The 115,343-nt window shown below is 63.9% G+C and carries 99 protein-coding genes, 1 pseudogene and 1 riboswitch (1 of these 101 only partly in view); of the genes and pseudogenes, 49 read left to right on the top strand and 51 right to left on the bottom strand.

Annotated features, from left to right (window positions below; genetic code table 11):
• From I5R65_RS00985 to I5R65_RS00970, 4 genes are all read right to left on the bottom strand, one after another.
• Positions 1–250: the start of a bifunctional diguanylate cyclase/phosphodiesterase gene (locus I5R65_RS00985; protein WP_196871879.1), read on the bottom strand. The gene continues 1,466 nt to the left of window position 1, outside the view; the window shows 250 of its 1,716 coding nt (coding positions 1–250); its start codon is at positions 248–250; its stop codon lies beyond the left edge, outside the window.
• A gap of 13 nt (positions 251–263) precedes the next feature.
• Positions 264–632: a response regulator gene (locus tag I5R65_RS00980; protein ID WP_196871878.1), complete on the bottom strand. Its 369-nt coding sequence runs from the start codon at positions 630–632 to the stop codon at positions 264–266.
• A 198-nt stretch (positions 633–830) separates the two neighbouring features.
• On the bottom strand, positions 831–1,496 hold the full coding sequence (locus tag I5R65_RS00975) for a response regulator transcription factor (RefSeq protein ID WP_196871877.1): 666 nt from the start codon (positions 1,494–1,496) through the stop codon (positions 831–833).
• Positions 1,493–2,569 (bottom strand): sensor histidine kinase, encoded by a 1,077-nt coding sequence (locus I5R65_RS00970; protein ID WP_196871876.1) that lies wholly within the window; start codon positions 2,567–2,569, stop codon positions 1,493–1,495. Before I5R65_RS00970 ends, I5R65_RS00975 begins: the two co-directional genes overlap by 4 nt.
• A gap of 321 nt (positions 2,570–2,890) precedes the next feature.
• On the opposite strand from I5R65_RS00970, the gene I5R65_RS00965 reads away from it, so the two are divergent.
• A complete protein-coding gene (locus tag I5R65_RS00965) occupies positions 2,891–4,411 on the top strand; it encodes a PLP-dependent aminotransferase family protein (protein ID WP_196871875.1) in 1,521 nt (506 codons plus the stop codon).
• Here I5R65_RS00965 and I5R65_RS00960 read toward each other — a convergent pair.
• Positions 4,375–7,164 (bottom strand): EAL domain-containing protein, encoded by a 2,790-nt coding sequence (locus I5R65_RS00960; RefSeq protein ID WP_196871874.1) that lies wholly within the window; start codon positions 7,162–7,164, stop codon positions 4,375–4,377. The genes I5R65_RS00965 and I5R65_RS00960 overlap by 37 nt on opposite strands.
• Positions 7,165–7,453: 289 nt before the next feature.
• On the opposite strand from I5R65_RS00960, the gene I5R65_RS00955 reads away from it, so the two are divergent.
• From I5R65_RS00955 to I5R65_RS00930, 6 genes are all read left to right on the top strand, one after another.
• The gene (locus I5R65_RS00955; RefSeq protein ID WP_196871873.1) at positions 7,454–7,690 is read left to right on the top strand and encodes a hypothetical protein; all 237 of its coding nucleotides are present in this window, start codon (positions 7,454–7,456) and stop codon (positions 7,688–7,690) included.
• A gap of 392 nt (positions 7,691–8,082) precedes the next feature.
• Positions 8,083–10,158, top strand: a complete 2,076-nt coding sequence (locus tag I5R65_RS00950) for a TonB-dependent receptor (protein ID WP_231395023.1) — start codon at positions 8,083–8,085, stop codon at positions 10,156–10,158.
• Between the two features lie 405 nt (positions 10,159–10,563).
• Positions 10,564–11,262 carry a response regulator transcription factor gene (locus I5R65_RS00945; protein ID WP_196871872.1) on the top strand — a complete coding sequence of 233 codons (699 nt, stop codon included), beginning with the start codon at positions 10,564–10,566 and terminating at the stop codon, positions 11,260–11,262.
• Complete coding sequence (locus tag I5R65_RS00940) at positions 11,259–12,650, top strand: HAMP domain-containing sensor histidine kinase (RefSeq protein ID WP_196871871.1); 1,392 nt, start codon at positions 11,259–11,261, stop codon at positions 12,648–12,650. Before I5R65_RS00945 ends, I5R65_RS00940 begins: the two co-directional genes overlap by 4 nt.
• A 68-nt stretch (positions 12,651–12,718) precedes the next feature.
• Positions 12,719–13,279 carry a cytochrome b gene (locus I5R65_RS00935; protein ID WP_196871870.1) on the top strand — a complete coding sequence of 187 codons (561 nt, stop codon included), beginning with the start codon at positions 12,719–12,721 and terminating at the stop codon, positions 13,277–13,279.
• Between the two features lie 214 nt (positions 13,280–13,493).
• Positions 13,494–15,647 carry a c-type cytochrome gene (locus tag I5R65_RS00930; protein ID WP_231395022.1) on the top strand — a complete coding sequence of 718 codons (2,154 nt, stop codon included), beginning with the start codon at positions 13,494–13,496 and terminating at the stop codon, positions 15,645–15,647.
• An 11-nt stretch (positions 15,648–15,658) separates the two neighbouring features.
• On the opposite strand, the gene I5R65_RS00925 is transcribed toward I5R65_RS00930, so the two are convergent.
• Positions 15,659–16,585, bottom strand: a complete 927-nt coding sequence (locus I5R65_RS00925) for a LysR family transcriptional regulator (RefSeq protein ID WP_006462229.1) — start codon at positions 16,583–16,585, stop codon at positions 15,659–15,661.
• A 174-nt stretch (positions 16,586–16,759) separates the two neighbouring features.
• Here I5R65_RS00925 and I5R65_RS00920 point away from each other — a divergent pair, with 174 nt between their 5' ends.
• From I5R65_RS00920 to I5R65_RS00890, 7 genes are all read left to right on the top strand, one after another.
• Positions 16,760–17,878, top strand: a complete 1,119-nt coding sequence (locus tag I5R65_RS00920) for a porin (protein ID WP_196871869.1) — start codon at positions 16,760–16,762, stop codon at positions 17,876–17,878.
• Between the two features lie 81 nt (positions 17,879–17,959).
• Entirely contained in the window at positions 17,960–19,012 is a 1,053-nt protein-coding gene (locus tag I5R65_RS00915; protein WP_196871868.1) for an ABC transporter substrate-binding protein, read from the top strand.
• Positions 19,013–19,107: 95 nt separating this feature from the next.
• Positions 19,108–19,968 carry an ABC transporter permease gene (locus I5R65_RS00910; protein ID WP_196871867.1) on the top strand — a complete coding sequence of 287 codons (861 nt, stop codon included), beginning with the start codon at positions 19,108–19,110 and terminating at the stop codon, positions 19,966–19,968.
• Entirely contained in the window at positions 19,965–20,744 is a 780-nt protein-coding gene (locus I5R65_RS00905; protein ID WP_102662474.1) for an ABC transporter permease, read from the top strand. Before I5R65_RS00910 ends, I5R65_RS00905 begins: the two co-directional genes overlap by 4 nt.
• Positions 20,745–20,756: 12 nt before the next feature.
• Positions 20,757–21,770 carry an ABC transporter ATP-binding protein gene (locus tag I5R65_RS00900; RefSeq protein WP_196871866.1) on the top strand — a complete coding sequence of 338 codons (1,014 nt, stop codon included), beginning with the start codon at positions 20,757–20,759 and terminating at the stop codon, positions 21,768–21,770.
• 32 nt (positions 21,771–21,802) lie between these two features.
• Entirely contained in the window at positions 21,803–22,771 is a 969-nt protein-coding gene (locus I5R65_RS00895) for a nucleoside hydrolase (RefSeq protein WP_196871865.1), read from the top strand.
• 51 nt (positions 22,772–22,822) lie between these two features.
• Positions 22,823–23,896, top strand: coding sequence for an adenosine deaminase (locus I5R65_RS00890; protein WP_196871864.1), 1,074 nt, complete (start codon positions 22,823–22,825; stop codon positions 23,894–23,896).
• 44 nt (positions 23,897–23,940) lie between these two features.
• On the opposite strand, the gene I5R65_RS00885 is transcribed toward I5R65_RS00890, so the two are convergent.
• The gene (locus tag I5R65_RS00885; protein ID WP_196871863.1) at positions 23,941–25,644 is read right to left on the bottom strand and encodes a methyl-accepting chemotaxis protein; all 1,704 of its coding nucleotides are present in this window, start codon (positions 25,642–25,644) and stop codon (positions 23,941–23,943) included.
• Positions 25,645–25,945: 301 nt separating this feature from the next.
• Between I5R65_RS00885 and I5R65_RS00880 the strand changes: the two genes are divergently transcribed.
• The gene (locus I5R65_RS00880) at positions 25,946–27,184 is read left to right on the top strand and encodes a multidrug effflux MFS transporter (RefSeq protein ID WP_196871862.1); all 1,239 of its coding nucleotides are present in this window, start codon (positions 25,946–25,948) and stop codon (positions 27,182–27,184) included.
• Positions 27,185–27,336: 152 nt separating this feature from the next.
• On the top strand, positions 27,337–27,534 hold the full coding sequence (locus I5R65_RS00875) for a hypothetical protein (RefSeq protein ID WP_196871861.1): 198 nt from the start codon (positions 27,337–27,339) through the stop codon (positions 27,532–27,534).
• Positions 27,535–27,599: 65 nt separating this feature from the next.
• Here I5R65_RS00875 and I5R65_RS00870 read toward each other — a convergent pair whose 3' ends face one another.
• Entirely contained in the window at positions 27,600–30,023 is a 2,424-nt protein-coding gene (locus I5R65_RS00870) for a DNA polymerase II (protein WP_196871860.1), read from the bottom strand.
• A gap of 262 nt (positions 30,024–30,285) precedes the next feature.
• On the opposite strand from I5R65_RS00870, the gene I5R65_RS00865 reads away from it, so the two are divergent.
• Together I5R65_RS00865 and I5R65_RS00860 are read left to right on the top strand one after the other, a co-directional pair.
• Positions 30,286–31,029, top strand: coding sequence for a lysozyme inhibitor LprI family protein (locus tag I5R65_RS00865; RefSeq protein WP_196871859.1), 744 nt, complete (start codon positions 30,286–30,288; stop codon positions 31,027–31,029).
• A gap of 148 nt (positions 31,030–31,177) precedes the next feature.
• Complete coding sequence (locus tag I5R65_RS00860) at positions 31,178–31,399, top strand: hypothetical protein (RefSeq protein WP_231395021.1); 222 nt, start codon at positions 31,178–31,180, stop codon at positions 31,397–31,399.
• Positions 31,400–31,641: 242 nt separating this feature from the next.
• Here I5R65_RS00860 and I5R65_RS00855 read toward each other — a convergent pair whose 3' ends face one another.
• On the bottom strand, positions 31,642–33,048 hold the full coding sequence (locus I5R65_RS00855; protein WP_196871858.1) for a PLP-dependent aminotransferase family protein: 1,407 nt from the start codon (positions 33,046–33,048) through the stop codon (positions 31,642–31,644).
• A gap of 232 nt (positions 33,049–33,280) precedes the next feature.
• Positions 33,281–34,027, bottom strand: coding sequence for an SDR family oxidoreductase (locus tag I5R65_RS00850; protein WP_196871857.1), 747 nt, complete (start codon positions 34,025–34,027; stop codon positions 33,281–33,283).
• Positions 34,028–34,130: 103 nt separating this feature from the next.
• Here I5R65_RS00850 and I5R65_RS00845 point away from each other — a divergent pair, with 103 nt between their 5' ends.
• Positions 34,131–35,057 carry an AraC family transcriptional regulator gene (locus I5R65_RS00845; protein WP_196871856.1) on the top strand — a complete coding sequence of 309 codons (927 nt, stop codon included), beginning with the start codon at positions 34,131–34,133 and terminating at the stop codon, positions 35,055–35,057.
• Between the two features lie 22 nt (positions 35,058–35,079).
• Here I5R65_RS00845 and I5R65_RS00840 read toward each other — a convergent pair whose 3' ends face one another.
• Positions 35,080–35,712 carry a GntR family transcriptional regulator gene (locus I5R65_RS00840; RefSeq protein ID WP_196871855.1) on the bottom strand — a complete coding sequence of 211 codons (633 nt, stop codon included), beginning with the start codon at positions 35,710–35,712 and terminating at the stop codon, positions 35,080–35,082.
• A gap of 115 nt (positions 35,713–35,827) precedes the next feature.
• Between I5R65_RS00840 and bioB the strand changes: the two genes are divergently transcribed.
• Genes bioB through bioD form a run of 5 tightly spaced genes read left to right on the top strand, consistent with a single transcriptional unit; the run spans position 35,828 to position 41,248 of the window.
• On the top strand, positions 35,828–36,844 hold the full coding sequence (bioB, locus tag I5R65_RS00835; protein ID WP_196871854.1) for a biotin synthase BioB: 1,017 nt from the start codon (positions 35,828–35,830) through the stop codon (positions 36,842–36,844).
• Entirely contained in the window at positions 36,844–38,031 is a 1,188-nt protein-coding gene (locus tag I5R65_RS00830; RefSeq protein WP_196871853.1) for a cytochrome P450, read from the top strand. Before bioB ends, I5R65_RS00830 begins: the two co-directional genes overlap by 1 nt.
• Before the next feature lie 9 nt (positions 38,032–38,040).
• Entirely contained in the window at positions 38,041–39,204 is a 1,164-nt protein-coding gene (bioF, locus tag I5R65_RS00825; protein ID WP_196871852.1) for an 8-amino-7-oxononanoate synthase, read from the top strand.
• On the top strand, positions 39,201–40,571 hold the full coding sequence (gene bioA, locus I5R65_RS00820) for an adenosylmethionine--8-amino-7-oxononanoate transaminase (protein ID WP_196871851.1): 1,371 nt from the start codon (positions 39,201–39,203) through the stop codon (positions 40,569–40,571). The genes bioF and bioA overlap by 4 nt, the downstream gene beginning before the upstream one ends.
• A complete protein-coding gene (gene bioD, locus I5R65_RS00815) occupies positions 40,571–41,248 on the top strand; it encodes a dethiobiotin synthase (RefSeq protein ID WP_231395020.1) in 678 nt (225 codons plus the stop codon). The genes bioA and bioD overlap by 1 nt, the downstream gene beginning before the upstream one ends.
• A gap of 37 nt (positions 41,249–41,285) precedes the next feature.
• Here bioD and I5R65_RS00810 read toward each other — a convergent pair whose 3' ends face one another.
• The 12 genes from I5R65_RS00810 to cyoA form a co-directional block, all read right to left on the bottom strand.
• Positions 41,286–42,926, bottom strand: coding sequence for a histidine kinase famiy protein (locus I5R65_RS00810; protein ID WP_196871849.1), 1,641 nt, complete (start codon positions 42,924–42,926; stop codon positions 41,286–41,288).
• 150 nt (positions 42,927–43,076) lie between these two features.
• Positions 43,077–43,778 carry an ABC transporter ATP-binding protein gene (locus I5R65_RS00805; protein WP_196871848.1) on the bottom strand — a complete coding sequence of 234 codons (702 nt, stop codon included), beginning with the start codon at positions 43,776–43,778 and terminating at the stop codon, positions 43,077–43,079.
• Positions 43,775–44,551 carry an ABC transporter ATP-binding protein gene (locus tag I5R65_RS00800; protein ID WP_196871847.1) on the bottom strand — a complete coding sequence of 259 codons (777 nt, stop codon included), beginning with the start codon at positions 44,549–44,551 and terminating at the stop codon, positions 43,775–43,777. The genes I5R65_RS00805 and I5R65_RS00800 overlap by 4 nt, the downstream gene beginning before the upstream one ends.
• A complete protein-coding gene (locus I5R65_RS00795) occupies positions 44,548–46,434 on the bottom strand; it encodes an ABC transporter permease (RefSeq protein ID WP_196871846.1) in 1,887 nt (628 codons plus the stop codon). The genes I5R65_RS00800 and I5R65_RS00795 overlap by 4 nt, the downstream gene beginning before the upstream one ends.
• 45 nt (positions 46,435–46,479) lie before the next feature.
• Entirely contained in the window at positions 46,480–47,706 is a 1,227-nt protein-coding gene (locus I5R65_RS00790) for an ABC transporter substrate-binding protein (RefSeq protein ID WP_196871845.1), read from the bottom strand.
• A gap of 113 nt (positions 47,707–47,819) precedes the next feature.
• Complete coding sequence (locus I5R65_RS00785) at positions 47,820–48,356, bottom strand: response regulator transcription factor (protein WP_196871844.1); 537 nt, start codon at positions 48,354–48,356, stop codon at positions 47,820–47,822.
• Between the two features lie 132 nt (positions 48,357–48,488).
• Entirely contained in the window at positions 48,489–49,871 is a 1,383-nt protein-coding gene (locus I5R65_RS00780; RefSeq protein WP_196871843.1) for an ATP-binding protein, read from the bottom strand.
• Positions 49,872–49,876: 5 nt separating this feature from the next.
• Entirely contained in the window at positions 49,877–50,722 is an 846-nt protein-coding gene (locus I5R65_RS00775; RefSeq protein ID WP_196871842.1) for an SURF1 family protein, read from the bottom strand.
• Positions 50,719–51,195 carry a cytochrome o ubiquinol oxidase subunit IV gene (gene cyoD, locus I5R65_RS00770; RefSeq protein WP_006462265.1) on the bottom strand — a complete coding sequence of 159 codons (477 nt, stop codon included), beginning with the start codon at positions 51,193–51,195 and terminating at the stop codon, positions 50,719–50,721. Before cyoD ends, I5R65_RS00775 begins: the two co-directional genes overlap by 4 nt.
• Positions 51,192–51,818 carry a cytochrome o ubiquinol oxidase subunit III gene (gene cyoC, locus I5R65_RS00765; RefSeq protein ID WP_196871841.1) on the bottom strand — a complete coding sequence of 209 codons (627 nt, stop codon included), beginning with the start codon at positions 51,816–51,818 and terminating at the stop codon, positions 51,192–51,194. Before cyoC ends, cyoD begins: the two co-directional genes overlap by 4 nt.
• Positions 51,811–53,814 (bottom strand): cytochrome o ubiquinol oxidase subunit I, encoded by a 2,004-nt coding sequence (gene cyoB / locus I5R65_RS00760; RefSeq protein WP_196871840.1) that lies wholly within the window; start codon positions 53,812–53,814, stop codon positions 51,811–51,813. The genes cyoC and cyoB overlap by 8 nt, the downstream gene beginning before the upstream one ends.
• 76 nt (positions 53,815–53,890) lie before the next feature.
• Positions 53,891–54,823 carry a ubiquinol oxidase subunit II gene (gene cyoA / locus I5R65_RS00755; protein ID WP_196871839.1) on the bottom strand — a complete coding sequence of 311 codons (933 nt, stop codon included), beginning with the start codon at positions 54,821–54,823 and terminating at the stop codon, positions 53,891–53,893.
• 329 nt (positions 54,824–55,152) lie between these two features.
• On the opposite strand from cyoA, the gene I5R65_RS00750 reads away from it, so the two are divergent.
• Positions 55,153–56,496 (top strand): MFS transporter, encoded by a 1,344-nt coding sequence (locus I5R65_RS00750; RefSeq protein ID WP_196871838.1) that lies wholly within the window; start codon positions 55,153–55,155, stop codon positions 56,494–56,496.
• Positions 56,497–56,596: 100 nt separating this feature from the next.
• Here I5R65_RS00750 and I5R65_RS00745 read toward each other — a convergent pair whose 3' ends face one another.
• Complete coding sequence (locus I5R65_RS00745; RefSeq protein ID WP_196872131.1) at positions 56,597–57,751, bottom strand: putative zinc-binding metallopeptidase; 1,155 nt, start codon at positions 57,749–57,751, stop codon at positions 56,597–56,599.
• A gap of 171 nt (positions 57,752–57,922) precedes the next feature.
• Between I5R65_RS00745 and I5R65_RS00740 the strand changes: the two genes are divergently transcribed.
• Positions 57,923–58,219, top strand: coding sequence for a YciI-like protein (locus I5R65_RS00740; RefSeq protein ID WP_196871837.1), 297 nt, complete (start codon positions 57,923–57,925; stop codon positions 58,217–58,219).
• A gap of 24 nt (positions 58,220–58,243) precedes the next feature.
• Here I5R65_RS00740 and arsC read toward each other — a convergent pair whose 3' ends face one another.
• Genes arsC through I5R65_RS00725 form a run of 3 tightly spaced genes read right to left on the bottom strand, consistent with a single transcriptional unit; the run spans position 58,244 to position 60,341 of the window.
• Positions 58,244–58,672 carry an arsenate reductase (glutaredoxin) gene (arsC, locus tag I5R65_RS00735; protein ID WP_196871836.1) on the bottom strand — a complete coding sequence of 143 codons (429 nt, stop codon included), beginning with the start codon at positions 58,670–58,672 and terminating at the stop codon, positions 58,244–58,246.
• Between the two features lie 47 nt (positions 58,673–58,719).
• On the bottom strand, positions 58,720–60,000 hold the full coding sequence (locus I5R65_RS00730; RefSeq protein ID WP_196872130.1) for an arsenic transporter: 1,281 nt from the start codon (positions 59,998–60,000) through the stop codon (positions 58,720–58,722).
• Positions 59,997–60,341 (bottom strand): helix-turn-helix transcriptional regulator, encoded by a 345-nt coding sequence (locus I5R65_RS00725; RefSeq protein WP_196871835.1) that lies wholly within the window; start codon positions 60,339–60,341, stop codon positions 59,997–59,999. The genes I5R65_RS00730 and I5R65_RS00725 overlap by 4 nt, the downstream gene beginning before the upstream one ends.
• Before the next feature lie 103 nt (positions 60,342–60,444).
• Positions 60,445–60,519, top strand: a riboswitch (Fluoride riboswitch).
• Between the two features lie 92 nt (positions 60,520–60,611).
• Here I5R65_RS00725 and I5R65_RS00720 point away from each other — a divergent pair.
• Positions 60,612–61,919, top strand: a complete 1,308-nt coding sequence (locus I5R65_RS00720; protein ID WP_196871834.1) for a voltage-gated chloride channel family protein — start codon at positions 60,612–60,614, stop codon at positions 61,917–61,919.
• A gap of 65 nt (positions 61,920–61,984) precedes the next feature.
• On the opposite strand, the gene I5R65_RS00715 is transcribed toward I5R65_RS00720, so the two are convergent.
• The gene (locus tag I5R65_RS00715) at positions 61,985–62,290 is read right to left on the bottom strand and encodes a hypothetical protein (protein ID WP_196871833.1); all 306 of its coding nucleotides are present in this window, start codon (positions 62,288–62,290) and stop codon (positions 61,985–61,987) included.
• Positions 62,291–62,590: 300 nt separating this feature from the next.
• Positions 62,591–62,869, bottom strand: coding sequence for a helix-turn-helix domain-containing protein (locus tag I5R65_RS00710; RefSeq protein ID WP_196871832.1), 279 nt, complete (start codon positions 62,867–62,869; stop codon positions 62,591–62,593).
• 273 nt (positions 62,870–63,142) lie between these two features.
• On the opposite strand from I5R65_RS00710, the gene I5R65_RS00705 reads away from it, so the two are divergent.
• Positions 63,143–64,009 carry a DUF296 domain-containing protein gene (locus tag I5R65_RS00705; protein WP_196871831.1) on the top strand — a complete coding sequence of 289 codons (867 nt, stop codon included), beginning with the start codon at positions 63,143–63,145 and terminating at the stop codon, positions 64,007–64,009.
• A gap of 54 nt (positions 64,010–64,063) precedes the next feature.
• On the opposite strand, the gene I5R65_RS00700 is transcribed toward I5R65_RS00705, so the two are convergent.
• The 7 genes from I5R65_RS00700 to I5R65_RS00670 all read right to left on the bottom strand — a co-directional run bounded on the left by I5R65_RS00700 (position 64,064) and on the right by I5R65_RS00670 (position 70,031).
• Positions 64,064–64,345 (bottom strand): BrnA antitoxin family protein, encoded by a 282-nt coding sequence (locus I5R65_RS00700; protein ID WP_196871830.1) that lies wholly within the window; start codon positions 64,343–64,345, stop codon positions 64,064–64,066.
• On the bottom strand, positions 64,332–64,598 hold the full coding sequence (locus I5R65_RS00695) for a BrnT family toxin (RefSeq protein WP_196871829.1): 267 nt from the start codon (positions 64,596–64,598) through the stop codon (positions 64,332–64,334). The genes I5R65_RS00700 and I5R65_RS00695 overlap by 14 nt, the downstream gene beginning before the upstream one ends.
• Before the next feature lie 152 nt (positions 64,599–64,750).
• Positions 64,751–65,119 (bottom strand): response regulator, encoded by a 369-nt coding sequence (locus I5R65_RS00690; RefSeq protein WP_006462277.1) that lies wholly within the window; start codon positions 65,117–65,119, stop codon positions 64,751–64,753.
• A gap of 72 nt (positions 65,120–65,191) precedes the next feature.
• Positions 65,192–66,145 carry a chemotaxis protein CheX gene (locus I5R65_RS00685; protein WP_196871828.1) on the bottom strand — a complete coding sequence of 318 codons (954 nt, stop codon included), beginning with the start codon at positions 66,143–66,145 and terminating at the stop codon, positions 65,192–65,194.
• Between the two features lie 34 nt (positions 66,146–66,179).
• Positions 66,180–66,812, bottom strand: coding sequence for a hypothetical protein (locus I5R65_RS00680; protein ID WP_196871827.1), 633 nt, complete (start codon positions 66,810–66,812; stop codon positions 66,180–66,182).
• A complete protein-coding gene (locus I5R65_RS24455) occupies positions 66,809–67,534 on the bottom strand; it encodes a methyl-accepting chemotaxis protein (RefSeq protein ID WP_196871826.1) in 726 nt (241 codons plus the stop codon). Before I5R65_RS24455 ends, I5R65_RS00680 begins: the two co-directional genes overlap by 4 nt.
• Positions 67,535–67,595: 61 nt before the next feature.
• Positions 67,596–70,031 (bottom strand): ATP-binding protein, encoded by a 2,436-nt coding sequence (locus I5R65_RS00670; protein WP_196871825.1) that lies wholly within the window; start codon positions 70,029–70,031, stop codon positions 67,596–67,598.
• A 353-nt stretch (positions 70,032–70,384) separates the two neighbouring features.
• On the opposite strand from I5R65_RS00670, the gene I5R65_RS00665 reads away from it, so the two are divergent.
• From I5R65_RS00665 to I5R65_RS00650, 4 genes are read left to right on the top strand one after another with little or no spacing between them, the layout of a single operon-like run.
• The gene (locus I5R65_RS00665; protein ID WP_196871824.1) at positions 70,385–71,170 is read left to right on the top strand and encodes an SDR family NAD(P)-dependent oxidoreductase; all 786 of its coding nucleotides are present in this window, start codon (positions 70,385–70,387) and stop codon (positions 71,168–71,170) included.
• Between the two features lie 35 nt (positions 71,171–71,205).
• Positions 71,206–71,406: a hypothetical protein gene (locus tag I5R65_RS00660; protein WP_196871823.1), complete on the top strand. Its 201-nt coding sequence runs from the start codon at positions 71,206–71,208 to the stop codon at positions 71,404–71,406.
• Between the two features lie 57 nt (positions 71,407–71,463).
• On the top strand, positions 71,464–73,803 hold the full coding sequence (locus I5R65_RS00655) for a VTT domain-containing protein (RefSeq protein WP_196871822.1): 2,340 nt from the start codon (positions 71,464–71,466) through the stop codon (positions 73,801–73,803).
• Entirely contained in the window at positions 73,803–74,594 is a 792-nt protein-coding gene (locus tag I5R65_RS00650) for an endonuclease/exonuclease/phosphatase family protein (protein ID WP_196871821.1), read from the top strand. The genes I5R65_RS00655 and I5R65_RS00650 overlap by 1 nt, the downstream gene beginning before the upstream one ends.
• 50 nt (positions 74,595–74,644) lie before the next feature.
• Here the strand turns inward: I5R65_RS00650 and I5R65_RS24205 are convergent, their stop codons facing one another.
• From I5R65_RS24205 to I5R65_RS00630, 4 genes are all read right to left on the bottom strand, one after another.
• Entirely contained in the window at positions 74,645–74,983 is a 339-nt protein-coding gene (locus I5R65_RS24205; protein WP_231395019.1) for a hypothetical protein, read from the bottom strand.
• A gap of 396 nt (positions 74,984–75,379) precedes the next feature.
• The gene (locus tag I5R65_RS00640; protein ID WP_370546052.1) at positions 75,380–75,952 is read right to left on the bottom strand and encodes a TetR/AcrR family transcriptional regulator; all 573 of its coding nucleotides are present in this window, start codon (positions 75,950–75,952) and stop codon (positions 75,380–75,382) included.
• 186 nt (positions 75,953–76,138) lie between these two features.
• The gene (gene lepB, locus I5R65_RS00635) at positions 76,139–76,834 is read right to left on the bottom strand and encodes a signal peptidase I (protein ID WP_196871820.1); all 696 of its coding nucleotides are present in this window, start codon (positions 76,832–76,834) and stop codon (positions 76,139–76,141) included.
• A gap of 49 nt (positions 76,835–76,883) precedes the next feature.
• The gene (locus I5R65_RS00630) at positions 76,884–78,278 is read right to left on the bottom strand and encodes a CoA transferase (protein WP_196871819.1); all 1,395 of its coding nucleotides are present in this window, start codon (positions 78,276–78,278) and stop codon (positions 76,884–76,886) included.
• Positions 78,279–78,397: 119 nt separating this feature from the next.
• Between I5R65_RS00630 and I5R65_RS00625 the strand changes: the two genes are divergently transcribed.
• The 7 genes from I5R65_RS00625 to I5R65_RS00595 all read left to right on the top strand — a co-directional run bounded on the left by I5R65_RS00625 (position 78,398) and on the right by I5R65_RS00595 (position 89,001).
• Positions 78,398–79,582 carry a citrate synthase family protein gene (locus tag I5R65_RS00625; protein ID WP_196871818.1) on the top strand — a complete coding sequence of 395 codons (1,185 nt, stop codon included), beginning with the start codon at positions 78,398–78,400 and terminating at the stop codon, positions 79,580–79,582.
• Between the two features lie 136 nt (positions 79,583–79,718).
• A complete protein-coding gene (locus I5R65_RS00620) occupies positions 79,719–81,281 on the top strand; it encodes an efflux transporter outer membrane subunit (RefSeq protein WP_196871817.1) in 1,563 nt (520 codons plus the stop codon).
• A gap of 58 nt (positions 81,282–81,339) precedes the next feature.
• On the top strand, positions 81,340–82,557 hold the full coding sequence (locus I5R65_RS00615; protein ID WP_196871816.1) for an efflux RND transporter periplasmic adaptor subunit: 1,218 nt from the start codon (positions 81,340–81,342) through the stop codon (positions 82,555–82,557).
• The gene (locus tag I5R65_RS00610; RefSeq protein WP_196871815.1) at positions 82,554–85,721 is read left to right on the top strand and encodes an efflux RND transporter permease subunit; all 3,168 of its coding nucleotides are present in this window, start codon (positions 82,554–82,556) and stop codon (positions 85,719–85,721) included. The genes I5R65_RS00615 and I5R65_RS00610 overlap by 4 nt, the downstream gene beginning before the upstream one ends.
• Positions 85,722–85,813: 92 nt before the next feature.
• Positions 85,814–86,506 (top strand): heavy metal response regulator transcription factor, encoded by a 693-nt coding sequence (locus tag I5R65_RS00605; protein WP_196871814.1) that lies wholly within the window; start codon positions 85,814–85,816, stop codon positions 86,504–86,506.
• Positions 86,499–87,944, top strand: coding sequence for a heavy metal sensor histidine kinase (locus I5R65_RS00600; protein WP_196871813.1), 1,446 nt, complete (start codon positions 86,499–86,501; stop codon positions 87,942–87,944). The genes I5R65_RS00605 and I5R65_RS00600 overlap by 8 nt, the downstream gene beginning before the upstream one ends.
• A 118-nt stretch (positions 87,945–88,062) precedes the next feature.
• Positions 88,063–89,001 (top strand): bestrophin family protein, encoded by a 939-nt coding sequence (locus I5R65_RS00595; RefSeq protein ID WP_196871812.1) that lies wholly within the window; start codon positions 88,063–88,065, stop codon positions 88,999–89,001.
• A 22-nt stretch (positions 89,002–89,023) separates the two neighbouring features.
• On the opposite strand, the gene I5R65_RS00590 is transcribed toward I5R65_RS00595, so the two are convergent.
• Positions 89,024–89,974, bottom strand: a complete 951-nt coding sequence (locus I5R65_RS00590) for a glyoxylate/hydroxypyruvate reductase A (RefSeq protein WP_196871811.1) — start codon at positions 89,972–89,974, stop codon at positions 89,024–89,026.
• A complete protein-coding gene (locus I5R65_RS00585; protein ID WP_006462307.1) occupies positions 89,971–90,387 on the bottom strand; it encodes a VOC family protein in 417 nt (138 codons plus the stop codon). Before I5R65_RS00585 ends, I5R65_RS00590 begins: the two co-directional genes overlap by 4 nt.
• Before the next feature lie 281 nt (positions 90,388–90,668).
• Between I5R65_RS00585 and I5R65_RS00580 the strand changes: the two genes are divergently transcribed.
• Positions 90,669–91,493 (top strand): universal stress protein, encoded by an 825-nt coding sequence (locus tag I5R65_RS00580; RefSeq protein WP_196871810.1) that lies wholly within the window; start codon positions 90,669–90,671, stop codon positions 91,491–91,493.
• Positions 91,494–91,517: 24 nt separating this feature from the next.
• On the opposite strand, the gene I5R65_RS00575 is transcribed toward I5R65_RS00580, so the two are convergent.
• The 3 genes from I5R65_RS00575 to I5R65_RS00565 all read right to left on the bottom strand — a co-directional run bounded on the left by I5R65_RS00575 (position 91,518) and on the right by I5R65_RS00565 (position 97,686).
• The gene (locus I5R65_RS00575; RefSeq protein ID WP_196871809.1) at positions 91,518–92,768 is read right to left on the bottom strand and encodes a PepSY domain-containing protein; all 1,251 of its coding nucleotides are present in this window, start codon (positions 92,766–92,768) and stop codon (positions 91,518–91,520) included.
• Between the two features lie 358 nt (positions 92,769–93,126).
• A complete protein-coding gene (locus I5R65_RS00570; RefSeq protein WP_196871808.1) occupies positions 93,127–96,966 on the bottom strand; it encodes a PAS domain S-box protein in 3,840 nt (1,279 codons plus the stop codon).
• 348 nt (positions 96,967–97,314) lie between these two features.
• On the bottom strand, positions 97,315–97,686 hold the full coding sequence (locus I5R65_RS00565; protein ID WP_196871807.1) for a hypothetical protein: 372 nt from the start codon (positions 97,684–97,686) through the stop codon (positions 97,315–97,317).
• Positions 97,687–98,452: 766 nt separating this feature from the next.
• Between I5R65_RS00565 and I5R65_RS00560 the strand changes: the two genes are divergently transcribed.
• Positions 98,453–100,657 (top strand): GAF domain-containing protein, encoded by a 2,205-nt coding sequence (locus I5R65_RS00560; RefSeq protein WP_196871806.1) that lies wholly within the window; start codon positions 98,453–98,455, stop codon positions 100,655–100,657.
• 48 nt (positions 100,658–100,705) lie between these two features.
• Here I5R65_RS00560 and I5R65_RS00555 read toward each other — a convergent pair whose 3' ends face one another.
• The 4 genes from I5R65_RS00555 to pgi form a co-directional block, all read right to left on the bottom strand.
• A complete protein-coding gene (locus tag I5R65_RS00555) occupies positions 100,706–101,881 on the bottom strand; it encodes a hybrid sensor histidine kinase/response regulator (protein WP_196871805.1) in 1,176 nt (391 codons plus the stop codon).
• Positions 101,878–102,360 carry a response regulator gene (locus I5R65_RS00550; protein WP_180670952.1) on the bottom strand — a complete coding sequence of 161 codons (483 nt, stop codon included), beginning with the start codon at positions 102,358–102,360 and terminating at the stop codon, positions 101,878–101,880. The genes I5R65_RS00555 and I5R65_RS00550 overlap by 4 nt, the downstream gene beginning before the upstream one ends.
• 43 nt (positions 102,361–102,403) lie before the next feature.
• On the bottom strand, positions 102,404–104,011 hold the full coding sequence (locus tag I5R65_RS00545) for an ATP-binding protein (protein ID WP_180670951.1): 1,608 nt from the start codon (positions 104,009–104,011) through the stop codon (positions 102,404–102,406).
• 272 nt (positions 104,012–104,283) lie between these two features.
• Positions 104,284–105,972 carry a glucose-6-phosphate isomerase gene (gene pgi, locus I5R65_RS00540; protein WP_180670950.1) on the bottom strand — a complete coding sequence of 563 codons (1,689 nt, stop codon included), beginning with the start codon at positions 105,970–105,972 and terminating at the stop codon, positions 104,284–104,286.
• A 336-nt stretch (positions 105,973–106,308) separates the two neighbouring features.
• Between pgi and I5R65_RS00535 the strand changes: the two genes are divergently transcribed.
• From I5R65_RS00535 to I5R65_RS00515, 5 genes are all read left to right on the top strand, one after another.
• Complete coding sequence (locus I5R65_RS00535; RefSeq protein WP_231395017.1) at positions 106,309–108,267, top strand: ATP-binding protein; 1,959 nt, start codon at positions 106,309–106,311, stop codon at positions 108,265–108,267.
• A gap of 234 nt (positions 108,268–108,501) precedes the next feature.
• The gene (locus tag I5R65_RS00530; protein ID WP_180670949.1) at positions 108,502–109,221 is read left to right on the top strand and encodes a type II secretion system protein; all 720 of its coding nucleotides are present in this window, start codon (positions 108,502–108,504) and stop codon (positions 109,219–109,221) included.
• 85 nt (positions 109,222–109,306) lie between these two features.
• Positions 109,307–109,945, top strand: coding sequence for a type II secretion system protein (locus tag I5R65_RS00525; RefSeq protein WP_180670948.1), 639 nt, complete (start codon positions 109,307–109,309; stop codon positions 109,943–109,945).
• Complete coding sequence (locus tag I5R65_RS00520; RefSeq protein WP_370461014.1) at positions 109,888–110,667, top strand: type II secretion system protein; 780 nt, start codon at positions 109,888–109,890, stop codon at positions 110,665–110,667. The genes I5R65_RS00525 and I5R65_RS00520 overlap by 58 nt, the downstream gene beginning before the upstream one ends.
• Positions 110,668–110,796: 129 nt before the next feature.
• Positions 110,797–111,219: a toxin co-regulated pilus biosynthesis Q family protein gene (locus tag I5R65_RS00515; RefSeq protein ID WP_180670946.1), complete on the top strand. Its 423-nt coding sequence runs from the start codon at positions 110,797–110,799 to the stop codon at positions 111,217–111,219.
• Positions 111,220–112,208: 989 nt separating this feature from the next.
• Here the strand turns inward: I5R65_RS00515 and I5R65_RS24450 are convergent.
• Both I5R65_RS24450 and I5R65_RS24445 read right to left on the bottom strand, forming a co-directional pair.
• Positions 112,209–112,388, bottom strand: coding sequence for a hypothetical protein (locus tag I5R65_RS24450; protein ID WP_180670945.1), 180 nt, complete (start codon positions 112,386–112,388; stop codon positions 112,209–112,211).
• A 72-nt stretch (positions 112,389–112,460) separates the two neighbouring features.
• Complete coding sequence (locus I5R65_RS24445) at positions 112,461–112,664, bottom strand: hypothetical protein (protein WP_196871803.1); 204 nt, start codon at positions 112,662–112,664, stop codon at positions 112,461–112,463.
• A gap of 59 nt (positions 112,665–112,723) precedes the next feature.
• Here I5R65_RS24445 and I5R65_RS24440 point away from each other — a divergent pair.
• The 3 genes and pseudogenes from I5R65_RS24440 to I5R65_RS00490 form a co-directional block, all read left to right on the top strand.
• Positions 112,724–113,173, top strand: a pseudogene (locus I5R65_RS24440) (hypothetical protein); the annotation flags it as partial.
• 358 nt (positions 113,174–113,531) lie between these two features.
• Entirely contained in the window at positions 113,532–113,981 is a 450-nt protein-coding gene (locus I5R65_RS00495; protein WP_231395015.1) for a lytic transglycosylase domain-containing protein, read from the top strand.
• 45 nt (positions 113,982–114,026) lie between these two features.
• Positions 114,027–114,890: an A24 family peptidase gene (locus I5R65_RS00490; protein ID WP_180670942.1), complete on the top strand. Its 864-nt coding sequence runs from the start codon at positions 114,027–114,029 to the stop codon at positions 114,888–114,890.
• Positions 114,891–115,343 lie beyond the last annotated feature (453 nt).

Raw genomic sequence — 115,343 nt, 5'->3', positions numbered from 1 at the left:
GGGTCCAGTGCACCAGCGGATCGGCGGCATGGCGGATGTTTTCCACGGTGCTCTGCATGACCATGGACAGGCTGGCGCCGCAGGCCACGACCAGGGTGAGCAGCAGGTAGATCGGCCAGCGCGAATGACGGGCCAGGCGTTGCCGCAGGCTCATCTCCTGCACTGCCGGCACGAATGCGGCTGCCAGTCCGCACAGGCTGTCTTTCCAGCGGCGTGGCATGGGTCGTGACTGCTGCACCAGATTTTCCATCTTCCCCCCCGGGTCATTGCTTGAGTAGGTTTTCCACCGTATGCAGCATCTCGTCGCCATCGAAGGGCTTGCCCAGGAATGCCGACCGGCCCGCCGCCGCCACCCGTGCCGCCACCGCTACCGTGGGATACGAGGTGATCACTACCACCGGCATGATCAGTTGGCGGCCGCGCAGCCATTCCAGCAACTCCACGCCGCTCATGCCGGGCATCTGGACATCGGTGACGATGCAATCCAGGGTTTCATAGGCTTGTTCGGAGACGAATTCGTCTGCGCTGGCATGGCACTGCACCGTCCAGCCCATGGAGCGCATCAGCGCTGACAGGGCCTCGCGCATGGAGGCGTCATCATCGATTACGGCTATCTTGCTTGCTTGGTTCACTGCATTCCCTTGGCGATGCCGGCTCGGAGCGCCGGCCTGTCTTCTGCATCCGCATGGATGAGATGAATTCTTGATTGCAGCTTATCAAGCCCGGGACGGGGCGGGAATCATACATTGGTATGAGCGGGGGTAAGACGGGCGCCGACACGCCATTTCAGCCGGCCAGACCGCTGCACCACCGTGGCAGCGTGGCAAGCATCAGGCGCGCGGCTTGAGCCCCTGCTGCTCCAGGGCCTGGCCCATGCGCACCAGGTCGGCGAAGGAGCGCGCCTGCATCTTCTTCATGGCGTGGCCGCGATGGATCTTCACCGTCACTTCACTGGTGCCGAGCTCCCCGGCGATCTGCTTGTTCAATAGTCCGCTGACGGCCAGCCACATGACTTCGGTCTCGCGCGGCGTCAGGCTGGCGTAGCGTGCCTGCAGGCCAGTACGTGCCAGGCGTTGCTCCAGTTGCAGCCGATCCTTCTCATGAGCGGTCGCCACGGCATCCAGCAAGTCCTGCTCACGAAACGGCTTGGTCAGGAAATCGACGGCGCCGGCCTTCATGGCTCGCACGCTCATGGGGATGTCGCCATGGCCGGTCATCAGGATCACCGGCATATCCACCCCGCTGCGCACCAGTTCGGCCTGGACATCCAGCCCGCTCACACCCTGCAGGCGCACGTCCAGCAACAGGCAACATGGACTGCTCAGGACCGGGCGCTGCTGGAATTCGATCGCACTGGCATAAGCGAAGACCTGCAAGCCGACCGAGCGCAGCAGGCTGTCCAGCGCCTCGCGCAGGGCCGGGTCGTCGTCGACGATGTACACCACCGGCACCGCCGGTGCAGCCTCGGCGACGGCCACGCGCGCCACCGGACTCATTGTTCGTTCCCCTGGATCGGTGGCAACTGGACGGTCATCAAGGCTCCTTGCGGCGTGCGATGGGCGGCGACGATGCTGCCGCCTAGCGATTCAAGGATGGAGCGGCAGATCGCCAGGCCGATGCCCATGCCCTCCTTCTTGGTGGTGAAGAAAGCGGCGAACAGCTGCTTGAGCTGCTCTTCGGTGAAGCCGGGGCCGTTGTCGGCCACTTCGATAAAGAGCATGCCCTCGGGCGTGAGGCCGCAGCGCACTTCGATCACCGGGCCGATGGTCCGCGCTTCGTGCATGGCCTGGGCCGCGTTCATCACCAGATTGATCAGTACCTGCTGCAATTGCACCTTGTCGGCCAGCACGGCCGGCAATCCGGGCGGCAGATCCAATCGCAGCTTGACATGCAGGCGCTGCAATTCGCGACCCAGCAGGTCGCAGCTTTCCGCGCTGATCTGGCTCACGTCCAGCGGCACGAAGGTCGGCGCCGAGGGACGCGCCATGCTACGGATGCGTTGGATCACCTCACTGGCCCGCTTGGCGTTCTGTTGCATGGCATCGACCGCGCGGCGCACTTCGTCCAGTACCGGCTCCTCGCGGTTGAGCCAGCGCAGTCCGGCCTGACCATGGGTGACGATGGCCGCCAATGGCTGGTTGACTTCATGGGCGATGGTGGCAGTCAGTTCACCCAGCGTGCTCACCCGGCTGGCATGAGCCAGCTGGCTGCGGGCCTGGTTCAGCGCCTCTTCTCGTTGCAGCAGGGCGATCGTCGCGTCCTGGCCCTTGACCGCCAGAAATCCGGTGATGCCGATGGCAGCCAGGCTGACAAGGCAACGGGTCAAGGCCGCCTGATCCTTGAAAAAACCATGGGAGATCAGATAAGCGAGCAGTGTCAGGCCCATGCAGAACAGCATGACGGCGATCACGCCGCGGCGTGGCCAGATCCAGACCGACATCAGCACCACCCCGACGTAGAGCACCGCAATGGCCACGTCCAGCGGGGTCAGTGCATCCACGGCGAAGATCGCTACCGTCAGCGTCGCGGCTGCGGCCGGGACTGCCGGCGAACGGTTGAATCGGTACATACAGCTCCCCCTGCTGGCTTGCCTGTTTTTATGTGGACCGGTTGGGGTCCTTGAACGATGGCCAGGAGCGCGGATGGCACCCCTTCCTTCCGGACGCGAGTATATAACCTGCACAGCCGCCAGAGTACACGTATTACACCAAAGTATAGGGTGCCGGGCGGCCGCAAATCGGCCGCCGGCGCAGGCCTGAGGCAGCCTTCCTCTCATGGCGTGGGGAACTGCGACTGAAACGGGCGGGCGTCCATACCTTGGTATGATTGGCGACCTGACAGCCGGGGCCCTAGCATGCGTCTATCCGATTGCTTTGCTACGGGAAAACCCATGAAGCTCTACGAAAGCCTCGCCGATACCATTCGGCGCCAGATCCAGGAAGGCGTGATGCTGCCGGGCGAGAAGATTCCCTCCGTGCGGCGCGCCAGCCAGCAGTATCAACTGAGCATTTCCACGGTGATCCGGGCCTTCCTGCTGCTGGAGAGTCAGGGGTTCATAGAGAGCCGGCCGCAGTCGGGCTATTTCGTGCGCATCCGTCAGGAAGGGGCATGCGTGCCGGGGTCGGTGTTGACGCCGGCACGCGCCGCTTCCCTGCTACTGCCACCGGCCGATGCCACACCGGCAGCACTGGTGCTGCATAACCTGCGCTCCATCAATGGCAATGCCCGCATCCCACTGGGCTCGCCCTACCCCGACCCGACGCTGTTTCCTTCGGCCCGCATCGCGCAACTGGCGCAGGGCTTCTACAAGCGCCGCGAACAGCGCGAACTGATCGGCACCTTGCCGCCCGGCAATCTCGACCTGATCCGCCAGATCGCCCGTCGCCATCTGGAGACCGGACTGCCGGTCCAGGCCAGCGAAATCATCATCACCCAGGGGGCTACCGAAGCCCTGCAGCTGTGCCTGCAGGCCATCGCCAGGCCGGGTGCGGCCATCGCCGTGGAGTCCCCGACCTACTATGCCCTGCTGCATGCCATCGAACGTGCGGGCATGCGCGCCCTGCCCATCCCGACCGATCCCGGACAGGGCATCGACCTGCCCTCGCTGGACCGCGCCCTGGCCAGTGGCGAGGTGGCCGGTGCGGTAGTGATGAGCAACTTCCAGAATCCCCTGGGCTACCTCATGCCTGATTCGCGCAAGCAGGCGCTGGTGCAACTGATGGCGTCCTACCAGTTGCCGCTGGTGGAAAACGACGTCTACGGCGAACTGCACTACAGCGACCAGCGCCCGCGCCCGGCCAAGAGCTACGACGAGCAGGGGCTGGTGCTGTATTGCAGCTCCTTCTCCAAGAGTCTCACGCCCGAGCATCACATCGGCTGGACCATGCCGGGCCGCTATCGGCAGGCCGTGGAACAGCTCAAGTTCCTCAATACCGTGAGCATGCCGACCCATCCCCAGCGGGCGGTGGCGGAATACCTGCAGAACGAGGGCTATGATTTCCATCTGCGGCGGCTGCGCAAGTTGCTGATGCAGCGCGAACGCATCCTGCGCTCGGCGGTGTTGCGGTTCTTCCCCGCCGGTACCCACTGCTCGCAGCCCCAGGGGGGCTACCTGCTGTGGGTCAGCCTACCGCGCTCGATACGGGCCATTGAACTGCACGCCCGTGCCCAGGCGGCCGGTATCAGCGTGGCGCCTGGCGACATGTTCAGCAGCGACCCGGCCTTCCATCACTGCCTCCGGTTGAACTACAGCTTCCCCTGGGAGCGCGAAGTCGAAGCGGCCGTACGCACGCTGGGCGAGCTATGTCACGACATGCTCGCCGGCGCGCGCGATACCGAGCGGGAAGTGCAAGCGGGTCTGAACCCGATCGCCTTTCAGCCTCCTGCCAGTGGACTGATCAGCGCCAGATGAGTGTTGCGCGGCGTGCCGGTACCCGGTTCGCTGCCCTCCCAATAGCCCGGTGCAGCCAGCGCCACGCCAATCCGTAATTCCTCCAGCGGCATGGGCTTGCCGAACAGATAGCCCTGGAAACCGGCACAGCCCAGACGACGCAAGGCCGCCCACTGCTCGCCGGTCTCGACCCCTTCGGCCACCACATCGAGTCCCAGCCCTTGCGCCAGGTTGACGATGGTCTGCACGATGGACCAGGCATGCGGCGTCTGCAGCATGTCCTGCACGAAGGATCGATCGATCTTCAGCTGGTCCAGCGGCAGTTTCTTGAGATAGCTCAGTGACGAATAGCCCGTACCGAAATCATCCAGTGAGAAGCCAAGACCGGTCTCCTTGAGCATGGCCATGCGCGTGATGAGCGTATCGACGTCGGTGAGCAGCATGCTTTCGGTCAGCTCCAGCTTGAGCCGGCGCGGATTGGCACCGGTGCGCTCCAGGATGTCCAATACGCACTGCGCGAAGTCAGGCTGGCGGAACTGGCGCGCACTGACATTGACCGCGATGGTCAGGTGCGCCGTCTGCGCATCGCCAGCCCAGGCGGCCAACTGCTCGCAGGCGGTGGTCAATGCCCATTGTCCGAACTCGACGATCAGGCCGGCCTTTTCCGCCTGGCCGATGAAGGCCGCCGGATACACCATCCCGCGTTGCGGATGCTGCCAGCGCATCAGCGCCTCTACGCCTGCGAGGCTGCCGTCGGCACGCACGATGGGCTGGTAATGCAGACGCAGTTCATGCCGCACCAGGGCGTGGCGCAGATCGTTTTCCAGCATCGCCATCTGGTCCAGCACTTCCTGCATGGACGGGCAGAAGAAGCGATAGGTATTGCGTCCTGCGGCCTTGGCCTCGTACATCGCCATGTCGGCCTGGCGCAGCAGGTCATTGACGGTATGCCGGCCGGCCCCGAACAGCACCACCCCCAGGCTGGGCGTACTGCGCACTTCGCTGCCCTGCAGTTCATAGCCAGCATTGAGCGCGGTAAGGATCTTGCGACAGACGCATTCGGCATTGTTTTCCGCTTCCTCGATCTGGCTGCCCAGGTTTTCCAGCAGGATGACGAATTCATCACCACCCAGGCGGGCCACAGTATCGATTTCACGCGTGACCTGTTGCAAGCGCATGGCCACCAGTTCCAACAGGCGATCGCCGGTATCGTGGCCCATGGTGTCATTGAGGCCCTTGAAGTTGTCCAGGTCGACGAAGATCACCGCGCCATATTGCCCGGCGCGGGCATAGCGCGCTACCGCCTGTGACAGACGATCCAGCAGCAGGCGCCGGTTGGGCAGATCGGTCAGGCCATCGTAATAGGCCAGGCGCGCAATCTCTTCCTCGGCCGACTTGCGTGCGCTGATGTCCATGCGCGTGCCCACCATGCGCAGCGGACGGCCGTTCGTATCGCGCTCGACCAGCTTCCCGCGGCACTGTATCCAGACCCAGTGACCTTCCTTGTGGCGCATCTGGTATTCGGCTTCGAAACAATGGCGACTATCGGCCAGATGCAGGCGCAGCGCATGATCCAGGGCGGCCATGTGTTCCGGATTGACCAGCGTGCGCCATTCGCCTGGGGCGTCGAACTGGCGCTCGGGCGGATAGCCGAGCATGGCGTTGGCACGCCCATCGACACTGCGCGTATCGGCCTGGATATGCCAGTCCCACAGGCCCAGGTTGGCGCCGGACAAGGCCAGCTCCATGCGTTCGGCCATCTCCGCATGCTGCACTTCCCGCTGGTGGGTGAGGACCTGCACTGCGCGTCGCCGCCCCTGCAACAGCGCCAGCAGCAGCGCAGCCGCCAGGGCAAAAAGCAGCCACACGAGCAGGAACGAATGTGCCGGCTCATGCCAACCGGCATTGATATGGTCGACGCTGCGCGAGAGGCTGATGACCAGGGTCTTGTCCAGCCCCAGTTCGCGGCTGGTGATGGTCCGCTGCACCATCATGCGCGCCTGGCCCTGGACGTCCTTGCCGGTCTGTACGCTGGTGATCTCGCCACTGCGCAGATGCTGGCGCAGGAAATCGTCCGGTCCCGCGCGGCCCTGCCCAGCCTGTCGCATCTGCGCCGCATTGGCCGGCACGAACAGCAGGCGCCGTCCGTCTTCGCCGGTGATGGCAATGCTCATGTCGTCGGCGTAGAGCGCCGAGCGCATCACGGCATCGAAGTATTCGGGATTGAGGATGGCGCTGACCGCGCCTTCGACGCGCCCATCGGCCATGGTGATCGGCAGCGACAGCTTGATGTTGAACACGCCCGGCGTGTTCTCGAAGGGCTGTGAGACATACATCACCTGCCCCGACGACATGCGCGGGATCTGCGAGAGGAAATCGCGGTCGTCCAGGCGGCGATCGGCGATATCGTCGGCCGAGCGCAAGATATGGCCGCTACCATCGAGCAGCACGATGGCACGCACGCCCGGCATGGCGCGCTTGAGCGATTGCAGCAGCAGACTCTGGCAATCGGCATGGCAGCTGGCGTCGTCAGCCAGGGCGTTGCGGGCGCTCTCCAACGCATTGCGCACGCCCTGGAACTGATGGGCCAGATTTTCCTCGATGATGCGGGCCTGGGTCTGCATGCGCGTGGTCTCGTCGGCACGGATCAGACGTCGCTCCGACCACACGAAGTTGGCGATCAGCAAGGCCGAAAAACCCAGTGCGGCCGCATAGGCACACCATTCGATCATGGTGCGACTGTAGCCATCGCCTCCCTGCCTGTTGGTTCTCATGATGCAGTTCCTTCCACGCGCCATCGCGGGCGCCATTGGGTCGATTGGAACGCAGTCTAGGGTCGGCACCACAGGCGCGGTACATACACAGCCGGTCGGCCAGGGGGAACACAGTTCGCAGTCGCGGAAAAACTGCCATAACAGCCGCAAAAGCAGCACAGATGCGGCCCTGCGCGCTACAGCACAGCACGCCATGGTGTGGCGCGCAGGCCATATGCTTCCTATCCTGCGTCCATCCCGGCTGTTCCAGGCCTGCGCCAGATGAAGAGAAACCGACCACGGAGGAAGAATGGATATCGAAGTGATGGGGCAATACGAGATCGTGCTGGAGGCGTTTGCCAACCTGGGCAATACCGGATGGATGCCTTTCGTGACCATCTACCGCGGCCGTTCCAGTTCGCGCCGCAGTATCTGCGTGGTCCAGCGGCAGCGGGTGGAGACCAACCTGCCGGCCCACAGCCGCGACCAGGCCATTGAAGCAGCACGGGCGTTCGCGGCGCAGCGCATTGGCAACGGCCGACTCTAGGGCCTGTTCACATTTAATCTACGAGTGCGAGAGGTCGCCAAGCGTTGACTGCCTAGGCACAGCGACGCGCCGTAGTGGTGCTACGGCAAGGAGCTGCAACAACGGCAGGCGACGCTTGGCGGCCTCTCCCGGAGGGTTGGCGCCAGAAGGCGCGCCTTGCCACCCCGCCTTCTGGCGCCAACGCATCTCGCAGATTAAATGTGCTGCGCGCAGGATTAGCAGGAAGAGATGTCGCATGGTAGCAAGCCCCTGCGACAAATTGCCACATTCAACAAGTGGTCATACCAGCTTATGCTTGCTGCCCCTGATTTCCCATGCGGGATCCAGGGACGGCAGCCTGGCTGCCGGGGGAGCCCGCATGTTCTGCCTAAACCAAGACCAATACAAGACCAATGACGATTCACCTTGCCCGCCGGCCCAGGCCGCTGCATCGCGCACGACCCGTGTTCAAACTCACCGCCCTGTCCGGCCTGCTCGCCCTGGGGGCCGCCCCTTGGGCGCTGGCGCAATCGGCCAGCGCCGCCGAGGATTCTTCGCTCACGCTCGGTACCGTGGAAGTGAGCGCACGCCGCAGCGGCCCGCTGCAACTCAATAACGTGCTGACTTCGGTAGACCTGATCGGGGCCGACCGCATCCAGCAACAGCAGGCGCAATACAACTGGGAGCTGTTCGCGCAGTCGCCGGGCGTGATGCTGACCCAGTTCCGCCAGGGCAACGAATCGGGCAAGCTGTCCTTCCGTGGCTTCAACGGCGAGGGCGAGGTCAATGCGGTCAAGCTGCTCATCGACGGCATCCCCAGCAATGACAATGCCGGCGGCATGCCTTTCCTGGGTACGCTGTTCCCGCTCGATATCGCCCGCATCGAGGTTGTACGCGGCACCAACGATGCGCGTTATGGCCTGCACAACATCGCCGGCAACGTCAACATCGTCACCCGTCAGGGCGGCAACTACGACGAGGCGCGCCTGACCTATGGCAGCTTCAACACGCGCCAGGTGCAGGTGGTCAAGGGGGTGGAAAACGGCAACTGGTCGCAGAATTATTTCGTCGGCTACGAAAAATCGGATGGCTATCGCGACCATGCACAGGTCGAGAACATCGCCTTCTCCGGCAAGTGGTTCTACACCAGCGACGATGGCCGCTATCGCACCGGCCTGAGCATCCGTCATGCCAACGCCTATGCCCAGGAGCCGGGCTACCTGACGGCTCAGGATGCGCGCAGCAACCCGACTTCGTCCTATGCCTATGCCCAGTCCGATGGCGGCAACCGCCAGATGGACCAGGTCAGCCTGCACTTCGATGGCGACATCGATGACCAGCTCTCGATCGGTGCCAAGCTCTATCTCAATCGCGTGCGTGACCAACGCTGGCTGCGCTATTCCACCACGACGTCGCAGCAGGAGCGCGTCATCGATGAGACCCACTACGGGCTGTTGACCAATGCCACCTATCGCCCGCGCTGGAAGGCGCTCGAAGGCATGAGCGACCTGGCACTGGAAGGCGGCTTCAGCATGGAGCGCCAGGAAGACCAGAGCCCGCGCTACAACACCGTCAACCAGGTGCGCGTATCGCAGACGCGCGACCATCATTTCGTCTTCGATACGGTGGGTGCCTACGTGCAAGCCGTGATCAAGCCGGTGGAATCGCTGCGCATCATCCCCGGCTACCGGGTGGACCATGTGGGAGGACGTTTCAATGATCCCTCGCGCGGGGTGAGCTATGGCATCCAGGATTACGGCTACATTCGCCAGCCCAAGCTGAGCTTGGTCTATGCACCGATCCGCGAGGCCAGCCTGTATGCCAACTGGGGCCGCACCTTCCAGGTCGGCGCGGGCGCGGCGGCCTACAAGTCCAACAACAATGACTTGCGTCCTTCCATCAATGACGGCTGGGAAACCGGCGTCAAGTTCACGCCGGTGGACTGGCTCGATGGTCGCGTGGCGGTATGGGAGCAGCGCGCCTCGGATGAGGTCAAGCGACGCCTGAACGATCCCACGGGCGACTCGGAAAACGTGGGGCGCACGCAGCGCAAGGGTGTCGACCTGCAGATCAACCTGCGCGCCAGCAAACGCACCACACTGTGGCTGGCGTATTCGCGCCAGCGTTCGGAAATCATCACGCCGGACCCGACCGCACCCAACACCCTCGGCAAGGAAATCGACCACGTGCCGCGCCAGGTGTATTCCGGTGGCATCGACTACCAGGCCACGGCCGATCTGAAGCTGTCGGCCTCGGTCAACGGCCAGGGCAGCTATTACCTGACCACCGCCAATACCGGTGGCAAGTATGGTGGCTATACGCTCTTCAATGCCAGCGCGACCTATCAGGTCAACGACAAGCTGAGCCTGGAACTGCAGCTCAAGAACCTGGCCAATCGCTACTATGAATATGTCTGGATCAACGACCAGACCCGGCATGCACCGGGGGATGGGCGGGCGGTCTACCTCTCTGCCAATGTGAAGTATTGAGCAAAAATACGGAAGAGCAGGCAGCCGCAGTGGCTGCCTGCCCTCGCTGGGATCGGCAGGCCTATGTGAGAAAGGGCATGCCGTTTCCTGCCGTGGTCACCGACCGTCCCGGTATCGAAGAAAAGGACCTCCTCTGGCAGTGACTGGCCAATGCCAACGAGGTACGCAACGGCCTGGAGCACGTGACGTTGACGCCCGGGGAAGATGACGGGGCGCTCGCTCAGAACCCATTTCATGAATAGGCGTGAGATGCGTTCTCATGGACTTCGCTGATGACACCCAGTCTGACCGAAAAGAAACCGGTCGCGCCGTCACCTGAGCCGACCCACGCATTTCCTCCCCCACACTTTTGCCGTAGACTCTAACGCCGCCGGTGCAATGTCCCGGCCCCACCCAGGCAAGGCCATGAGAATACTGCTGGTAGAAGACGACATCATGATCGGCGAGGAGGTCCGCGCGGCGCTGCGCGAGGCTTCGTATGCGGTCGACTGGGTACGTGACGGGGCCGCTGCACTCGCCGCACTCTCCGCCCACTCGTCTGCCTCGTCCCCGTCGGCCATCCACCAGCCGGTCTACGCGGCCGCCCTGCTCGATCTTGGCCTGCCTGGTCGCGATGGTCTCGACGTCCTGCGCCAGTTGCGCAGTGGCTGCGACATTCCCGTACTCATCATCACCGCCCGCGATGGCGTGCAGGATCGCATCGATGGCCTCGATGCAGGGGCTGACGACTATGTCCTCAAGCCCTTCGCCCTGGGCGAACTGCTGGCCCGTCTGCGCGCCGTGATGCGGCGCAAATCGGGCGCTGCCACCGACCTGCTGGACAATGGCGCCGTGCAGCTGGACCTGGGCACCAAGACCGCCCGCTGGCAGCAATCGCCACCGGTGAGCCTGTCGGCGCGCGAGTTCGCCTTGCTGCAGGCGCTGATGCAGCGCCCCGGCGCCATTCTCTCGCGCAGCGATCTGGAAGAACGCATCTACGGCTGGGGCGAGGAAGTGGAGAGCAATGCCGTCGAATTCCTGATCCATGCATTGCGCAAGAAACTGGACAAGGACGCCATCAAGAACATCAGGGGCATGGGATGGATGGTCGCGCGTCCGGCATGAGCCGCTCCCTGCAGGCGCGCCTGTCGCTGGCGCTGACCGCGACCATCCTGCTGGTGGCGGTGGGCGCGGGTTGCTTCGGCTTCATCAGTGCCTATCGCGATTCGATCCGCATGCAGGATGACATGTTGCGCCAGGTGGGCGCCCTGATCGCCCGCATGGGCGGCACATTGCCCGAGGTCGGTGCCGTGGGCCGCTATCCCGGTGGCGATCACGAATCGCGCATCGCCGTGCAATGGCTAGCCTCACCGGAAGAGACGACGGCCGGGGCCGAGCATGGGCAGCCCCCCTTGCCGCTGCCGGCGGACCTGCATGACGGTCTGCAGACCGTCTTCATGCATCACGAGAACTTCCGGGTCTACGTGCAAGCGCTGGCGTCGGGGCGGCGCATCGCCCTGTCGCAGGAAACCGATGTCCGCGACCACATCGCCTACCGCAATGCCTGGCGCGCACTGATCCCGGTGCTGATCCTGGTGCCGGTCCTGCTGCTGGCCCTGCAACGCATCATCGGCAAGCTGTTTGCCCCGCTGCAGAGCCTGCGCCGGGACATCGACCAGCGCCGCGATGATCAGCTGGAACCCATCGCCACGACCGCCCTGCCCACCGAAATCCTTCCCTTCGTCGAAGCCATCAACCGCCTGCTGGCCCGGGTCCAAGGCGCCATGCGCAGCCAGCGGCGTTTCGTGGCCGATGCCGCGCATGAGTTGCGTACCCCGCTGGCAGCCTTGTCATTGCAGGCCGAGCGGCTGCAGCAGAGCGAGATGTCCGACACCGCCCGCGAACGCTTGCAGCGCCTGGGCAGCGGCATCGAACGCAGCAAGGCGCTGGTGGCGCAGATGCTGGCCCTGGCACGCGCCCAGGGCGGCGAGTCCGGCGAGTCTGCCCATTCCTCGCAGTGTCGCCGTTTCGTCTTGCGCGAGGCAGTGCGACCGGTGCTGGAAGACCTGTTGCCGCTGGCGCAACAAAAGAATATCGATCTCGGCGTGGATGGCGGCCTGGAGGTCGAGGTCTGCTCCAACCCGCTGGAACTGGGCTTGCTGTTGAACAACCTGATCGACAATGCGGTGCGCTATACCCCGCCTGGCGGGCGAATCAGCATCGCCGTTGCAGGCGAGGCCGCCACCCAGGCAGGCCAGGTGCGCCTGGAAATCAGCGATACCGGCCCGGGCATCGCCGCCGAGCAGCGGGAGCGGGTGTTCGAGCCCTTCTATCGCATCGACCCGGCGGCCGCGCCCGGCTCCGGGCTGGGACTTTCCATCGTGCAATCGATCGCGGGGCGCCTGGACATCGCCCTGTGCCTGGAGCATACCGATGCGTCCACAGGCCAGGGCCTGCGGGTCATCCTGGATATTCCGGCCGCCGAGGCCTCCACCGACCGGAAGATTTCTTGAGCCAGGCTAATGCCGGACTAAGTTTCTGCCTTTACTATTCCGGTTTCGCCAGCCAAGGAGCAGCCAGCATGAACCAATATCCCGATACCCAGCAACGAACGCGCTATCACCCGCTCTCGGCCGCTCTGCACTGGCTGATGTTCCTGCTCTTCGTAGTGGCGCTGGCCACCATCGAATACCGCGACGACGTTCCCAAGGGCGATCCCCTGCGCGACCTGCTGCGCACGGTGCACATGCACGCCGGCCAGCTCGTGCTGATCCTGGTGGTGGTGCGCCTGATCGCGCGCAAGATGCTGGGCGTGCCACCCGAACTGCCCTTGCCCCGACTACAACGCCTGGGCGCACACGCGGTCCACCTGCTGCTGTACGTGGTGATGATCGGCCTGCCGGTGACCGGCATCCTCTTCACCCAGGCCGGTGGCCGCGAGGTGGTGTTCTTCGGCAGCACCCTGCCGATGATCCTGGCCAAGGACATGGCCTTGCGCGGGCCGATCAAGGAAGTCCATGAATTCATGGGCAATGCCGTCTATTTCCTGGTGGGCCTGCATGTCCTGGGGGCGCTGTGGCACCAGTTCTTTGATCGCATGCCCATCCTGCAGCGCATGTCGCTGCGGTCTTCCGGCAAATAGACCGGTCTTTAAATGAAACGCCGTCCGGTGCAGTTCAAGTACCGGACGGTGTTTCTTTTGGCATGCGTTATTGTGCGATCTGGCAAAACCCGCAACGGCGCATCACTACCACTGTTTGCGGCATATCAAGGCGGTTGGGATCACCGCCGCATCGTTGGGACGGGACGGGCGTTAAATATTGCTCGAGACCATCTGAACCCAGCGAGCCACGATCATGCAGCTACCGTCCACCCCCTTCCGCCGCCTTGCCCTGTCCGTGCCGGCAGGCCTGCTGTTGCTCTGCCTGTCTGTCACAGCCACGTTGCGGCCAGTCGCAGCGACTTCATTGCCGCCCTCTGCGCCACCGTCGGGCGACGTCATCGACGATTTGCCCGCCGACTTCAGCGCCACACAGGATGCAGGTACCCGGCAACAGATAATGCGCGGACGCTATATCGCACGCCTGGGTGACTGCGTAGCCTGCCATACCCAAGACAAGAGCAAGCCGATGGCTGGCGGGCAGCCGTTGGACACGCCCTTCGGCAAATTGTATTCCACCAATATCACGCCGGATCGCGCGACCGGCATCGGCAACTACAGCTTCGCCCAGTTCGACCGTGTCATGCGCGAAGGTGTCGCCGCCGATGGCCATCATCTCTACCCGGCCATGCCCTATCCGTCGTATGCCAAGATGACAGAGGAGGATATGCGCGCGCTCTACACCTACCTGATGCAGGGGGTGAAAACGGTGCAACAGACCAACCAGGCATTGGGCATGTCCTTCCCGTTCAACCAGCGCTGGGGCATGGCCTTATGGAACATGGCCTTCCTCGACCGCACTCCGTTCCAGCCGGATCTGTCGCAGTCGAACCAGTGGAACCGGGGTGCCTACATCGTCCAGGGGCTGGGCCATTGCGGTGCCTGCCATACGCCACGCGGCATCGGCTTCCAGGAAAAGGCCATGAGCGACGGTGGCCGAAACGGCCAGTTTTTCCTGGGTGGTGAAACCGTGGAAAACTGGCGTGCCCTGAGCCTGCGCGGCCTATGGAAGCCGGATGATGTGGCCCGCTTGCTCAAGACAGGCAGCAACCGCTTCGGCAGCGTGGCCGGCAATATGGTGGAGGTGGTCCAGCACAGCACCCAGTACCTCAGCGACGACGACCTGCAGTCCATCGGGATCTATCTGGCCTCTCTGCAGCCTGCACCCGGCGATTTGCCCATGCAGATGCCGACCTCGCCCGCCCTCGCTCCATCGCCTGACAAACTCTACGGCAGCCGAGGTGGCCTGGGCTACGTGCAGTTCTGCGCCGACTGCCATCGGCCGGACGGGGCCGGAGTGAAGGACGTGTTCCCGACCCTGGCCCACAATCCTGCGCTGCACTCGGCAGACCCTTCCTCGCTGATCCACATCATGCTCACCGGCTGGCGCTCGGCTCGCACCCAGGCGCAGTCGCGGGTGATGACCATGCCCTCGTTCGCCGCACTGAACGACCACGAGATCGCCGAGATCCTCAACTTCGCCCGCACCAGTTGGGGCGGCTCCACCAAGGGCGACATCAGTGAAACGATGGTGCGCCGCATGCGCGCCCAGTTGAGTGAAAGCATCGGCATGGACAAGGCCAAAGTCGCGACCTTCGTCACACCGCGCCTGGCCGACATGCTCGGCGAAAAGAACGCCTCCCAGCTGACCCGTGGTGCGCGCCTGAACATCGAGACCAGCCGCATGCTGCCCGGCCACGTCGGCAATGCACTCAATTGCGCCAGTTGCCACCTCAATGCAGGCACCGTGGCCGACGGTTCGCCGTACGTGGGCGTCTCGGCTTTCTTCCCCAGCTATGCCGCGCGCGCCGGGCGTCTCATTACGCTGGAAGATCGTATCAACGGATGCTTCCAGCGCTCCATGAACGGCAAGCCGCTGCCGCCGGGATCGGAAGACATGAAGGCCATGCTGGCCTACATCGACTGGATGCGGCGCGATACCCGAACCGAGGACAAGGTCGCAGGCCGTGGCGTGGGCAAGATCGATCCCCAGCTCAAGCCTGATCCGGTCAACGGCCAGCGTGTCTATACCGCGCAGTGTGCACTGTGCCATGGTGAACAGGGCCAAGGGGTCAAGAATCAGGCCAGCCAGTGGGTCTACCCACCGCTGTGGGGCGATGCCTCGTTCAATATCGGTGCCGGCATGGCGCGCACCTACACTGCGGCAGCCTTCGTCAAGCGCAACATGCCGATCGCCTTGCACGACCGCTTTCCGCTTGGTCAAGGAGGCCTGTCCGATCAGGAGGCCCTGGATGTGGCCGAATATTTCACGCACCAGCCGCGTCCGGACTTCGCACCCAAGGTCAACGACTGGCCCCGCGACAAGAAGCCCGCGGACGCGCGTTACTGAGCCGTAGTTGCTCAGAACCAGTGATTGGCCTGCTTCAGGTCACTGCGCAGTTCACGGAAGCAATGGTCGGTCCAGTCGCTGCGACTGATCTCGTTGCGCCGCATGAGCACGATCTTGCGCTTCAAGGTCGGTTGCCGTAGCGGCGCCACGTGCAGGCTGTCGTCGCGCAGGTAGGTGGTGTAGAGGCTGGGCATGATGCCGATGGCAATGCCGGCCCGTACCACCCCGTACAGCGATTCGCTATGCACCACCTGATAGCGCCGCGAGGACGCCAGTCCATGCTGCATCAGCGCTGCCGAGGCGAATTCCCACACGCTGCCCTGGGTGAACAGCACGATCTCCTCGCCGGCCATCTGCCGCCACTGCACTTCCTTGGCCCCGGCCAGGGCATGGTGGCGGGAGACGATCAGGACCAGCTCATCCTCGAACAGGGTCACCGTTTCCAGCGTCTGGGAAGACAGCGAATCGGGTGGCTTGATGCCCACGCAGAAGTCCAGCTTGCCCGAGTGCAAGGCGTCCAGCAGGGCGTCGTTGGGCATGTCCTGTAGCAGGATTTCCACATGCTCGTCGTGCGCCTGGTTGTAACGGGCGATCACCGCCGCCGTCAGCGTGACCGCTGAAGGGATGGCGCCGACCCGGATGCGGTGCCGTCCGGTGCCGATGGCATGCTCGATATCATCGAAGATATTGCTGGCCGTATTGAGCAGGTGACGCGCGTATTCCAGCACCACGGCCCCTTGCGCGGTGAGGCTGATCTGGTGCGTGGTCCGGTCGAAAAGCCGCGTCCCAAGCTGGTTTTCGAGCTGCTTGATGGACGCCGACAGGGCCGGCTGGGTCACCGCGAGTGCATCGGCGGCGCGGCTGAAACTGTTGGTGTCGGCCAGCGTGACCAGCGCCTGCAGGTGACGAAGGGTGACTTTCTGATTCAATTTGATCATGGCATTGCCAAAAAGACAGGGCAGGAAAACCGTCTCGGTTATAAATCCAGTTTATGAAATTATAAATATAAACAAATTATATTATTTAAGCACTTGTCCTATCCTCCACACCGTTCGCAGTACCACCAAAAAGAACGGTCGCAAGACCTCATCAGACTCACCACAGGGGCAGGAATGAAAAAACACTGGATGATCGGCGCACTGGCTATTCCGGCAGCGCTGGCAGGCGCACAGGCGCAAGCACAAAGCAAGGTCGAGATCTACGGCCTGATTTCGGGTGGCGTGGGCTACCTCAGCAATCAGGGCGGTCCGCACAACTTCGAGGCGCTGTCCGGCACCAACCAGAACCCGCGCATCGGTTTCCGTGGCCAGGAAGACCTGGGCGGCGGCAACAAGGCCATCTTCAACCTGGAAAACGGCTTCAACATGATGACCGGCGGCACCGCCCAGAACGGTCGTCTGTTCGGTCGCCAGTCGTGGGTCGGTCTGTCCTCCAACAGCATGGGCACCGTGACCCTGGGCCGCCAGTATGAAGCCGTCAAGGACTACCTGGGCCCCGTGGTCATCGCCAGCAACGGCGTACACATCGGTGACAACGACAACGGCTACAACAACCTGCGCGTGCAGAATTCGGTCAAGTACGTCAGCCCCAGCTTCAACAACTTCAACGTCACCGCCGTCTATGGCTTCGGCGAAGCGGCCGGCGACGCCGCCGTGAACCGCGTCATGAGCATCGGTTCCGGCTACAAGGGCGGCAACTTCCGCTGGGCCGTGGCCTACACCCAGATGGACCAGCCCAACAGCAGCAAGAGCCCGGACGGCGCCATGGGCAACGACTACGCCAGCTCGCTGCTGATCTTCAACAAGAGCGCGGTCAACAGCTCGGCCGGCGTGCGCCGCCAGCGCATCGCCGGTACCGGTGGCTTCTACATCGTGGGCAATACCGATTTCGGCGCGATGTACAGCAACGTCAAGTATGAATACCTGGACAACACCAAGCTGACCCTGCAGAACGTGGACATCAACCTGGTGCACCACTACACGCCGCAACTGAACCTGGGCGCGTCCTACTTCTATACGACCGGCAAGTACGACACCATCAACACCAACCCCAAGTGGCACCAGGTCAACTTCCAGGCGGACTACTTCCTGTCCAAGCGCACCGACGTGGCCATCACCTACAGCTACCAGATGGCCGCTGGCGATGCCACCAAGGCCACCATCTTCGGCTTCCCGTCCTCCAGTGACAAGAAGCAGGCGGTGCTGATGCTGGGCGTACGTCACGTCTTCTGATCGTTCTCCCCAGGCCTGGCCGCTGGCTCCCGCGGCGGTCGGGCCTACAATACAAGTCTTTTGTCGGTTTCAAGGATAGTCATGTTGAACAAAGCCCCCTTCACCCGTGCCTCGGCCGCCCTGGTCACTGCCGGCCTCGGCCTGTCCCTGCTGAGCGCGCCGGTCCACGCGGAAAAGCGCACCCTGGTGCTATCGGCCTACCCGATTTCGCAGCCATTGTTCAACAAGCTGGTCTATGCACCGTTCAAGGAAAAATGCGGCTGCGAGATCGTGGTCGAGACCGGCAACAATGCCGACCGCATCGCCAAGCTGGATGCCCGCCGCAACAACCCGGTGGTGGACCTGGTGCTGCTGTCGGACTTCGGCATGCTGGAAGCCGCCCGCAAGGGCTTGGTGCAGCCGCTGGACTACAGCCAGCTGAAGAACTACAGCCAGATCTATCCCTTCGCCCGCAATCCCATCGGTGGCAACTACGCCGTGGGCTACACCATCTACTCGGTGGGTCTGGTCTATCGCAGCGACAAGACCGCCGCCCCCAAGTCCTGGAAGGACCTCTGGAACCCTGAACTGAAGGGCCGCATCGCCCTGCCGGATGTGAGCACCACGCAGGGCCCGCTGGCGCTGCAGATGGCCGATCTGGCCTGGGGCGGCAAGGGCGGCGACTATGCCGCCGGCATGCAGAAGATCCTGTCCATCAAGAACAACGTGGTGACCTTCACCAAAAACAGTGCCCAGTTGTCCTCGCTGTTTGCCCAGGATGAAATCTGGGTCGCCCCGGTGGCGCGCTTCACCTGGTCGCAACTGATGAAGACCGGCATGCCGCTGAAGTGGGCCATCCCCGCCGAAGGGCAGGCCGCCGGCATGAATGTGATGGGCATCGTCGCCAAGTCCAAGAATGCCGACCTGGCCTATCAACTGATGGATTTCTGGCTCTCCAAGGACGTGCAGACCGCGCTGGCGATGGAACTGGTGGACTCGCCCGTGAACACCCAGGTGGTGCTGCCCAAGGACAAGGCCGAATTCAATACCTATGGCGGCGAACATATCGCCTCGCTCAAGTTCGTCAAGCCGGAAGACCTGCTCAAGCACCGCTCCGGCTGGCTGGAACAGTGGAACAAGGGCATCAGCAAGTAATCCGGCCGACACGCCCGACGCCTTCGTCGATGGCCGCTCTCCTGCGGGATGGCGGCCGTCGCTGTCGTTCTTCTTCCTGACATCGTTTGCCCAACATGCTCGCCCAACCCAAAACCCGCCTCGGCCTGATGCTGGTCACGCCGGCGCTGATCTTCACCGTGGTCTGCTTCCTGCTGCCGGTGGCCGCCCTGCTGCTGGGCGCCTTCCGCACCGGCGGCCCGGACAGCCTGGACGGTGGTCCGCTGCAATGGAGCCTGGCCCGCTTCGCCGACTTCTTCGCCGAACCGCTGCACCTGCAGGTGCTGTGGCGCACCCTGCGCATCGCCGCCCTGGTCACCCTGTGCTCGGCCCTGCTGTGCTATCCCGCAGCGCAAGCCATCGTCCGGGTGGCACCGCGCTGGCGCGGACTGGTCCTGGGCATGATGATCCTGCCGCTGATGGTGTCGCCGATTGCGCGTACCTATGCCTGGATCGTACTGTTCGGCCGCAATGGCGCGGTCAATGCCGTGCTGCTGCAACTGGGCCTGACCGATGAACCGCAGCGCCTGCTCTTCACCGAGATGGCGGTGTTCGTTGGCTTGCTGCAGTTGCTGCTGCCGCTGATGCTGATGTCGCTGGTCAGCGCCATGGAAAACATTTCCGCCGACCTGGCGCTGGCGGCCTCCACCCTCGGCGCCAATGCCTGGCAGGTCTTTACCCGTGTCACCCTGCCGCTGACCCAGGAGGGCTTGATCGTCGGCGGCACGCTGGTGTTCACCGGCAGCGTCACCGCCTACGTCACCCCGGCCCTGCTGGGCGGCCCCAAGGTCTTGATGCTGGAAACCCTGCTCTACCAGAAGGTCAGCGTGGAGAGCGACTTCGGCACGGCCAACGTGATCGCGGTGATCCTGGTGGCGATGACGCTGGTCGTCAACGCTGGATTGAAACGCATTGCCGCTCCCCGGAGGACGACATGAAACAAGGACTGTTCCCGCGCCTGGTGCTGTGGGCCGTGATGCTGTTCCTGCTGGGACCGTTCATCATCGTCTTCCTGGCCGGTTTCAGCGGCGGTGAAACGCTGGCCTTCCCGCCGCCCTCCTATTCGCTGCGGTGGATCGTGGCGGTGCTGCAGGCCGACGAATTCCGCCAGGCCTTCGGTACCAGCCTGGAAATCGGTCTGCTGGCGACCGTGATCGCCCTGCTGCTGGGCGTGCCGGTGGCCTATGCCATGTCACGCATGCCACCGCCCGGCATGGCGGTGATCAAGCAGGTGCTGACCTCGCCCCTGATCATCCCGGCCATGCTGGTCGGCCTGGGCCTGTTGCGCCATTTCGTGCTGGTGATCGATGCGCCGGTGTTCCTGGGTCTCTTGATCGGCCACGTCGGCCTGTTGACGCCCTATGCGGTGCGGGTGGTCTATTCCAGCCTGGCCAACCTGCGCGTGGACATCGAGGAAGCCGCCATCACCCTCGGTGCCACCCGCGCCCAGACCTTCCGCCTGGTGGTCTTGCCCAATATCCGCGGCGCCGTGATCGCGGCCTTCTTCCTGGCCTTCGTGACCTCCTTCAACCAGGTGCCGGTGTCGCTGTTCCTGACCGGACCGGGCATCAGCACCCTGCCCATCGAGATGCTGGGCCACATGGAAAACAGCTTCGATCCCTCCATCGCCGCGCTGTCCACGCTGCTGGTGCTGTTCACCATGGCCTTCGTGCTGATCACCGAAAAGGTGCTGGGCATTTCCAAATACATGTGATGTGAGAACGTGATGAGTTACCTGACACTGCAGCAAGTCGCCCTCGGTTATGGCAATGCCAAGACCGCCGTGCAAGGGCTGGACCTGGACGTGGCCCGGGGCGAGCTGATTTCCCTGCTCGGCCCCAGTGGCTGTGGCAAGACCACCACCATGCGCGCCATCGCCGGCCTGATCGAGCTGCGCGCCGGCAGCATCACGCTGGATGGACGCGACATCAGCCGCCTGCCGCCCAACAAGCGCGACATCGGACTGGTGTTCCAGTCCTATGCCCTGTTCCCGCACCTGAACGTGTTCGACAACGTGGCCTTCGGCCTGCGTCTGCGCAAGGTGCCCGCGGCCGAACTGCGCCAGCGGGTGGAGAAGGTGATTGCCGCGGTCGGTCTGTCCGGCTTCGAGGCCCGCCTGCCGGCGCAGATGTCGGGCGGCCAGCAGCAGCGCGTGGCGCTGGCGCGGGCCATCGTGATCGAACCCAAGCTGCTGTTGCTGGACGAACCGCTCTCCAACCTCGACGCCAAGCTGCGCGTGCAGATGCGCGCCGAGCTGCGCCGCATCCAGCGCGAGCTGGGCATCACCATGCTCTACGTCACCCACGACCAGGACGAAGCGCTGGCGATGTCGGACCGCATCGTGGTCATGAACGCCGGCAAGATCGAACAGCTGGATACGCCGGAGCGCCTCTTCAATGCCCCGCACACCCGCTTCGTCGCCAATTTCATGGGATTCGAAAACCTGTTCGACTACCGCGACGGCGCCCTTCATGGCCAACATGGCAGCCTGCCCTGCCCCGGCCTGCCCGCCGGTACCGCCTGCGCCGGCTGGCGCGTGCAGCAGGTCCAGGTCGGCAGCGGCAGCTACCGGGGCCGCGTGCTGTCGCGGGGCTTCCTGGGTGAATCGGTGGAATATCTCTTGCAGACTGCCCTGGGCGAAGTGCGCGGCATGGCCCCGGCGGCCCAGGCGCTAGCCCGTGAAGGCGATGACGTGGCCTTCCAGCTGCCGCTCGAACAGGCGCTGACACTGCAGGCCTGAGCACGCCCCTACCCTCCAAGGAAAACAAGAACATGCACAAGATCTGGCTTGATACCGACCCCGGCTTCGACGACTGGCTGGCCATGCTGATGCTGTCGGCCAATCTCGATGTGAACTGGCTGGGCGTGTCGGTGGTGGCGGGCAACGCGCCGCTGGCGACCACCTACGACAATGCGCTGCGCATCAAGCAGCACTACCAGCTGGATGTGCCGGTCTATGCCGGCTGCGAGAAGCCGCTGGCCGGCAACATCGAGACCGCGCAATCCATCCTCGGCCAGGCCGGCATGGCCACCACCGGTGACGCCTTGCCGCAGGTCGATATCGCCGAACTCGAAGCGCGCCAGTCGCAGCAATTGCAGCGCTCGCCGCTGCCGCACGCGGTGGATGCCATGATCGAGGCGATCCGCCTGCACGCCGGTGAGATCACGCTCATGTGCATCGCGCCGCTGACCAATGTGGCCGTCGCCCTGCAGCGTGCGCCCGAGATCGCGGCCATGGTCAAGGAGATCATCCTCATGGGGGGTTCGGCCGACCAGGGCAATCACACGGCGGCCGCCGAATTCAACATCTTTGCCGACCCTGAGGCGGCTGACGTGGTGTTCCAGTCGGGCATCCCCTTGCGTATGTTCGGGCTGAACCTGTGCCGCCAATTGCTGGTCACCGCCGACGAGGTGCAGCAGGTGCGCGCCCTGGGCACGCCGCGCGCGCGCTGGCTGGCCGGCTACTTCGATGCCTATCTGCGCATCCGCAGTCCGGACGGCTCGGTGCCCATGCCGATGTACGACCCGGCGGTGGCGATCTGGCTCAAGCGGCCGGAACTGTTCAGCTTCCGGCCGGCGCGGGTGGAGATCGAACTGCAAGGCCGGCTCACGCGCGGCATGACGGTGTGCGAATTCCGCGTCCCCCGGCGCGCCCCGGCCAATACCGAGGTCGCCATGACCGTCGACGGCCCGCGTGCCATGCAATGCATGATGCAGGAGCTGCTGGGCACGCTGTCCTGAAGACACCCCCCGCTACTCCTCCCTGAACCGATCTTCCGTGATGTTTCGTCTATGAGTTTTAACGACCCCACCGATACCGGCCCGCTGACGCTCGAACAATTCGTGCGCGCCCTGCCCAAGGTCGAATTGCATTGCCACCTGTTCGGCGCGGTGCGTCGCCAGACCTTCAGCGACCTGTCCGCGCGCGCCGGGCATCCGGTTTCGCCCGAAGAGATCGAAGCCTTCTACACCCGTGGCGAAAAGCCGGTCGGCGTGCTGCGCGTGCTGCGCGCCCTGGATGCGGTGCTGATCCGGCAGCCCGATGACCTCTACCGCATCACCTACGAATACCTGCAGGACGCCTGGCAGCACGGCGTGGCCTACAGTGAATTCTTCTGGAACCCGACCGGCACGGTGCGGGTCTCTGGCATCGCCTATGCCGCCGCGCAAGGCGCCATCGTGCGCGCCATCGTGGATGCAGAACGGGACATCGGCATCATCGGCCGCCTGATCCCCAGCATCGACCGCGAAGCCAGTCCCGACGAGGCCCTGACCATGGTGCAGTGGATGCTGCAGCATCCGGCGCCGCAGGTGGTGGGCATCGGCATGGACTACCGCGAGAACGACCGCCCCCCCGAGCTGTTCAAGGCAGCCTACCGCCTGGCACGGGAAGCCGGCCTCAAGACCACCGCGCATGCCGGCGAATTCGGCATGCCCTGGAACAACGTGGCCACCGCCATCGACCTGCTGCAGGTGGACCGCGTCGACCACGGCTATACCATCGTCGACAACCCGGCGCTGCTGCAGCGCTGCATCGAACGCGGTCTGATCTTCACGGTGGTGCCGACCAATTCCTATTACCTGCGCACGCTGGCGCCGCAGCGCTGGGCGCAGGACCACCCGATCCGCCAGATGCTGGCCGCCGGCCTGCGCCTGCACCCCAACACCGACGACCCGACCCTGCATCTGGTCACGCCCACCGGGGCCTGGCTGATGATGCTGCAGCTGGGGGCCGACATCGATGCCCTGCGCGGCTTCATGCTCAACGGCCTGGACGCCGCCTGGATGCCGCCGGCGCTGCGCGAACGCTGGCGCCTGGAGTGGCCGGCGCGCTTCGATGACTTGCGCACGCGCCTGATCGCCTGATCGCCTGATCGCTTTTGATCGCCTGCATCAGCTTCGATGCGCCGCTAGTCCACCAGCAGCAGCGGGATTTCCTCGTCGAAGTTGGGCAAGAGCTTGAATTCCCCCACCAGCTGCGCCAGCCGGTTGGCCTGTTCCTGCATCGAATCGGAGGCCGACGAGGTCTGCTCGACCAGGGTGGCGTTCTGCTGGGTGACGTCGTCAAGCTGCTTGACCGCCATCGAAATCTGCTGCAGGCCACTGGACTGCTCCACGCTGGCGCTGGCGATATCACCCATCACGTCGCTGACCCGCTGCACGCTCTCGAGCACCTCTGCCATGGTCTGACCGGCCTTCTTGACCAGCAGGTTGCCGCTCTCCACCTTGTCCACCGAATTGTCGATCAATAGCTTGATCTCCTTGGCCGCAGCCGCCGCACGTTGTGCCAGGTTGCGCACCTCACCGGCCACCACCGCGAAGCCACGCCCCTGGGAGCCGGCCCGGGCCGCTTCCACCGCCGCATTGAGCGCCAGGATATTGGTCTGGAAGGCAATGCCGTCGATCACCGTGATGATTTCCACGATGCGGTGCGAGGACGCCTTGATCGAGGCCATCGTCAACACCACCTCGGCCACCACCGATCCTGCCTGGCGCGCCACCTGCGAGGCCGTTCCGGCGAACTGGCTGGCGCGCTGCGCATTGCCGGCATTGCGCTGCACGTTGGCATTCATCTGCTCCATCGAAGCTGCCGTCTCTTCCAGCGACCCGGCCTGCTGCTCAGTGCGCGAGGACAGGTCCTGGGAACCCGAGGCGACCTGCGCCGCCGATACACGGATCGAGTCGGCCCCCTCGCGTACCTGCCGCACGATGCTGGTCAGCCCGTCGCGCATCTCCTTCAAGGCGTAGAGCAGCACGCGGGTCTCTCCCTTGTAGCCGACATCGATCGGTGCGGTCAGATCACCGTGGGAGACCCGCCGGGCAACCTCCACGGCCCCCGCCAGCGGACCGGCGATGGCCTTGTACACCACCAGCAGCGTACCCCCCAGTACCACCAGGCTGGTGCCGATGAGCAGGTAGACCACCCGCGTCATGTGGTCGGCGGCTTCCTGGGCCTCTTGCACCTGGCTGGCCGTCCTCTGGTCCAGCATGGCGAAGAACTCGTCGACCGGATGCATGATCCTGGCCTTGTTCTGGTGGTAGCTCGCGTCATGCATCATCTGCCGCGCCTGTTCCAGCTCGCTGCGGTTGGCGCTGGCACCTGCGGCGCGCTGCGCCTTGATCATCTCCATGGCACGGGTCTCGATCTGGACCAAGGTGTCGGAAATGTTCTTGGCCTCGGTCAACTTGCTCAGCTCGGCGGCGGTAAATCCGTTATCCCGCATCAGGTCGATGAGCGCCACGCTGACGTTGCCGTCCGGACGCGGCGCGCGTCCGTCGGCATCGACGAAGTCCCAGTAGATGCGCTCGTAGTGCTGCGGACGCGGGCGCTTGCCGTCGCGGATGTCGAGCACCGCCTGGTAGTGCTGCGCATAGATCGGATCGCCGGTGACCACATAGGTGCGCGCCAGCCGGGTCAGATCGTCGGAGCTCTGGCGCAGCTCGGCGGCCAGCAGAAAGGAAGTGAAACGCTGCCCATTGGCCCGGTTCAAGGCCATGTTGGCGTTTTCCTCCTCATAGGCGGCCAGCACGATGAGCGCCATCAGCAAGGCAATCACCGTCACCAGCGCGATAAAGATCTGCCGGATGGAAAACCGGCGAAAAATGAAATTCACGATAGTCCCTCCCCAGGAATGGCCGAAGTACCGGCACTGCCCGTCACGGGCGGTCGCGCGGGTGCTTCGGTCGGCAGACGATACTTCCGGGGGGGCGAGGAGCGTCGGATATAGAAAATTTACTGCTCGCGTCTCGAAATATTTTTAGAAGATGATGTTTTACTGGCATCAGAACTTGCCATATTGCTCTGATCATTAAGGAAACTGTAGGCAGCCAGCTCCGGCCAAGCTGAGCCACTGCCAGCAGAAAACTGCATCAAGGTTCACAATAGCGCTCTTTGTCTACGCAGCATCCCCCTTCATGAGCTCTTCTGCCAAGCCATCTCCGAACCACCCGCGCTTCCTGCTGTTCCTGATCTGCGCCTTCGCCTCGGCTGGTCAGTTGGCCATCGACCTGTACGTACCGGCGCTGCCGGAGATGGCGATCGATTACGCCACCTCGGCCCAGGCCATCCAGACCAGCGTGACCGGCTACCTGATCGCCTATGCCTTCGGACAGCTGGTGTTCGGGCCACTGGCCGACGCCTTTGGCCGCAAGCGTATCCTGGCCCTGGGCCTGGGCCTGTTCACGCTGGGCTGTGTCCTCACCCTGGTGGCCCCCAACCTGGAAACCTTCGTCGCCGCCCGCATCCTGCAGGGCTTCGGCATTGCCGCCACCAACCTGCTGGCCAAGGCCATCATCACCGACTCCTTCGCCGGCCAGGCGCTGGTACATGCCTACACCTACATGGCCATCGCCTGGGGCCTGGCGCCCATCATCGCCCCGGTGATCGGCGCCCACCTGCAGGAAGCCTTCGGCTGGCGCTCCTGCCTGGTGTTCCTGCTGATCTATTCCTTCGCCATGTGGGCCATCCTGTGGCGTTACCGCGAGACGCTGGCGCAGCCGGTGCACCTGCACCCCAGGACCTTGTTCAGGAATGCCCGCATGGTGCTGGCCAGCCCCGTGTTCCAGAGCTGCTTCCTGGCCCAGGGCCTGTGCTACAGCATCCTGCTGGTGTTCAACATCGTCGGTCCCTTCATGGTGCAGAACACCCTGCATCAGCCACCGACCTTCTTCGGCTACATGGCGCTGGCCATCGGCATGATGTATTTCCTGGGCGGCATTTCCAATCGCATCCAGCATCGCCGCCTGCCCAGTGCCGAAGCGCGCCTGCGCATCGGTGCGCGGGTCATGGCCGGTGCCGCCTTCGTCATGCTGGTGCTGGCCCTGACCGTGGGCCTGCAGGTGTGGACGCTGATCACGCCGGTGCTGGTGATGGGCTTCTGCGCCGGGGCCATGTATCCCACGCTGATGGCCAAGGGCAATTCGATCTTCCCGCATATCGCCGGACTGACCAGTGCCATCCTCGGTTTTGCGCTGCTGCTGGTGTCCTCGGGGATGATGGGGCTGGCCGGGTTCGTCTCCATCGATAGCCTCACGCCGCTGGCGGTGTTCTTCTGCATCGTCAGCCTGACCGTGATCCTCATGGTGTCCAAGCTGTTGCAACATCTGCAAGTACCGTCTGCCGCCGCCATGGCGCAGCCGGGCCCGGGGCACTGACGGGGTACGGTCGCGGCGCCGACGGCGCCCCGGCCTATTGGGGAAGCACCTGCCGTTGCAGCGGCACACATCAGAAAAACCCTGATATCCGCCATCGACGTCCCGGCATACGATGAGGCCATCGACACTGAATGACTCCCCAAGGAGGACCTATGGCCATCATCGACACCCTGCTTCACTACGGTAGCTATCTCGCTGCTTTCTATGCGTTCTATGTGCTCGCGGGCGTGCTGGCCTTCGGTCTGTTCCTGCGCCACAAGCTGTACCAGAAGCCGCGTCACCAGCCGGTGGCACTGCGCCTCCAGTACGACCCTCGCGCGGGACGTGAATCGGAGTCGCGCTCGCGCTGATCGGAGCGACGCATGCAAAAAGGGCCGGATTCATCGAATCCGGCCCTTTTCCATTCTGCGGCGCTTCAAAACAATTCCTGCTGGGGTGAAGTCACGGCCGCAAAGCTGTCGCCCACGAAGACCAGGATGGCATCGGCCACCGGAGCCAGCTGGCGCTCCAGATAGTGCAGGTGGTCGATGGCAGCACTGCGCTTTTCCAGCGGTTCCGGACCGGCCGTGGTCATGACGTAGTTGATCCAGCCGCCTTGCTGGTATTGCAGAGGGCGCCCGTCCTGCTGGTTGACCTGATCGGCCATGCGCGCCGCCCGCACGTGCGGCGGCACATTCTTTTCGTAATGATCCAGCTGGCGGCGCAGCCGCTTGCGGTAGACCAGCAGCTCGTCCAGCCTTCCTGCGAACAGGTCGGCCACATAGCCGACGATGTAGTCGCGATAGGGCTCCCCCCGGAAGATGCGCAGATACAGCTCCTGCTGGAAGCGCTGCGCCAGTGGCGACCAGTCGGTGCGCACGGTTTCCAGTCCCTTGTAGGTCACCTTGTCCTGGCCGTCGACGGTCCGGACATAACCGGCATAGCGCTTCTTGCTGCCGGTATCGGCACCCCGCACGTTGGGCATCAGAAAACGCTGGTAATGCACCTCGTACTGCAGTTCCAGCGCACTCTCCAGCCCGTACTCCGAGGCCAGATGCTGGCGCCACCAGTCATTGATGCGGCCGGTCAGGCGCAGGCCGATCTGGCGCGCCTGTTCATCGTCGTGGGCGCGCCGCAGCCAGACGAAGGTGGAATCGGTATCGCCATAGATGACCTCGAAGCCCTCTTCCTCGATCAGCTCACGGGTGCGATGCATGATTTCATGACCGCGCCGGGTGATGGAGGATGCCAGCCGCGAATCGAAGAATCGGCACACGGTCGAGCCCAGCACCCCGTAGAAGGAGTTCATGATGATCTTCAGCGCCTGCTGCAAGGGCTTGTTCCCTTGCGCCTTGGCGGCTTCGCGGGCTTGCCAGAGCTGCTCGATGATGGCCGGCAGGCTGTGACTGCGGCGCGAGAAACGCCCGCCGTTGAAACCGGGTACGGTCTCCTCTTCCGGCTCGTTGAGGGTGCCATCGACCAGCCCCACCGGGTCGATCAGGAAGCTGCGGATGATGCTGGGATACAGGCTCTTGTAGTCCAGCACGATCACCGAGTCATACAGCCCGGAGCGCGAATCCATGACGAAGCCGCCGGGGCTGGCCAGCGGCTCGGCATCGCCCAGGTTGGGCGCGACATAGCCCTTGCGGTGCATGTGCGGCAGATAGAGATGGGTGAACGCCGCCACCGAACCGCCGCTGCGGTCGGCCTGCAGCCCGGTGACGCTGGCGCGCTCCAGCAGGAAGGCCAGGATGTCGGTATGGGCGAAGATGCGCGTGACCAGTTCGCAATCCTTGAGGTTGTAGGTGGCCAGGGCCAGCTTGTCCTCGGCGAACATGCGGTCGATCTCGTCCATGCGCTGGTAGGGGGTGGCAATCGCCTTGCCCTCGCCCAGCAGCGTCTGTGCCACGTTTTCCAGGCTGAAGGACGGAAAATTCCAGAACGCCGAGCGCAGGCTTTCGATGCCGTCGATCACCAGGCGCCCCGGGGCCGACACCAGCAGATGGTTGGCGCGCAGGCCGTGTTCGCGCCATTCCAGGGCCCGTCCGGCGCGGCCCAGGCGCAGCGGAACGCGGTATTTGTCGGCCTGCTTCTGCAACACGTTGAGGTCGAACTGGATCAGGTTCCAGCCGATCAGGGCATCCGGATCATGGCGCGCCATCCAGTCGTTGAGGGATTCGATCAGCGCGGCACGGCTGGCACAGAACTGCAGTGCGAAATCGACCTCGGCCGCCTTGGCTGCCCCATCTGCCCCGCTGTCCGGGTCCAGCACATAGACGCTGCGCTGGCCGCAGCCTTCGATGGCGATGCTGTAGAGCTCGCCCTGCCAACTGGTTTCGATATCCAGCGAGGCCAGCTTCAGGGGCGGGCGGTACCCCGGCAAGGCACGGATGCGGGCCTCGACCAGCACACCCTGGCCATCCTCAATGCCCTGAAAGGCCAGCGGCGCGTTGATGAATCGCTCCATGAGGTAGCGCTCGGGCGGCCGGACATCGGCTTCATAGACGGGGATGCCGGCAGCGATCAACGCCTTTTCGGTCTTCAGCAGCTTGCGGTAATGGCGGCCATACAGGCCCATCACCGGCCGCTGGCTGTAGTCCTTGAGTCGTTCGAGGCGGCGCAATTGCATGCCGCCCTCGCCGGCGATCAACGCTTCCACCCGCTCGGCCTCGGCCTGCGGCACGAAGGCCACCGCCTCCTGCGGCGGCAGACGCAGACATTGCGGACCGTCGTCGGTGGCCAGCCACAGCTCGATCTCGACGCCGGCCGGCGTGTCGCGCCAGTGGCGGCTCAGGATGAAGCCGGCGCGTTCGCCTGGGCGCAATTGCGCTTGCGGGGTGTTGTCCTCTGTGCCTGTCACCGGTCTGCTGCGTGCTGGTTGTGTAGGTTGTGTGCGTTGCGCGGGTTGCGCGGGTTGCGCGAATTGCATGAAGACCGCGATTCTACTGCCATGTGGCATGGCCTGCGCAGGCAGGCAGCACGATGAATGTGAAGACAAACCCAACACACTTTTTCAACTGCAAAGATTTTGGAAAATTTCCCTGTCTTCTCCGCGTTTTGCGTCGGGGTGCGCAGTGCGAAGCTGGCGCCCGTCACTCGCTCGCAATACGGATAGTCTCGCCATGAACAAGCTCTCCCATTTCGCTTTGCCAGCCGTACTGGCACTGCTGGTCGCCTCCAGCGGCCTTGCCGCCAGCTTCGATTGCGGCAAGGCCGCATCCCGCAACGAAAAAACCATCTGCGGTGACCCTCAGCTATCGGCCCTGGATGATGCCCTGGGCCAGGCTTTCCGCCAGGCCCGCAACCTTGCCCTCGACAAGCGCGCCTTTCGCGCCGCCAGCGACGCGCAATGGCGCTGGCGCGAGCAGCACTGCAGCGACCGCGCCTGCCTGCTGGACTGGTACCGGCGGCGTCAGGCCGAACTGACGGCTGCAGCGGGCCAGGCCGATATCAGCGACCAGGGCAGCGTCGCCGTACCGGCCCGACCCGCCCCGGCCTTGCGACTGGGACTGGATGCCCGCCAGATCAACGGCCTGGCCCCGGCCGGGAGCATGCCGTGGCCGCATTACACGCGGGTCGAACGCGGCACGTATTTCTATCGCGACCCCGATGCCGACGCATCACAGGAACTGGTGAGCGTGCGCTACTACGGGGTGGAACACGGGCAGACCATCCTGGAGGCGGTGCGCGGCCAGACCGTGCTGCGCTACACCTGCAGCAGCGACTGTCGCTACATCGCACAGCTGGTGCTGCCGGGCGATGTCGAAAAAGACAGCGTCATCCTCGCCAACGACCACCGTTCCCTGCCCGCGCTGATCGTGGGTGATGCGCTCAACGGCTTGCTGGTGCCGGCGGCCGTGCGTTAGCGCCGGCATGGCGCTTATCCTACAAACGATTGCGCAGGCGGACGACATCCATGCGTCGGCCTGCGGGGCATACTTCCGCAAACTGCTGTTGTTGAGTTGACGGCACCGCCCTGACGGGGGATACAGACACCTCATTGCCCTGGTGAGAATGACGATGAAGAAAATCGAGTTCGACGGTTATCTGCTGGTCTATCAGGCCGACGACAGCGAAGGCCGCTGGAAAGGCTCCTACGCGATCTTGAAGGATCGCACCGAGATCAGCCGCGGCTCCTTGCCGCTGGCGGCCCACTCCGAAGACGAGGCCGCTTACGAAATCCTGGCGGCAGCGCGTCACCATACTGGCCTCGCATCAGCAGCCTTGACGCACTAGGGCCTGTGCACATTTAATCTACGAGTGCGAGAGGTCGCCAAGCGTTGACTGCCTAGGCGCAGCGACGCGCCGTAGTGGTGCTACGGCAAGGAGCTGCAACAACGGCAGGCGACGCTTGGCGGCCTCTCCCGGAGGGTTGGCGCCAGAAGGCGTGCCTTGCCTCCCCGCCTTCTGGCGCCAACGCATCTCGCAGATTAAATGTGAACAGGCCCTAGCGCCTCGCTACCCTCTCGCCATACTCCCTACACCACCACTTCCCGCACACTGCGGCGCCGGGTCAGCTCGCCCAGGCGGCGCAAGGCGTTGACCAGCTCGAAACGACTGCGCGAGCGCCCCAGCGAGATGCGGATATGCGCCGCACCGCCACCTCCTGAACCCTGCCCCGACGGCCCCCGGTCCACCTCGAAACTACTGTGTGAGACTACATTCAAGCCGGCCTGGCCGGCCTTGATGACGAAGTCCTGGCCACTCCAGTGCGCCGGCAGTGCCTGCCACAGGTGAATCCCGCCGGACCCGGCCAGCCCGGGGTCCCCGAGCGTACGCAGGGCCAGCTCCTGGCGCGCCCAGGCTTCGTTACGGATGCCTTCCAGCAAGGCAGTGGCGGTGCCATCGTGCACCCATTGCGTCGATAGCGCGGTCATCAACGGGGTCGACATCAGCACGAAGGAACGCAGCGCCCCCAGCACTTCTTCCTGCTCCTGGCCCTCGGGCATCACCACATAGGCGGTCCGCAACCCCGGCAGCAGGCATTTGGACAAGGTCGAGACATGGAACACATGACGCGGCGCATAGTAGGCCAGCGGCCGGGGCGGCTGCGCGGCAAAGCGCCAGTAGGGATCGTCCTCGATGATGCGCAGGTCCAGCCGGGTCGCCACGGCCGCGATCTCGGCCCGGCGCGTGGCCGGCATGGTATGGGTGGTGGGGTTCTGCAGGGTCGGATTGAGATAGAGCACCCGCGCCTGGTGCTTGCGTGCGAGGCTCACCAGCAGGTCGGGCCGCATGCCCTCGCCATCGACGCCCACCGCCACCACCCGGCGGCCCAGTTGGGTGGCCGCCGTCAGCAGCCCCGGGTAGGCCAGCGGTTCGGCCAGCACCACCTCGCCGGGACGGGTCTGCGACAGCAGCAAGGCCGCCAGTGCCGATTGCGCCCCGGGGCAGACCAGCACCCGGCTTTCATCGATGCGGCCCAGTGGTTCGTGCAGCCACATCGCGCCGGCAGCGCGGTCGGCACTGCTGCCGCCGCCCAGGTGATAGGTCATGAGCAGGTCGACATCGCTATGGATCAGGACTTGCGAGACACCCTGGCGCAGCAGGTCGTCCAGATCGATCCCGGTGGGCGGCGGCGGGATGTTCATCGACAGGTCCAGCACCTGGCTCAGGTCCACCTTGGGCGCGGCCACGAAGCTGCCGGCCGCGCCCCGCGCTTCCAGCAGGTGGCGTCGACGGGCCTCGGTATAGGCGCGGGTGATCGTGGTCAGGTCCACGCCCAGGCGGTCGGCCAGCTGGCGTTGCGGCGGCAGGCGGTCGCCGGGCTTGAGGCGGTCGTCGGAAATGGCCTGTTCCATGAAGCCGACGATCTGCAGATAGCGGGGGCCGCCATTGGCGGCAAAGCGGCCGACCCAGTCCTGTGGGCGTGCGGATTTTTTCATGGGGCGAAAGAACGTGAAGGTAAAAGATGGCAGGCGCCGGGAGGCGCGACGACGTCGATATTAGTATGGATTTGATGGCAATACAAATCCATACATTTCCACCCTACCCCAACTTTCCCACTATCCGCTCACCAGCGCTACGCTGTGGCTGGTCTGCACCGCTTCATCTCCTCGATTCGCTCTGTGCACTCCAGCATGTCCGGCACTCCATTCCCGGGCATCCAGACATCTGTCAAGCCGCTGTCGCGGCCCATTCACGGGCATCCTCCCCGGCGGGGAGACGCATCGGGGCGGCCGGATCGGTGGCGGCCTGCCAGACCGCCTCGGCCACGTCGCTGGCATGGGTGACCTGGGTGTTGTCCTGGAAGTTGGCGAATACCTGCGCGGCCAGCGCGCCATAGGCCTCGGGGATGGCTCCCTCCATGCGCGGCCGGGCATTTTCCGCAAAACGGGTGGACGGGGCGCGGCCGGGCAGCACCAGCCGCGCCTGCACGCCCACACTGGCCAGTTCGAGCGCCATCGACTCGGTAAAGGCATTGACCGCGGCCTTGCTGGCCGTATAGACCGCCAGCAGCGGCAAGGAGCGCAAGGTCACCGAGGACGTGACGTTGATCACCACGCCCTGTCCGCGCTCCCGCATCTGGGGAATGAAGGCCTGGCACAGGGCGATGCTGCCCAGGGTATTGGTCTCGAAGATCTCGCGCACCTGCGCCGGTGACTGGGCTTCCACGGCCGCCAAGGCGCCGATGCCGGCATTGTTGACCAGCACGTCGACTTGGCCGGCCTGCGCTACCACGGTGCGGATGCTGGCTGCGTCGGTGACGTCCAGCGGCAGGATGCGCAACCTGGGCGAGGCTGGCAGCAGGTCCTGGCGGGGGCTGCGCATGGTGGCGACCACGTTCCAGTCACGGTCGAGGAAGTAACGTGCGATTTCCAGGCCGAAGCCGGAGGAACAGCCAGTGATGAGGATGGTTTTCATGATGGACTCCTTGAATGAATGGGAAGGACAGGACGAAGAATAGGCGCGCCGCTTCGGACTTGCTACAATTCAAAGTCCATCATTCATTTGCCATCGTCCAGACATGTCCGACTCCATCGATCCCCTGGCCGAGGTCGTCACCCTGCTGCAACCGGCGGCCCGCTATACCAAATACGTACAGGGTGCCGGCGGCTGGCGGGTGCGCCGTTCGCGTTCCGATCTGGCGTTCTATTGCACCGTCATCGAAGGAAGTTGCCGCATCTTGCGCGACGATGGAGACGATATCGTCCTGGAAGCGGGTGATTTCGTGTTGGCTCCGGCGCTGGAGGGTTTTACGCTGTCCAGCATGCAGGACAGCGACACCGCCCTGCTGGACGAAGACAATCCGCCGCCCCGCCTGGCCGACGGGCGCTACCACCTGGGCAGCCTGGACCTGGCACCAGCAGTGCAACTGGTAGTGGGCCACTGCGTCTTCGACTCACCCGATACGCCCCTGCTGCTATCGCTGCTGCCCGATCTCGTAGTGGTGCGCGCCCATGCGCGCCTGACCACGCTGGCGCAACTGGTCGGCGAGGAATTCCGCGCTGCGCGGCCGGCGCGGGAGATGGTGCTGGCGCGCCTGCTGGAAGTGCTGCTGATCGAGGCCTTGCGCTCGACCTCCGAGGCCGGCGCGGCGCCCACACCGGGCCTGCTGCGCGGGCTGGCCGACGCCCGCCTGGCGCAGGCGATCCGTGCCCTGCATGCGCGACCGGCCGAGCACTGGAACGTGGTCATGCTGGCACGGGAAGCGGCACTGTCGCGCTCGTCCTTCTTCGAACGCTTTCGGCGCGAGGTGGGACTGGCGCCGATGGAATACCTGCTGGCCTGGCGCATGGCGCTGGCCAAGCGCCTGCTGCTGCGTGCCGACGCCGGCATGTCGGAGGTGGCGCAGCAGGTGGGCTATAGCTCGGCCTCGACCTTCAGCGTGGCCTTCACGCGCCATGTGGGCGTGCCGCCATCGCAGTTCAGCCTGTCCGCCCAGCCGGGCTAGCAATCCAGCTCACCCAGCTGATCTAAACCGCCACGAAGCCGACCCGTTCCATGGTGCCGATGTGCATGCTCAGCAATTGCACGGCGCGGTCGGTCTTCTTGCCCTTGAGGGCGTCGATGATGAGCAGGTGATCGTGATCCGAACGCGGCTGCCAGCCACGCTTGAAGCCGGTCGAGAACAGGTAGCGCGAATTGGTCAGCTGCAGTTGCTTCAACACCGCCAGGAGGCGCGGCATGCCGCATTCGCTGGAGAGGATGTCGTGGAACAGATTGTTGGCGGCATCCCACTCCACCAGCGAGGCCGCCCGGGCGCAGTCGTCCTGCGCCTGTTCCAGCCGGGCAATGTGTTCGCTGGTGAATTTGCGTACGCCATGACGCAGCGCCAGGATCTCCAGGGCACCGCGCATCTCTGCATTTTCCTTCACCGCAGCGCGGTCCACCATGCTGACCCGGACCCCGCGACGGGGCAAGGTGAGCAGCAATCCCTCTGCTTCCAACTGACGAAAGGCCTCGCGCACCGGTACGTGGCTGGACTGGAATTCCTGCGCCACATGATCCTGCCGGAGGGCCGCCCCGCCTGCGATTTCGCCGCGAAGGATGCGCGTGCGCAAGACCTCGGCGATGCGGGCGACGGTACTGCCTGGGTCGTTTTTCATACGGCCAAAGTATAGATAATCTATTAAAAAAGAAATTGTTAAAGGAAATTGGACGAAGATAGAATCCGCCGGAACGAAATTCTAAGCCTTTTTACTCAAGAACCGGATTTTATCGATGAGCCAATGCCCTTCCTCCGCTGCCGTCCCGACCAGCGCTCCCCTGCACTTCCTGCCGCCGCTGGCCAGCGTCCCGGCGTCCAACTCGGCTGTCGAACGTTTGTTCGAACTGCCCTTCCTGGATCTGCTGTTCCAGGCGCAGGGCGTGCATCGCCAGCACCACCCGGCCAACCAGGTGCAGCTGTCCAGCCTGCTGTCGATCAAGACCGGTGGCTGCGCCGAGGATTGCGGCTATTGCTCGCAGTCGGCGCATCACAAGGAGGCGGGCGTGCCGGCTGGCAAGCTGATGGCGGTGGACGAGGTCGTGCAGGCCGCCCGCGCCGCCCGTGAACAGGGTGCCACCCGCTTCTGCATGGGCGCAGCCTGGCGCAACCCCAAGGAGCGCGACATGGCAGCGCTGACCAGCATGGTCAGCGAGGTGCGCGCCCTCGGCCTGGAAACCTGCATGACCCTGGGCATGCTGGAGCAGGCGCAGGCCGAGGCCTTGAAGCAGGCCGGTCTGGACTACTACAACCACAACCTGGATACCGCACCCGATTTCTACGGGCAGGTGATTTCCACCCGCCGCTACCAGGACCGGCTCGATACCCTGCAACGGGTGCAACAGGCCGGCCTGCAGGTGTGCTGCGGCGGCATCATCGGCATGGGCGAGACGCGTGCCCAGCGGGCCGGCCTGATCGCGCAACTGGCCCGTCTGCCGGTGCCGCCGCAATCGGTGCCGATCAACCACCTGGTGCCGATTGCCGGCACGCCCCTGGAGGACGTGCCGCCGCTGGACGAATTCGAATTGGTACGGACCGTGGCGGTGGCGCGCATCGCCCTGCCGCAGGCGGTCATCCGCCTGTCGGCCGGACGCGAGAGCATGGGCGAGGCCACCCAGGCGCTGTGCTTTGCGGCCGGCGCCAATTCCATCTTCCTCGGGGCCAGGCTGCTCACCACGGCCAATGCGCCCGTTTCTTCCGACCTTGACCTGTTGTCCCGCCTGGGACTGCAGGCCGCCCCGGCGACTGCCTGATGAGCGTGCAATGGAGCACCGCCCATTGCGGTGGCGCCTGGGTCATCAGCGATTATGAGGCGGTGGCGACGGGCTTGCGCGATCCACGGCTGTCGGTGCGGCGCGGGGCGCGCTGGATCAACAGTGGCCTGGGTGGCGTTGGCAACAGGGGCAACAGAGGCGACAGGCGTGATGCGTCGGCCGACCTGCAAGCGCAGCGCCGTTTCAAACGGCTCTTTTCACGCTCGGTGCTGTTTCTCGACGGGCGGGCGCATCGCCGCCTACGTGGCGTACTCAGCCCGGGCTTCAAGCCGACCGACCTGGAGGCACAACGGCCTGCCATCACGCGCATTGCCGGGCAGTTGATCGATGCCATCGTGGCCGATCCGCTGGCGTCGCAAGGCTTCGATTTCGTCAGCCGCTTTACCCGGCCACTGCCGGCATTGGCCATCGCCAGCCTGATGGGCTTGCCGGACCGCGCACCCGCGGCCTTCGTCGACTGGGCCGCCGACCTGGCGGCCTTCATCGGCAGCCCCACGCCCGATGCATCGCAGACCCTGGCTGCCCAGGCGGCGATGGAAGCAATGTGCGATTTCTTTGCCGAGTTCATGAAGCTTCCCGACGCCCTGGCGTCGGACAGCCTGGTCTCTCGCCTGCTGCAGGCGCACCGGGAACAACGGATCAACCGCAACGAAATGCTGGCGCAATGCTGCACCCTGCTCTTTGCCGGCTACGAGACTACCCGCAACCTGCTGGGTAATGGCCTGCTGGCGCTGCTGCAGCATCCTGCGCAATGGGCTGCGCTCAAGGCGGATCCCTCCCTGCTGCGCCCGGCCTTGCGCGAGATGCTGCGCTACGACAGCCCGGTGCAATACACCGGGCGCCGCGTGTTGGTGGAGATGCAGATGGCAGGCCAGACGCTGCGACAGGGTCAACTGGTGATCCTGCATATCGGGCAGGCCAACCACGATGAGCGCCGTTTCACCGGGCCGCAGCACTTCGACCTCCGGCGCGATGAAGGCATGCACCTGTCCTTCGGCCAGGGGCCGCATGTCTGTCTGGGCGCCGCGCTGACCCTGCTCGAGGCGGAAATTGCCTTCACCGCGCTGATGCAGCGCCTGCCCACGCTGGCGCTATCCGCCACACCTCCCCGGCGGCAGCAGCATGCCGCCTACAGCGCGCTGGACAACCTGCCGCTGGTGTTCTGAAGACCTCTCATGCATGATTTTTCCAGTGACCTGGCCCAACTGGCCAGCCAGAGCCTGCTGCGCAGGCGGCGCGTGGTGGATGGCCCGCAAGGGCCGCTGTTGACGGTGGAAGGACGGCAGCTGCTGTCCTTCTGCAGCAATGACTACCTGGGGCTGGCCAAGCATCCCGAGATCGTGGCCGCCGGCATCGCCGGCCTGCAACAGTACGGCATGGGAGCCGGCGCTTCGGCCCTGATCAGCGGCCACAGCACGGCCCACGAGAGGCTGGAGGAGGAACTGGCGCGCTTCGTCGGGCTGCCGGCGGCGCTGTCTTTTTCCAATGGCTACATGGCTAACCTGGGCGTGATCGGCGCGCTGGTGGGGGCGGGCGACACGGTAGTGGTGGATCGGCTGGCCCATGCCTCGCTGATCGACGGCGCCCGCTTGTCGGGGGCCAGCCTGAAGGTGTTTCCCCACAACGATGTCGCGCGGCTGGCACAGGTGCTGGCACGCTGTCCCGCCGGGCGCAGGCTGGTGGTGACCGATGCGGTCTTCAGCATGGACGGCGACCTGGCGCCGCTGGCTGAACTGGCCGCCGTGTGCGCGCAGCACGATGCCTGGTTGCTGGTGGATGACGCCCACGGCCTGGGCGTACTGGGTCCGCACGGCAGCGGCAGCCTGGCGCAGGCCGGGGTGCGCTCGCCCCACGTGATCTGCATGGGGACGCTGGGCAAGGCCGCCGGGGTGGCCGGCGCCTTTGTCGCGGGCGAGGCTTCGCTGATTGCATGGATCACGCAGCGCGCACGCACCTACATGTTCACTACCGCCCACCCGCCGGCCCTGGCGGTGGCCACCTCGGCCAGCTTGACCCTGATGGCCCGGGACGACTGGCGGCGCGAACGTCTGCGCGACCTGGCCGCGCAATTGCGGCAAGGGCTGGCCGGCTTGCCGTGGGCGCTGCTGCCCTCTTCCACCGCCATCCAGCCCCTGATCGTCGGCGACAACGCGGCGGCCCGCGCACTGGCCGCCGCGCTGCGCGAGCGCGGCATCTGGGTGCCGGCGATCTGCCCACCGACCGTACCCAAGGGCAGCGCCCGCCTGCGCATCAGCCTGTCGGCCCTGCATACGCCCGAACAGGTCGGCCAACTGATCGCCGCCTTGCAGTCGCTGGCCGAGGAAGGCGCCCACGTATGAAGCCGCAAGACTCCCTGGCTGCCCGCAGCCTGCGCAGCGTCTGGCATCCCTGCACGCAGATGCGCCGTCACGAAAGCACGCCCCCCATCGCCATCGATCGCGCCCATGGCGCGTGGCTGGTCGATACCGAGGGCCGGCGCTATCTGGATGCGATCAGTTCGTGGTGGGTCAACCTGTTCGGCCATGCCAACCCACGCATCAATGCCGCGCTGGTCGATCAGTTGGGCCGGTTGGAACATGCGATGCTGGCCGGCTTCACGCATGAGCCGGTGGTGCGCTTGTCCGAACGCCTCAGCGCACTGACGGGGCAGGCGCTCGGGCATTGCTTCTACGCCTCCGACGGCGCCTCGGCGGTGGAGATCGCGCTGAAGATGAGTGTGCATGCCTGGCGCAATGCGGGGCAGACCGGCAAGAATGAATTCATCTGCATCGCAGGTGGCTATCACGGCGAGACCGTGGGGGCGCTTGGGGTGACCGATACTCCGCTGTTTCGCACCGCCTACGACGCCTTGCTGCGGCCGGCACATGTGGCCCGCTCGCCCGATGCGCGCCAGGCCCGCGATGGCGAAAGCGCTGTCGATGTCGCCCGGCAGGCACTGGCCGATGTGGAAAGGCTGCTGCAACAGGGCGCGGGACGCATCGCCGCCGTCATCCTGGAGCCGCTGGTGCAATGCGCGGCCGGCATGGCCATGCATGACCCATCCTACGTGCGAGGTCTGCGCGGCTTGTGCGATGCCTATGGCGCGCACCTGATCGCCGATGAAATCGCAGTCGGCTGCGGCCGTACCGGCAGTTTCTTCGCATGCGAACAGACCGGCATCTGGCCGGACCTGCTGTGTCTGTCCAAGGGCATCAGCGGCGGCTACCTGCCACTCTCGCTGGTGATGTCCAGCGAGGCGATCTACCAGGCCTTTTACGATGACGATGTGCGTCGCGGCTTCCTGCATTCACACTCCTATACCGGCAATCCCCTGGCCTGTCGTGCCGCGCTGGAGACGCTGGCGATCTTCGAGGATGAACAGGTGCTGCAGCGCAACCGCGATTTCGCCCCGGTGCTGGCGGCGGGCCTGGCACCACTGGCACAGGATCACCGGGTACGCCACGTGCGCCAGCGCGGCCTGATCTGGGCGTGCGATGCCGTGCTCGGCGATATCGACGGCAATGCCGGTATCGACCCTGCCCAAGCCGCCAGTTTCTCGCGTCGGCTGGCGGCACAGGCGGCACAGCGTGAACTGCTGGTGCGCCCGATCGGGACCAGCGTGTATGTGATGCCGCCCTACATCCTCGATGCTGACCAGGCGCGGTGGCTGGGTGAGCGCCTGCATGCCGCCTTCGATGCCACTTTTGCCGAGCTGTGGGCGGCGTGATGGGGCGCAGCTATTTCGTCACCGGTACCGATACCGGCGTGGGCAAGACCCTGGTCGCATCGGCACTGATCCATCTGCATGCGGCGCGCGGCGCGCGTGCTGGCGGCATGAAGCCGGTGGCCTCCGGCGCTTTCCTGCAGGACGGACAGTGGTGCAACGAGGATGTGCTGGCCCTGCAGGCGGCTGCCAACGTGGTGCTGCCGACGACACTGGTGAACCCCTACCTGTTCCAGCGCGCTACGGCGCCGCATATCGCGGCGGCAGACGAAGGGCGACGCATCGATCTCGACCATCTGGCGCAGTGCCACGCGCAATTGGTGCGGGCCTGCGATGTGCTGATCGTGGAAGGTGCGGGCGGCTTCATGGTGCCGCTGGATGAATGCCACAACAGCGATGATCTGGTGGCGCGGCTGGGATTGCCGGTGGTGCTGGTGGTAGGTATCCGGCTGGGGTGCATCAATCATGCATTGCTCACGCGCCAGGCTGTGCTGGCGCGGGGGCTGCCACTGGCCGGCTGGGTGGCCAACCTGATCGATCCTCACGAAGCGCAGGCCGAGGCCATGATCGAGAGCCTGGCACGGCGCCTGCAGGTGCCGCTATTGGGCCGCCTGCCATGGTCGCCCGGCCTGACCGCCGCCGAGGCGGCGGCGCTGCTTGCCTGGCCGCAGCTGGCCTGATCGATATGATCGATAAGCTGCGCCAGCGGGCCTGGGGTCAGCTCACGCCAGTGGCGCCATCCAGGACGATACGAATCTTGCGCGCCAGTTCGTCATGGCGATACGGCTTGTCAAGAACGGGAAACTCGCCGTCGGCACCGTGGCGTTCTATCGATTCGCTGGCGTAACCGGTCGTCAGCAGAATTTTCAGCGAGGGCAGCAGGCGTCGGGCCTCACGCGCCAGCACCACACCATTCATATGGCCCGGCATGATCAGGTCGGTGAAGAGCAGATCGACCGGTTCGCCGGCGCGGATCAGTTGCAGCGCTTCGTTGGCGGAATTGACCATGCGTACCCGGTAGCCCAGGCTTTCCAGCATGTCCTGGGCCAGCTCGGCGACCTCGATCCTGTCGTCGACCACCAGGATGTGCTCATGACCACCCTGGTTCTGGCTGCGGCTATCAAACTCGAAGCTGCCACCGACCTGATCCTGGGTGGCCGGGAAATAGATCGCCACAGTGGTGCCGCCCTGCGCGCCGGAAGAGATCCTTACCGAACCACCCGATTGCTTGACGAAGCCATACACCATGGACAGGCCCAGGCCGGTCCCCTTGCCCTCGTCCTTGGTGGTAAAGAACGGGTCCATCACGCGGGGCAGGATGTCGGGCGGAATGCCCGGGCCATCGTCGACCACCGCGAGGCAGACATAGAGGCCCGGCTTCAGGCCCAGCTGCAAGGCGCGTTCATCGCTGCTCAGGTCTTCATTGCTGGTCTGGATGCGCACGGTTCCCTTGCCGGCCATGGCGTCACGGGCGTTGATCAGTACGTTCAGCAGCGCCACTTCCATCTGGGTCGGGTCGAGGCGGCAATTCCAGAGGCCGGGCGCGAGCGCGGTGCGCACATGGATATCGCCACCCAGGGTGCGCTCCACCAGATCGGTGAAGCCTTCAGTGAGCGAGTTGAGATTGATGGTGCGCCCCTCCAGGCGCTGCTTGCGGGCGAAGGCCAGTAACTGCTGGGTCAGCATGGCCGCCTTGCCGGAGGCCTTGCGGATGCTGTCGGCACTGCGCGCCACGCGACCCAGGTCGGGTACCGGGGTGCGCAACGCCAGGTTGATGATGTCCAGATAGCCGCTGATGACCTGCAGCAGGTTGTTGAAGTCGTGCGCGATACCGCCGGTCAGCTGGCCCAGCGCCTCCATCTTGCGCGCCTGCCCCAGGGCCTGCTCGGCGTCGCGGCGGCGGCTGATGTCCAGTTGCGAGCTGAAGAAATACTTCAGTTCGCCCTGATGGTCATAGACCGGCGACATGAACAGGGCATTCCAGAAGGTGGAGCCGTTCTTGCGATAGTTCAGCAGTTCCGTAGCGATCTCGCGCCGCTCGGCCACGGCCTCGCGCACCTGTGCCACCACCGAGCGATCGGTTTCCGGGCCTTGCAGGAAGCGGCAGTTCTTGCCGATCACATCGGCCCGGCTATAGCCGGTCATGTTGATGAAGGCATTGTTGACGAAGATGATGGGATTGTCCGGCTGTTGGGGGTCGGACACCACCATCGGCATGCGCGTCATTTCGACAGCGGCAAAGAAGATATCGTTGGCGTCATCGCCTACCGCGACCTTGGCGTGGTCGTTACGTATTCCTGCATCGTTGTAGTCGTCGGCAGGCCAATGCACCGGAGGGTGCTTGGCAAGTGTGGGCATTGTATTTTTTCTCCATAGGGCCAGACTCGGTTCCAGCCAGGAAAGCTGAAGCGAGCTGCTTTCAGGAGTTTGGACACGGGCAGGCTCAACGGTTCCCCGTCAATTGCAACAAGCGGGACAGCGCTTTGTTACATCCTTCTGCAGCCCATGCTACAGGCCGGATTGCTGCTGATGAGCTTGCACCTCGCGCGGTGTACCTTGATGCAGAATGCGCCCCTGGTCCAGCAGGTAGGCACGGTCGCTGACCAGTGCGGCGAAGTGGATATTCTGTTCGCATAGCAACACCGACATGCCGCGTTCCTTGAGCCGGATGATCATGGCTGCCATCTGCTCCACGATGACCGGCGCCACGCCTTCGGAAGGTTCGTCCAGCAACAGCAGGTGGGGATTGCCCATCAAGCTGCGGGCGGTGGTCAGCATCTGCTGCTCGCCACCACTCATGCGCCCGCCCGGGCGGTCGGGCATGGCCCCCAGGTTGGGGAAGAGTTCGAACAAGGCCTGCGGCGTCCAGACCGCTGCCCCGGCGCGCGGCGGCTGCCGGCCTGCCTCCAGGTTCTGCAGCACGCTCAGTTCGGTGAAGATGCGGCGATCCTCCGGGACGAAGCCCAGGCCCAGGCGCGCACGTTGATACGGTGCCAGGCGGGTAAGATCGCGACCGCCGAAGCGGACCGCACCACGCGTGCCGTCCAGCAGCCCCATGAGGGCCTTGAGGGTGGTGGACTTGCCGGCGCCATTGCGCCCCATCAAGGCCACCACTTCACCACGACCCACCTCCAGGCTGACATCGAAGAGGATATGGGCGCGCGCATAGAAGGCGTTCAGCGCATCGACCTGCAGCAAGGGCGCGCTCATGCCGGACTCTCCATATTGGCCTCACCGAAGCTGGCGCCGCTGCCAAAGTAGGCCTCGCGCACACGGGCATCGCGCCGCACCGCGTCGGGTACTCCCTGGGCGATCAACTGGCCACGCGCCAGCACGATGATGCGATCGGCAAAGGCGAAGACCACGTCCATGCTGTGTTCGGTGAAAAGGACCGAGAGCCCGCGCTCGCTGACCAGGCGTCGGGTCAGGGCCATCAGTTGCTGGCGTTCGCGGGGCGCCATGCCGGCGGTGGGTTCGTCCATCAACAGCAACCGTGGTGCGTTGGAGAGGGCCATGGCCAGTTCCACCCGCTTGATGTCGCCATAGGCCAGTACCCCGCAGGCACGGCGCGCCTGCGCTGCCATGCCGACCTGCTCCAGCAGCGCCATGGCTTCATCACGCAGGCAGGACGCCGCGGGACGCCACCAGCGCCACAACTGGCGCCGGTGCGAGAGCAAGGCGGCCTGGACGTTTTCCAGCACGGTCATCGAGCCAAAGGCGGCCGATACCTGGAAGGTGCGTGCCACGCCGCGCTGCCAGATATGGCGCGCCGGCATGCCGGCAATGTCTTCGTCCGCCAGCAGCACGACGCCGGCATCCGGACGCAACTGGCCGTTGATCAGGTTGAAGCAGGTGGACTTGCCGGCGCCATTGGGGCCGATCAGCGCCAGCATCTGGCCGGCCGGGAGTTCGAAGGACACATCATCCAGTGCGGCCACGCCGCCGAAGGTCTTGGACAGGTGTTCCACGCGCAGCAGGCTCATGCCTCCTCCCCTGGTGCTCGCCGGCCGCGCAAGGCGCCCACGATCCCGCCCGGGAAGAGCAGGACCAGCAACAGGATCACCCCACCCAGCAAGGCGCGCCAGTAATCGGTCTCGCGTGCCACCAGGTCTTGCAGCCAGACGAACAGCGAGGCCCCCAGCACGGGACCGAGCAGGCTCTGCACGCCGCCCAGCAGCACCATCACCAGGCCATCGACCGAGCGGCTCACACTGGCGACCTCGGGAGAAATGCTGCCCTTGGAAAACGCGAACAGGACACCGGCCAGGCCGCAGAACAGACCGGCCACGGCAAAGCCGCCCCACTGCAGGGCGCGCACATCCATGCCCAGCGCCTCGGCCCGTACCGGGGCATCGCGGGCGGCGCGCAGGGCCAGGCCGAACGGCGCCTGCACTACGCGTCGCAACAGGTATACGCCCAGCGCGGCGCAGGTCAGCGCAAGGTAGTAATAAGCCAGCGGTGAAGCCAGCATCTCGCCCGGTCGCAGACCGACCAGGCCATTGCTGCCACCGGTCAGGTCATCCCACTGGAAGATGCCGGCCCAGACGATCTGCGCGAAGGCCAGCGTAAGCATGGCCAGGTACACGCCCGACAGGCGCACGCAGAACCAGCCGAACAGCAGGGCCGCGAGCATCGCCGCCAGTGCGCCGCTGACCATTGCCAACGGCAGCGGCCACTGCAGGCGCAGCGAGACCAGTGCGGCGGCATACGCGCCCAGGCCGAAATAGGCGGCATGGCCGAAGGACACCATGCCCCCCGGCCCCATCAGGAAATGCAGGCTGGCGGCGAACAGCACGGCGATCAGGATTTCCACCATCAGCACTGGCAGATAGGGGAAGCGGCCCGCCAACAGCGGCAAGGCCAACAGCAACAACATCGACGCCAGTCCGGCCAGACGTGCCGCGCGGCCGCCTGCATCCAGCGCGGACACATGGGCGGAAGCTACGCGCACCGCCGCCAGCGGCTTGCCGAACAAGCCCCAGGGGCGCATGACGAGAATCACGGCCATCACCAGAAATTCGACCACCAGGGTCAGCCGCGAGAGGGAGATGTCGATGCCGAAGACGGAGACGTTGCCCATGGCGATGCAGAGCGCCTTGACTTCGGCGATCAATACCGCCGCTGCAAACGCGCCACCGATGGAGCCCATGCCACCGACCACCACCACCACGAAGGCGTTGCCGATGGTATCCAGGTCCAGGGCCAGGTTGGCCGGCATGCGCGGCCCTTGCAGCGCGCCACCGAGGCCGGCCAGGAAGCAGCCCAGGGCGAACACGGCGGTAAACAGCCAGGCCTGGTTCACGCCCAGTGCGCCCAGCATTTCGCGGTCCTGGGTGGCGGCCCGGATCAATGTGCCCCAGCGGGTGCGGTTGAGCAGCAGCCACAGCAGCGCCAACACCAGCGGGCCGATGAAGATCAGCAGCAGGTCATATTGTGGCAGGCGCCGCCCCAGCAGTGGCACGGCACCGCCCAGGCCCGGGGCACGCGGGCCGAACAGGTCTTCCGGGCCCCAGTACCAGAGTGCGGCATCCTTGATCACCAGCACCAGCGCAAAGGTAGCCAGCAACTGGAACAATTCGGGAGCGCGATAGATCCGCCGCAGCACCACCACCTCCACCAGCGCGCCAAGTGCGGCCACGATCAGCGCCGACAGCAGCACCGCCCCCCAGAAGCCGAGTGCGCTCGCGCCCAGCCGTTCCACCAGGCTATAGGCCAGGTACAGGCCCAGCATGTAGAACGAACCATGGGCGAAGTTGACGATGCGGGTGACGCCGAAGATCAGCGACAGACCGACGGCCACCAGGAACAGCGCGGAGGCGTCGGCCAGGCCATTGACCATCTGCACGGTGAGGCTGGCCAGGGTCATGGCGTCACGGGCGCTCGCTTGAAAGGAGGATCACCACACGCCAACTCAATCGGCCGGGCGCAGTTTCCTGACTTCGGCATCGGGCAATTGCAGGCTGGCGCCATCGACATAGCTGAAGCTGGTCATGATGCCCTTGCCGTCCTTGATGCCGGTACGACCGACGAAGGCGCCCAGAGTGGACTGGTGATCCTGCGCACGGTAGACGATGCTGGCCACCGGGGTCTCGACCTGCAGGCCGGAGAAGGCGGCGGCCAACTTGTCGGCATCGGTACTGCCGGCCTTCCTGATGCCGGCCGCGATCGACATCAGGGCACTGTAGCCGACCAGCGAACCGTTGCGGGGGTAGTCATTGAATTTCTTGCGGTAGGCATCGACGAACTTCTTGTGCTCGGGCGTATTGATCGCATACCAGGGATAGCCGGTGACGATCCAGTTCTGCGGGGCTTCGTTCTTCAGCGGATCCAGGTATTCCGGCTCGCCGGTCAACAGCGAGACCACTTCCACATGGTCGAACAGGCCACGGGTATTGCCTTCCCGCACGAACTTGCCAAGGTCGGCCGCGAACAGTGCGTTGAAGATGGCATCGGGCTTGGCGTCGGCCAGGGCCTGGGTCACCGCACCGGCATCGATCTTGCCCAACGGCGGCGCCTGCTCGACCACGAACTCCACATCGGGCTGGGCCTGCTTCATGAGGGTCTTGAAGCTGGCCACGGCCGACTGGCCGTATTCATAGTTGGGGTAGACGATGGCCCAGCGCTTCTTTTTCAGCTTGACCGCTTCCTTGACCACCGAGGCCACCAGCATGTAGGTGGAGGGGCGCAGGCGATAGGTGTACTTGTTGCCGTTCTGCCAGACGATCTTGTCGGTCAGGGGCTCAGCGGCGAGGAAGAACACCTTGTGCTGGCGGGCGTAATCGGTCAGCGCCAGGCCGGTGTTGGAGAGGAAGCCGCCAAACAGCAAGGCCACCCGTTCGCGGGCCATCAATTCCTCTGCCACGCGCACGGAGTCACCGGGGTTGCCGTTGTCGTCGCGGGCAATCACTTCCAGTTTCTTGCCCAGCACGCCACCGGCGGCATTGACTTCATCAAGCGCCATTTCCCAGCCACGGCGATACGGCTCCAGGAAGGCCGGTTGCGCCTTGTAGCTATTGATCTCGCCGATCTTGATGGTCTCCTGGGCGCTGGCGGTGCCGCTGGCCAGGGACAGGACGGCGGCACTGGCCGCCCACAGGATGCTGCGCCGGAAGTCGAACTGGAAGTTGAACTGTTTCACGTCATTCCCTTTTGATGAGATGGCCTTGCCTGATCTGCGGGCGTCATTGCGCGCGTCATGATAACCGTTGGCGCCCTGCCCTGGCGCTGCCCGAGCGCTTGCATGCTTGATGCTTACTTGACCCGCTGCTTTTCCAGTTTGCGCGCCAGGGTGCGGCGGTGCATGCCGAGTCGGCGGGCGGTTTCGGAGATGTTGAAATCGGTCTCGACCAGCACTTCGTGGATGCGCTCCCATTCCAGGGTCTTGATGGAGGTGGCGCGGGCCGGCAATTCGACCTCGGAGGCGCCGGCCACGTGGCCGAAGGCGGCTTCGATGTCGTCGGTATTGGAGGGCTTGGCGAGGTACTGGCAGGCGCCCAGCTTGATGGCTTCCACCGCCGTGGTGATGCTGGCAAATCCGGTGAGCACCACGATCAGCATGGCCTCGTCGTGAGCATGCAGCATCTGCACGCAGGCCAGGCCGGAGGCGTTGCCACCGAGCTTCAGGTCGACCACGGCATAGCCGGGCTGGTGTTGCCTGAGGTGGGCCGCCGCTTCTTCCTGGCTGGCGGCAAGCAATACGGTGTAGCCACGGCGTTCGAAGGAGCGCCCCAAGGTGCGTGCGAAGGCGGCATCGTCCTCAATGATCAGGAGCAGGCGATCAGCCGGCATGTACATTCCCTATTTCTTCTATCTGCTTTCCCAGGGCGCTATTGTATGTCGAGACGGCACCAGGCATGGCAGCGAGCAAAAGAAAAAGGAATGATGGCAGTCAAATGCGCTTCAGGCGCGGCTTGCGTCACATCAAGCGCCGGTCGGAAAATCCGGTGCGACGCTGCCCGGTGCGGCCTCGGACGGGCTTTCCAGGCTGATGGCCGATAGCGGCAACTCCAGCGTGACACAGGCGCCGCCACCGCTGCGATGGCGGGCCCAGACCCGCCCACCCAGCTTGCGCGCGACGTTGACCACGAAGAACAGGCCCAGTCCACGACCGGGCTTGCCCTTGGTGGACTGGTAGGGCTTGCCGATCTGGTTGATCATCCAGTCCGGGAAGCCCGGCCCCTGGTCGGTCACTTCCATCAGCAACAGATCGCCCTCGCGCCTGACCTCCAGCGCCAGCCAGTGTGGCGAGACCTCGAAGGCATTGTCCAGCACATTGCCCAGCATCTGCTTGATGGCCGAGTCAAAGGCCACCGGCACGTCCTGATCAATCAGGTTGCGATACTGGAAGACTTCCACCGGGCGGGTCTTGCGCCAGTCCTCGGCTACGCTGTCGAGGAAGGTGTTGAGGGTGGTCTTGATGGAAGATTCGCCACGGGCCTGGCCGGCCGAGAGCAGCACGCCGCTGACGATGGACTTGCAGCGCTGCAGCTGGGCTTCCATCTCGGCGATGTCGTCCAGCATGTCCTGGCGCTGGCTGATGTCGGGCATGCGCTTCCAGTCGCCGAGGATGACCGAGACGGTCGCCAGCGGCGTTCCCAGTTCATGGGCCGCGCCGGAGGCCAGCAAGCCCATGCGCACAATGTGATCTTCCTCGGCGGCGCGCTGGCGCAGGTCGGCCAGCAAGGCGTCGCCGGCACGCAGGTTGCTGCTGATACGGGTGATGAAAAACACCATCAAGCCAGCGTTGAGCAGAAAGCAGATCAGGGTGCCTTCCACATACAGGCTCAGCAGGCCGGCATTGTGATCCGGCGGCAAGGCCAGCGGTTCGGAAAACAACGCCAGCCCGGCCAGGCAGACCATGGTGACGCCGACGATGGCCCAGCTCGACCAGGGCTTCAACAGCACGGCCGAGAGGATGATCTGCATCAGGTAGAGGAAGGCGAAGGGATTGGTGATGCCGCCGCTCAGATAGAGCTGGAAGGTCAGCACCGCCACGTCCACCAGCAAGGCCAGGAACAGTTCGGCATTGGTGGCGATGCGTCGCTCGTGCCAGCGCAGGTGGCTGGCGATGTTGAAGGCGATCAGGCAGGACAGCACCTCCAGCATATGCGGCAGCGGCAGGTGCAGGTCGAACACCAGCACCACGAAGGCAATGGTGGACACCTGCCCCAATACCGCCAGCCAGCGCAGCTGGATCAACAGCAGCATGTTCTGGTGGGCGGCCGGGTTCTGCTCCCCCTGGCGCAGGCGCTGCCAGCGCTCCCGCAGCGTCTTGCGCTTGGCGACGGTATCGGCGGCAGTCATGCGCCTCAGTCCTGGACGCGGGCGGCCTGGATGCGCTGCCGCCAACGGCGCTCATCACGGATCAGCCAGTAGCCGGCACCCAGCGACATCAGGGCCAGGGCATACCAGGTCAGGGCATAGACCAGATGGCTGTTGTGGAAGGCAATCACGGTCAGGCCACCGACCGGTTTCTGCGCATCCGGTGCTACAGCGGCATTGGCTTCGGCCGAAGGCTTGTCGGCATCGACGAAGTACGGCGCCGCATCCGACAGGCCACGCGCTTGCGCGATGGCCTTGACGTCGCGCGAGTACCAGCGGTTCTGGGCAGCGTCATTGCTGCGCAGGAAGCCACCGCCCTGCTCGCTCATGCGCAGCAGACCGACGACTTGCGTGGTCTGACCGACCGGCGCATCGGCCAGTGCCATGGCGTCCAGCTTGAGCGGCGAGACGTTGACGAAGCCGCGATTGACCAACACCAGCGTGCCGTCGACCAGTTGCAACGGCGTCACGAGCCAGGCGCCGCTACCCAGGTCGGTGCTGGCCTGCACGGCCACGGTCTTGCTGTACAAGTAGCGGCCAGCCAGACTCACGCGGCGATACTCGTCACGTTCTGCCGAGACCTGTGGCCATTCCTGGGGCCCAGGGGCGGCCACCGGTGCGGCGTGCACGCGGGCATCGACCTTGGCGATCAGATCCAGCTTCCATTGCAGGCGATAGACCTGCCAGCTTCCCAGCGCAGCGAAGACCAGAAAGAAAAATCCCGCCAAGAGGGTCAGCAACAGCAGGCTGGCCTTTGTGCGGGATACCGGAGCGGCTTGCGCCGCTCCGCTTTCTTTGCCCTGCTTCACGCCATGATTCGGCGTCGGGCTCATTTCGATTGGGCTGCGCCGTGTTGCATACCCTGCATGCCCTGCATCGATTGCGGGACAGTTTCGGTCGGCATGTTTTCCGGCGACATGGTCGGCATCATGTTGTGGTTCAGGTGATACATGACCCACAGCGAACCGGACAGAGTGATGACCACGATGACGATGGTGAAGATCATCGCCAGCATGTTCCAGCCACCTTCGGACTTGCCGTTCATGTGCAGGAAGTACTTGATATGCACCACGATCTGCACGGCGGCGAAGGCCAGCAGCACGATGCCCAGCGTGGCCGAACTGGAGATGGACTTGTTCATCACCATCCAGAACGGAATCGCGGTCAGGATCACGGCCAGCACGAAGCCGGTAACGTAATCCTTCATCGTGCCATGCGCGGCGTGGTCGCCATGACCATGACCGTGGCCATGGTCATCGTGGTGGCCCATCGGACGGGCCGGGTGTTCTTGGTGGCCGCGGCTCATGGCAGGACTCCCATCAGATAGACAAAGGTGAAGACACCGATCCAGACCACGTCCAGGAAGTGCCAGAACATCGACAGGCACATCAGGCGACGGCCGTTGGCTTCGGTCAGACCATGCTTGTTGATCTGGAACAGCAGCACGATCAACCAGATGATGCCGAAGGTGACGTGCAGACCGTGGGTACCGACCAGGGCGAAGAACGAGGTCAGGAAACCGCTGCGGGTCGGGCCGGCGCCTTCGTGGATCAGGTGCAGGAACTCATACAGTTCGAAGTAGATGAAGCCGGCACCCAGCAGACCGGTGATGATCAGCCAGATGATGGTGTTCTGCTGCTTCTTGGCCTGCATGGCCAGCATGGCGAAGCCGTAGGTGATCGACGACAGCAGCAGCAGCGCGGTGTTCAGCGCCACCAGCGGCAGGTCGAACAGCTCGGCGCCGGTCGGGCCGCCGGCGTAGTTGCGGCCGAGCACGGCATAGCACGCAAACAGGCAGGCGAAGATCAGGCAATCGCTCATCAGGTAGATCCAGAAGCCCAGCAGGGTGCCGTTCTCTGGATGGTGATGGCGGACGAAATAGCGCGAGCTAGGCGTCGCGTCGGCCGTGTGGTTGATTGCTTCAGACATGGCTATTCAACAGACGTGTGCGCTCTGCTTCGACACGGACGACTTCGTCGGCCGGGATGTAGTAGTCGCGGTTGTAATTAAAGGTATGGATGATGGTGGCGGCAACCAGTGCTACGAAGATTGCCACGGCCGGCAGCCACATGTGCCAGATCAGGGTGAAGCCCAGCACTGCCGACAGCGCAGCGATGATGAAGCCGGCACCGGTGTTCTTGGGCATGTGGATTTCCACGAAGTCACCCAGCGGACGCTGATACTTGTTCTTCTTCATGTCAGCCCAGGCGTCGTTGTCATGCACGACCGGGGTGAAGGCGAAGTTGTAGGCAGGCGGCGGCGAGGAGGTCGACCATTCCAGGGTACGGGCATCCCAAGGGTCGCCGGTGACGTCGGCCAGCTTCTTGCGGTCGCGAATCGAAACGGCGATCTGCATGATGAAGGAACCGATGCCCAGGGCGATCAGGCCGGCACCCAGTGCAGCGACCACGAACCAGATCTGCAGCGACGGGTCGTCGAAGTGGCTCATGCGACGGGTCACGCCCATCAGGCCCAGCACGTACAGCGGCATGAAGGCCAGGTAGAAGCCCACGAACCAGAACCAGAACGAGCACTTGCCCCAGAACTGGTTCAGCTTGAAGCCGAAGGCCTTCGGGAACCAGAAGTTGATGCCGGCGAACATGCCGAACACCACGCCGCCGATGATGACGTTGTGGAAGTGAGCGATCAGGAACAGCGAGTTGTGCAGCACGAAGTCAGCCGGGGGAACGGCCAGCAGCACGCCGGTCATGCCACCGATGACGAAGGTGATCATGAAGCCGATGGTCCACAGCATCGGCACTTCGAAGCGGATGCGACCACGGTACATCGTGAAGAGCCAGTTGAAGATCTTGGCACCGGTCGGGATCGAGATGATCATCGTGGTGATGCCGAAGAACGAGTTCACGCTGGCGCCCGAACCCATGGTGAAGAAGTGGTGCAGCCACACCAGGTAGGACAGGATGGTGATCACCACGGTCGCATAGACCATGGAGGTGTAGCCGAACAGACGCTTGCCGCTGAAGGTCGAGACGATTTCAGAGAACACGCCGAAGGCCGGCAGCACCAGGATGTAGACCTCGGGGTGGCCCCAGATCCAGATCAGGTTCACGTACATCATGGCGTTGCCGCCCATGTCGTTGGTGAAGAAGTTGGTGCCGAAGACGCGGTCCAGCGACAGCATGGCCAGCACGGCAGTCAGCACCGGGAAGGCAGCCACGATCAAGACGTTGGTGCAGAGCGAGGTCCAGGTGAAGACCGGCATCTTCATCATGTTCATGCCCGGGGCGCGCATCTTGACGATGGTCACCACCAGGTTGATGCCGGAGAGTAGCGTCCCTACCCCGGCCACCTGCAAGGCCCAGATGTAGTAGTCCACCCCCACGTCAGGGCTGTACAGGATGCCCGACAGCGGCGGATAGGCCAGCCAGCCGGTGCGGGCGAATTCGCCCACGAACAGCGAGGCCATCACCAGCAGCGCGCCGAAGGTGGTCATCCAGAAGCTGAAGTTGTTCAGGAACGGGAAGGCCACGTCGCGCGCACCGATCTGCAGCGGCACGACGTAGTTCATCAGACCGGTCACCAGGGGCATGGCCACGAAGAAGATCATGATCACGCCGTGGGCGGTGAACACCTGGTCATAGTGGTGCGGCGGCAGGAAGCCGGCGTTGTCACCGAAGGCGATGGCCTGCTGTGCGCGCATCATCACCGCATCGGCAAAGCCACGCAGCAGCATGACAATGGCCAGCACGATGTACATGATGCCGATGCGCTTGTGGTCGATACTGGTGAACCAGTCGCGCCACAGCATGCCCCACAGACGATATTTGGTCAGCAGGCCCAGCACCACCAGGCCGCCCAGCGCCACCATGGCGAAAGTAGCGATCAGGATCGGCTCGTGGTATGGAATCGCTTCCAGACTGAGGCGACCGAAGATCAGCTTTATCAGGTCAAAATTGTCAGACATCTTTACTTCCCGGGGAAAAAGGAAATTGGGGCGCAGCGGTGTTCTGCTGCGCTAATACGGCTACCAGGCAAGGAAATCATTCAGCCTTTTGCTGGCCCGGTTTCACGTTCAGGTCGGTGGCCATCATCTGGTCCATGCAAACCGTGTTGGCAGCCACGCAGCGGTTCACGATGGCGTGGAACAGGTTCGGTTCGACGCTGCCGATGAGGCGGGCCGGGTCGCGTTCGCTGGGCTGTTCCAGCTTCAGGTACTCGGCACGGTCCAGCTTGCCGGAATCGGCCTTGGCCTTCTGCACCCAGGCATCAAAGCCGGCCTGGTCCAGGCCATGGAACTTGAAGCGCATGTGCGAGAAGCCGGCACCGCTGTAGTTGGCCGAGAAACCATCATATTCGCCAGCCTTGTTGATGACGGCGTGCAGCTTGGTCTCCATGCTCGGCATGGCGTAGATCTGGCCGGCCAGTGCGGGGATGTAGAAGGAATTCATCACATTGGACGCGGTAATCTTGAACTGGATGGGAACATCCACCGGCGCGGCCAACTCATTGACAGTAGCGATACCTTGTTCCGGATAGATGAACAGCCACTTCCAGTCCAGCGCCACCACTTCCACCACCAGCGGCTTGACCTGCGGTGCCAGTGGACGCTCGGCGTCGATGCGCGAGAGCGGACGGTACGGGTCCAGGGTGTGGGTGGTGATCCAGGTCAACAGGCCCAGGGCGATGATGATCAGCAGGGGCGCGCCCCAGATGACCAGCTCCAGACGGGTCGAGTGATCCCATTCCGGCTCGTAGGGAGCAGAAGTATTGCCCTTGCGATAACGCCATGCGAACAGCAGCGTCAGGATGATCACCGGAACGATGATGAGCAGCATCAAGGCGGTCGAGATGACGATCAGGCGCGCTTGCTGGTTAGCGATGTCGCCGGAAGGATTCATCACGACGGTGTTGCACCCAGCCAACAAAAGCGCAGGAAGCAGGAGCAATCCGCGACGAAGGATTTGAGAAACCATGAAGGAAAATTCCAGTCGTATGTATCAGAGCGTGGTAATGTAACGCCAATAAAGTGTGTTGGCGATTGGACGTTTTGTCCCACCCTGTTGGCTGCCACCTGCCAGGTTGGGATATTAGAACTCATTTCATAGCTAGGCACGAGTGCGAGCGAGTCCCGTTTGGGATGAAGTGCAAGGCGCGAATTTAGGTCGAGACTGGACGTCTTGACCTAAATTCGTAACGCAGCAATTCGCCCAAACGGGCCGCTCCCTGCGGGTTCTGCCCAGCTATGAAATGAGTTCTAGTAGTACGTACTGCGACTAAACCTCTAACAGTGGGAGACAAAGCCATGGCAAGCACCAGCATCCACAACAGTCAAGGTTCGGGTGAATTCAGACCGCAATCGGACCAACCCTCCACTTCCCACGACCACGGCAAGATCGAACCCGGTGAAATCGCCGTCGGCGTGGTCATCGGACGAGCGTCCGAATACTTCGATTTCTTTGTCTATGCGCTGGCTTCGGTGCTGGTGTTCCCGACCCTGTTCTTCCCCAACGATCCGAAACTGGAAGGCACGCTCTACTCCTTCGTGATCTTCTCCTTCGCCTTCCTGGCCCGCCCCATCGGGACCACGATCTTCATGGCGATTCAAAAGCACTACGGCCGAGAGGTGAAACTGACGCTGGCGTTGTTCATGCTCGGCTTTTCGACTGCGGGCATTGCCTTGTTACCAACTTTTGATCACATTGGCGTCTGGGCGATCATCTTGCTCTCGCTTTTACGAGTTGGTCAAGGCCTGGCGTTAGGTGGTGCGTGGGATGGCCTGCCTTCGTTGCTGGCGATGAACGCTCCGGAGCACAAGCGTGGCTGGTACGCCGCACTGGGCCAGTTGGGTGCGCCGCTGGGCTTCGTGGTGGCGGCCAGCCTGTTTGCCTACATGCTGTCCAGCCTGACCACGGCCGATTTCCTTGAATGGGGCTGGCGTTATCCGTTCTACGTCGCCTTTGCCATCAACGTGGTGGCCCTGTTCTCGCGCCTGCGCCTGGTCTCGACGCCAGAATACGCCAAGCTGCTTGATGAACGCGAGCTGGAACCGGCCGGCGTAGTCGAGCTGGCCACCACCCAGGGCCGCAACATCATCATCGGCGCCCTGGCCGCGCTGGCCAGCTATGCCCTGTTCCACCTGGTGACGGTGTTCCCGCTGTCATGGATCAAGCTGTACTCGCTGCGTGAAGCCGCAGACTTCCTGGTCATCCAGATCTGGGGCGGCCTCATCATGGCGGTGGGCATCGTGGTCTCCGGTCTGGTCGCGGACCGCTTCGGCCGCCGCAACACGCTGGGCTCCATGGCCCTGCTGATCGCCATCCTCTCTGCCTTCGTCCCGACCCTGATGAATGGCGGCGAATCGGGCCAGAACACCTTCATCCTGATCGGCTTCGCCCTGCTGGGCTTGTCCTACGGCCAGGCTGCCGGCGCCGTGACAGCCAACTTCAAGGCCCGCTATCGCTACACCGGCGCGGCCCTGACCTCGGACCTCGCCTGGCTGGTCGGCGCAGGTTTCGCACCGCTGGTGGCGCTGGGATTGTCGGCCCACTTTGGCATGGCCTACGTGAGCTTCTACCTGCTCTCCGGCGCCGTGGGTTCGCTGGCTGCGCTGAGCCTGAACCGCGCACTCGAGGCAAGGGACGACTGAGGCTGAAGGCAAGGTCGCTCCTGCGGCCAGCCCAAAGAAAAACCCGGAAGCAGCTTCCGGGTTTTTTTATGGGCTGCGCCCGAGGGCGCATAGCGGTGCGCTAGGCCGCCTGCTCCTGCATCTGCACCGCAGCCATGCCTGCCTTACGCTTCCCATTGACGACCTCATGAACGAAGCGCAACTTTTCCAGCACCGGTGTCGTCAAGGTGAAGGGATAGGAATCCGGCATCCCGATGCTTCGGTTCAGGCTGTTGAGCACATAGGTCAACGCAAACCACTCCCGCGCCAGCTCGTCGAATGAGCCCGCTGCCACCGGTGGCGCCTTGATGACCAGTTTCTGCTCGCCCTCATGACGCGGCCGCAGCTGCACGCCGCAGGCATAGGCCGTCTCCAGGGTATCGAACATATGCAGGTAGTGCGCCCAGGTCTCGGCCCAGTCTTCCCAGGGATGGCTGCTGGCATAGGCGCTGACGAAATATTGATCCCAGTCCGCGCGCGGCCCATTGTCGTAATGCGTTTTCAAGGCCTGGCCGTAGTCCTGCCGCTCATCGCCGAACAATTCCCGGAACGGCGCCAGCCACTCGGTCGGCGCGACCAGCCGGTCGAAATAATAGTGCCCACTCTCGTGCCGGAAATGCCCCAGCAGCGTACGGTAGGGCTCGGCCATCTGTTCCCGCGCCTGCTCCCGATAGGCGGGATCGGCCTCGGCAATGTTGATGGTGATGACGCCATCGGCATGCCCTGTCAGTACCCGTTCACCATGCGGCAAGTCCTGCATGAACTCAAAGGCCAACCCGGCCTCTTCATCCTCCCTCTTCGGCACCGGCTGCAACTGCAAGGTCCAGAGCGAATGCAGGAGGCGCCGCTTGGCCGTTTCCAGCCGGCTCCAGAGCACGCGGTTGTTGCCCTCCTCCAGATTGGGAATCACCCGCGTCAGGCGGCATGAGGCGCACAGCTCATGGGGCTCGCGCTCGTCCAGCATCCAGTTGCAGATATTTTCATGCCAGTAGTTCAGGCACTGCTTGAAAACCCGTCCTTCGTTCTCCGGCCTGACACTGCGCCAACGGCCGGGGCCAGGTTCAGCCATTGCCTCGGGCGCCACTCCACCATCCACCGATGGCGCCGGCTCCACCGGCGAAAAGCTGGCAATGGCCTGCAATTGTGGCTGATAACCCAGCATCCAGCCGCAATTCCCGCAGACCGTGTTCTCAAAAAAGACCTGCATTCCACAATTGTCGCAATGAAAGGTTTTCACCGGTGCTCCCCTGTTATTGGTCATGGCCACGACCGCACTGGTCGCGGTGGTCAGCCGTTTGAAGGGCAATTCGCCGATACGTTCCTGCAGTTTAGGTGTTTGCCAGGTGCAGTATTCTTCAGCGATGCTATCCACCTTTTCACCATTTGCACGCACACCGGAGCCCCCGTCATGCTTTACCTGCTCAGCTATGAATTCGTCGGCGACTACCTGGAACGCCGTACCGCCCTGCGCCCCGCCCACCTGGAGCTATGCCGGCAAGCCGTAGCCCGCGGCGAAATGCTGGCCGGAGGCGCCGTCGGCAATCCCCCGTCCAGCGGCCTGTTGCTGTTCCAGGGTGCAGCCGGACATGCCGAAAAATTCGCCGCCGCCGATCCCTATGTCACCCAGGGCCTGGTCACGCGCTGGCAGGTGCAACCGTGGACGGTGGTGGTCGGCATCCCGGAACTGGTGCCGAACCCGCTATAAGGCGCCGGCCGCGCCATGCGCCAGTCAGGCCGTACCCAGGCCACCCTGGCTGTCGGCAGCAATCACCACTTCGCCATCCTCCTTGGTGAAGGGGCTCAATTGCGGCTTGTCCAGTATTTCCAATACCCGCTCAGACGGCCGGCACAGGCGAGTCCCCTTGGCACCGACTACGAAAGGGCGATTGATCAGGATGGGATGCTCCAGCATGGCCTCCAGCAACAGCGCATCGCTCAGGGCCGGATCATCCAGCCCCAGCTCCAGATAGGGCGTACCTTTCTGCCGAATGGCCCCGCGTACAGTCAGACCGGCGTCATGGATCAGCCGCTTAAGTGGCTCCCGCTCCGGCGGCTGCAGCAGATACTCGATGATCGTGGGCTCCTCCCCGGTGTTGCGAATCATCGCCAGTGTGTTGCGCGACGTGCCGCAGGCAGGGTTGTGATAGATGATGGTCATGATGTTTCTCTCCGAAATAACAAAATCTGGTTCACCGCCAATCCGGCTCACTGCAGCCGCAGCGCCAGCGCCGCCAGTGTCACAAACAGCACGGGCAGCGTCAGCAGAGCACCTACCCGGAAGTAATAGCCCCAGGAGATGACCACGCCCTTGCGCTCCAGGACGTGCAGCCACAACAGCGTCGCAAGACTGCCGATCGGCGTGATCTTGGGGCCCAGGTCACAGCCGATGACGTTGGCATAGACCATCGCTTCGCGCACCGTGCCCTGCGCCACGGAAGCATCGATCGATAGCGCGCCCACCAGCACGGTAGGCATATTGTTCATGACCGAAGACAGCAGCGCGCTCAGTAGCCCGGTACCCAACGCCGCCATCCATACCCCTTGCCCGGCCATGGCGTCCAGCAGTTGCGTCAATTGCCCCGTGAGACCCGCATTGCGCAGGCCGTATACCACCAGATACATCCCCAGCGAAAAGAAAACGATCTGCCACGGCGCTTCCCTGAGCACCTCTCCGACGGCGATGACCCGACCCCGGGCCGCCACCAGCAAGAGGATCAGCGCCCCCACCGCAGCCACTGCGCTGACCGGCACCCCCAGCCGTTCCAGCCAGAAGAAGCCCGCCAGCAGCAGGCCCAGCACCCACCAACCGGCAACGAAGGTAGCCCGATCGCGTAGCGCCTGGCTGGGCAGCAGCAACTGCTGCACGGGGTATCGCGCCGGTATATCGCGCCGGAAGAAGACATACAGCACCAGCAGGGAAGCCGCCACCGCCGCCAGATTGACCGGTACCATCACGCTGGCATAGCGTGCAAATCCCAGCCGGAAATAGTCCGCCGACACGATGTTGACCAAATTGGACACCACCAGCGGCAGACTGGCCGTATCTGCGATGAAACCCGCCGCCATCACGAATGCCAGCGTCGCAGCGGGCGTAACGCGCAATGCCTGCAGCATGGCAATCACAATGGGCGTGAGGATGAGTGCCGCGCCATCGTTGGCAAAGACGGCCGAGACCACCGCCCCGAAGAGGACCAGCAGCACGAACAAGCGCCCGCCACGTCCCCCGCCCCAGCGCGCCACATGCAGGGCCGCCCATGCAAAGCTGCCCGCCCGGTCCAGCAAAAGACTGATGACGATGATGGCAATGAAGGTCGCGGTCGCGTTCCAGACGATGTGCCACACCACCGGGATATCCCCCGGATGAATGACGCCAGCCAGTAGGGCCACCAGCGCCCCGGCGCAAGCGCTCCAGCCTATCCCCAGCCCTCGGGGTTGCCAGATCACCAGTGCCAATGTCGCGAGAAAGATGAGCAAGGCCGCCATCAGTCCGCTCCATCGGAAGCGGACGAAGCCGGAACACAGGCGCTGGCGGGGCCGCATGATTCACCGCCACAGCAGTTTTCCGTCAGGAATGCCAGCAGCTCGTTCATCGCGCCGAAATTGGCGCTATAGAACACAAATCGCCCGTCCTGGCGGGCATCGATCAACCCCGCGTGACTGAGCTCCTTCAGGTGGAACGATAGCGAGGAAGGCGCAATACCCAACGCCTCCGAAATCTTGCTCGCTGCACAGCTCTGCGGACCGGTCTGCACCAGATGACGAAAGATCGCCAAGCGGGAATCCTGCGCCAGCGCCGCCATGGCCGCGACCACTTGTTTGGCTTCCATGAAGAATCCTTCATAATTCAATATTTCAATTATTGTTGAAATATTGAATTGATGCAAGCATTGCGGACATTCCGTTGTCGCCATAGACCAAACTTGCTACTATGCAGGTCAAGGAGATGGCATTCCTCCTCAAACCGCCACCAACTTCATGTTGGGGGCTGATGATGCCTACAGTGACCTGGCGACCCAGGGCTGTAGGCGCGCGTCTTCATCTTTCATGCGCTTCCTGTGCTCCGTGTTTCCAGGCTGGTTCACTATAATCCTGGCAACATGAAACATTACAAATATCCCGAACAGCTCTACCTGCTGCCCTATATCGCCAAATGGTGCGCGATCGGCTGCCTGATCGCCGTACTGGCAGGCTCGGCCTCCGCCTTCTTCCTGTTTGCGCTGGAGTACGCCACGCAATGGCGCCAGGGCCATCCCTGGATCATCTGGCTGCTGCCGCTCGGTGGTTTTATCGTCGGCTGGCTCTATCTGCACACCGGCAAGCCGGTCGAAGCCGGCAACAACCTGCTCATCGATGAAATCCACGACCCCAAGAAGGTGATCCCCCTGCGCATGGCGCCACTGGTGCTGTTCGGCACCGTGATGTCGCACCTCTTCGGCGCCTCCGTCGGACGCGAAGGGACCGCCGTGCAGATGGGCGGCGCGCTGGCCGACCAGCTCACCCACCTGCTGCGCCTGCGCACCGAAGATCGCCGTATCCTGCTCATGGCCGGCATCAGCGCCGGCTTCGCTTCCGTCTTCGGCACCCCGATGGCCGGCGCCATCTTCGGGCTGGAAGTGCTGGCCATCGGCCGCATGCGTTATGACGCCATCCTGCCCTGCTTCATCGCCGCCATCGCCGCCGACCAGGTCGGGCTGGCCTGGGGCGTGCATCACACCCACTACCTCATGAGCGGCAGCGCCCCCGTCGCCTTGTGGAGCGTGGCCGCCGTGATCGCCGCTGGCGTGGTGTTCGGCCTGATCGGGATGATCTTTGCCAACAGCACGCATCGCTTGTCGGCCTTCATGAAAAGCCGTATTGCCTATGCACCGCTGCGCCCCTTCATCGGTGGGTTGGTCGTGGCGGTCGGGGTGTGGGCCATCGGCACCGATCGTTACATCGGCCTGGGCATTCCGGTCATCGTGGAAGCCTTCCAGCAGCCACTGGCGCCCTGGGATTTCCTGGGCAAGATGGTCTTTACCGTCACCTCGCTGGGAACCGGCTTCAAGGGTGGCGAGGTCACGCCGCTGTTCTACATCGGCGCGACACTCGGCAATGCCCTGGCACCGCTGCTGCACCTGCCCTTCTCGATGCTGGCCGGCATCGGCTTCGTGGCCGTCTTCGCGGGTGCCGCCAATACGCCGATTGCCTCCACCGTCATGGCCATTGAATTGTTCGGCCCGGAAATCGGCCCATTTGCTGCGCTGGCCTGTGTGGTCGCTTACCTGTTTTCCGGCCATACCGGCATCTACCACGCGCAACGGGTGGGCTGGGCCAAGCATGGTTTGCTGCCCAAGGGATTGAAAATCGGTGAAGTCAGCGCCTACAAGGCGAAGAAATCGGCTGATCCGAGCGGAAACGACGGCTGATCAGCGAGACCGCAGCACAAGTATGGGTGAGGGGGCAACGGAGTGCTGCCCCCTTTGATGTAGCGTTACAGCGGCTTCACCGTATTGGCCACGTCGATATCTTCTTCGGCGACCCTGGCCAGCATTTTGCTGGCAGTGATCGCCAGTCGCAGCAGAGTCCCCCTGTCCACTTCGGACAATAGCGGACGCTCATCGACTGCCTCGATTTCGCTGAATTCGATCAGGGACAGCAGCGTGGCAAGACCTGTGCCGACATCCTGAGCATATTCTGCAAGAACCTTCTTGCGGGACGGTGGAACTTCGGCTTTGTGCCAGGAAAATGGCTGGAATGAGGGGGGATGCGATAACGCGGGCGATTGAGGATCAAACATATTGCCTCCTGGGGTGACGGGTATCACCCGCCGCTCCATCGCCAAATGGAGGTGGCGGGCACAAGACAAGGTTGGCGAACCGGCACACCCGCGCCGCCGGCATACCCGAAGGTATCCCTGCCAAGGCCCGCCATGGTCAGGACGTGCTAAGGCATCGGACGCAAAAAAGCCGCCAAAAAGAAGCGGACGTCCGCGCAAGGTGTATTCGAGTCGCCAAACTCGATCCCATATTTTTTTGATGGGATGAGGGAGACTAGCAAGCAGAAGAAGGAGACGTCAAGGCACAGCTGCAACTGCGGATTAGAAGTGCAATTGCTCCTTCGTGATACCCAAGGCCGCCGCAATCCTTGAAATCGTAGATGTTCTCGGCCTCAGGCTCTTCTCATATTTTGCATAGACCGTTTGGCTAATCCCGAGGCGTTGCGCGACGACCGCCTGTGTCAGTCCCAGATGCTCGCGCCATGCCTGTATCGGCGTCAAGCCGTCCATGGTCGCACCCACTACTTCATTGGGAATCCGATTACCCTGCCCGCCGTAACGTGGAGTCCGGATCATTTGAGTGTTGTTAGCGGCCTTCATCTCGCCTCGTCATGTTCTGGAGAGTTGTCTCATCAAGGCCAAATATAGCCGCGCTGCGACTTCTGGGCAGATAAAGCTAACTTCAGGAAGAAATTCTCGTCACTTCCACTGCAGAGCAATTGAACATCCCGCCCGGTGAAACACCTTCCGGTTAAAAACATTCACCAGCAATCCCACGCGGAACGCAGGATAATTCACCACACCAGCCGCCTACGAACCGGCGATCCGACGGCCCACCAAAGCCGCACCCTGACACCTTACCCAGGAGACCGCATGCCCACCCCGCAAGCCTTCGCCCGTACCGTCCGCCATCCCGGCCCGCCTGAACCCGAACGCATCGTCAGCCTGGAAGGCCAGGCCATGCAGCTTGATTTCACCCTGGAAGCAGGTCTGAGCCTGCGCGACGCGATCAGCATCCCGCTCTCCCGCGCCGGGCTCGATGGCGGTACCGTGCGCTTTTCCAATCTGAAGATCGCCGCGCTGCATTTCCTCATGCCCGCGCTGGCGGTGGACGACCAGCATGCCGCCTTCTACAGCGCGCCACATGCGATGGAAGAAGGCACCGTCATCGAATACGCCTGTGCCACCTATGGGCGCAAGGACGGCGAGCCCTTCGTGCATTGCCACGCCATCTGGCGCGGTCGCGACGGCCAGCGCCAGGGCGGCCACCTGATGATGGAAAAGACCATCGTCGGCCAAGCCGCACCGGCCCAGGCCTGGGGTTTGCACGACGCCACCATGGCCACGCGCTACGATCCGGAAACCAATTTCACCCTCTTCTACCCCACCCGCCTATCGGACCAGGCCGTCGTCGCCACCGGCAAGCGCGTGGTGCTGGCCCGCATCCGGCCCGACCAGGATCTGACCCTGGCCGTCGAGCAGGCCTGCGCCGCCCACGACATGCGCAACGCCATCGTGCGCGGTAGCGTGGGGAGCATCATCGGCGCCGAGTTCGAGGACGGCCGCGTGCTGGATGACCGTGCCACGGAAATCCTGATCCGTGCCGGGGAAGTCCGGGACGGCATCGGCCGCCTGGATATCGGCCTCGTCAATCCGCAAGGCCAGGTCTGCGAAGGGGTGCTGGCGCGGGGCTGCAATCCGGTGCTGATCTGCTTTGAGCTGGTGCTGGAAGAGCGGTGAAGCTACACGAGCAGTGAAGGCAGACGCAGTCGCGCCATCAATCACCGTCCATGGTTATTGGTGTTGTGTCAGCCATTCACGCAAGGCACCGTTCATGCGGCTTTGCCAACCGTCGCCGCCGCGCTTGAAGGCTTCGACGATATCGACATCGAAACGCATTGTGACCTGCACCTTGGAGCCGCTACCTGCCGGCCTGCCGCGTCCCCGTGCAGGCCGCAACGCAGCCAGTTGGGCGGGACTCAATGGCTGTGCATCGGGATCGGACAGCGCCGCAGCGGTAATCTGCGCGTCTTCCGTGGGGGTGGGCAGGATGGTTCCCTGTTTAAGCTTCGGCATATCGATCAATCTCCCTTTTGTTCGCTTTGCGCAGACTGATGATCCTTCTGGCAAACGCGCGTTGCACATAGACCACCACATGAAGTCGCAGACCGATGTAGGCGATCGCGATTTCCCGCTGTTCGCCGTAGTCAATTCTGTCATCAAGCGTGATCAAGGCGCTCTCCCATTCGATAGCCGCGGCTTCTGCGAGCGAAACGCCATGTTTGTGGTTGTTGATGGCGTCTTTATGGGGATCGAACAGGATTTCCATCAATTATTGTAGCTACATATAATCTTCTTCGACAAGCATTATTTGTAGCTATATTTAATCGGAACCGGGTCTAATAAAAACAATTCGGCCTGCATTGCAGGCCGAATTGTCAGTGGTGACTCGCAGGGGACTTCAGCGATGCAGGAACAAACTTATGCCCCCACCAGCTTCTTGAAGGTCGGCAGCACCGCCTCCCCCTTGAAGGGTTTGACGATCCAGCCCTTGATGCCGGCGGCCTTGCCACGCTCCTTCATGATGGGCGAGTTCTCGGTGGTGAGCATGATGATGTTCACGCTGGCATTGCCCAGTTCGCTGCGGATCTTCTCGGCCATGGTCAGGCCGTCCATGTTGGGCATGTTCACGTCGGACACCACCAGCTTGATGGCCGGGTCGCCCTTGAGCTTGTTCAGGCCGTCGCGGCCGTCCACGGCCAGCGCTACGTCCAGGCCGTTCTTCTTGAGGAAGTCGCCGACTTCGGCGCGCACGGTGCTCGAATCGTCCACTACCAGGATTTGTGCCATGTTGAATTCTCTTTCACTAGGGTTGTTTCAATGAGGGGATGAGGGGCGCAATCTTCGTCGTGGGCAGCCAGCTCAGAACAGTTCCAGCTCGCCCGATTCGAACAGTTCCTCCACCGAGGTCTGGTTCTCGCGAAAATCCTCGGGCGACCAGGACAGGTTGAAGATGAAGCGCTGCAGCAGCACCAGCGGCACGCCGTCGTCCCGGCGCAGCACGTACTTGAAGCACAGTTGCGCGTCGTCAGAGCCGAAGGAGATATAGCGATGCTGGTGGTTGATGATGATCGGCACCTGGCTCAACTGCTGGATGGGCTGACTCTGGTTGATGAAGCGGTTCTTGAACCAGCCCCAGATCAGGTTGGTCAGTTCGCCCAGGGCATTGTTGAGATGACGAAAATCATCAGCCGCTTCCGGTGCCAGCGCCTGCAGGGTCTTCTGCTCGGCCTGCAGCATCATGTAGCCACGGCACCAGTTGCTCTCCAGCGGGATCAGGGTGAACACTTCACCGAAGATGATGCGGTCACGTACCAGATAGGGCTGGTCGATCTCCACCTGCATGCCCGGGAACTGGCTCTCCAGCACCATGCGGCTGATTTCAGCGATACCGCGCACCAGGGCATTGGGGTAGCGCTGGCTGAAGATGGAGGCCGCCACGGCCGGCGCCAGGGCGTCGATGTCATCGATGCGGTAGACGGCGCTGAAGAGTTCACTGTCGCGTTCGGCCAGTGGCGCCTCGGCGCTTTCACGGCGGCGGCGCAGGAAGAGGGGCAACTCCGGACGCACCTCGCGGATGCGGCGGGCCAGGCCACGACCGCCCTCGCTCAGACCGGCCAGGCTCTCCGAGAGCATGATGCCGCCCAGGTCGACGTTGCTGCGCAAGACCGCCATGACGTGTTCTTCATGGGCCTTCAGGCCGACCAGCTGATGCCGTTCGCAAAAGGACTTGATGGTGTCGTAGCAGTCGGCGTCACGGTCCAGGACCAGGACCTTGCTGGTGATGGTGTTATCGAGGCTGGCGCGGGCTTGCATGATGGAATGAGTTCCCCGGATCGTTGATGGAGGTCTAGAACAGCTCGAGCTCGCCAGTGGTGTCTGCCTGCTCTTCAGCCGACACGGCAAAGTCCAGCCGGTCATAGGCCGATACGCACAGCGACACATGCAGCCGGGGCGACTCCGCCAGGTCGATGGCGAAGTGGCGCACATGGGCATGCCTGAGTTTTTGCAGGTAGTGCACGCACTGGGTGTCGATGACATTGGGCGTGGACATGCCCAGGTGTGGGAAGAAGCGCCCCAGTTCGCGATTGAAGATGCCACAGCACAGGTTGCCGCACTCTGCCAGCGCGTCCATGAAGGCTTGCTCACCCTCCGCGCCCCCTGCTCCTCCTGCGCCCACCTCAGCCGCGCTAGCACCGGTGAGCCGCGCAAAGTGCTCCTTGGTGGCGGCATCCAGCGTGAAATGGAACATCACCATCAGGCGGAACAGGTAGGAGGAAATGGTGAGCACCACCATCTTCTTTTCCGCCAGATCGTCCACCTCGACGGCGGTGATCACCGCGTCGGCGCCGGACGGGACCAGGCTGCCGCGCAGGGCTTGCTGCAACAGGGTGTCGAAGCCATCGCGTGCGCTGGCACTGATGCGCTCGTCGGCGAGGCTCTGGGCCACGGCCTGCAGCTCGTCCATGTCGTTGGCGCTCATGCCGCCTCGGCCAGGGTTTCCCTGGTCTTCTTGTTGATCAGGTCCAGGCCGATGACGGCACCCATGATCATCTTGCCGCCGGCCTGCAGGTCCTGGAAGGTGGTGGTGGTGATCAGGTCGTTCTGGTACAGGTTGGCGCGGTAGCTCTTGGAGAGTTTCTCGGCCCGTTGCGCCAGGTCGCGCACCTCCTGCGCCACCACGGCGAAGCCGCGCCCGTGCACGCCGGCACGGGCGGCCTCGATGGAGGCGTTCAGGGCCACGATGATGACCTGGTTCACGATCAGGGCGAACTCGTCGTTCATGCGATGCATGTCGCGGTTGTGGGTGATGAGTTCGTTCATGTCGTCGTGCCAGCGCTCGAAGGTCCGCACCAGGCCCAGCAGCTTGCCGATGGTGTCCTGGGAGGCGTCGCAGTTCTGCATCACGCGCGAGAGGCTGTCACTTTGCTGGCTATTGAGGCGGGCCAGCATGGCCTCGCTCTCGTGACGCATCTCGGTCATGTGGCGTTCGGCGGCCAGTTGCCCCTGCTCCAGCTGCTGTTGATGCGTGGCCCACTCCAGTTGTTGCTGCGCCAGCGTCGCCAGCGCCTGGTCGCGGGCCTGCTCCAGCTGGCCGGCATCGAACAGTTGCCCGGCGCGACGCTTCTGTCGCAGCCACAACCAGGTCATCGGCAGGCCGGCCAGGGCGGCGCCCAGCGCCATCAGGAGGATCGAATTGAACATGCTCATCCGTTTTAGCTTCCGCGTTTGCTTCTCTTGCTTGGGTGCCCGATGCCGTCTGTCTTCAGGCCACCTGGGGATTGCCGACCTCAGCTGGCAACGCCACCGACACTGCCGCCTCCTGGCCAGCCATCGGGTAAGGCACGTCGATGCCATCGACTTCCACCGCCACGCTCTCGGGCAGCATCACGATGATCTGGAAGGGTCGGAAGGCGGCGCCCTCGTTGGTATCGGCGAAGCGGATATCGATCTGCCCATGTTCACGGGTGACGAAGTCCAGCACCGCATCCATGCCTACGCCACGACCGGAGACATCAGTCACTTCGCTGCGGGTGGAGAAGCCCGGTTGCAGGATCAGGCGGGCGATCTCGGCGTCCGACAGGGCCTGGTCCACGCTGATGAGCTGCTTTTCGATGCCGATCTGACGCACCTTTTCCAGCGCCAGGCCACGGCCGTCGTCGGACAGGGCCAACTGGAACATGTCATCCATCACGCCCGTCTCCAGCTTGATGGTGCCGGTCTCGGGCTTGCCCTTGGCGGCCCGTTCCTGGCGCCCTTCCAGGCCATGATCCATGGCATTGCGGATCAGGTGCATGAACACGTTCTGCAGCAGCGGCGCGGCAAAACTATGGACCACGTAACCGTTGTCCTCGATGTCCACGACCGGGGCCGCCTTGTCCAGATCGGCCGCCAGCGCCGGCAGCGAATCGGTGATCGGGGCCAGCACGTCGGCGATGGTCTCGGTGCCCAGCAGACGCAGGGTGCGACGCACGTCGTTGCGCACGGCCACCAGTTCATGCAGATTGGCGGTATTGACGTTTTCCAGACGCTGCAGGCTTTCCTGGATGTGCTTGCGGTCGATGGTCAGCACCTGGCGTTCATACCCCGGCAGGACCTGTTCGCCACCCCTGGCGGGGCTGGTCCCGCGGCCCAGGGTCACGTCGTTGATGCGGGCGTAGCGGTCGATGCATTCACGCACCTGCGCCAGTTGCTGCAACAGTTCCTGCTGGCTCCACACGGCGCCGCTGGCTGCATGGCGCAGGTCGTCGTAGTGCTGTTCGGCGTGGTGTACCACGTTGGCCAGGTGCAGCAGACCATAGGTGCGACCATTGCCCTTGATGGTGTGCATGTTGCGGAACAGCTTGGCGATGGCGAAGGCGGTCGCCTCCGGGTTTTGGTGCACGATCTGCTCGTTCTCGTCCAGGAAGCGGCGCGCGCTACCGATGAACTCGGCGAACTTGGGCGCGGCCACGGCCAGGATTTCACCGATCATTTCCAGTTCGCGCTTCTGTTCGTTGGCTTCCGCCGCCAGTTGGCGCAGCTCGGTCACGTCACGTACGCACAGCATCAGGCGGATCACCGTATCGCTCTCGTCGGTGATGGGCGACCAGGACAGGTCCAGGATCTTCTTGCTGCCGTCGGCCATGGTCTTTTCGATCTCGCCCACCATCAGGTGTTCGTTGAACTCGAAGTTCATGACGTCTTCGCCGATGCAGGCGCCGCCGATGGCTTCGATCTGCGACAGCGTATCGGCGCCCAGGTTGGCGTTGGCAAAGACCAGTTCCATCACGTCGCGGCCGGCGATGTCGGTGGTCTCGAAGACGGTCTCGAGGAAGGCCGAGTACTCCGGGTGGACGCGGTTGCCATCGACGATGGTGAGGATGCCCTGCGGGATGTTCTGCAGCATGGCCTGCATGTCGGCGGTCTTCTGGCGCACCTGGGCCGAGGCTTCTTCGATCTTCTCCACCATGCCGTTGAAGGCGACGATGGAATGGCCCACCTCATCCATGCGCTGCACCGGCAGGCGGCGGGTGAAATCCTGGCTGGTGGCGATCTCGCCCATCATCGCCGCCATGCGGCTGATGGGGCCGGTGATCTGGCGATACAGCAGGAAACCGATGCCCCCCAGCAGCAGCACCGCCACCACCGTGACCACGCTGATGGTGGTGGTGGTCTGGGCCAGCTTGCCGTTGAGCGAGGCGATGGCATTGTCCTTGAAGCGGTTCTTCTCGATGCGCAGGGTGTTGACGATGCCTTCCAGTTCGCTCTGGTACTGCATCACGCCACCGAAGAACTGCGCCTGGGCGATCTCGTTCTTGCCGGCCAGCTTGAACTTGGCGGTGGTGTCGATGGCGCCGAAGTAGTTGTCCAGGCTTTCCCTGGCCTGCTCGATCAGACCGCGCTGGGCTACGCCTTCAGCCTGCTTGGCCTGGGCGGCCAGGGCCTGTTCGAGCACGGCCTTCTTTTCGACCAGCTTGTCGTTTTCCTGCGCCACCAGCTGGTTGTCACTCTCGGTGACCATCACCATGGCCGCCAGCTGTACGTCCTTCAACTGCCCCATCAGGTCAGCCGATGCCAGCACGCTGGGCATCACGCCTTCGGTGACGGAACGGACCTCGACGGCGCTGCTGCGCGACTGGTACATCGCGTAGCCACCGATGCCGGCAATGGCGACGAAGGTAAGTATCACCAGTAGCGTGATACGCATGCGGATGGTCATGGAATTCCCCTTGTGATGGCGGTGAACCGGTGTTGTCATTTGTTTCACATTCCTCCCTGGAAGATGAACGAATGAGCAGTCGGTCTGGATGCGGGGCGCATTGTTGCACTGAAGTATTACTGCTACGTGACAATAAATCCGCGACATGCGGCACATGAAAGGGCTCGCATTTGAGGCGGGACAAGGATATGGGACTGGCGTCATTTCCGCCGTTGCGGCGACAGCGTCTTCCTACATCAGCTTGGGGAGCTGTCCGATGTGCCGATGGCGCGCCAGGGCCTATCGTGGGGCATTGGCATTGCTTGGCCGCATCCACCATCGCGCTGCCCACTATTTTCGGTAAAGGAGTCTCCATGCATCCACTGAACCCCTCTCATCTGCAACGTTTCAAGGACAAGGTCGTCATCGTGACCGGTGCCGCCTCCGGCATCGGCGAAGCCACCGCCCGCCGGTTTTCCGAAGAAGGCGCACGGGTACTGCTGGCCGACCGCAATGCGGCGGCGCTGACCAAGGTATTCGACTCGCTGCCGTCGGAGCGCACGGCGGCGCGTGAAACCGACGTCTCCCGTCATGAAGACGTGCGCGAGATGGTGGACTTCGCCATCGAGCGCTTCGGCCGCCTGGACGTACTGGTCAGCGATGCCGGCATCTTTGCCGAAGGCAACGTCACCGAAGTCAGCCCGGAAGACTGGCACCGCGTCCAGGCCACCAATGTGAACGGCGTGTTCTATGGCGCCCGTGAAGCCATGCCGCACCTGCAGAAGACGCGCGGCTGCATCGTCAACGTGGCCTCGGTTTCGGGCCTGGGGGCGGACTGGAATCTGTCGGCCTACAACACCTCCAAGGGCGCCGTGGTGAACCTGACCCGCGCCATGGCCATGGACTTCGGCCGCAAGGGCGTGCGCGTCAATTCGGTCTGTCCCAGTTTCACGCACACCGGGATGACGGCCGATATGGAAGACGACCCGGTCCTGCAGGCGAAGTTTGCCGAGCGCATCCCCCTGGGTCGCGGCGCCGAAGCGCAGGAAATCGCCGCCGTGATCACCTTCCTGGCCAGTCCCGATGCGGCCTTCGTGACTGGCGTGAACATGCCCGTGGATGGCGGCCTGACCGCCTCCAACGGCCAGCCACCACAGTGAAATGAACAATCGCATTCGATGATGAGGAGACTCCCATGAGCCAAGCCATTCCCCTGCCCGAAGACACCACCCGCGCCAGCGAAGGCGCCATGGACAAGAGCAAGCCACACACCCTGCCCCAGCAGCCGCAGTCCCCGCATCGGCAGGCGGGCCAGCGCCAGGACAAGGAGCCTGCCGGCAAGCAGCCAGCCTCGACCGATAGCGAAGAGCATCCGCTCTCGGTCGGCCAGCCTTGAGCGGCAAGCCAGACCCATACCAATCACAAGAACAAGACCGCGCACCCGGAGGCCCCCATGCCGTCGCCCACCCTGCAGGACAATCCCACTCCCGGCCTGTTGCAGCCCGGCCGCAATTGCTGGCGGCTGGAGCACGCCGACCGTTTCAAGCTGCTCATTGATGCAGCCGACTATTTCAGCGCATTGCGGCGTGCGCTGGTCAAGGCGCGCCATAGCGTCTACATCCTGGGTTGGGATCTGGACAGCCGCACTGTGCTCGTTCCGCAGGGCAGTGAGGACGGCTTGCCGGAGCAGCTGGGTGACCTGCTGCATGCGCTGGTGGAGCGGCAACCTGCGCTGCACATCCGTGTGCTCAACTGGGACTACGCCATGCTCTATGCGCTGGAGCGCGAATGGATGATGGCGAGGAAGCCCGGCCGCCCCCGCAACAAGCGCCTGCATTTCCGCACCGACGCCCGCCACCCGGTGGGCGCTTCGCATCACCAGAAGATCGTGGTCATCGACGATCAGCTGGCCTTCGTCGGCGGCCTGGACCTGACGCGCTGCCGCTGGGATACCCCCGAACATGCACCCGACAATCCGCTGCGGCGCGATCCGGACGACAAGCCCTACGCCCCCTTCCACGATGTCCAGGCCATGGTCGATGGCGATGTAGCCCGTGCCCTGGGCGACCTGGCGCGTCGCCGCTGGACGCTGGCAGGCTATGCCGAACGCGCTGAAGGTCGCTCGCCCCGGTTAGAGTCATCGCAAGCATCTGCCAGCGAGCTCTGGCCCGATGGCTTCGAGCCGGATCTGCGCGACCTGCGCATCGGCATCTCCCGTACCGAACCGGCCTATGAAGACCGACCGGGCGTGTTCGAGGTGCGGGAGCTCTATCTGGATGCGATTGCTACCGCCCGTCAGCATCTGTTCTTCGAAAACCAGTATTTCACTTCCAACGTGCTGGCCGAGGCCATCGGCGCCCGCCTGCGCGAAAGGGATGGCCCGGAAGTGGCCGTCATTTCCCCGCAGACCCAGAGCGGCTGGCTGGAACAGGCCACCATGGGCGCCCTGCGCGCACGCATCCACCATCGGCTCAAGAACGCGCTGCAGGACCAGCACCCGCCCGCCGAAGCACGCTACCAGATGTATTGCCCGCACTTGCCGGGGCTGGAAGAAAGCTGCTGCCTGAACGTACACAGCAAGGTCTTCGCCATGGATGACCGCCTGTTCTCGGTCGGCTCGGCGAATATGAGCAACCGTTCGATGGGCTTCGATACCGAATGCAATCTCACGATCGAAGTCGAGGGCGATGCGCAGCGCCAGCGCGAGATTGCCGAGGCCATCGCGCTCATGCGCAATCGCCTGCTGGCCGAACACCTGGGCGTGAGCCCGGCCGCCGTGCAACAGGCCATGGACCAGCAGGCCGGCCTGCATGCGGCCATCGAACAATTGCGCCAGCCCGAGCAACGTGAACTGCGGCCGATGGACCCGCGCCTGATCCCTGAACTGGATGCGCTGACCCAGGACAATGCCGTCTTCGATCCCGAGCGTCCCATCAGCCCGGATGAAATCGTCGACGCCTATGTCCCGCGCAGTGCCCGCAAGCCGGTGCCGCGCCGCATGATCGGACTGGGCATTCTCGCGGTCGCACTGGTGGTGTTTGCCCTGGCCTGGCGCTTTACCCCGCTGCGTGACTGGATCAACCTGAGTTCGCTCATCGCCCTGGCACGCAGCGTCGACAAGATGCCCTTTACGCCGGCTATCGTCATTGCCGCCTTCGTGGTGGCGGGGATGCTGATGGTGCCGATCACGGTGCTGATCGCAGTGGCGGGGGTGGTCTTCGGGCCGGTCAATGGTGGCCTGTACGCCACGGCCGGGGTGGGCCTGAGCGCCCTGCTCGGCTTCGGCCTGGGTCACTGGCTGGGCCATGACGCCCTGCGCGACATGCTGGGCCCGCGCATCAACAATCTCAGCCGCCGCTTTGCCCAGCGCGGCATCGCGGCCATGGCGGTGGTGCGGCTGCTGCCGATTGCACCCTTCACGGTGGTCAATGTGGTAGCCGGGGCCTCCCATCTGGGCTTGCGCGATTACCTGCTCGGCACCTTGATCGGCATGGTGCCCGGTATCGTATTGACGGTAGTGTTCTCGCATAACCTGGCCGAAGCGATCCGCCATCCCAGCCTGCAGACGGTACTGGTGCTGGCGGGCGTGACTGCTGCCTTGATGCTGACCGCGTTCGGTCTGCAAAAGCTGCTCACGCCGCGCGACCAGAAAGCCCGCAAGAACGCTGACAAGCCGGGCCGCAGGCGTGGGCAACCGGCTGCTCCGGGCGCGGTCAACGGCCAGTCCTCGCGCCACGACGGCAGTCTGCCACGCGCGAGTGCCGAGCATCCGATCGAGGCGCGCCAGGCTTGATGGATAGCGGAACCCTGTCCCCACGCCAGGTTCAGCACGGGCCGGCGACGAGCGCCGACGCCGAACTGGTGCGCACGGCCGACGTGCCGCTGCGCGATCTCAACCCCTGGCCCCTGACAGTGGCCACCTACAACGTCCATGGTGCGGTCGGCACGGATGGCGTGTTTTCGCCGCAGCGCATCGCCCAGGTCCTGCGCGAAATCGATGCCGACGTGCTGGCCCTGCAGGAAGTGCCGCTGGGCGGCACGGAGCAGGTGGATGTGCTGGCGCTGCTGCGCGAGGAAACCGGTTTCTTCGCCGTCGAAGGAGCAACCATCGATACCCCGCAACGACGCTATGGCAATGCGGTGCTGAGCCGTTATCCCATCCTGGCCAAGCAGAGCCTGGACCTCTCCTTCGGCAGCCGGGAACCGCGCGGCGCGCTGGATGCCGATATCGATTGCCACGGCCACATGTTGCGGGTCGTCGCCACCCATCTGGGCCTGAAGCCGGCTGAACGGCGTGACCAGATCAAGCGCCTGCTCCAGGCTTTCGATACCGATCAGGCGCCGGTGATCCTGATGGGCGATGTCAACGAATGGTTCATGTGGGGACGCACGCTGCGCTGGCTGGTGTCGCATTTCGAGGCGGCACCGGCGCCACGGACCTTTCCCTCACGCTGGCCGCTGTTCGCGCTGGATCGTATCTGGATCAGCCCGCGCCAGCGCCTGCTGCAGGTGAACGTACATCGCACGCCGCTGGCACGGGTGGCCTCGGACCACCTGCCGCTGGTAGCGCATATCGATGGTTGAGAAGAGTGAACAGGGTGAAAAAGGTGAACAGGCAGCCAGAAGGGCTGCCTTCAGCACATGCGCCGCTTGCCGCTCCACAGCTTGACCGCCAGCGCGATCCAGATCAGCAGGAACAGCATATTGCCCGGCAACCAGATCATCTGCGTCCACACATAGTCACTGACCCACAGCGCCAGTACCTCACGGCAATCGCACACCCGATCGGCGTAGAACAGTTCGCTGCCGCTGCGCGCGGCTGCGAACTGCAGCCAGAGAAAGCCCAGCACCATCGGAATGGCTACCACGCCGGCCAGGCAACAGCGCCGCAGCTGGCGTTGTCGTCGGCAGTGTCCCTCGCGGTGCCACGAGCTGGCCGCGCCCGTGCATTGCTGCATCGCTTTGCCGTGCATATTTCCCCCTTGCACTTGCATGTTTGTCTGCCCCTGGGTCGCCGCACCGCCGCCCGAAGGCGCCCAATTGCGGAACGGCAACCGTTATCCGACAGCTCACAAGGAGCCGTCGATGATGTAAGTCCGGATCAACGTAAAGGTCAGGGAGACGCCCACCATGGCAGGCACCAGGGAAGAAACAGGCCACCGCCCACCATGGCGGCTCGCATTTCCCATGAGAATTCCCCTCGCGCAGGGAAGCGGAGAGGTCGGAGGCTGGAGACGTTTTTTAGCAAAAAACGCCCCTTAAAACAGCCAGCACTCCTGTTCCAAAAGACAAAAAGTCAGTTTCCCAGAACCAATACGATACGTTTCGTCTCGGATTCTAGGTGCAAATTATCTACTGCTCAACAAAATTTACGCTTGTTGGCTCGAAATTTTACTAGTCGCTAAAAAGGGTTGGGACAGCGCGATGCTGCCCAGGACCAGCTTCAGTTGGGACTGGATCTGGCGTTCATCGATGTCGGCACTGCCGGTCAGGAGGCGCTGCAGCAAGGGGGCATACAGCAGATCGAAGACCAGGTTCAGGTCGGCATCATCCCTGAACTCACCGCGTTGGGCGCCGCGGCGCAGGACATTGACCAGCGCCTGGCGACGCGGCTCAAGGTAGTTGTCATTGAAGATGCGCTTGCTCTCTTCATCGAACTGGGCCAGGGCAATCATCTCGCGCACCACACGACCGGACTTGCCACGCAACAGTTGGGACAGTTGCAACATATGCAAGCCGATATCTTCCCGCGCCGAACCGCTGTCGCCGATGGCCGGCATCGGTTCCACCGCGCGCAGCAGCGCTTCCATGGCCAGGGCGCTCTTGTTGGGCCACCAGCGATAGATGGTGGCCTTGCCCACGCCGGCGCGTGCTGCCACGCCCTCCAGGGAAAGCTTGTCGAAGCCGATCTCCTCGAGCATCACATACGTGGCATCGAGGATGGCGTCATGACTGACGGCATTCCTGCGGCGACCGGTGGCCGGATCGGAGATGAAGGTGAGAGAAATGATGTGCTCCAGATGGCAATTGCATGTTTTCCGACACTGGTAACGGCATGCTTTTGGACAACTTGAGCAATTGACAGCAAAAAAACGCAGATTTTTGCGACAACAACAATGGACCGGCGCCTAGTTGATGGGCCCGGACGGGTCCAGCAGGCGCCCGAACCGGTCCAGTCGTGGCCGGTAGCCCTTGTCCGCATCCAGCGAAAAAGCGATGCGGCTGGTGCGTCCCATCAGCTCGCTGCGGGCGAAGAAGCCGAAATAGCGCGAATCCATGCTGTTGTCGCGATTGTCACCCAGCATCATGTAATGCTCCGGCGGCACCACCACCGGGCCGAAGCTGCTGTGCAGGCTGGGATGCGACTCCGACAGGCGTACCAGATGGTTCATGCCGTCGATGCGTTCGTCGCGGTAGACCGCATCATCCACCCCATCGCCGGCCAGCGGCCTGACCTGGGCCTGGCCGTAGCTGGCCGCCTGGCCATTGATGGTGAGCACGTTGTCCCGCAACTCCACCACGTCACCGGGCAGGCCGACGATGCGCTTGAGCAGCAGCTCTCCGGCCTGGCGCGAGTCGACGGTGACGATGTCGCCGCGCTGCGGCTCGCCCAGGCGCAGCAGGCTGATATGGGTCAGCGGCAGGCGCAGGTCGTAGGCCAGCTTGTCGACCAGGATGCGATCGCCCACCATCACGGTGGGCAGCATGGAGCCGCTGGGGACGACGTTGTAGTCCGCGATGGCACTGCGAAACACCACCATCAGGGCGATGAAGGCCAGCAGTCCCTTGTTCTGGGTCAGCAGCTTGCGGGCGGTCGAGGGCATGGTGGGTCTCCTATGACAAGGATGCACATCCTACCTCAAGCCGCCGTACTCAGCCCCAGCGTGCCGGCGCCGAGCGCAAAGGCCCGGCCGGCAGGCTCCAGTGCATGGGCGCACCAGCCACCTGCAAGGGCGCGCGCAGCCGTTGCGCCGGCCCCCAGAAGGTCTGTTCCACGTGCGCATCCAGATCCTCCGTGCTTTCGCTAGTGAAGCCGGAATGCGCCTGCGTCACCGGATAGGCGGCCAGCAGATGGGCCGTGCGTGCCAGCGACAGACGGTACTGGCTGCCCTGCCCGCTGGTCTGGCGCAGCGTGAGCCCGCGCACGGCTGCCGCCGCCAACAGATAGCCGGTGGCGTGATCAAGGGCCTGGACCGGTAGCGGAACCGGCTTGTCGCTGCCATGGTGGCGCATGCCGGCATCGGCAATGCCGCAACTCATCTGCACCAGGCTGTCGAAGCCGCGCCGGCCGGCCCAGGGCCCGCTCCAGCCATAGGCGTCCAATGCCACGTCCACCAGTGCCGGATTCAAGGCGCGCCGGCGGGCCGCACCCAGGCCCAGATGTTCCAGGGCGTCGGCGCGATAACCGTGCACCAGCACATCGGCCTGGGTCACCAGGGTTTCCAGGGTGGCGCGGTCTTGGAGCTGGTCCAGCTCCAGATGGGCGCAGCGCTTGCCGAGGGTCATTTCCGGCACCACCCCGGGTTCATTCCAGCGGGCCGGGTCGATGCGCAGGACCTCGGCACCGAAGCCGGCCAGGCAGCGTGTGGCGGTCGGTCCGGCCAGAACCCGCGTCAGGTCCAGCACGCGCACGCCCGCCAGGGGCCGGGACGGGTCAATGCGGCGCGGCGCTGCCGGACCGGCGTCGACCAGTTGGCTCGCCACCAGCGGTTCGCCGGCCACCGCCATGCCTTGCGGATGCGCGGTCCACTGGGCCTGGCTGCGCATTTCGGCGGCACAGCCGCCATTGCCGACCACCGCCGCCTCCAGCTCCGCGCAGCGCCAGCGCGCCACCTCGCGGGCGACCCCCTGGCGATCAGCCTGCTGCGGGTCCAGCCCCAGAACCCCGAGGGCGGCCGCGCGGTGGTGGGCGGCATTGGTATGCAGGCGTATCCAGCCATCGCCTCCACGATAATCACCGGCGACCGAATCCCACAGCGAAGGCGCCTGCCAGCCCTGGGGCCTGAGCGAAGAAGAAAACCATAGCGAGGCCAGGCGACGATCGCATTGCACCGGCGGCAGCGGCGCGCCCCCGCTGTGGATCCACTGCGCCACCGCCATCCCGGACGCCGCCACCGAGGCCTGGGCCAGGTCGCTGGTGGCAAAGACCGAGGGCAAGGCACCCTCACCACTGAAGGTGACGGTCTCCAGCGCGGCCGCCGGCCCGCTCAGGGCACTCCAGATCTCGGCCAGCATGGCGTGGGCGGGCGTGATGTCGGGCTGGGTCATGGTGCGCTCCTCAAGTAAGGTCGATGTCGGGCAAGGGGGAATGGCTGCAGCTTACTCCGCTTGAATTAATCGTCAATATTGATTAATTTAATCAACTTATCGACCGATTTGGACCCGCCGTGAGCACCTATCTCTCTTCCGCCGACGCCGCCGCCCTGCTGGGCGTGTCGCGCCAGACCTTGTATGCCTACGTCAGCCGTGGCCTGCTGCACGCCCATCCGGGGGAAGAAGCGCGGGAAAGCCGTTACCTGGCCGCCGAAGTGGAACGCCTGGCGGTCAACCGCACCCGTGGCCGCAAGCCCCGCGAAGTGGCGCGGGCGGCGCTGGACTGGGGCTTGCCGGTGCTGGAGTCGGCGCTGACCCTGATCGAAGATGGGCGCCTGTACTATCGCGGCCGGGATGCGGTGACTTTCAGCGCGCAGGCCAGCGTCGAAGAAACCGCTGCCCTGCTCTGGGACTGCACCGTGGAAGAGGCCTTCGACCACGCCGCTCCCTCCTTGCCCACAGGATTTGATGCACTGGCGACGCAATGGAATGAACGTCGGGCCGAACAGACGCTACTGCCCCTGTTCTCCCTGGCCTGTGCCGACGACATCGGTGCCCAGTGGCAGTTGCCGCCGGCACGCCGGCTGGCCAGCAGCGGGTTGCTGGTGCGCCGCCTGGCGGCCTGCCTGCTGGGTAGCAGGCCCTCCACGCAAGCCCTGCACCTGCAATGCGCCCAGGCCTGGCAACTGGATGCGGCCGGTGCCGACCTGGTCCGGCGGGCGCTGGTGCTGTGCGCCGATCATGAACTGAATGCCTCCGGCTTCACTGCGCGCTGCATCGCCTCCACCGGTGCCAATCTGCAGGCGTCCATCGTCGGCGGGCTAGCGGCCCTGAGCGGCCCCCTGCATGGCGGCACCACGGCCCGGGTCGAGGCCTTGCTGGAAATGCTGGAGACGGCGCACGATCCGGCCCAGGCCCTGCGCGAACGGCTGGCACGGGGTGACGACCTGCCCGGCTTCGGCCACCATCTCTATCCGCAGGGCGACGTGCGGGCGCAGGCCCTGCTGGTGGGCTTCCTCAAGGCCCATCCCCGCTGGCAGGTCGCCATCGCCACCGTGCGGGAGCTGACCGGCCATGCCCCTTCGGTCGATTTCGCCCTGGCGGCGCTGCGCCGTCATCTGGGCCTGCCTGCCGGTAGTGCCTTCGGCCTGTTTGCGCTGGGTCGCTCGCTGGGCTGGATCGCCCATGCGCTGGAACAGGGGCGCGACGGCAGCCTGATCCGGCCCCGCGCCGCCTACACCGGCCCCCGCCCTGGCTGACAGAATTGTCATCTTGATGTCAGCCTGACGTCGAGGGGCAACGATTACATTACCGTTGTAAGCAGGGGCCGGTTGCGGGTGCTGAGGGGCGCCGGGTCGGCCAGTCCGTCATCCGCAAGCCATCTCCGTGAGCCCTATGGTCGTCCCGTTTCGCCGCGTCGCAGCCAGCGTCAGTACCCGTCATTTCACTCATCCCAACAATCGAACCCCCTTCCGCGCCAAGAAGGGAATGACGGTGCTGTTGCTGGCCGCGCTGCTGGGCGGTTGCGCGGTCGGCCCCGACTACGTGCGGCCGGCCATGGACCTGCCGCAGGCCTACAAGGAAGCCGGCCCCTGGAAGCAGGCCGCGCCGCGCCAGGTCGACGACCACCAGCCCTGGTGGCAAGCCTATGGCGACCCCATCCTCAATGACCTGATCACCCAGGCCAACGCCGCCAACCAGACCATCCAGCAGGCTGCCGCCCAGTACCGCCAGGCCCAAGCCACCGCAGCCCTGGCCCGCGCCAGCCTGTGGCCGACCGTCGGCCTGCAGGCCGGCGCCGCGCGCGGACAGACCAACAGCAACGGCGTGCAGCGGCTGGCCGACACCTATACGGTGGGTCTTAATGCCTCCTGGGAGGCCGATGTCTGGGGCCGCATCCGGCGTGGCGCCGAAGCAGGCGACGCCAGCGCCCAGGCCAGTGCGGCCAGCCTGGCGGCAGCCCGCCTGGCGATCCAGGCCACGCTGGCCCAGGATTACCTGCAACTGCGCGTGACCGATCTGCAGAAGGACCTGTACCGTCGCACGGTGGAGGCCTATCGCCGTTCGCTGCAGCTGACCACCCATCAATACGAAGCCGGCACCGCCCTGCGCTCCGATGTGGCCCAGGCCGACACTCAGTTGCGCGCCGCCCAGGCCCAACTGATCGACCTCGACGCTACCCGCAACCAGCTGGAACACGCCATCGCCATGCTGATCGGCAAGGCCCCGGCAACCTTCACGCTGGCCCCGGTGGCCGCCGCCACTGCGAGCGACGAGGCCATGGATGCCAATGCCCAGCGCCTGCAGGCCAGCCTGCCGCAGATTCCTGCCGGGCTGCCTTCGGACCTGCTGGAACGTCGTCCCGACATCGCCAATGCCGAGCGCCTGGCCGCTGCCGCCAATGCCAACATCGGCGTGGCACAGGCGGCGTATTTCCCGACCCTCACGCTCTCCACCAGCGGCGGCTACAACAGTCCGGCCTTTGCGCAGCTGTTCAACACCCCCGGCCGGGTCTGGTCGCTGGGCGCGGCGCTGGCCGAGACCCTGTTCGACGGCGGCGCCCGCAGCGCCCGCAACGATGCGGCCACGGCCGCCTTCGATGCCGCCGTGGCGCAATACAAGCAGACCGTGCTGGGTGGCCTGCAGGAAGTGGAAGACAACCTCTCCACCCTGCGCGTGCTGGACCAGGAAAGCGCGGTCCAGGCGCAGGCGGTGCAATCGGCGCAACTGGCCGAACGACTGGCGATGCGCCAGTACCAGGCCGGCACCGTCACCTATCTGTCGGTGGTGACCACCCAGGCCACGTCGCTGACCAACCAGCGCAATGCCGTGACCCTGCTGGGCCGGCAATTGGTGGCCAGCGTCGCCCTGATCAAGGCCACCGGTGGTGGCTGGCAGGCCGGGGCGGCCGATGCTGCAACGTCGACACCTTCTGCCCCGCCGATGGCTGCCCGCTAAGCGCGGCCACGCACCCTTTTCCGAATCAACAGCGATCATTTCAGGACGAGTTTCAGGCATGACCACCTCACCCCAATCTCCCCAGCGCTCTCCCCTCGCCGTGTTCGTTGCCACGGCCCTGATCCTGGCGGCCGGCATCGGCGCCTGGTCCTATGTCGAACACGCCCGCGCGGCCGACCAGCCGGCGGCCAAGGCGCCGCCGCCGGTGGCGGTCTCGCTGGCGACCGTGCAGGAACGCGACCTGCCGCTCTACCTGGCCGGCGTGGGCACGGTCACCGCCAATGCCAGCGTGGTGGTCAAGACCCGCATCGACGGCCAGTTGGACAAGGTCGGCTTCAAGGAAGGTGAAGAGGTCAAGAAAGGCCAACTGCTGGCCCAGATCGACCCGCGCGCCCTGCAGGCGCAACTGGCACAGGCCGAGGCACAACGGGCCAAGGATGCCGCCACCCTGACCAATGCACGACTGGACCTGCAGCGCTACACCACCCTGCGCGGCCAGGACGCGGCCACCCAGCAGCAGCTGGATACGCAAAAGGCGTTGGTGGCGCAGCTGGAAGCAGCGGTCAAGACCGACGAGGCGCAGGTGGCCTATGCCAAGGTGCAATTGAGCTACACCACCATCAATGCCCCGCTCTCCGGGCGCGTGGGCGCACGTCTGGTGGACCCCGGCAACATCGTGCACGCGACCGATGCCAATGGGCTGGTGGTGATCAACCAGATCGATCCGATCACCCTGGTCTTTACCCTGCCCGAGGAGGCGGTGGTGGCCATCAACCGCGCCCAGCGCGGCAGCCAGCAGCCGCTCAAGGTCAGCGCCTATGCCCGCGACTCGCAGGAAGTGCTGGCCACCGGCAAGCTGGTGCTGCTGGATAACCAGATCAACACCACGAGCGGCACGGTGCAGCTCAAGGCCCGCTTCGACAATGCCGAGCACAAGCTGTGGCCGGGCCAGTACGTCAATGCCCGCCTGCAGATGAATTCCCACGGCAATGCCCTGACCGTGCCGGCCGCCGCCGTCCAGCGCAACCAGCAGGGCACCTATGTCTATGCCATCGACCAGGACGACAAGGCCAACATGCAGCCGGTCAAGGTCGATCGCATCCAGGACGGCGTGGCCGTGCTGGCCGCCGATAGCGGTGTCACCGCCGGCCAGCGCGTGGTCATCGACGGCCAGTACAAGCTCAAGCCGGGCAGCCGCATCGTCGAGAGCAAGCCGCAACCTGCCAAGGCCCAGGGCAGCGCCGCCGGCACCGATGCGAAAGGAAGCACCCAGTGAGCGTTTCCGCCGCCTTCATCAAGCGCCCCATCGGCACCACCCTGCTGGCGATCGCCATCCTGCTGGTGGGCATCGCGGTCTGGCCGCTGCTGCCGGTAGCACCGCTGCCGCAGGTTGACTTCCCGACCATCCAGGTCACCGCGCAACTGCCCGGGGGCAGTCCGGAGACCATGGCCTCCAACGTGGCGCAGCCGCTGGAACGCCAGTTCTCGCTCATCGCCGGGCTCTCGCAGATGACCTCGCAGAGCACGCTGGGCACCACCCAGATCACCCTGCAGTTCGACCTGAACCGCAACATCGACGCCGCCGCGCTGGATGTGCAGGCGGCCATCAACGCCTCCACCGGGCAGTTGCCGGCCAACCTGCCGAATCCCCCGACCTTCCGCAAGATCAACCCGGCCGACTCGCCCATCATGATCATGTCGGTGCAGTCCGATGCGCTGCCGCTGACGGTGGTCAACGACTATGCGGACAACATCCTGGCCCAGCAGATTTCGCAGATTTCCGGCGTCGGCCTGGTCAGTGTGAACGGCCAGCAGAAGCCGGCCGTGCGCATCCAGGTCGATCCGGCCAAGATCGCCACGCTGGGCCTGAGCCTGGAAGACATCCGCGGCGTCATCGCCACCACTACCGTGAACCAGCCCAAGGGTACGGTCGATGGCGCGCGCCAGGCCTTTACCGTCTACACCAACGACCAGTTGCTCAAGGCTGACCAGTGGAACGACATGGTCCTGGCCTGGCGCAATGGCGCGCCGATCCGGGTCAAGGACATCGGCATTGCCATCGACGGACCGGAGAACAACAAGATCGCCGCCTGGGCCTTCTCGGGCGCCGCCAACACGGCGGACCACACCATCACCAACGGCCGCTCCATCGTGCTGGCCATCACCAAGCAACCCGGTGCCAACGTGATCGAGACCGTGGGTCGCATCAAGGCCGCCATGCCGCGCCTGCGCGCAGCGATTCCGGCCGCCATCCATGTCAATACCCTGATCGACCGTACCCAGACCATCCGCGCCTCGGTGGAGGATGTGGAGTTCACCCTGGTGTTGACCATCGCCCTGGTGGTGATGGTGATCTTCGTATTCCTGCGCAACGTGGCAGCCACCCTGATCCCCTCGGTCACGGTACCGCTGGCCATCATGGGCACGGCCGGCGTGATGTACGTGGTCGGCTACAGCCTCGACAACCTCTCGCTGATGGCCCTGACCATCGCCGTGGGCTTCGTGGTGGATGACGCCATCGTCATGCTGGAAAACATCTACCGCTACGTCGAGGAAGGCATGTCACCGCTGGAGGCGGCCTTGAAGGGCGCGGGCGAAATTGGCTTCACCATCATCTCGATCTCGGTCTCGCTGGTGGCGGTGTTCATTCCGCTGTTGTTGATGGGCGGCATTGTCGGCCGCCTGTTCCGCGAGTTTGCGGTCACGGTCACGCTGACCATCGGCGTGTCGGTGGTGATCTCGCTGACCTTGACACCCATGCTGTGCTCGCGCTTCCTCAAGAACGAGCATGGCCAGCGCCACGGCAAGCTGTATCAATGGTTCGAACGCTGCTTCGATGCCATGCTGGCCGGCTACAAGCGCGGACTGGACGTGGTGATGAAGCACCAGTTCATCACCCTCATGAGCTTCCTGGCGACGGTGGCGCTGACGGTGGTGCTGTTCATCTTCATCCCCAAGGGTTTTTTCCCGCAGCAGGATAATGGCGTCATCGTCGGCTTTGCCGAATCCTCGCAGGACACCTCTTCGGCGGCCATGCATGAACGCCTGCTGAAGGTGGCCGAGGTGGTACGCCAGGACCCGGACGTGATCGGCTTTGCCATGAGTGCCGGTTCCACCACCTTCAACACCGGCCAGTTCTTCATCGCCCTGAAACCCAAGGACCAGGGGCGTACCACCAATGCCGACGAGATCATCGCCCGGCTGCGCCCCAAGGTGGCGCGTGTGCAGGGGGTGAACCTGTTCATGCAGGCCAGCCAGGACATCAACGTCGGCGGCCGCCTCTCGCGCACCCAGTACCAGTACACCGTCACCGATACCGACCTGGATGAGCTCAACGTCTGGGCGCCGCGCATGCTGGAGCGTTTCCGCCAGTTGCCGCAGCTGACCGATGTGGCCTCCGACCAGCAGAACCAGGCGGCGGCGGCGGTGATCACCATCGACCGCGCCCGCGCGTCCAGCTTCGGCATCTCGCCGGCCTTGATCGATGCCACCATCTACGACGCCATCGGCCAGCGCCAGGTCGCGCAGTATTTCACGCAGATCAACAGCTATCGCGTGATCCTGGAAGTGACGCCGCAGCTGCAGAAGGACCCGTCGCTGTTCGACAAGCTCTACCTGACCTCGCCCCTGACCGGGCAGCAGGTGCCGCTGTCGACCTTCGTCAAGGTCGATACGACCAAGACCTCCTACCTCTCGATCAGCCACCAGAGCCAGTTCCCGGCGGTGACGATTTCCTTCAACCTGGCCAAGGGCGTGTCCCTGGGCGAGGCGGTGGACATCATCCAGAAGACCAAGGACGAGATGGGCGTGCCGCAGACCCTGGTGGGCAATTTCCAGGGGACGGCCAAGGCCTTCGGCGATTCGCTGTCGTCCCAACCCTACCTGATCGCGGCAGCACTGATCGCGGTCTACATCGTGCTGGGCCTGCTCTACGAGAGCTACATCCACCCGCTGACGATTCTCTCCACGCTGCCCTCGGCCGGCGTGGGTGCCCTGCTGATCCTGATGATAGGCGGCTACGACCTGTCGGTGATCGCGCTGATCGGGATCATCCTGCTGATCGGTATCGTCAAGAAGAACGGCATCATGATGATCGACTTCGCCCTCACCGCCGAACGCAGCCAGGGCATGAAGCCGGAAGAAGCGATCTACCAGGCCTGCCTGCTGCGCTTCCGCCCCATCATGATGACCACCATGTGCGCCCTGCTGTCGGGCCTGCCGCTGATGCTGGGCCATGGCGCCGGCTCCGAGCTGCGCCGGCCGCTGGGCTATGCCATGGTGGGCGGTCTGGTGCTGTCGCAGGCGCTGACCCTGTTCACCACCCCGGTGGTCTATCTCTACCTGGACCGCGCGCACTACTGGTATGAACGCAAGAAAAAGGCGCGCCAGGCGCGCAAGGCCGCCCGCCTGGCCCAACAGCCGCCGCAGGTGGAACATTGAAACAAGACCTCACCGATAAAAAGCCGGGACGGTAGAATCCGGCATGGACTGATGCCGGGCGATCCTGCCCCGGCGCAGGCTATGGAGACCGCATGAAGATCCTGATAGTCGAAGACGAACAAAAGATGTCCGAATACCTCTGCAAGGGCCTCACCGAGCAGGGATGCGCGGTCGACCTGGCCTCCAACGGGGTGGATGGACAGCACCTGGCGATCCAGCATGACTACGATGTCATCGTGCTCGACGTCATGCTGCCGGGGATGGACGGCTTTGCCGTGCTGCGCTCGCTGCGCACGGTCAAGCAGACCCCGGTCATCATGCTGACCGCCCGCGACAGCGTGGAAGACCGCATCAAGGGCTTGCACGACGGCGCCGACGACTACCTGATCAAGCCCTTTTCCTTCCTGGAACTGCTGGCCCGCCTGCAGGCCCTGACCCGGCGCGGCCGCGCGCAGGAGCCGGCGCAACTGCGCATCGGCGATCTGCAGATTGATCTGCTCTCGCGCAAGGCCTTTCGCGGCGGCCTGCGCATCGACCTCACCGCCAAGGAATTCGCCCTGCTGGCGGTGATGGCGCGGCGCCAGGGTGAAATCCTGTCCAAGACCGCCATTGCCGAACTGGTCTGGGACATGAACTTCGACAGCAACACCAACGTGGTCGAGGTCGCCATCAAGCGCCTGCGCGCCAAGATCGACGCGCCCTTCGAACAAAAGCTGCTGCATACCGTGCGCGGCATGGGTTACGTGCTGGAGCCCCGGGCTGCGGCCGAAGCCGGCGATGACTGAGCCCGACGCCCTGCCGACACCGCCTGCACCGCCCTCGCGCCGACGTCGGCTGCCCTTGCGGCAATCGATCACCGCGCGCCTGGTGCTGATGTCGGCGGCCTCGGCCCTGTTGATCTTCGCCCTCGCCGGCGTGGCGCTCTACACCGTGCTCAAGGGAGAGCTGCTGCGCCACGAGCGCGACGCCCTCTTCACCACCCTCAACGACATCAGCTACCAGATCGAGCGCGCCGGCAACACCGAGCGCTGGGGGCGGGTGCAGATGAAGCTCTCGGCGCTGTCGCAGGCGGACCAGCATGTGTTCTTCTGGATCGCCAGCGACGACCCGCGCTTCACCTTTGGCGACCTCAGCCGCCTGACCCCGGCTGCCATCACCCACGATGACGGCAAGTCGGTGGGCCGCCTGCACCTGCCAGGACGTCGCTTCCCCCTGCACATCATGACGCGCACCCTGCCAGCCTACGAGGATCGTCCCGAAGTAAGGGTCACGGTCGGCGTGGATGGCGCGCCCTACTTCGAGATGCGCCGCACCTTCTTGCTGGCGACCAGCATTTCCTCGCTGCTGGGCATCGTGCTGGCGGTCATTTCCAGCTACTGGATCGCCCGCGCCGGACTGGCGCCGCTGCGCCGCATGTCGGCCCGCGCCCAGAGCTTTTCGCCGCGCAAGCTGTCAGCGCGCATGCCCGTGGAAGCCCTGCCGGAAGAGTTATCGGTACTGGCCGACGCCTTCAATGGCGCACTGGAGCGCATCGAACAGGCCTATACCCAACTGGAAGCCTTCAACGCCGACGTGGCCCATGAGCTGCGCACGCCCCTGGCCAACCTGATCGGCGAGACCCAGGTGGCGCTGGCACGCGAGCGCAGCGCGGGCGAATTCAAGGACGTGCTGCAATCGAACCTGGAAGAACTGGACCGCATCCGCTCCATCGTCAATGACATGCTGTTCCTGGCCCGCTCCGACCAGGGCGAGGCCGCCACCGCCCGGGTAGCGACGCGGGTGGCCGAGGAGGTGCAGAAGACGGCCGATTTCTTCGAGTTCGTGCTCGATGACGCCGGCATGGGCATCACCGTGGCTGGCGACACCCAGGCCACGGCGACCATGGAAACGGCACTCTTCAAGCGGGCACTGACCAACCTGATCCAGAACGCCATCCAGCATTCGCCGCAAGGAGCGATGCTGCGCATTGATATTTCCGCAGGTGAAGAAATGGTCAGGGTAGCGGTCACCAACCCCGGCCCCGCCATCGACGAACAGCACCTGCCCCGCCTGTTCGACCGCTTCTACCGCGTCGACAGCGCCCGCCAGGACATCAACGGCAGCCATGGTCATGGCCTGGGGCTGGCCATCGTCAAGGCAGTGGCGCGCATGCATGGCGGGCGGGCTTTTGCCAGCAGCGGTGGCGGGCACAATACCATCGGCTTCACCATCGCCCGTCAGTAAGGGCTGGACCAGCGCCCGCTGTATGCACGGACGCTGGCGTCATCTGTCTACGCCTGCCCGGGCGGCGTGGAATTAACATGGGGCTTCGACTTTTTCGTTCCTGTTCCGGGAAGCCAATATGATCGTTCGCCCCCAGCCCCACTGGTTCCGCATGCTCTTCGTCTGGAACGGCTCGGTGCTGCGCACCATCATGCCGCAGATGCTGATGATGACGGCCTTCTCCACCCTGGCGGTCTTGACCGACGGCAAGATCTTCGGCGACAAGCTGCCGCTGAACACCTCCACCTTCACCCTGCTGGGGGTGGCACTGGCGATCTTCCTGGGCTTTCGCAACAGCGCCAGCTATGACCGCTACTGGGAGGGCCGCAAGATCTGGGGCGCCCTGCTGATCGCAGCGCGGGCGCTGGCGTCGCAGGGCTTGCGCTATGGCGTGACGGGCGAAGATGCAGCCCACAAGAAGCTGTTCACCCATCGCATCATCGCATTGGCCTATGCGCTCAAGCACCAGCTGCGCAAGACTTCACCACGAGAGGACATGGCGCGCCTGCTGCCGGGCGCGGCTGAGGCCGAGGCCGCGGTCGACGCCACGGCCGGCACGGTGCAATACCTCCCGGTGTACCAGATGGATCAGTTGCGCGCCATGCTGGCCCAGGCCAACCGGCAGGGACGGCTCAGCGACACTGGCCTGTGGACCTGCGACCAGCAGCTCAACGAGATCAACCACTGCATCGGCGCCAGCGAGCGCATCGCCTCCACGCCCATCCCCTTCGCCTACGGCGTGCTGCTGCATCGGACCGTCTACATCTACTGCCTGTTGCTGCCGTTTGGCCTGGTCGATGCCATCGGTGTTGCCACACCGCTGATTTCGGTCTTCGTCTCCTACACCTTCCTGGCGCTGGAAGCCATCGCCAGCGAAATCTCGCTGCCCTTCGCCTGTTCCCCCAATGGCCTGGCGCTGGACGCCATCAGCCTGGAAATCGAACGCTCGTTGCTGGAGCTGGCGGGAGAACCGCTGCCACCGGCGGCAGCGTGCGGGAAGGATTATCGGCTGGATTGAGGGGGGATACCTTCCACCTCAGTCAGTACCCCCGCCCGATATCCACATTGGCTGGAATCTCCCCACTCTCCCGGTAATGCCGGATATTCCCCGCCACAATGGCCGAGGCCGTGGCGGCATCCGTGGGGGCCGAGCAATGCGGCAAGACCGTCACCGCGGGATGGGGCCATTGCCAGGAAGACGGCGGCAGGGGCTCGGTGGCAAACACGTCCAGTACCGCATGTTTCAGCTGGCCGGCATCCAGCGCCTGGCGCAGCGCGCCGTCGTCGATGATGGGACCACGGGCGAAGTTGATCAGTTGCGCCTGCGGCGGCAGCAAGGCCAGGCGCGCCGCATCCAGCAGGCCACGGGTGTCGTTGGTCAGGGGCAGCAGGCAGACCAGGATATCGCTGCGTGAGAGCAGCTGCGCCAGTCCCTCCATGCCACTGAAGGTCTCCACGCCGTCCAGCTGGCGCGGGCTGCGGCTCCAGCCCGCCACCGGGAAGCGCGCCTGGCGTAGCGCCACGGCGGCCGCCTCGCCCAGCGCGCCCAGGCCCAGCAGGCCGATGCGGCGCTGTTCCGGTGCGACGTAGTCCAGCTGCTGCCAGCGCTGCTCGCGCTGCTGCTGCGCATAGCGCGGCATGTCGCGATGCAGATAGAGCGTCCAGGCCAGCACCGCCTCGGCCATGGTCGCCGCCAACCGGGGATCGACCAGCCGCGTGATCTGCAGGTCCGACTGCCCAAGGTCGGCCACCAGCCGTTCCACCCCCGCCCACACGCTATGCACCCACTGCAGTTGCGGCAACTGCTTCAGCTCGGCCGGGTCCGGGTTGGCGACGATGGCCAGGCGGCACTGGGCGCGCTGGGCGTCGTCCAGATCGGCGAAGGCCACCACCTGTTCCTCCGGCATGACATGGCGCAAGGCCTGCAGCCAGGCAGCGACCGAGGCGGCGTCGCCCTGGCTGACGAAGGGAATCGGCGTACGTGGGCTCATTTGGCGTACACCTGTGCCAGGCTCCTGAAACCCTTGACCTCGATGGGGTTGCCGGAGGGGTCGAGGAAGAACATGGTCGCCTGTTCGCCCGGCTCACCGGCAAAGCGGATCTGCGGCTTGAGCACGAATTCGACCTGGCCGCTGGCGGTCAGGCGATCGGCCAGTTGCTGCCACTCGGGCAGTTCCAGGATCACCCCCAGGTGCGGCATGGGCACCATGTGCTCACCGACCTTGCCGGTGTTGCTCACGGCGAAGGGTTGCCCCAGGTGCAAGGAAAGCTGATGGCCGAAAAAGTCGATGTCGACCCAGGTGTCGGTACTGCGCCCTTCTTCGCAACCCAGCAGGTCGCAATAGAAGCGGCGCGACTGGTCGAGGTCGCGCACGTGGTAGGCAAGATGGAAGATCGATGGCATGCAAGCTCCTCGCTGAGGCAATGACGCAATGTCGGATGACGGAAAGACCGCAAAGCCGACAAGGATAACCCAGCCGGCGCTACCGCACCGCAAGCGCCTATCGTTGGCGCGCCGAATTCTGCCCGCGAAGTGATGCCGGCCGCGATTGACATGCGTCAATCAGCGCCGCAATTGCGCTGGACGCCCGGACAGGAGCGGCCTAGTCTGGATACATGGCGTCCAGCCCCGGATGCCGTCCCACCTGATCGACCTGATCTACCTGATATTTCCGAGGAGTCACCATGAGCTACAAGTCCATCCTGGTCCATGTCGACCAGTCGCGTCACGCCGCCCAGCGCATCCGCATCGCCGCCGAGCTGGCCCGCGCCCAGCAGGCGCACCTGATCGGCAGTGCTGTCAGCGGCATCTCCAGTTTCATCACGATGGAAGGCGCCGCCTATGTGGCCGCGCAGATGGATGGCTTCCGCGACCGCGCCCTGGCGGCCCTGGAGAACTTCGACAAGATCGCCAACAGCGTGGGCGTGCTTTCCTGCGAGAAGCGCTTCGTCGATGACGACGCCGAAGGTGGCCTGGCGCTGCAGGCGCGCTATGCCGACCTGGTGGTGGTCAGCCAGGCCGACCTGGACGATGCCGACGACAGTTTCCTCACCGACCTGCCCGAGTATGTGATGTTGAATGCCCCGCGCCCGGTGCTGATCATCCCCAGCGCCGGTGAATTCAAGCACGTCGGCAAGAACGCGCTGATCGCCTGGGACGGCAGCATGGAATCCACCCGCGCCATCACCGCCGCCCTGCCGCTGCTGCGCCAGGCGGACAACGTGACGGTGGTGATCTTCAATTCCGACAAGCGCCTGGGCACCCATGGCGAGCAACCCGGCGCCGACATCGCGCTCTATCTGGCGCGCCATGGGGTGAAGGTGGAAGTGGCGCAGGAACAGACGCCGCTGGACATCGGCAACGCCCTGCTCTCGCTGGCCGCCGACAAGGGCGCCGACCTGCTGGTCATGGGCGGCTACGGCCACACCCGCTTCCGTGAAGTGCTGCTGGGCGGGGTCACGCTGACCATCCTCAAGACCATGACGCTGCCGGTCCTGATGGCGCACTGATGCACTGACGTAGCGCCGCCCCGCTTACCGCAGTTCCGCCACCGGCCCCTCGCGGGCCGGTGTCTTTTGTGCAGCCAGCCGTTCACGCTGCTGCAATCGTGCCTTGCGCTTGCGTACCCAGATGATCACCCCGGTCACCGACAGCATGGCCACCAGCGCCCCCAGCAGGGACACCATCACCCGCCCGGTCAGCCCCAGGATACGGCCCGAATGCAGCGGGAACTGGGCCTGCAGGAAGAGATCCCCGGCGCTGCCCCGGCCAGGAATCTTGCCGCCCTCATAGGCGCCCGTCATGGCATCGAAATACAGCCAGGCATTGCCCAGCCCGACGTCGCCATGGTCATTGCCCGGCTGGAAGAAGCCCACGCCATAGACACCGAACATGCCGGAATAGAAGACCCCACCGACCGGCTCATCCAGCCCCAGCTTCTGCCCTTGCGCCCGGCCCAGCGCCACGACCTCTTCACGCGAGATGCGCGGCTCCGGCACCTTGTCGGCCGCCAACGGCGTGCGGGTCTCGAAAGGACCGGCGGTCAGCGTGGAGACCGTTTGCAGGATCGGACGCATCACCTGGCGCTCCAGGTTCATCGACACCGAGGTCACCGCCAGCACCAGCAGCAGGCCCCAGACCCAGACGCCCCCGGACCGATGCAGATCGAAGTTGAGCTTGTGTCCGCCCTCGCGCCAGCGGAAAGCCAGGGACTTGCGCCAGCTCCGCCAGTTGGGGAAGGACAGGTAGAGCGCGATGAAGCAGTCCAGCATCCAGACGATACCGATGATGCCCATGAGCCAGATGCCGGTCTCGATGCCGCCCAGGTCGGGCAGGTGCATCGTGTAATGCAGCTTGTAGAGGAAGGGCAGCAGGTTCTCCCGCGACAGGGAGATGGCGCCCCACATGCGCCGGCCCTGGATCTCGGCGGTCACGGGGTCGACGGCGATCTGGTTGTAATCCAGCGTAAACGGCTGGCCGGTCGCCGGGTCCAGACGCGGCTCGATCATCATGCCGATGGTATGGCCCGGCTCGGCCTCGGTGAGCACATAGGTCACCCGCAGACGCGGCTCGGCCTGCTCCACCCTGCGCGCCAGTTCCAGGCCGGGCAACGGCGCCCCGGCACCGGGTTGATCGGCACTGCGGGCATTAAACAGCTGAGGATTGAGCCAGGCGTCGAGTTCGTGGTCCCAGGAGATCAGCGCTCCGGTGGCACCGGCGATGAACAGGAACACGGCAACGGCAAGGCCGAACCAGCGGTGGAGAAGAACGAGCAATGCGCGCATGGACGAGATCTGGCTAGGAGCTGGATGGTGTAGGAGACGATATGGCCTGCTGCCCGCCTTTCGGCGGGGGCATGCAGCGGATCTGGCAGGCGCATGGACGATGACCCGAAAGCGCGTGGAGCCAAAACTTTACCTGCACTGGCAAACCAAAAAATATGAACGATAATTATTCTTATTTATTTTATGCAATGTGAGGAAAAAAAGATAGCATCTCCCCCGTAGCGCTTGACGTCGGCGAAGCCGTCCAAGCCACCGCAAAATAAAACGGCTGTGGGTTCGCTGAACCCACAGCCGAAAATCTGCGCATCGATATTAAAAATAATGATAAGAAGGCAGCAATCCTGCCCTCATGCACAAATCAAGCCATCGCAATCTTCATCAGAATCTCCTGCAACTGATCGATATCGTAAGGCTTGGGCAGCGAATGCGACGGGAAGCCCACGTTGCGCGCCACCATCGCCCCGTAACCGGAAGCAAAGATCACCGACATCGTCGGGAACCGCTCCAGCGCGCGCTTGGCCAGTTCCACACCGGATATGCCCGGCAAATTGACATCGGTGAAGAGCACGTCGAACGGCTGCTCCTCCAGGGCCTGCTGGGCCTCTTCGCCGCTGGCCACGCCACGCGCCTGGTGACCCAGGGTTTCCAGCAATTCACAGACCAGTTGCTGGGAGTCGATGTTGTCTTCCACTACCAGCAGGCGCAGTCCACTGACGGCTTGCGCAGGCTCACTGGCGCCCTGCGATGCCACGCTGCCCGCCACGCCGACGCTGCCACCCGCAGCAAAACCACCGGCGGTGCCATAGGCTTCCTGGGGCAGAGGCTGCTCGACGGCATCGGCGTGGTGCTGCCGTTCGGCCACCGGCAAGACGTGGATGGTGGCCGATGCCGATGCCGACGCGGTCGCGAGGTCGCGCTCGCGGCTGGCCCTGGCCAGCTCGATACGATGCGCCCGGTTGGACAGCATGTGCCGGATGCGCTGCGCCAACTGGTTGATGCGATACGGCTTGGAAAGCAACTCCACGCCAGCATCCAGCCGTCCTTCGTGGACGATGGCGTCGCGCGGATAGCCCGAGGTGAAGAGGATTTCGATATCCGGCAGCAATTGCCGCGCCTGGCGCGCCAGTTCGGTCACCGGCACGCTGCCCGGCATGACCACGTCGGTAAACATCATGTCCACCGCCATGCCACTCTGCAGGATGGCCAGCGCCCGTTCGCCATTGTCGGCCTTGAGCACGCGATAGCCCAGGGACGAGAGCGTGTCGATGACGGTGAGCTGCAGGTTGGGATCGTCCTCCACCACCAGGATGGTCTCGTCGCCGCCGCGTACCTGCACGTCGCGGCTGTCGTCGATGACGACCTCGTCCTCCACGCAACGCGGGAAGTAGATGCGGATGGTGGTGCCCTTGCCCGGTTCGCTGTGCAGGCTGATATGCCCCTTGCTCTGCTTGACGAAGCCGTATGCCATGGACAGGCCCAGCCCGGTGCCCTCGCCTTCGCGCTTGGTGGTGAAGAAGGGCTCGAAGGCGCGTTCGCGCACCTCCGGCGACATGCCGGCGCCATTGTCGGAAATCTGCAGTTCGACGTAGTCGCCCGCGGCCAGATCGGCCTGGGACAGGAACACCGGGTCGCTGAGTTGCACGTTATCGATCTGCAGCGTCAGGCGGCCGCCATTGGGCATGGCGTCCCGCGCATTGATGGCGGTGTTGATGATCAGGTTCTCGACCTGGTTGGGGTCGAGCATGCTGTTCCACAGGTCATGCGTGATGACGGTGGAGATCTCGATATTCTCACCCACGGCACGGCGCAGCAGGTCGTCCATGTTCTGCACCACGCGCTCCAGATTGATACTGCGTGGCTGCAGCGGCTGCCGGCGGGCGAAGGCCAGCAGCTGCGAGGACAGCTTGGCACCGCGATCGACCGCACCGACGGCGGTACGTATCCGTTGTCGGCTGCGATCATCAAGGCGGGGATCGCTCTGCAGCAATTGCAGGTTGCCGCCGATGATCTGCAGGACGTTGTTGAAGTCGTGCGCCACGCCCCCGGTCAGCTGTCCCACCGCCTCCATCTTCTGCATCTGCCGCAGTGCCGCCTCGGCCCGGGTACGCTCGATGATCTCGGCCACCACGCGCTGTTCCAGGGTGTCATTGAGTTCGCGCAGGGCATCCTCGGCGCGACGGCGTTCGGTGATGTCGGTGGACACGGCGATCATCGCCTGCGGCCGGCCCTCGCCATCGACGATGCGGCTGATGTCGCTGGAAACCCAGAACGTCGACCCGTCCGGACGCAGATAGCGCTTTTCCAGCGTGAAGGAACGTCCGTCCTCGATGCAACGGTTGAACAGCGACATGTTCATCGGCACGTCATCAGGATGGGTGACGTCGGCCAGGGTCATGTGCAGCAGGTCCTCTTCGCTACGCCCGAGCATGCGGCACAGGGCCTGGTTCACCCGCAGGTAACGGCCCTTCAGGTCCAGCTCGGAAAAGCACACCGAGGCCTGGTTGAAAATTGCGGTCAGCCGGCTCTCGCTCCAGGACAGGGCCTGCAGGCCACGACGACGTTCGGTGAGGTCGATGAAGGTGCACAGGGCCCCCTGCAACTGACCGTCCTGCCACACCGGATGGGCCTGGTATTGCACCGGGAAGCTGCTGCCGTCCACGCGCAGAAACTCTTCGCTGTCGATATGGGCGCTGATGCCCTCCTGTGCCGCCTTGAGCACCGCGCATTCGGTACGGCTGGCCGGGCTAGCCTGCTCCGGCACCAGGATCACCTCGTGGATGGAACGACCCAGCACATCCTTCTCGCTGGCATAGCCCAGCATCTGCAGGAAGGCGACGTTGCACAGCGTAACCGTCCCTTCGCGGTCAATCGAGAAGAAGCCCTGATCGGTGGAATCCAGCAGCTGGCGCACGAATGCATTGTTGGCCCGCACGCTCGCCTCCGAGGCGGCCAGCGCCTGTTCCATCAACTTGCGGGAGGTGACATCGAACACCACGCCCACATAGCGCGCTCCGGCGCGCGGGTCATCCTGCACCACCTCCCCCTTGCGCGCCAGCCAGCGCTGCTCGCCGTCCGGGCGGGTGATATGGTATTCGGTGTATTCGAGCGGATTGCGCGGGCCGCTTTCCCGGATGCGCGCCGTCCCCAGGTTGGGATGGAACTCTTCGTCGATCATGTCCACCAGCTGCTGTGAGGTCACATCGCCTTCCGGCGCGACGCCCCACAGGCGACGGAAACGATCCGACACCGCCAGCTTGCCGGAATCGGGAAACCACTCGAAGATGCCGATGCCACCGGCACGGTCGACGATGCGCAGGCGCTCTTCGGCCACATGGCAGTCAGTGACGTCATTGCCTTCGATGAAGATGCCCGCGACCTTGCCGTCGCTACCCTTGATGGGCTGGAACACGAAGTCCAGTACCGCACCGGAAAAACCGCCTTCGACCGAATGTCGCAGGAAAACGCGGGCACCACGTTCGGTATAGGCCTGCCCGGTCTGGTAGACGCGATCCAGCAGCGCAAACAGGTTTTCATCCAGCAGTTCCGGCAAGGCCTGGCGCGCCGGCAGGCCCAGCACCGGGCGGTCGCCGAAGAGCTTGAAATAGGCCTCATTGACACGTTCGAACACATGCTCCGGCCCCCGCACCACGGCCTTGAAACTGGGCGACTGGTCCATCAGGTCATGCAGCATGTCGGTATGGGCCAGCGCTGCATCCAGGCCGCTGGCACGGGTCAGGTAGCACAGTACGCCGCTTGCATCGCCATATGGGTCGCCGTCCTCTTCCCAGACTGGTACGCACGACACATCCCAATAATTACCGTTCGATACGCTCTGGTGGTCGTCATGGAAGAGCGGCAGACGGCGCAGTTGCTGTTGCTCGCCCCCGAATGCGGCCTCGATGACCGCTTCGCATTGCCTGCCGGCACCCGCCCATAGGGTGGCCCCGCCCAGCGCCGCCGCGAAAGCGGCAGGATGGGCGGCACCGATACAGGAGGCAAACGCGTCGTTGTACAGCATGTGACGGCCGTTGCCCCACACCAGCAGGGCCGGCGTGGGGGAATGCAGCACGATGTTGAGAGTGGTCCGCAAGGCGGACGACCATTGCTGCGGCGCGCCCAGCGCACTGTGGGTCCAATCGGTCGCCGCAACGATCTGCGCGGCCAGGCTCTTTCCGCGCAACCAAGAAAATTCTGCCATGTTGTGAAACTTACCTTTAAGCCTAGCTGTGAGCACCGAGGTCGGTCGCGCGGGGCGGGAGTGGAAGTGCCGTCAACTGCGCACTACCTTGCCCCACGGGTCCCTTCATTGTTTTTCGCATCCGCTTCGGGCAGTCGGGTCGGAACACTTCTCGCTCCTGGCCCCTGCTGCGCGTCGCGCACGATTATACGGGAAGCCCGCGTCGCTTCGCGCCCGACTCCCCGCCTGCGGGCATTTGAGCACGCCACGCAAAGCGGCGTGCAGCGGGCACTTGCGGCGACCTCCTGTTTTCCTACATAAAGTCGCGACGGGCACCTACATGGATGGCCAGGACGGCCACGGAGAGCGTCAACCGGCCTTCTTTTTGAGGGCCCGCTCCTCGCGCAACAGGCGATTGAGCTCGGCCAGCTCCTGGACCGCTTCGTGGGTCAGGATCACCGGTTCGTTAGGCCGGTATGCGCGACCGCCCAGGCGGCCGTTCATGCCAATGTAGGCACGGGCGCAGCGCCGACGGTAGGCCAGGATATCTTCCTCGCCGTGCAGCGGCTCGCCGGCCGTATCCTGATGAGGGACAGGCTCGACAAAGGCGCTCAGCCGTTCGTCCTCGCCTTCCCCACCAGGACTTCCCTGGGTCGAGATATGGTTGCGGTAAGCGGTCCAGTCGCCTTGCTGGATGGCGATCAGAGGATCGTAAGGATGGGTGGAATCAGACTTGTCCATGAGGCTACCCTGCTCAAAGATCCGACGCATGCTGGCTGCGCCGGGCTGGTTGCAACGTAAGCTTGCCATTGTCCGCATCAATCCCGGCAGGTGCCGGCAAGCAGGCGTGCTTGCGCGGTGTTGCCGGCTGCTTCGCCCGACCGATACGGCGTTCGATTTCTTCCCGGTATGTCATCGACCGCATACTGGTTCACTCCCTGGTGTACCCCGGCTCAGCACACTATCGACGACTTCATTGTAGCCATGTCACGCAAAACTGGAAGTCCCTGACGGCTCTCCCCCATGCGATTTGACGCATCCTCACGAAGTCTCAGCACTGCACCGGGAATTCTTTTCCCATATGGCATCTTCCTGCGCGCGGGCGCCGGTTTGCCACGTTGTTTCTGCGAGTTTTGATGATCTTAAGAGCGCGCACGGATGAGTTCTATCGGACTGCACCCGATTGCCTTGTAGGACAAAGCGGAAGTCCACCGGCCGAACGAGACACGACGGATCGCAGTGTTACAGCCGGGTCCGCCCGCGCAGCGGCAAGTCCGCCACAAAATGCATATGCGGCGTGCTATAACTGCAGGACCACGCCTATAATTGGCATTTCCCGAAAACAAAGGCCGTATCGCCACGCTGCATACCCGCTTTGACGTTGTCTGTCGGAAGCGCTGCATGCACGCTACGTTGCCACTTTGGGCCGCCTCCAACTTGCGTTCGTCTCCAGATGTCCGCGATCGCAATTCGACGCCGTGTTCCACAGGCATCGGGAAAGCAGTACATGAGCAATCCATACCACGAAAACCGTCGGCGATCCGTCGACCTGAGCAACTGCGACCGGGAACCGATCCATATCCCCGGCTCCATCCAGAGCCACGGCGCCCTGCTGTGTTTCACTTCCGACGGCCGACTGGTCTCGCGCAGTGCCAATGCGGAGGCGTTGCTGGGCGCGCTGCCCGAGATCGGCGCATCGATGGGCCCGCAGCATCTGGATGCCAGCGCCCGCGCAGTGATCCAGAGTGCGCTGGAGGACAAGCACGGTTATGTCGATTCGCGCATGGTCTCGCTGGCCTCGGGCGCCTTCGATCTGGTGACGCACAAATCCGATGGCGTGCTGATCGCCGAATTCGAAAAACGTCCGGCCGATGCCCTCTCGCTGGACGGTTTCGCCCTGGCCGCGCACCAGGCCATCCAGCGCATCCAGCGCCAGCAAGGCGTGGAAGACCTGCTGACCCTGGCCGTGGACGAGATCGCCCGCATCACCGGATTCGACCGCGTGATGGCCTACCGTTTCCTGCATGACGACAGTGGCGAAGTCATCGCCGAGCACAAGCGCGACGATCTGGAACCCTTCCTCGGCCAGCGCTACCCGGCCAGCGACATCCCCGCGCAGGCACGCCGCCTGTACGTCATCAATCCGATCCGCCTGATCGCCGATGTCGGCGCGCCCACGGTGGCACTGGAGCCGGACCTCAATGCGCTGACCGGCCGCCCGCTGGACCTCAGTCACAGCATGCTGCGCAGCGTTTCGCCAGTCCATATCGAATACCTGAGCAACATGGGCGTGGGCGCGTCCATGAGCCTGTCCATCGTCATCGGCGACCGCCTGTGGGGCCTGATCGCCTGCCACCACATGCGCGCCCACCTGGTCCCGCACTCGGTGCGCATGTCCTGCCAGTTGCTGGCGCAGTTCGTCAGTGCCCTGGTGGAACGCAATCTCAATGGCGAACGCGCCCGCGCGCTGGAATACAGCACCGCCCTGCGCCGCCAGATCGTCGCCAGCATCACCGACCGCGAAGATATCGTGCTGGCCCTGGCCAGTGAACATGAGAGCTTCCAGCGCCTGATGAACAGCCATGGCGGTGCCATCTCAATGGACCGCAAGACCCAGGTGTTCGGCAAGGCGCCCTCGCGTGAAGCCGTCAATACGCTGATCAACTGGCTCAACGAAAACGCACCTGGCGACCTGTTCTACACCAGTGCACTGGGGGCAGACGCACCGGCGCTGAAGGCAGTGCTGGGCGACATCTGCGGCGTGCTGGCGGTGCGGTTCTACCGCGAACAGGATGGCTATGCCTTCTGGTTCCGCAGCGAACAGGTAGAAGACGTGCGCTGGGGCGGCAACCCCGAAAAGAAATACAGCATCGGTCCGCTGGGTCCCCGGCTCACGCCGCGTGGCTCCTTCGCCGTCTGGAAGGAAACCGTGCGCGGCAAGAGCCTGCCGTGGATCAAGACCGAACTGGAAGTGGCCAGCCAGTTGCGCCTGGATTTCCAGGAAGTGGCCCTCTCCAACGAAAACATGGTCAAGCGCGCCCGCGAGACCCTGCTGGCCACGCTGGGCCATGACCTGCGCGATCCGCTGCAGGCCATCATGATGGCCGCCCGCATGATCGAGGTGCGCGAGCACTCGCCCTCCAGCTCCAATCTGAGCAAGCGTATCTCGTCGTCATCGAGCCGCATGCATCGCCTGATTTCGCAGGTGCTCGATATCAGCCGCCTGCAAAGCGGCATGGGCCTGGACATCCAGCGCCGGCCACTGGACGTGTGCAAGATGGTCACGGAGATCGTCAACGAGGCCCGCATGGCCTATCCCGACAACGAGATCCTCCTGGAGGCCGAAGACTGCGGCGAGATCGCGCTCGACGGCGACCGCATCAGCCAGGTCATCTCCAACCTGCTGTCCAATACGCGGCACCATGGTGAAATCGGCAAGCCGTCCACCCTGATCGTGTTCCGGCGCGATGACATGCTGACCTTGTCGGTGTCCAATCATGGCGCAGCGATCCCGCCCGCGGTGCGCGAGAATCTTTTCAAGCCGTACAAGAAGGAATCGATGGGCAACCATCGCAATGCGCGTGGCCTGGGCCTGGGCCTGGGCCTGTACATCGTCAGCGAGATCGTCAGCGGCCACACCGGCAAGATCACGGTGGACTGCGACAACAACATCATCACCTTCACCGTCGCCATCCCGGTCCCGGCAAGCTGAACGCGGCAATACCCCGTTCAGACCGATGGCCGGCGATGCATCGCGCCATCAGCCCCCTGCGGTCAGCGGCAGTGTCACGAAGAAACGGGCGCCCAGACCTGGGCCGGGGCTTTCCGCGTGCACACGCCCACCGTGCAACTCCACCAGTTGACGGGTGATCGCCAGCCCCAACCCCAACCCCGTCCCTGCCCCCGGTTCTGGCGCAGGCGCAGTGCCATCGCTCGCGGCAGAGGCCTCGGCAGAGACATCGCCAAGCAGGTTGGCGTGGGCCTGGCTGGCTGGATCGCGCCGAAAGCGTTCGAACACGCTGGCCAGCAATTGCGGCGGGATGCCCGGACCGTTATCAGCCACCTCCAGCTCCAGCGCGGCGCCCGGTTGACGCAGGGTCGCCTGCACCCGCCCCTGACGCGGCGTGAACCGGATGGCATTCATCAGCAGGTTCCACACCACCTGCTGCAAACGTGCCGCGTCGCCCCGGATGGGCGCCGGCGAATCCAGTACCGAATGAAGATGGATCTGCTTGGCATCGGCCGCCGCCTGGACCGAGGCGATCGCCTGCCCGACCACGCTGGCCATGTCCACCCACTGCATGTCCATGTGCAGCTTGCCGGACATGATGCGACTGAACTCCAGCAGTTGCTCCACCCGTTGCGCCTGCAGACGTGCATTGCGTTCGATGACCAGCAGCCCCTTCTGGAGCTGTTCGGGGTCCGAGGCATCGCGCAGCAGATACTGTGCCCAGCCGATGATGGCATTCAAGGGCGTGCGTAGTTCCTGCGACAGCGTGGTCACCAGTTCCTCCCGCACGCCGGCCATGCGCTGCGCCTCGGCCAGGCGCTGCAGCGCCTGCTGGTTGAGCAGACGTTGCACCGCTGCGGGCAGATAATCGAGATAGTCGCTGGTCTTGGGCAGTATATCGGCCACGCCCGCCCGCAGCGCCTCGATGATGCGAGGCTCGTCGGACACGCCCGACACCATGATGGCCGGGATGTCCACGCCGGAAGCACGCAACTGGCGGAAGAAATCCAGCCCCGTATCGAGAGCCTGGAGGTTGTAGTCGACGATGAGCAGGTCCGGCTGTTCATCGCGGACCGCCGCCAGCGCCGCGACCGCATCGGCCACGGCGGTGACGCGATGACCCTGCTTGCGCAGTACCCGGGTGGCCAGTGCCAGCAGCCCGTCATCGTCCTCCAGCACCAGTACGTGGGCGGCAATGGCGCTCATCGTGACTCGCTCTCCCTGCGGCCCGTGCTGCTCCCCCCCACCGCCCCGGCCGCAGGCAGCTTGACCACCTGCAGGAAGAAGCCTAGCCGGCGCACCGCCTCGATGAAGTCGTCATATTCCACAGGCTTGGTAATGTAGACATTGCAGCCGGTCTCGTAGCAGTGGGCGATCTCGCGTGGATCGTCGGTGGTGGTGAGCATGATGACCGGAATGGCGGCTGTGGAGGCCTCCTGTTTCATCCGCCGCAGCACCTCCACTCCATTCACACGCGGCATGTTCACGTCCAGCAGCACCACCAGTTGTTGCAACTCATCCCGCACCGATTCGTCGCCGAAGAAATAATCCAGCGCCTCCTGGCCGTCGCGCAGGCGCGTAAAACCGTTGACCAGACCGGCGCGCCGCAGGTTCTTCTCGACCAGGAGCGCGTGGCCATCGTCATCTTCGACCAAGAGGATATTGGCGCTCTGTTCTATGCTCATGCAAGTCTCCCTGTGATGTCAGCCATCCAGCCTGCCATGGCGCTCAGGCCGCTACCGGCGGACGCGCCGGCAGGGCCACGTAAAAGCAACTGCCCTGCCCCTCCACCGACTCCACCCAGATGCGCCCGCCATGGCGCTCCACCACGCGCTTGACCAAGGCCAGGCCGATGCCTTCGCCTGGGGCGGCGTTGCCATGCAGTCGCTGGAAGGCGATGAACATCTTGTCCAGATAGGCCGGCGCGATGCCCAGGCCGTTGTCGCGCACGCAATAGGTCACCAGGCTGGGCGCAGCCGCGATATTGTCCGCCTGGCGCACGTGGTCGATCGTGATATGCCCCTGGCGCGATGGGTCGAGGTAGTTGACCGCGTTGCCCACCAGGTTGCCCAGCACCTGTTCCACCGAGGTCGGGTCCCCGAAGGCCGGCGGCAGGTCCGCCGCGATCTCCACCAGCGCACCCTTGGCGCGGATACTGCTGCTCATGGCCGCAACGATGCGTTGCACGATGGCGTGCACGTCCAGCATCACCGGCTGGTACTCGACCCGCCCGGCGCGGGACAGGCGCAACATGGCGTCGATGATGCCGGCCGAGCGCGTCACCGCGTTCTGGATGAAACGCAACGACGTATGGATGTCGTCCTCCACCAGCGCCCGCAGGCGCTGCTTGTCCGCCTCCGGCAGGGCCAGTTGCTCAACATCGGCCAGCAGATCGCGGGTGGCGTGGGTGATTTCCTTGCTGAATCCCTGCAGGTTCACCAGGGGCGATCGCAAGTCGTGCGACACGCTATAGATGAACATTTCATTGTCCTGGGTCTGCTGGCGCAGGTCGGCATTGACATCGGCCAGCTCACGCGCACGCTGCTCCAGTTCGGCGCGGTACCCCTGGGCCTGGAGCGAGGCCTCGGTGAGGCGCTCGCTGCTACGGTGCAGGGCGTCATCGAGCTGGCATATCTCGTCATCGCCACCCACCCGCGCCGCCAGCGGCTGGCCATCGGCCAGGCGCTGGGCATTGTTGATCAACACGGAAATCCGGCTGCCGATATTGCGCGTAAAGGCCAGCGACGCCAGCCCCGCCGTCAGGATGGAACCCAGTACCGCCGCAATCAGCAAACCGGTCTGCGAACGGCGCGCCGATTGCAGTAGGGTCGTACGCTGCTGGCCCAGGCGGCGTTCCTGCTCGACGAAGCCATCCAGCCGGTTGAGGAAATCGGAGAGCCGGTGCGGTCCCTCTTCGTCACGGAGTTCGCGGATCAACGCCTCGCGCTGCCCGCGCTGCATACGCTCACGGGCGCTGTCGGCCCAGTTGCGGTAACGGGCGATGCTATCGTGCAGCGCCCGAACGGCAGTACTTTGTTGCGGATTGTCGGCGACCAGCCGGACCAGCTCGCCGGCCTTGACCTCAAGATCGGCCCACATCTCGGGCCGGCTGATCGGCTCGGACTGGTTGAGGAGGATGGCATTGCGGATGCGGGCCGATTCCAGCAGCATCGGCTGGCGCACTTCGGCGGCCTGGTTGATCACCTGCGCCGAATGCGCTGCCCAACCCTCGGCCTGCTCGGCGTCGGCCTGTGATTTGAACAGCGCTCCCAGCAGCACAAGTTCAAACAGGCTGGGAATGGCAACGATCAACAAGCCCTTGGTCAATAATCTCATGTGCGTTCGTCCGCTTCATGATCATTCTTACGGCGCCGCTGCCTCGGATAAGCCGCGCCCCCTCTTGGCGTTCTTTATTATTTTGTAGTACGCCTGCCCGCTGGATTTCTGGTAATCAATTATTACGCCCAATTATAGACTTATAAAGTCATAAACTCATCAACTCTCAAAGGCCGCGTGCTTGGTCGCGCTTGCACGGTGTCCCCTCAGATAAACAAAAAGGCCCGACAGCACGCTGTCGGGCCGGGTTCTGATCCTGTCTTTGCGCTGCGTCAGCAGGTGCCACCACCCTGCCTGGCGCGATAGCGCCGGATCAGGGCATTGGTCGAGCTGTCATGGTGCAGCGGCTCGTCATGGTCGATCAGTTCGCGCGCGGTGCGCTTGGCCAATTGCTTGCCCAGCTCCACGCCCCATTGATCGAAGGAATCGATATTCCAGATCACGCCCTGGGTGAAGACGCTGTGTTCGTAAAGTGCAATCAGGGTCCCCAGGCTATACGGCGTCAGTTGATCGAGCAGCATGCTGTTGCTCGGCCGGTTGCCGGGGAAGACCCGATGCGGCACCAGATCTTCCGGCGTCCCTTCTTCACGCACGCGCTGCACGCTCTTGCCGAAGGCCAGGGCCTCGGCCTGCGCGAACATGTTGGCCATCAGCAGTTCCTGCTGCTGACCCAGCGCCTGCGACGGTCGGCAAAAGCCGATGAAATCGCAAGGCACCACCTGCGTTCCCTGGTGCAGCATCTGATAGAACGAGTGCTGGCCATTGATGCCGTTGTCACCCCAATACACCGGCGAGGTCTGGTAATCCACTGGCTCGCCGTGCAGCGTCACCTGCTTGCCATTGCTCTCCATGGTCAATTGCTGCAGGTAGGCCGGCAAGCGCCTCAGAGACTGGCTATACGGCAGCACGGCCTGACTGCGGGCCTCGAAGAAATTGCCGTACCAGATCGTCAGCATGCCCAGGATGACAGGCAGATTCTGCTCCAGCGGCGCGGTGCGGAAATGTTCATCCATGGCGTGCATGCCGGCCAGCATGTCGCGGAAATGACGTGGCCCGATCGCGATCATGGTCGACAGACCGATGGCGCTGCTCATCGAATAGCGCCCCCCGACCCAGTCCCAGAAGCCAAACATGTTGCGTTCATCGATGCCGAAGCGGCTGGCCTCGTCGATATGGGTGGTCACCCCCACGAAGTGGCGCGCCACCGCAGACTCATCACCCAGTTGCTGAACCAGCCATTGGCGGGCTGCCTGGGCATTGGTGATGGTTTCCAGCGTGGTGAAGGTCTTGGAACAGACGATGAACAGGGTCTCTTCGGCCGGCAATGCGCGCACCGTTTCCAGCACCGCCGCCGCGTCGACATCGGAGAGAAAGTGCAGCGACAGCTCGCGCTGGCTGTAATGGCGCAATGCCTCATGCGCCATCATCGGACCGAGGTCAGAACCACCGATACCGATGTTGACCACATGGCGGATCGGACGACCGGTATGGCCGGTCCACGTACCGTCACGCACCTGCTCGGCAAACGCCTCCATGCGGGTCAGCACTTCCTGTACCTGGGCAACCACATCCTCGCCTTCTACCACCAGCCTCTCGCCGGCAGGCTTGCGCAAGGCCGTGTGCAGTACCGCGCGCCGCTCGGTGGCGTTGATGCGATCACCCCGGAACATGGCCTCCACGCGATCCTGCAGCCCGCACTGGCGTGCCAGCTGCATGAGCAGGGTCATGGTCTCCGAGGTGACCAGATTCTTGGAATAGTCGAGGTAGATACCTGCCGCTTCGGCGGTGAGGGTGTCGCCGCGCTTGAGATCGGCGGCGAACAGGCGTTCCAGCCGGAAATGGCGGGCACTGTATTGGTGGTGCTCCTGCAAGGCGATCCAGGCGCTCTTCTCGGTCAGCGATTCGCGCTGGCTGTAGACGAACAAGGGCAACTGAAGATCGGCGGCGGGCAACTTGGTCATGCGAACTCCTTGAGCGGATGGCGCCGCCAGCGGACTTGCCGGACGGCATGCCGGATCGCTCGATGATAAGGGCCGCCCTGCCAGGCAGGACATAGGACGGGCGTACTTTCGCTTGTAGGAAACGAGGAACCGGCCAAGCCTGTTTTGCCCGCCGGCAGATTTCTTTTGATGACATGAACAGCACTGCCCAAGCGGCTTTGCGCTTGAATTTCCGGTCAGCAAATGTCAGCCGATATGTAGTTTTGCTAGATAAAGTGCCGCCATCAGATCAATGACGTGCAGCGCTGCGACAAGGGAATATCGGGAGCATCGCGTGCAGTCGACTCAATAAAAACCATGAATATCGCTGCCGCCGACGCCCTCCCCCAATTGACGTCATCCGGTACCAGCCCGGGTGCGCCAGCCACGGCCGTCTCCCATGAAAAATCGACTGCAAGGCCGGCTCGCGCAAGCGGTGGCGCCCATCGCAATTCGACAATCGCAGGCGTTCAACTGTTTTCGCAAGAAGACAGTCTGGGTCTGATCGAATATCAGGACGGCCTGCACGTCAGGGCAGGCTCCTCTTACGAGCGGCTGCGCCATGCCGGCATCGTCCCTGGGCAGTTCCTCGCCATCGCCGCGCCCGACTGGGCCACCGAGGGCGCGCAAGAGTTCATCCTGGTGCGTTTCCTGCACGTCACGGCGCGACGTGACGGCTACACCACGAGCTGCGAGTTGCACTGCCGCGTCATGGGTAGCTGCCGGCTGGACCAGGCTACCGGGCAACTGTCCTACCACGCCGGATTACCCGCCTATGCGGCCCTGATGCTGTCGCCCTCCTGCGCATGCCATGTCTTGCCGGAGGCCATCCTGCGTGCCCTGCTGGCGCTGTCGGGCGACGCCGGCGAAACCTTCGAACTGGGCCATGTGCGCTGGGGCGAACACATCGGCCAGCATACGCACACGGTACCGGTGACCATGAGCGTCAATGAAGTGGTCGGCAAGCGTACCGCCATGTTCGGCAAGACCCGGCTGGGCAAATCCAACGTCGTCAAGCTACTCATGCAGGGCGTGCTCAATGCCACCCGTCAGAGCGGCCACGTCGGCCAGCTGGTGTTCGACGTCAATGGCGAATACGCCAACGACAATCCCCAGGATGGCAACTTCTCCATTGCATCAGCCTACCCGGAACGCGTGCAGGTGTACTTCCTCTCGACCCAGCCTCGCGGCGACGGCGAGTTCCTGCGCTATAACTTCCATGACATCCCGGAACGCGCCCTGACGATCTTTTCCGAGTTGCTCACGCCTTCGGTACTGGAGATTCCCGAGGTGCGCAACTTCCTGATGATCCGCTTCCCGGCCCTGTCGGCACTGAAGACCGGGCGCGCCGATGACAGTGCGGCGGCCTTCCGCAAGCTCTGCCTGTTCTGGACGCTGCTGCAGGATGCCGGCTTCGAACCAGGCGAGGCAGTCTGTGCCGAAATCGCTACACGTGGGCTGATCAATGTGGGATTCACCCAGGGCTTGCGCCTGGCAGCCTGGCAGGCGATCAAATCGAAGGTGCCGCCGCCGATGCCCACCAGCTTCACCGAGATGACCGAAGAAATGCGGGTGCTCTCGGCCTTCGCCCTCAAATATTCGAACGACCCCAACCTGCGCGTGGGCCGTACCGAATTGTTCGACGAAGAAGATCGCGTCGTACAGGAACTGCTCTGCCAGACCAACGGCGTGGGCCCTTACTTCCTGCGCGAATGCCTGCAGTTCCACTCGGCCCGCGCCAGCGACTTTCTGCATGACACCCTGCGCGCCATCGATACCGGCAAGACCGTGATCATCGATCTGGGTGCAGCCAATGAACGCATCGTGCGCTACTTCTCGCGCATCATCTCCACGGCCGTGTTCCAGCAGCAGGAACGCAAATTCATCACCAATACCCTGGCCGGACGCTTCGTGCAGATCTACTTCGAAGAAGCGCACATGATCTTCCCGGTCGACGCGGCCGGCAAGAACACCACCGACATCTACGCGCGCTTTGCCAAGGAAGGCGCCAAGTTCGGCATCGGCATCGTCTATTCCACGCAGTCGCCGACCTCGGTCAGTTATTCCCTGCTGACGCAGACCGAGAACTTCTTCATCGGCCACCTCTCCAGCGCCATCGACGTCGATGCGCTGGCCTCGGTGCAAAGCCTGTTTGCGGCCGTCAAGGACGACATCCTGCAATTCCGCCTGCCCGGCTTCATGCGGGTACTGAGTTATTCCCGTCGTTTCGTCTTGCCGATCCAGGCAAAGCGTTTTGATCCACGAGAAAGGAGATAGCCCCGCGTTGAAATAAATGCCAACCCCACGACAACGACCTCGCTACAAAGAAGAGCAAGGCCATTGCGCCCGCGAAACTGCCCCGATGCCTTGTCGTTCTGCCAGGTCCGTGGCATGGAAACGGGATGGCGCATGCATGAGCGCATCCGTCCTTCTCTATTGATTCATCCGATTATCAGTTAGCGCCGCCCCCCTCTTTCAGCAGGCACTAACCCTCTTTCAAGGAATATAAAAATGCTTTACTCCCCTCACCCGGTGCGCCAGGCACGCCCCCTGCCGCATGCGCAAAGCGGCTTCACCATTGTCGAATTGTCGGTGGCCGTGGCCATTGCCGGCGTGCTGCTGGTATCGGCCATCGCGCTGGTGCAGGTGGTGCTGCGACAGGCGCGGGCCAATGATGTGGTCAGCGGCATTCCCCGCTTGATGGCCCAGATCGACAAGATTTATACCAGGGCCAACAACTATGTCGGTCTGGGGACCGATGTTGCCGTCGGCTTCGGCGCTTTTGACGGCGTCTTCGATATTGCCGGCACGGCCCCCAATCGTATCGCCAATAACCGCTTTGGCTATACCACAAGCGTGGATGTCGCCACGGTCTTTAGCGGGCCGGCCACCAACACTGGCTACGTTGTCACTTTCGCTGGCATTCCTGCGGCCTCCTGTGCCGACATTGTCTCGTCCGCCGCGGCGACCGGCGTACGCGGCATTCTTGTTCAACCCGAGGCGACAGTTGGAGTACGTTCCATTACCGCTGCAGGCGTCGGCACATTGGCTCTCGCTGGCATGCAGGGGGTTCCGAGGGGCGGTGCAGCACCCGCTGCCAACACAGGCGGCGCTGCGGTAGTTCAAGGAAACCTGGCGAACGGCGCACTGGACGTCGCCGCGATGACCGACAATCGCGCCTGCGGCACCGGCAACAGCACCGTCAGCATCGGCCTGGTTAACTGGAAGTAATACGCACCGGGAATTTCCTTTCGATGCCGCTCCTGTCAGAGGAGCGGCATTAAAGAGCGGCATCAAAGGAAATTTCCACATTCCCATGAGAAAAAACAACTCTGGCTACACGCTGGTAGAACTCTCCGTGGTGATGGCCCTGGCTGGCATGATCGTGCTGGGTAGCATTGCCGGCGCTACATCGCTGCTTGATCAACATAGAATCAACGAACTCTCTGCAGAGAATGCCGACGCCATCAAGCGCGTCAACGAGACCTATGCCCAGTTGCCCAGCTATGGCGGTCTGTCCTTGCGACAGGCAGTATCCTTCGGCGCCTTCAAGCAGTTCATCATCAACCAGCGGGCCACCGACAGGGTGACCGTGACCCATCCCTTCGGCGGCGCCCTCGGCGTGGCACCGCTCACCGGCGGCACCGCCTGGGGTCTGTACCTGAACGCCATTCCGGCCAGGTACTGCGCCGACCTGTTGTTCCAGTCCGCGCCGATGGCCGATGCGCTCATCGTCTTTCCCAACGGGATGGACAACCCTATCGGCTGGAGCGGTAGTGTCGTCTTCGATGCCAGCGTCCCTGCGGTCAGCATTGGCCCAAGTTTCGGGGGCGCCGCCCCGCGCATCGCCAAGAACCTGTCGCAGGACGATCTCGCGCCCGCTGCGCTGGCGCTGGCATGCACTGGCGCCGGCAACAACTTTGGCCTGCTGCTACTGAAATCCAAACTACGATGAACCTCTTCACCCTACCCCGACGACCCGGCGCCAGACACGTCCATGGCCGATCCGGTTACGCCTCCTTGCAAGGGCTACGCCAGTGTGGTTTCACCCTGGTGGAACTATCCGTGTCGATGGCCATTGCCGCCATTCTGGTGGTGGCCTCGCTGGCGGTATTGCGCCAGCAGCTCGATCAAGCCCAAGTGTCCTCGTCATCCTACTTTTTGCAGCAGACGATGGTGTCCCTGCAGAATTTCTTTGTGAACGACAACGGCTCCGCGTCTATCGACAACAGCGCATTGACCAACGGCGCTGCCGTGGCACGGCAATACGTCGGAGCCGGTGTCGGTAGCAATACCCAGATCAACAACCCCTGGGGCGGGCGGCTGTTCGTGGGGCCGTTATTCCCCGGACGCAATACCGACTGGGTATTGCAGGTATCAGGTCTGCCCATGCGCCTGTGCCCGGACATCGTGCAAAACCTGGAAACCAACCTCAATGCCGCCGGACTGCGGCATGCCCTGGCCGGCGCGGCCACTACCGGTGCAGGCATCGACGCACCCGTGCTCGGCTCGGTCAGCTTGGATCCGGCCCGCCTGCTGAGCACGTCGCTGCCCGACGTGTATCTGCTCAAGAACGACGCATACGCGCCGCTCAATCCTGCTGCCCTGACTCTCCTATGCGAAACCAATCGACCTTACTTCAACCTCTTCCTCACGGGTAATAACAATGCTCTCTAAGGGCAGCATCTACTTATGAAAAAAGTCACGTCTAACCTTACTCACCCCGGGTACCTGCGTAGCGTTCCTCGCCGATGGCTAGGCCCCCTTGCCCTGATGGCAGTCTGCCTCCCCGGCCATGCCCAGCAAATGCAAGAGTTGGAGCACGAACACGATGCCGCCATGGCGGAGGCCCCCGCCACCCGTCCGCGTGCCTCCGCCTGGCTGCCCAAGGGCGCCACGATTGCGCCCGAGCTTTCCGACGGCATCGGCGTGTCCGCAATGGGCCAACAGCCTGATCCGGGCGTGCAGCAATGGCAGGTGCGGCGTGCCGATGTCTCGGTACGCCGCATGCTGCAGCGCTGGGGCGGCGAGGCCGGCTGGCAGCTGGTGTGGGATGCCCCCCGCGATTTTCCCATCGAGACCGAGCTGCAGTTGTCGGGCCGTATCGAGCAGGTCGTCAGCGCCGTGGTGGAGTCGCTGGCCACCACCGATTACCCGGTGCAGGCGCGCATCAACAGCGAGCTGCGCATCATCCGCATCGGCCGCTATCTGGAAGGTAAGGCCCGCTGAGGCCGATCAAGGCAACTTATGAATATCGAACACATCATCGCTCTCCAGAACCAATCCCCTTTGGCGGCAGCGCCGCGTATGCTGCCAGGCCGCCGTTACGCCCGTTCCATTCCCCTGCTCATGGTCACCAGCGTGCTGTGCAGCGCGTGCAGCACCTGGTGGAAGGCCGATCAGGCGCTGGACAACGTTGTCCAGCGCACTGAAAACTCGCGCGCCGAACTGACCACCGCCCAGCCGCGACCAGCCTATGCGGTCAAGGACAACCGGCTGATCATCGCCACCCGTTCCATGCCACTGTCGCGCGAGGCAGCGCTGCCGGACGCGATGCGTCAGGTGGCCTTCCGCTTCCCGGGACGTCATTCCGTGGCCACCATCGTCGAGCGTATCGCCAGCGAGACCGGCGTACCCATGCTGCTCACGCCCGACGCCCTGATGCCGGCCTCGCGCTTCACCGTCGGCGGGACTGCAGGTGCGGCGCTGGCAGCCGTAGCGTTGCCACTCGCGGGCGCGGGCCCGCAGGCTGCCTCAGGCGAGAAAAGCGCCTTCGGCGAAAAGGGCTTGAGCGACCTGAACTTCAGCAACCAGGCGTATGGCAACACCTATGAGCTCAACTACGCCGGATCATTTGCAGGGTTGCTGGATTACGTGGCCGTGCGCGCCGGCCTGCAGTGGAAGTACGAGGATGATCGCATCCTCTTCTATCGCGTCAGTACCCGCACCTTCTTCGTCAAGACCCTGAGTACCTCCTTCAAGTACACCGCCTCGCTATCGGCCTCGACCGACGGCGGTGGGGGTGGTAGCGGCGGTGGCGGTGGCAATGGTGGCGGTGGCGCCAGTTCGGCCAGCCTGGATTTCGAATCCGACTTCTGGGGTGGTATCGAAAAGACCATGGGCTCGCTGGTCTCCGTCGGCGGCAAATTCTCGGTCGACGCCAAATCGGGCGTGATCACCGTGACCGATGCCGTGGAGCCGATGAAGGTGGTGGAGAATTACATCGAACAGGTCAACAAGTCGCTGATGCGCCAGGTCAGCCTGGAAATCCAGGTGCTGTCGGTGCAGTTGAACGACGAATTCTCGGCCGGCATCGACTGGAATGTGGTGCGCAACAATTTCACCTCCTCGTCCCCCTCGGCGCTCTTGCCCAGCCAGTCCGGCAGCCCCTTCACCATCGGCTACCAGAACAGCAATGGCAATACCGCGCTGATCAAGCTGCTCAAGACCTTTGGCCGGGTCTCGACCACCTATTCGGGGGTGGCCGTGACCTCCAATCGGGTCTCGGTACCGTTGATGGTGGTGAACCAGCAGGCGTATCTGAAGCAGACCCAGGCGGCGGTGGTCAGCGGCGCGCAGGTGGGCAGCGTTTCCACGACCGGGCCCAGCCTGACGCCGGGGCAGATCAACACCGGCATGTCCATGGCCTTCCTGCCGGTGGTTCTGGATTCCAACCAGGTACTGCTGCAGACCTTCATCAATATCTCCAGTCTCAAGGGCCTGCCCTCAGCCGGTGCCGGGCTTCGACGTCATCGGCAGCGCCGACGTGGTGGCCGAGCGCCTCAATACCTTCCTGCAACTGGCCGACGGCTCCACCGTGCGGCGACTGGGTGCGGTCGATCTGCTGGGCAATGTGGAAGAGATCGACTGGGAACTGGTGCTGGACGAAGTCGACGCCAAGGTACGCCTGAAGAAGATCCCCGACATCAAGCAAATCCTCACCGTGCTGGCGGTGTCCGCGGTGCTTTTCGTGGCCGTGTTCGGGGCGATCACCTACAAGCTGGCGCGGGACAAGAGAATCGCCGACGAGCAGGCACGCATCGCCAACGATCCCAATATCGTCTACGAAAAAAAGATCGACGGCGACCTGGCGGCCGTCACCGGCACCGGCCAGACCAGCCTGCAGCGGATGGTCGGCGGCCTGAAGCAGATCCCGCTGCAGATCAAGGGCTGGCGACTGAGCAAGGTGGAATGTACGCCCACCCTGTGCAACGCCTCATGGACCCGCAGCTATGGCAACTTTGCCGAGTTCGGGCGTGCGCTGCCGCCCTCGGCAATGGGCCAGCCGCAATACGACGTCTTCAAGCCCGAGGACCTGACCAGCGCCAGGCTGGTGACGCAGCATCGGCCAGGTGCGCTCGGCCACGCTGTCCCTGCTGTGCGTGGCCAGCTTGTTGCTGGCCTATGGGCTGGGCCACTTCCGGCTGCTGAGCTACCCCGGTGCCATCATGCTGTCGATGGTACTGGGGGCACCGGTGTTCTTCCTCAGCGCCGCGCTGGTGGTCAAGGCGCGCCCCCCGGCGCCAGAGGAAGCACGCTGAATGCGCCGGCCCGGCAACGTCGTGCTGGCCGCCGCGCTGGCGGGCGCCCTGTGCGCCAACCCGGCGCGGGCGGCCGATCTGTGCTTTGAGCAGGCGGGGACGCGCTACGGCGTGTCCCCGCTGATCTTGCAGGCCATTGCCCAGCAAGAGTCGGGCATGAATCCCAGGGCTCTGCATCGCAATTCCAACGGCACGCGCGATATCGGCATCATGCAGATCAATTCCAGCTGGCTGGGATTTCTGGCGCGCCATCACATCAGCGAAACCGACCTCCTTGATGCCTGCACCAACATCCATGTCGGTGCCTGGATACTCGGCTCCAATTTCCAGCGCATGGGCGTGAGCTGGGAAGCCATCGGCGCCTACAACGCCGTCAGTCCCGACAAGCGCGCCCGCTACGCCACCCAGGTCATCGGCCGCCTGCGCCATCTGCTGAAACAATCCATGTAGCAGCAGCGCCGCTGCGGCCCTCTATCCCCCTTCAAGGAACACCGCATGCTTATCTTGCCCGACATGCCCTATGACCATCCCCTCGTCGTCTTCTTCATGACGTTGCTGATCGGGCTTTGTATCGGCAGCTTTCTGAACGTGGTGATCTACCGCCTGCCCTTGATGCTCAAGGCCGCTTACGCCTCGACCGACAGACAGGCGTCGCCCGACCCGGAACAGGCGCCGGAGACACAGTCATCATTCATGACGCTGGCCTGGCCCGGCTCCCATTGTCCGGCCTGCAAGCGGCCGGTACGTCCTGCCGAAAACATCCCGGTCCTGAGTTACCTCTACCTGCTCGGCCGTTGCGCCGGCTGCAAGGCCCACATTCCGGTGCGCTATCCACTGGTCGAAGTGGCCAGCGCGGTGGTGACCGTCGCCACCGCCTCGCACTTCGGCCCGACGATGCAAACCGTGGGGACATGGCTGCTGCTGTGGACGCTGATCGCCCTCTTCTTCATCGATCTCAATCACCAGCTCTTGCCCGACTGTCTTACCCAGCCATTGCTCTGGCTGGGGCTGTTCTTCAATTCATTTGCCGCCTTCGTGCCCCTGCGCGAGGCCTTCTGGGGTGTGGTGGCCGGATACGCTGCGCTGTGGAGCATCTACTGGATCTGCTTCCATTTCACCGGCAAGGAGGGCATGGGCTACGGCGACTTCAAGCTGCTTGCCGCACTCGGCGCCTGGTTCGGCTGGGGACCGCTGCTGCACATCATCGTGCTGGCGTCCACCGGCGCGGCGGTGGTCGGCTTGTGGCAGATAAAAGTGCGCCACCGAGACCCCGGCCAACCCATGGCCTTCGGTCCCTACCTGATTGCCGCAGGCGTGGCGGCCCTGGTCTGGAAGGAGCAACGGTGGCTCCTCCTCTGACGCAATGCTATGCGTGTCACACGCCGGTGTGATCGATTTCTTGAAGAACAGCAGATGCAAGAGGCGGTCTCTCTTACCCGCCATCAAACGATATGGAAAAACGCTTGCTTGACTTTCTTCGGACCATTGGCGATGTCGCGTACCTTGTCGCTGCGCGCTCGTTCCCATGGCCGCGCCGGTACAGGAGACTTAACGATGCCGGGCACTCCCTCACGAAATATCTCATGTGCTTCATCGGTGGTTGCCTGGCTTCCTGTTTGCTGCTTTTTCTAGCGAAACAACTATTTATTCCACCTCAAAAATTTCTCACAATCGCGTTCTTTCTAGCGCCATTGTCGACTGCATGTCTCTTGCAGGAGATTGGGCACCATTGCATGCGTATTGATGCATCTACCTGCCCTCGCGATTACTCCTTGCAAGTGCTTTGGTATTGCGCAGGTTTCGCCTTGATTA

It is taken from the genome of Herbaspirillum sp. AP02, assembly GCF_015767275.1.
In the GTDB taxonomy this organism is placed as follows: Bacteria; Pseudomonadota; Gammaproteobacteria; order Burkholderiales; family Burkholderiaceae_D; genus Herbaspirillum.
The sequence above is the reverse complement of the archived record's forward strand: the minus strand, read 5'-3'. Positions and strand labels throughout refer to the sequence as shown.

Bases quoted from the DNA above. Each gene is read 5' to 3' on its own strand.
- pgi (WP_180670950.1), bottom strand. From the start codon at position 105,972: ATGACCAAGTTGCCCGCCGCCGATCTTCAGTTGCCCTTGTTCGTCTAC.
- lepB (WP_196871820.1), bottom strand. From the start codon at position 76,834: ATGCCCTCGACCGCCCGCAAGCTGCTGACCCAGAACAAGGGACTGCTG.
- I5R65_RS00845 (WP_196871856.1), top strand. From the start codon at position 34,131: ATGTCCGACTCCATCGATCCCCTGGCCGAGGTCGTCACCCTGCTGCAA.
- I5R65_RS00965 (WP_196871875.1), top strand. From the start codon at position 2,891: ATGAAGCTCTACGAAAGCCTCGCCGATACCATTCGGCGCCAGATCCAG.
- I5R65_RS00720 (WP_196871834.1), top strand. From the start codon at position 60,612: ATGAAACATTACAAATATCCCGAACAGCTCTACCTGCTGCCCTATATC.
- I5R65_RS00880 (WP_196871862.1), top strand. From the start codon at position 25,946: ATGAGCTCTTCTGCCAAGCCATCTCCGAACCACCCGCGCTTCCTGCTG.
- I5R65_RS00920 (WP_196871869.1), top strand. From the start codon at position 16,760: ATGAAAAAACACTGGATGATCGGCGCACTGGCTATTCCGGCAGCGCTG.
- I5R65_RS00960 (WP_196871874.1), bottom strand. From the start codon at position 7,164: ATGAGAACCAACAGGCAGGGAGGCGATGGCTACAGTCGCACCATGATC.
- I5R65_RS00495 (WP_231395015.1), top strand. From the start codon at position 113,532: ATGCGCCGGCCCGGCAACGTCGTGCTGGCCGCCGCGCTGGCGGGCGCC.
- I5R65_RS00795 (WP_196871846.1), bottom strand. From the start codon at position 46,434: ATGACCCTGGCCAGCCTCACCGTGCAGATGGTCAATGGCCTGGCCGAC.
- I5R65_RS00900 (WP_196871866.1), top strand. From the start codon at position 20,757: ATGAGTTACCTGACACTGCAGCAAGTCGCCCTCGGTTATGGCAATGCC.
- I5R65_RS00650 (WP_196871821.1), top strand. From the start codon at position 73,803: ATGGATAGCGGAACCCTGTCCCCACGCCAGGTTCAGCACGGGCCGGCG.
- I5R65_RS00955 (WP_196871873.1), top strand. From the start codon at position 7,454: ATGGATATCGAAGTGATGGGGCAATACGAGATCGTGCTGGAGGCGTTT.
- I5R65_RS00660 (WP_196871823.1), top strand. From the start codon at position 71,206: ATGAGCCAAGCCATTCCCCTGCCCGAAGACACCACCCGCGCCAGCGAA.
- I5R65_RS00580 (WP_196871810.1), top strand. From the start codon at position 90,669: ATGAGCTACAAGTCCATCCTGGTCCATGTCGACCAGTCGCGTCACGCC.
- I5R65_RS00565 (WP_196871807.1), bottom strand. From the start codon at position 97,686: ATGGACAAGTCTGATTCCACCCATCCTTACGATCCTCTGATCGCCATC.
- arsC (WP_196871836.1), bottom strand. From the start codon at position 58,672: ATGACCATCATCTATCACAACCCTGCCTGCGGCACGTCGCGCAACACA.
- I5R65_RS00520 (WP_370461014.1), top strand. From the start codon at position 109,888: ATGCACTGGCGCCGGCAACAACTTTGGCCTGCTGCTACTGAAATCCAA.
- cyoC (WP_196871841.1), bottom strand. From the start codon at position 51,818: ATGTCTGAAGCAATCAACCACACGGCCGACGCGACGCCTAGCTCGCGC.
- bioA (WP_196871851.1), top strand. From the start codon at position 39,201: ATGAAGCCGCAAGACTCCCTGGCTGCCCGCAGCCTGCGCAGCGTCTGG.
- I5R65_RS00535 (WP_231395017.1), top strand. From the start codon at position 106,309: ATGAATATCGCTGCCGCCGACGCCCTCCCCCAATTGACGTCATCCGGT.
- I5R65_RS00785 (WP_196871844.1), bottom strand. From the start codon at position 48,356: ATGCCGGCTGATCGCCTGCTCCTGATCATTGAGGACGATGCCGCCTTC.
- I5R65_RS00570 (WP_196871808.1), bottom strand. From the start codon at position 96,966: ATGGCAGAATTTTCTTGGTTGCGCGGAAAGAGCCTGGCCGCGCAGATC.
- I5R65_RS00805 (WP_196871848.1), bottom strand. From the start codon at position 43,778: ATGAGCGCGCCCTTGCTGCAGGTCGATGCGCTGAACGCCTTCTATGCG.
- I5R65_RS00935 (WP_196871870.1), top strand. From the start codon at position 12,719: ATGAACCAATATCCCGATACCCAGCAACGAACGCGCTATCACCCGCTC.
- I5R65_RS00710 (WP_196871832.1), bottom strand. From the start codon at position 62,869: ATGAAGGCCGCTAACAACACTCAAATGATCCGGACTCCACGTTACGGC.
- I5R65_RS00690 (WP_006462277.1), bottom strand. From the start codon at position 65,119: ATGGCACAAATCCTGGTAGTGGACGATTCGAGCACCGTGCGCGCCGAA.
- I5R65_RS00950 (WP_231395023.1), top strand. From the start codon at position 8,083: ATGACGATTCACCTTGCCCGCCGGCCCAGGCCGCTGCATCGCGCACGA.
- I5R65_RS00555 (WP_196871805.1), bottom strand. From the start codon at position 101,881: ATGAGCGCCATTGCCGCCCACGTACTGGTGCTGGAGGACGATGACGGG.
- I5R65_RS00630 (WP_196871819.1), bottom strand. From the start codon at position 78,278: ATGACCCAGCCCGACATCACGCCCGCCCACGCCATGCTGGCCGAGATC.
- bioB (WP_196871854.1), top strand. From the start codon at position 35,828: ATGAGCCAATGCCCTTCCTCCGCTGCCGTCCCGACCAGCGCTCCCCTG.
- I5R65_RS00750 (WP_196871838.1), top strand. From the start codon at position 55,153: ATGGCAAGCACCAGCATCCACAACAGTCAAGGTTCGGGTGAATTCAGA.
- bioF (WP_196871852.1), top strand. From the start codon at position 38,041: ATGCATGATTTTTCCAGTGACCTGGCCCAACTGGCCAGCCAGAGCCTG.
- I5R65_RS00875 (WP_196871861.1), top strand. From the start codon at position 27,337: ATGGCCATCATCGACACCCTGCTTCACTACGGTAGCTATCTCGCTGCT.
- I5R65_RS00915 (WP_196871868.1), top strand. From the start codon at position 17,960: ATGTTGAACAAAGCCCCCTTCACCCGTGCCTCGGCCGCCCTGGTCACT.
- I5R65_RS00975 (WP_196871877.1), bottom strand. From the start codon at position 1,496: ATGAGTCCGGTGGCGCGCGTGGCCGTCGCCGAGGCTGCACCGGCGGTG.
- I5R65_RS00585 (WP_006462307.1), bottom strand. From the start codon at position 90,387: ATGCCATCGATCTTCCATCTTGCCTACCACGTGCGCGACCTCGACCAG.
- I5R65_RS24450 (WP_180670945.1), bottom strand. From the start codon at position 112,388: ATGGTGAAGGGGCTGCCGGACTGGCTGGGCAAGAGCGCCGAGGGGGAC.
- I5R65_RS00560 (WP_196871806.1), top strand. From the start codon at position 98,453: ATGAGCAATCCATACCACGAAAACCGTCGGCGATCCGTCGACCTGAGC.
- I5R65_RS00940 (WP_196871871.1), top strand. From the start codon at position 11,259: ATGAGCCGCTCCCTGCAGGCGCGCCTGTCGCTGGCGCTGACCGCGACC.
- I5R65_RS00665 (WP_196871824.1), top strand. From the start codon at position 70,385: ATGCATCCACTGAACCCCTCTCATCTGCAACGTTTCAAGGACAAGGTC.
- I5R65_RS00890 (WP_196871864.1), top strand. From the start codon at position 22,823: ATGAGTTTTAACGACCCCACCGATACCGGCCCGCTGACGCTCGAACAA.
- cyoD (WP_006462265.1), bottom strand. From the start codon at position 51,195: ATGAGCCGCGGCCACCAAGAACACCCGGCCCGTCCGATGGGCCACCAC.
- I5R65_RS00525 (WP_180670948.1), top strand. From the start codon at position 109,307: ATGAGAAAAAACAACTCTGGCTACACGCTGGTAGAACTCTCCGTGGTG.
- I5R65_RS24205 (WP_231395019.1), bottom strand. From the start codon at position 74,983: ATGCACGGCAAAGCGATGCAGCAATGCACGGGCGCGGCCAGCTCGTGG.
- I5R65_RS00695 (WP_196871829.1), bottom strand. From the start codon at position 64,598: ATGGAAATCCTGTTCGATCCCCATAAAGACGCCATCAACAACCACAAA.
- I5R65_RS00970 (WP_196871876.1), bottom strand. From the start codon at position 2,569: ATGTACCGATTCAACCGTTCGCCGGCAGTCCCGGCCGCAGCCGCGACG.
- I5R65_RS00575 (WP_196871809.1), bottom strand. From the start codon at position 92,768: ATGCGCGCATTGCTCGTTCTTCTCCACCGCTGGTTCGGCCTTGCCGTT.
- I5R65_RS00530 (WP_180670949.1), top strand. From the start codon at position 108,502: ATGCTTTACTCCCCTCACCCGGTGCGCCAGGCACGCCCCCTGCCGCAT.
- I5R65_RS00865 (WP_196871859.1), top strand. From the start codon at position 30,286: ATGAACAAGCTCTCCCATTTCGCTTTGCCAGCCGTACTGGCACTGCTG.
- I5R65_RS00860 (WP_231395021.1), top strand. From the start codon at position 31,178: ATGACGATGAAGAAAATCGAGTTCGACGGTTATCTGCTGGTCTATCAG.
- I5R65_RS00515 (WP_180670946.1), top strand. From the start codon at position 110,797: ATGCAAGAGTTGGAGCACGAACACGATGCCGCCATGGCGGAGGCCCCC.
- I5R65_RS00600 (WP_196871813.1), top strand. From the start codon at position 86,499: ATGACTGAGCCCGACGCCCTGCCGACACCGCCTGCACCGCCCTCGCGC.
- I5R65_RS00850 (WP_196871857.1), bottom strand. From the start codon at position 34,027: ATGAAAACCATCCTCATCACTGGCTGTTCCTCCGGCTTCGGCCTGGAA.
- I5R65_RS00705 (WP_196871831.1), top strand. From the start codon at position 63,143: ATGCCCACCCCGCAAGCCTTCGCCCGTACCGTCCGCCATCCCGGCCCG.
- I5R65_RS00620 (WP_196871817.1), top strand. From the start codon at position 79,719: ATGGTCGTCCCGTTTCGCCGCGTCGCAGCCAGCGTCAGTACCCGTCAT.
- I5R65_RS00740 (WP_196871837.1), top strand. From the start codon at position 57,923: ATGCTTTACCTGCTCAGCTATGAATTCGTCGGCGACTACCTGGAACGC.
- I5R65_RS00605 (WP_196871814.1), top strand. From the start codon at position 85,814: ATGAAGATCCTGATAGTCGAAGACGAACAAAAGATGTCCGAATACCTC.
- I5R65_RS00810 (WP_196871849.1), bottom strand. From the start codon at position 42,926: ATGCCCACACTTGCCAAGCACCCTCCGGTGCATTGGCCTGCCGACGAC.
- I5R65_RS00550 (WP_180670952.1), bottom strand. From the start codon at position 102,360: ATGAGCATAGAACAGAGCGCCAATATCCTCTTGGTCGAAGATGACGAT.
- I5R65_RS00545 (WP_180670951.1), bottom strand. From the start codon at position 104,011: ATGAGATTATTGACCAAGGGCTTGTTGATCGTTGCCATTCCCAGCCTG.
- I5R65_RS00910 (WP_196871867.1), top strand. From the start codon at position 19,108: ATGCTCGCCCAACCCAAAACCCGCCTCGGCCTGATGCTGGTCACGCCG.
- I5R65_RS00615 (WP_196871816.1), top strand. From the start codon at position 81,340: ATGACCACCTCACCCCAATCTCCCCAGCGCTCTCCCCTCGCCGTGTTC.
- I5R65_RS00895 (WP_196871865.1), top strand. From the start codon at position 21,803: ATGCACAAGATCTGGCTTGATACCGACCCCGGCTTCGACGACTGGCTG.
- I5R65_RS00925 (WP_006462229.1), bottom strand. From the start codon at position 16,585: ATGATCAAATTGAATCAGAAAGTCACCCTTCGTCACCTGCAGGCGCTG.
- I5R65_RS24455 (WP_196871826.1), bottom strand. From the start codon at position 67,534: ATGTTCAATTCGATCCTCCTGATGGCGCTGGGCGCCGCCCTGGCCGGC.
- cyoB (WP_196871840.1), bottom strand. From the start codon at position 53,814: ATGTCTGACAATTTTGACCTGATAAAGCTGATCTTCGGTCGCCTCAGT.
- I5R65_RS00595 (WP_196871812.1), top strand. From the start codon at position 88,063: ATGATCGTTCGCCCCCAGCCCCACTGGTTCCGCATGCTCTTCGTCTGG.
- I5R65_RS00830 (WP_196871853.1), top strand. From the start codon at position 36,844: ATGAGCGTGCAATGGAGCACCGCCCATTGCGGTGGCGCCTGGGTCATC.
- I5R65_RS00490 (WP_180670942.1), top strand. From the start codon at position 114,027: ATGCTTATCTTGCCCGACATGCCCTATGACCATCCCCTCGTCGTCTTC.
- I5R65_RS00725 (WP_196871835.1), bottom strand. From the start codon at position 60,341: ATGGAAGCCAAACAAGTGGTCGCGGCCATGGCGGCGCTGGCGCAGGAT.
- I5R65_RS00780 (WP_196871843.1), bottom strand. From the start codon at position 49,871: ATGACTGCCGCCGATACCGTCGCCAAGCGCAAGACGCTGCGGGAGCGC.
- I5R65_RS00590 (WP_196871811.1), bottom strand. From the start codon at position 89,974: ATGAGCCCACGTACGCCGATTCCCTTCGTCAGCCAGGGCGACGCCGCC.
- I5R65_RS00685 (WP_196871828.1), bottom strand. From the start codon at position 66,145: ATGCAAGCCCGCGCCAGCCTCGATAACACCATCACCAGCAAGGTCCTG.
- cyoA (WP_196871839.1), bottom strand. From the start codon at position 54,823: ATGGTTTCTCAAATCCTTCGTCGCGGATTGCTCCTGCTTCCTGCGCTT.
- I5R65_RS00670 (WP_196871825.1), bottom strand. From the start codon at position 70,031: ATGACCATCCGCATGCGTATCACGCTACTGGTGATACTTACCTTCGTC.
- I5R65_RS00680 (WP_196871827.1), bottom strand. From the start codon at position 66,812: ATGAGCGCCAACGACATGGACGAGCTGCAGGCCGTGGCCCAGAGCCTC.
- I5R65_RS00715 (WP_196871833.1), bottom strand. From the start codon at position 62,290: ATGTTTGATCCTCAATCGCCCGCGTTATCGCATCCCCCCTCATTCCAG.
- I5R65_RS00905 (WP_102662474.1), top strand. From the start codon at position 19,965: ATGAAACAAGGACTGTTCCCGCGCCTGGTGCTGTGGGCCGTGATGCTG.
- I5R65_RS00930 (WP_231395022.1), top strand. From the start codon at position 13,494: ATGCAGCTACCGTCCACCCCCTTCCGCCGCCTTGCCCTGTCCGTGCCG.
- bioD (WP_231395020.1), top strand. From the start codon at position 40,571: ATGGGGCGCAGCTATTTCGTCACCGGTACCGATACCGGCGTGGGCAAG.
- I5R65_RS00840 (WP_196871855.1), bottom strand. From the start codon at position 35,712: ATGAAAAACGACCCAGGCAGTACCGTCGCCCGCATCGCCGAGGTCTTG.
- I5R65_RS00655 (WP_196871822.1), top strand. From the start codon at position 71,464: ATGCCGTCGCCCACCCTGCAGGACAATCCCACTCCCGGCCTGTTGCAG.
- I5R65_RS00700 (WP_196871830.1), bottom strand. From the start codon at position 64,345: ATGCCGAAGCTTAAACAGGGAACCATCCTGCCCACCCCCACGGAAGAC.
- I5R65_RS00775 (WP_196871842.1), bottom strand. From the start codon at position 50,722: ATGAGCCCGACGCCGAATCATGGCGTGAAGCAGGGCAAAGAAAGCGGA.
- I5R65_RS00855 (WP_196871858.1), bottom strand. From the start codon at position 33,048: ATGAAAAAATCCGCACGCCCACAGGACTGGGTCGGCCGCTTTGCCGCC.
- I5R65_RS00945 (WP_196871872.1), top strand. From the start codon at position 10,564: ATGAGAATACTGCTGGTAGAAGACGACATCATGATCGGCGAGGAGGTC.
- I5R65_RS00800 (WP_196871847.1), bottom strand. From the start codon at position 44,551: ATGAGCCTGCTGCGCGTGGAACACCTGTCCAAGACCTTCGGCGGCGTG.